94 protein-coding genes and 1 riboswitch (2 of these 95 running past the window's edge) are annotated in these 115343 nt (G+C 50.5%); of the genes, 34 read left to right on the top strand and 60 right to left on the bottom strand.

What is annotated here, in order from left to right:
• The 6 genes from astD to rpe all read right to left on the bottom strand — a co-directional run.
• Positions 1–418 carry the 5' portion of a succinylglutamate-semialdehyde dehydrogenase gene (gene astD, locus CWI70_RS10645; RefSeq protein WP_126773550.1) on the bottom strand. 1067 nt of this gene lie to the left of the window's left edge, so 418 of the gene's 1485 nt are visible here — the first part of the coding sequence; it begins with the start codon at positions 416–418; the stop codon falls past the left edge of the window.
• A gap of 30 nt (positions 419–448) precedes the next feature.
• Positions 449–1468, bottom strand: coding sequence for an arginine N-succinyltransferase (gene astA, locus CWI70_RS10640; protein WP_126773548.1), 1020 nt, complete (start codon positions 1466–1468; stop codon positions 449–451).
• A 15-nt stretch (positions 1469–1483) separates the two neighbouring features.
• On the bottom strand, positions 1484–2686 hold the full coding sequence (locus CWI70_RS10635) for an aspartate aminotransferase family protein (RefSeq protein WP_126773717.1): 1203 nt from the start codon (positions 2684–2686) through the stop codon (positions 1484–1486).
• A 182-nt stretch (positions 2687–2868) separates the two neighbouring features.
• On the bottom strand, positions 2869–3456 hold the full coding sequence (locus CWI70_RS10630; protein WP_126773546.1) for an anthranilate synthase component II: 588 nt from the start codon (positions 3454–3456) through the stop codon (positions 2869–2871).
• A gap of 19 nt (positions 3457–3475) precedes the next feature.
• On the bottom strand, positions 3476–4483 hold the full coding sequence (trpS, locus tag CWI70_RS10625) for a tryptophan--tRNA ligase (protein ID WP_126773544.1): 1008 nt from the start codon (positions 4481–4483) through the stop codon (positions 3476–3478).
• 25 nt (positions 4484–4508) lie between these two features.
• A complete protein-coding gene (rpe, locus tag CWI70_RS10620) occupies positions 4509–5180 on the bottom strand; it encodes a ribulose-phosphate 3-epimerase (RefSeq protein ID WP_126773542.1) in 672 nt (223 codons plus the stop codon).
• A 179-nt stretch (positions 5181–5359) separates the two neighbouring features.
• Between rpe and CWI70_RS10615 the strand changes: the two genes are divergently transcribed.
• Both CWI70_RS10615 and CWI70_RS10610 read left to right on the top strand, forming a co-directional pair.
• Entirely contained in the window at positions 5360–5716 is a 357-nt protein-coding gene (locus tag CWI70_RS10615) for a hypothetical protein (RefSeq protein ID WP_126773540.1), read from the top strand.
• Between the two features lie 2 nt (positions 5717–5718).
• On the top strand, positions 5719–5913 hold the full coding sequence (locus CWI70_RS10610; RefSeq protein WP_126773538.1) for a DUF2970 domain-containing protein: 195 nt from the start codon (positions 5719–5721) through the stop codon (positions 5911–5913).
• A 36-nt stretch (positions 5914–5949) separates the two neighbouring features.
• Here the strand turns inward: CWI70_RS10610 and prlC are convergent, their stop codons facing one another.
• Entirely contained in the window at positions 5950–8016 is a 2067-nt protein-coding gene (prlC, locus tag CWI70_RS10605) for an oligopeptidase A (RefSeq protein ID WP_126773537.1), read from the bottom strand.
• A 105-nt stretch (positions 8017–8121) separates the two neighbouring features.
• Here prlC and CWI70_RS10600 point away from each other — a divergent pair, with 105 nt between their 5' ends.
• Positions 8122–10437, top strand: coding sequence for a S9 family peptidase (locus CWI70_RS10600; RefSeq protein WP_198677696.1), 2316 nt, complete (start codon positions 8122–8124; stop codon positions 10435–10437).
• On the opposite strand, the gene CWI70_RS10595 is transcribed toward CWI70_RS10600, so the two are convergent.
• Positions 10434–11147, bottom strand: coding sequence for a M48 family metallopeptidase (locus CWI70_RS10595; protein ID WP_126773535.1), 714 nt, complete (start codon positions 11145–11147; stop codon positions 10434–10436). The genes CWI70_RS10600 and CWI70_RS10595 overlap by 4 nt on opposite strands.
• A 110-nt stretch (positions 11148–11257) precedes the next feature.
• Here CWI70_RS10595 and gorA point away from each other — a divergent pair, with 110 nt between their 5' ends.
• The gene (gorA, locus tag CWI70_RS10590) at positions 11258–12613 is read left to right on the top strand and encodes a glutathione-disulfide reductase (RefSeq protein ID WP_126773533.1); all 1356 of its coding nucleotides are present in this window, start codon (positions 11258–11260) and stop codon (positions 12611–12613) included.
• Positions 12614–12616: 3 nt separating this feature from the next.
• Here the strand turns inward: gorA and CWI70_RS10585 are convergent, their stop codons facing one another.
• From CWI70_RS10585 to CWI70_RS10570, 4 genes are read right to left on the bottom strand one after another with little or no spacing between them, the layout of a single operon-like run.
• Positions 12617–13171: a MarR family winged helix-turn-helix transcriptional regulator gene (locus CWI70_RS10585; RefSeq protein ID WP_126773531.1), complete on the bottom strand. Its 555-nt coding sequence runs from the start codon at positions 13169–13171 to the stop codon at positions 12617–12619.
• 21 nt (positions 13172–13192) lie between these two features.
• Positions 13193–14329 carry a TonB family protein gene (locus CWI70_RS10580; protein WP_126773529.1) on the bottom strand — a complete coding sequence of 379 codons (1137 nt, stop codon included), beginning with the start codon at positions 14327–14329 and terminating at the stop codon, positions 13193–13195.
• Positions 14322–14702 (bottom strand): BlaI/MecI/CopY family transcriptional regulator, encoded by a 381-nt coding sequence (locus CWI70_RS10575; RefSeq protein WP_126773527.1) that lies wholly within the window; start codon positions 14700–14702, stop codon positions 14322–14324. The genes CWI70_RS10580 and CWI70_RS10575 overlap by 8 nt, the downstream gene beginning before the upstream one ends.
• Positions 14703–14759: 57 nt before the next feature.
• Positions 14760–15455, bottom strand: a complete 696-nt coding sequence (locus tag CWI70_RS10570) for a DNA-3-methyladenine glycosylase I (protein WP_126773525.1) — start codon at positions 15453–15455, stop codon at positions 14760–14762.
• Between the two features lie 103 nt (positions 15456–15558).
• Between CWI70_RS10570 and CWI70_RS10565 the strand changes: the two genes are divergently transcribed.
• Positions 15559–16578: a CNNM domain-containing protein gene (locus CWI70_RS10565; protein WP_126773523.1), complete on the top strand. Its 1020-nt coding sequence runs from the start codon at positions 15559–15561 to the stop codon at positions 16576–16578.
• Between the two features lie 120 nt (positions 16579–16698).
• Positions 16699–19575, top strand: a complete 2877-nt coding sequence (locus CWI70_RS10560; RefSeq protein WP_126773521.1) for an insulinase family protein — start codon at positions 16699–16701, stop codon at positions 19573–19575.
• A 74-nt stretch (positions 19576–19649) separates the two neighbouring features.
• Here the strand turns inward: CWI70_RS10560 and CWI70_RS10555 are convergent, their stop codons facing one another.
• The 5 genes from CWI70_RS10555 to CWI70_RS10535 form a co-directional block, all read right to left on the bottom strand.
• On the bottom strand, positions 19650–21077 hold the full coding sequence (locus tag CWI70_RS10555; protein ID WP_157980896.1) for a DUF3300 domain-containing protein: 1428 nt from the start codon (positions 21075–21077) through the stop codon (positions 19650–19652).
• Between the two features lie 181 nt (positions 21078–21258).
• Entirely contained in the window at positions 21259–23415 is a 2157-nt protein-coding gene (locus tag CWI70_RS10550; RefSeq protein ID WP_126773517.1) for a S46 family peptidase, read from the bottom strand.
• Positions 23416–23497: 82 nt separating this feature from the next.
• Entirely contained in the window at positions 23498–24850 is a 1353-nt protein-coding gene (gene gdhA / locus CWI70_RS10545; protein ID WP_126773515.1) for an NADP-specific glutamate dehydrogenase, read from the bottom strand.
• Positions 24847–26571, bottom strand: a complete 1725-nt coding sequence (locus CWI70_RS10540; RefSeq protein ID WP_126773513.1) for a serine hydrolase domain-containing protein — start codon at positions 26569–26571, stop codon at positions 24847–24849. Before CWI70_RS10540 ends, gdhA begins: the two co-directional genes overlap by 4 nt.
• A gap of 122 nt (positions 26572–26693) precedes the next feature.
• Positions 26694–29177, bottom strand: a complete 2484-nt coding sequence (locus CWI70_RS10535) for an ExeM/NucH family extracellular endonuclease (protein WP_126773511.1) — start codon at positions 29175–29177, stop codon at positions 26694–26696.
• A gap of 104 nt (positions 29178–29281) precedes the next feature.
• Here CWI70_RS10535 and CWI70_RS10530 point away from each other — a divergent pair, with 104 nt between their 5' ends.
• Together CWI70_RS10530 and CWI70_RS10525 are read left to right on the top strand one after the other, a co-directional pair.
• The gene (locus CWI70_RS10530; RefSeq protein WP_126773509.1) at positions 29282–29722 is read left to right on the top strand and encodes a DUF488 domain-containing protein; all 441 of its coding nucleotides are present in this window, start codon (positions 29282–29284) and stop codon (positions 29720–29722) included.
• Positions 29723–29736: 14 nt separating this feature from the next.
• Positions 29737–30432, top strand: a complete 696-nt coding sequence (locus tag CWI70_RS10525) for a 2OG-Fe(II) oxygenase (protein ID WP_126773508.1) — start codon at positions 29737–29739, stop codon at positions 30430–30432.
• On the opposite strand, the gene CWI70_RS10520 is transcribed toward CWI70_RS10525, so the two are convergent.
• Complete coding sequence (locus tag CWI70_RS10520) at positions 30429–30896, bottom strand: OsmC family protein (RefSeq protein WP_126773507.1); 468 nt, start codon at positions 30894–30896, stop codon at positions 30429–30431. The two genes, CWI70_RS10525 and CWI70_RS10520, sit on opposite strands and share 4 nt — an antisense overlap.
• Positions 30897–30983: 87 nt before the next feature.
• Between CWI70_RS10520 and CWI70_RS10515 the strand changes: the two genes are divergently transcribed.
• Positions 30984–32666: an NAD-dependent malic enzyme gene (locus CWI70_RS10515; RefSeq protein WP_126773506.1), complete on the top strand. Its 1683-nt coding sequence runs from the start codon at positions 30984–30986 to the stop codon at positions 32664–32666.
• Between the two features lie 69 nt (positions 32667–32735).
• Positions 32736–33716, top strand: coding sequence for a hypothetical protein (locus CWI70_RS10510; protein ID WP_126773505.1), 981 nt, complete (start codon positions 32736–32738; stop codon positions 33714–33716).
• Between the two features lie 4 nt (positions 33717–33720).
• Here CWI70_RS10510 and CWI70_RS10505 read toward each other — a convergent pair whose 3' ends face one another.
• Entirely contained in the window at positions 33721–34923 is a 1203-nt protein-coding gene (locus CWI70_RS10505) for an Nramp family divalent metal transporter (RefSeq protein ID WP_126773504.1), read from the bottom strand.
• A 90-nt stretch (positions 34924–35013) separates the two neighbouring features.
• On the opposite strand from CWI70_RS10505, the gene CWI70_RS10500 reads away from it, so the two are divergent.
• Positions 35014–35475, top strand: coding sequence for a methylated-DNA--[protein]-cysteine S-methyltransferase (locus CWI70_RS10500; RefSeq protein ID WP_126773503.1), 462 nt, complete (start codon positions 35014–35016; stop codon positions 35473–35475).
• On the opposite strand, the gene CWI70_RS10495 is transcribed toward CWI70_RS10500, so the two are convergent.
• Positions 35460–36014, bottom strand: a complete 555-nt coding sequence (locus CWI70_RS10495) for a WYL domain-containing protein (RefSeq protein ID WP_126773501.1) — start codon at positions 36012–36014, stop codon at positions 35460–35462. The genes CWI70_RS10500 and CWI70_RS10495 overlap by 16 nt on opposite strands.
• A 185-nt stretch (positions 36015–36199) precedes the next feature.
• Between CWI70_RS10495 and CWI70_RS10490 the strand changes: the two genes are divergently transcribed.
• The 6 genes from CWI70_RS10490 to CWI70_RS10465 all read left to right on the top strand — a co-directional run bounded on the left by CWI70_RS10490 (position 36200) and on the right by CWI70_RS10465 (position 44173).
• A complete protein-coding gene (locus tag CWI70_RS10490) occupies positions 36200–36469 on the top strand; it encodes a hypothetical protein (RefSeq protein ID WP_126773499.1) in 270 nt (89 codons plus the stop codon).
• A 140-nt stretch (positions 36470–36609) separates the two neighbouring features.
• Positions 36610–37632: a DUF3667 domain-containing protein gene (locus CWI70_RS10485; protein ID WP_126773497.1), complete on the top strand. Its 1023-nt coding sequence runs from the start codon at positions 36610–36612 to the stop codon at positions 37630–37632.
• Positions 37633–37657: 25 nt separating this feature from the next.
• The gene (locus CWI70_RS10480) at positions 37658–38692 is read left to right on the top strand and encodes a bifunctional glycosyltransferase family 2/GtrA family protein (RefSeq protein WP_126773495.1); all 1035 of its coding nucleotides are present in this window, start codon (positions 37658–37660) and stop codon (positions 38690–38692) included.
• 326 nt (positions 38693–39018) lie between these two features.
• On the top strand, positions 39019–41724 hold the full coding sequence (locus tag CWI70_RS10475) for a TonB-dependent receptor plug domain-containing protein (protein ID WP_126773493.1): 2706 nt from the start codon (positions 39019–39021) through the stop codon (positions 41722–41724).
• Between the two features lie 77 nt (positions 41725–41801).
• The gene (locus CWI70_RS10470) at positions 41802–42533 is read left to right on the top strand and encodes a hypothetical protein (RefSeq protein WP_126773491.1); all 732 of its coding nucleotides are present in this window, start codon (positions 41802–41804) and stop codon (positions 42531–42533) included.
• Positions 42530–44173 (top strand): FAD-binding oxidoreductase, encoded by a 1644-nt coding sequence (locus CWI70_RS10465; RefSeq protein WP_126773489.1) that lies wholly within the window; start codon positions 42530–42532, stop codon positions 44171–44173. Before CWI70_RS10470 ends, CWI70_RS10465 begins: the two co-directional genes overlap by 4 nt.
• Positions 44174–44201: 28 nt before the next feature.
• Here the strand turns inward: CWI70_RS10465 and CWI70_RS10460 are convergent, their stop codons facing one another.
• Both CWI70_RS10460 and CWI70_RS10455 read right to left on the bottom strand, forming a co-directional pair.
• The gene (locus CWI70_RS10460; RefSeq protein ID WP_126773487.1) at positions 44202–45473 is read right to left on the bottom strand and encodes an NAD(P)/FAD-dependent oxidoreductase; all 1272 of its coding nucleotides are present in this window, start codon (positions 45471–45473) and stop codon (positions 44202–44204) included.
• A gap of 67 nt (positions 45474–45540) precedes the next feature.
• Positions 45541–46605, bottom strand: a complete 1065-nt coding sequence (locus CWI70_RS10455) for a helix-turn-helix transcriptional regulator (RefSeq protein WP_126773485.1) — start codon at positions 46603–46605, stop codon at positions 45541–45543.
• A gap of 103 nt (positions 46606–46708) precedes the next feature.
• Between CWI70_RS10455 and CWI70_RS10450 the strand changes: the two genes are divergently transcribed.
• Positions 46709–47614, top strand: a complete 906-nt coding sequence (locus CWI70_RS10450; protein ID WP_126773483.1) for a MaoC family dehydratase — start codon at positions 46709–46711, stop codon at positions 47612–47614.
• Between the two features lie 13 nt (positions 47615–47627).
• On the opposite strand, the gene CWI70_RS10445 is transcribed toward CWI70_RS10450, so the two are convergent.
• The 5 genes from CWI70_RS10445 to recC all read right to left on the bottom strand — a co-directional run bounded on the left by CWI70_RS10445 (position 47628) and on the right by recC (position 59677).
• Positions 47628–50162, bottom strand: a complete 2535-nt coding sequence (locus tag CWI70_RS10445; protein ID WP_126773481.1) for an acylase — start codon at positions 50160–50162, stop codon at positions 47628–47630.
• An 89-nt stretch (positions 50163–50251) separates the two neighbouring features.
• Positions 50252–50671 carry an alternative ribosome rescue aminoacyl-tRNA hydrolase ArfB gene (arfB, locus tag CWI70_RS10440; RefSeq protein WP_126773479.1) on the bottom strand — a complete coding sequence of 140 codons (420 nt, stop codon included), beginning with the start codon at positions 50669–50671 and terminating at the stop codon, positions 50252–50254.
• Complete coding sequence (gene recD / locus CWI70_RS10435) at positions 50668–52593, bottom strand: exodeoxyribonuclease V subunit alpha (RefSeq protein ID WP_126773477.1); 1926 nt, start codon at positions 52591–52593, stop codon at positions 50668–50670. Before recD ends, arfB begins: the two co-directional genes overlap by 4 nt.
• A complete protein-coding gene (gene recB / locus CWI70_RS10430; RefSeq protein WP_126773475.1) occupies positions 52590–56249 on the bottom strand; it encodes an exodeoxyribonuclease V subunit beta in 3660 nt (1219 codons plus the stop codon). Before recB ends, recD begins: the two co-directional genes overlap by 4 nt.
• Positions 56246–59677: an exodeoxyribonuclease V subunit gamma gene (recC, locus tag CWI70_RS10425; RefSeq protein WP_126773473.1), complete on the bottom strand. Its 3432-nt coding sequence runs from the start codon at positions 59675–59677 to the stop codon at positions 56246–56248. Before recC ends, recB begins: the two co-directional genes overlap by 4 nt.
• A gap of 112 nt (positions 59678–59789) precedes the next feature.
• Here recC and CWI70_RS10420 point away from each other — a divergent pair, with 112 nt between their 5' ends.
• The 4 genes from CWI70_RS10420 to CWI70_RS10405 all read left to right on the top strand — a co-directional run bounded on the left by CWI70_RS10420 (position 59790) and on the right by CWI70_RS10405 (position 62243).
• Positions 59790–60335: a protein tyrosine phosphatase family protein gene (locus CWI70_RS10420; protein WP_126773472.1), complete on the top strand. Its 546-nt coding sequence runs from the start codon at positions 59790–59792 to the stop codon at positions 60333–60335.
• Positions 60336–60410: 75 nt separating this feature from the next.
• A complete protein-coding gene (gene trhO, locus CWI70_RS10415; RefSeq protein WP_126773470.1) occupies positions 60411–61337 on the top strand; it encodes an oxygen-dependent tRNA uridine(34) hydroxylase TrhO in 927 nt (308 codons plus the stop codon).
• Between the two features lie 118 nt (positions 61338–61455).
• The gene (locus tag CWI70_RS10410) at positions 61456–61932 is read left to right on the top strand and encodes a Dps family protein (protein ID WP_126773468.1); all 477 of its coding nucleotides are present in this window, start codon (positions 61456–61458) and stop codon (positions 61930–61932) included.
• Positions 61933–62045: 113 nt separating this feature from the next.
• Positions 62046–62243, top strand: a complete 198-nt coding sequence (locus CWI70_RS10405) for a DUF3185 family protein (protein ID WP_126773466.1) — start codon at positions 62046–62048, stop codon at positions 62241–62243.
• 57 nt (positions 62244–62300) lie between these two features.
• Here the strand turns inward: CWI70_RS10405 and CWI70_RS10400 are convergent, their stop codons facing one another.
• The 6 genes from CWI70_RS10400 to ubiD form a co-directional block, all read right to left on the bottom strand.
• Entirely contained in the window at positions 62301–63644 is a 1344-nt protein-coding gene (locus tag CWI70_RS10400) for an MFS transporter (protein WP_126773464.1), read from the bottom strand.
• Between the two features lie 20 nt (positions 63645–63664).
• A complete protein-coding gene (locus CWI70_RS10395; protein WP_126773462.1) occupies positions 63665–64447 on the bottom strand; it encodes a phosphotransferase in 783 nt (260 codons plus the stop codon).
• Positions 64429–65052 carry a nicotinamide riboside transporter PnuC gene (gene pnuC / locus CWI70_RS10390; protein WP_126773460.1) on the bottom strand — a complete coding sequence of 208 codons (624 nt, stop codon included), beginning with the start codon at positions 65050–65052 and terminating at the stop codon, positions 64429–64431. Before pnuC ends, CWI70_RS10395 begins: the two co-directional genes overlap by 19 nt.
• Positions 65053–65072: 20 nt before the next feature.
• Positions 65073–67205: a TonB-dependent receptor gene (locus CWI70_RS10385; protein ID WP_126773458.1), complete on the bottom strand. Its 2133-nt coding sequence runs from the start codon at positions 67203–67205 to the stop codon at positions 65073–65075.
• A 60-nt stretch (positions 67206–67265) separates the two neighbouring features.
• A riboswitch (TPP riboswitch) is annotated at positions 67266–67382 on the bottom strand.
• A gap of 23 nt (positions 67383–67405) precedes the next feature.
• Positions 67406–68104 carry an NAD(P)H-flavin reductase gene (gene fre / locus CWI70_RS10380; RefSeq protein ID WP_126773456.1) on the bottom strand — a complete coding sequence of 233 codons (699 nt, stop codon included), beginning with the start codon at positions 68102–68104 and terminating at the stop codon, positions 67406–67408.
• Positions 68101–69588: a 4-hydroxy-3-polyprenylbenzoate decarboxylase gene (gene ubiD, locus CWI70_RS10375; RefSeq protein ID WP_126773454.1), complete on the bottom strand. Its 1488-nt coding sequence runs from the start codon at positions 69586–69588 to the stop codon at positions 68101–68103. The genes fre and ubiD overlap by 4 nt, the downstream gene beginning before the upstream one ends.
• A 119-nt stretch (positions 69589–69707) precedes the next feature.
• On the opposite strand from ubiD, the gene CWI70_RS10370 reads away from it, so the two are divergent.
• Entirely contained in the window at positions 69708–70712 is a 1005-nt protein-coding gene (locus tag CWI70_RS10370) for an endonuclease/exonuclease/phosphatase family protein (protein ID WP_126773452.1), read from the top strand.
• Between the two features lie 504 nt (positions 70713–71216).
• Here the strand turns inward: CWI70_RS10370 and rho are convergent.
• On the bottom strand, positions 71217–72482 hold the full coding sequence (gene rho, locus CWI70_RS10365; RefSeq protein WP_126773450.1) for a transcription termination factor Rho: 1266 nt from the start codon (positions 72480–72482) through the stop codon (positions 71217–71219).
• A 235-nt stretch (positions 72483–72717) separates the two neighbouring features.
• Positions 72718–73044: a thioredoxin TrxA gene (gene trxA / locus CWI70_RS10360; RefSeq protein WP_126773448.1), complete on the bottom strand. Its 327-nt coding sequence runs from the start codon at positions 73042–73044 to the stop codon at positions 72718–72720.
• An 88-nt stretch (positions 73045–73132) separates the two neighbouring features.
• On the opposite strand from trxA, the gene rhlB reads away from it, so the two are divergent.
• A complete protein-coding gene (gene rhlB, locus CWI70_RS10355) occupies positions 73133–74425 on the top strand; it encodes an ATP-dependent RNA helicase RhlB (protein ID WP_126773446.1) in 1293 nt (430 codons plus the stop codon).
• Positions 74425–75342, top strand: a complete 918-nt coding sequence (locus CWI70_RS10350) for a Ppx/GppA family phosphatase (RefSeq protein ID WP_126773444.1) — start codon at positions 74425–74427, stop codon at positions 75340–75342. The genes rhlB and CWI70_RS10350 overlap by 1 nt, the downstream gene beginning before the upstream one ends.
• 1 nt (position 75343) lies before the next feature.
• Here CWI70_RS10350 and hemB read toward each other — a convergent pair whose 3' ends face one another.
• Genes hemB through trmH form a run of 12 tightly spaced genes read right to left on the bottom strand, consistent with a single transcriptional unit; the run spans position 75344 to position 86596 of the window.
• Positions 75344–76345, bottom strand: a complete 1002-nt coding sequence (gene hemB, locus CWI70_RS10345) for a porphobilinogen synthase (protein WP_126773442.1) — start codon at positions 76343–76345, stop codon at positions 75344–75346.
• Positions 76346–78136, bottom strand: coding sequence for a sensor domain-containing diguanylate cyclase (locus tag CWI70_RS10340; RefSeq protein WP_126773440.1), 1791 nt, complete (start codon positions 78134–78136; stop codon positions 76346–76348). It abuts the gene before it with no gap.
• Positions 78121–78930 (bottom strand): TatD family hydrolase, encoded by an 810-nt coding sequence (locus CWI70_RS10335; RefSeq protein WP_126773438.1) that lies wholly within the window; start codon positions 78928–78930, stop codon positions 78121–78123. The genes CWI70_RS10340 and CWI70_RS10335 overlap by 16 nt, the downstream gene beginning before the upstream one ends.
• A 3-nt stretch (positions 78931–78933) precedes the next feature.
• Positions 78934–79437, bottom strand: coding sequence for a hypothetical protein (locus CWI70_RS10330; RefSeq protein ID WP_126773436.1), 504 nt, complete (start codon positions 79435–79437; stop codon positions 78934–78936).
• 27 nt (positions 79438–79464) lie between these two features.
• Entirely contained in the window at positions 79465–80202 is a 738-nt protein-coding gene (gene tatC / locus CWI70_RS10325) for a twin-arginine translocase subunit TatC (protein ID WP_126773434.1), read from the bottom strand.
• Positions 80199–80570, bottom strand: coding sequence for a Sec-independent protein translocase protein TatB (tatB, locus tag CWI70_RS10320; protein WP_126773432.1), 372 nt, complete (start codon positions 80568–80570; stop codon positions 80199–80201). Before tatB ends, tatC begins: the two co-directional genes overlap by 4 nt.
• A 5-nt stretch (positions 80571–80575) precedes the next feature.
• Positions 80576–80776, bottom strand: coding sequence for a Sec-independent protein translocase subunit TatA (gene tatA, locus CWI70_RS10315; protein WP_126773430.1), 201 nt, complete (start codon positions 80774–80776; stop codon positions 80576–80578).
• Positions 80777–80789: 13 nt separating this feature from the next.
• Positions 80790–82430: a ubiquinone biosynthesis regulatory protein kinase UbiB gene (gene ubiB, locus CWI70_RS10310; RefSeq protein WP_126773428.1), complete on the bottom strand. Its 1641-nt coding sequence runs from the start codon at positions 82428–82430 to the stop codon at positions 80790–80792.
• A 2-nt stretch (positions 82431–82432) separates the two neighbouring features.
• Entirely contained in the window at positions 82433–83035 is a 603-nt protein-coding gene (locus CWI70_RS10305) for a ubiquinone biosynthesis accessory factor UbiJ (protein ID WP_241967885.1), read from the bottom strand.
• Positions 83035–83790 carry a bifunctional demethylmenaquinone methyltransferase/2-methoxy-6-polyprenyl-1,4-benzoquinol methylase UbiE gene (ubiE, locus tag CWI70_RS10300; RefSeq protein ID WP_126773713.1) on the bottom strand — a complete coding sequence of 252 codons (756 nt, stop codon included), beginning with the start codon at positions 83788–83790 and terminating at the stop codon, positions 83035–83037. Before ubiE ends, CWI70_RS10305 begins: the two co-directional genes overlap by 1 nt.
• Before the next feature lie 42 nt (positions 83791–83832).
• Complete coding sequence (gene recG, locus CWI70_RS10295; RefSeq protein WP_126773424.1) at positions 83833–85914, bottom strand: ATP-dependent DNA helicase RecG; 2082 nt, start codon at positions 85912–85914, stop codon at positions 83833–83835.
• A 1-nt stretch (position 85915) separates the two neighbouring features.
• The gene (gene trmH / locus CWI70_RS10290) at positions 85916–86596 is read right to left on the bottom strand and encodes a tRNA (guanosine(18)-2'-O)-methyltransferase TrmH (protein WP_126773422.1); all 681 of its coding nucleotides are present in this window, start codon (positions 86594–86596) and stop codon (positions 85916–85918) included.
• Between the two features lie 118 nt (positions 86597–86714).
• Here trmH and CWI70_RS10285 point away from each other — a divergent pair, with 118 nt between their 5' ends.
• The 4 genes from CWI70_RS10285 (at position 86715) to CWI70_RS10270 (ending at position 91518) form a co-directional block, all read left to right on the top strand.
• Positions 86715–87356: a TIGR01621 family pseudouridine synthase gene (locus tag CWI70_RS10285; RefSeq protein WP_126773420.1), complete on the top strand. Its 642-nt coding sequence runs from the start codon at positions 86715–86717 to the stop codon at positions 87354–87356.
• Between the two features lie 122 nt (positions 87357–87478).
• Positions 87479–88717, top strand: coding sequence for a M20 family metallopeptidase (locus tag CWI70_RS10280; protein ID WP_126773711.1), 1239 nt, complete (start codon positions 87479–87481; stop codon positions 88715–88717).
• A 16-nt stretch (positions 88718–88733) separates the two neighbouring features.
• Positions 88734–90599: a GNAT family N-acetyltransferase gene (locus tag CWI70_RS10275; RefSeq protein ID WP_241967884.1), complete on the top strand. Its 1866-nt coding sequence runs from the start codon at positions 88734–88736 to the stop codon at positions 90597–90599.
• 1 nt (position 90600) lies between these two features.
• Positions 90601–91518 (top strand): histone deacetylase family protein, encoded by a 918-nt coding sequence (locus CWI70_RS10270; protein ID WP_126773418.1) that lies wholly within the window; start codon positions 90601–90603, stop codon positions 91516–91518.
• A gap of 7 nt (positions 91519–91525) precedes the next feature.
• Here the strand turns inward: CWI70_RS10270 and CWI70_RS10265 are convergent, their stop codons facing one another.
• Together CWI70_RS10265 and CWI70_RS10260 are read right to left on the bottom strand one after the other, a co-directional pair.
• A complete protein-coding gene (locus CWI70_RS10265; protein WP_126773416.1) occupies positions 91526–93175 on the bottom strand; it encodes a fatty acid--CoA ligase in 1650 nt (549 codons plus the stop codon).
• A 135-nt stretch (positions 93176–93310) separates the two neighbouring features.
• Positions 93311–94834: a bifunctional GNAT family N-acetyltransferase/carbon-nitrogen hydrolase family protein gene (locus CWI70_RS10260; RefSeq protein WP_126773414.1), complete on the bottom strand. Its 1524-nt coding sequence runs from the start codon at positions 94832–94834 to the stop codon at positions 93311–93313.
• Between the two features lie 154 nt (positions 94835–94988).
• Here CWI70_RS10260 and CWI70_RS10255 point away from each other — a divergent pair, with 154 nt between their 5' ends.
• Complete coding sequence (locus CWI70_RS10255; protein WP_126773412.1) at positions 94989–96320, top strand: Na+/H+ antiporter NhaC family protein; 1332 nt, start codon at positions 94989–94991, stop codon at positions 96318–96320.
• Here CWI70_RS10255 and CWI70_RS10250 read toward each other — a convergent pair.
• From CWI70_RS10250 to gmk, 4 genes are read right to left on the bottom strand one after another with little or no spacing between them, the layout of a single operon-like run.
• Positions 96317–96709, bottom strand: a complete 393-nt coding sequence (locus tag CWI70_RS10250; RefSeq protein WP_126773410.1) for a RidA family protein — start codon at positions 96707–96709, stop codon at positions 96317–96319. The genes CWI70_RS10255 and CWI70_RS10250 overlap by 4 nt on opposite strands.
• A gap of 1 nt (position 96710) precedes the next feature.
• Entirely contained in the window at positions 96711–98819 is a 2109-nt protein-coding gene (gene spoT / locus CWI70_RS10245) for a bifunctional GTP diphosphokinase/guanosine-3',5'-bis pyrophosphate 3'-pyrophosphohydrolase (RefSeq protein WP_126773408.1), read from the bottom strand.
• A 5-nt stretch (positions 98820–98824) separates the two neighbouring features.
• On the bottom strand, positions 98825–99100 hold the full coding sequence (gene rpoZ, locus CWI70_RS10240; protein ID WP_126773406.1) for a DNA-directed RNA polymerase subunit omega: 276 nt from the start codon (positions 99098–99100) through the stop codon (positions 98825–98827).
• A 60-nt stretch (positions 99101–99160) separates the two neighbouring features.
• Complete coding sequence (gmk, locus tag CWI70_RS10235; RefSeq protein WP_126773404.1) at positions 99161–99802, bottom strand: guanylate kinase; 642 nt, start codon at positions 99800–99802, stop codon at positions 99161–99163.
• Between the two features lie 86 nt (positions 99803–99888).
• On the opposite strand from gmk, the gene CWI70_RS10230 reads away from it, so the two are divergent.
• Both CWI70_RS10230 and CWI70_RS10225 read left to right on the top strand, forming a co-directional pair.
• A complete protein-coding gene (locus CWI70_RS10230) occupies positions 99889–100482 on the top strand; it encodes a LemA family protein (protein WP_126773402.1) in 594 nt (197 codons plus the stop codon).
• 11 nt (positions 100483–100493) lie between these two features.
• Complete coding sequence (locus CWI70_RS10225; RefSeq protein WP_126773400.1) at positions 100494–102128, top strand: M48 family metallopeptidase; 1635 nt, start codon at positions 100494–100496, stop codon at positions 102126–102128.
• A gap of 4 nt (positions 102129–102132) precedes the next feature.
• Here CWI70_RS10225 and CWI70_RS10220 read toward each other — a convergent pair whose 3' ends face one another.
• From CWI70_RS10220 to CWI70_RS10195, 6 genes are all read right to left on the bottom strand, one after another.
• The gene (locus CWI70_RS10220; protein WP_126773398.1) at positions 102133–103125 is read right to left on the bottom strand and encodes an alpha/beta hydrolase; all 993 of its coding nucleotides are present in this window, start codon (positions 103123–103125) and stop codon (positions 102133–102135) included.
• 65 nt (positions 103126–103190) lie between these two features.
• The gene (locus CWI70_RS10215; RefSeq protein ID WP_126773396.1) at positions 103191–104480 is read right to left on the bottom strand and encodes an O-acetylhomoserine aminocarboxypropyltransferase/cysteine synthase family protein; all 1290 of its coding nucleotides are present in this window, start codon (positions 104478–104480) and stop codon (positions 103191–103193) included.
• An 89-nt stretch (positions 104481–104569) separates the two neighbouring features.
• Positions 104570–105652, bottom strand: coding sequence for a homoserine dehydrogenase family protein (locus tag CWI70_RS10210; protein WP_126773394.1), 1083 nt, complete (start codon positions 105650–105652; stop codon positions 104570–104572).
• Positions 105649–106560 carry an alpha/beta fold hydrolase gene (locus CWI70_RS10205; RefSeq protein WP_126773392.1) on the bottom strand — a complete coding sequence of 304 codons (912 nt, stop codon included), beginning with the start codon at positions 106558–106560 and terminating at the stop codon, positions 105649–105651. The genes CWI70_RS10210 and CWI70_RS10205 overlap by 4 nt, the downstream gene beginning before the upstream one ends.
• Positions 106561–106649: 89 nt before the next feature.
• Entirely contained in the window at positions 106650–108101 is a 1452-nt protein-coding gene (locus CWI70_RS10200; RefSeq protein ID WP_126773390.1) for a GAF domain-containing protein, read from the bottom strand.
• Complete coding sequence (locus tag CWI70_RS10195; RefSeq protein ID WP_126773389.1) at positions 108082–112581, bottom strand: EAL domain-containing protein; 4500 nt, start codon at positions 112579–112581, stop codon at positions 108082–108084. The genes CWI70_RS10200 and CWI70_RS10195 overlap by 20 nt, the downstream gene beginning before the upstream one ends.
• Positions 112582–112659: 78 nt before the next feature.
• Here CWI70_RS10195 and CWI70_RS10190 point away from each other — a divergent pair, with 78 nt between their 5' ends.
• The gene (locus CWI70_RS10190; RefSeq protein WP_126773387.1) at positions 112660–113145 is read left to right on the top strand and encodes a YajQ family cyclic di-GMP-binding protein; all 486 of its coding nucleotides are present in this window, start codon (positions 112660–112662) and stop codon (positions 113143–113145) included.
• Positions 113146–113159: 14 nt separating this feature from the next.
• On the opposite strand, the gene CWI70_RS10185 is transcribed toward CWI70_RS10190, so the two are convergent.
• The gene (locus CWI70_RS10185) at positions 113160–114374 is read right to left on the bottom strand and encodes a permease (RefSeq protein ID WP_126773385.1); all 1215 of its coding nucleotides are present in this window, start codon (positions 114372–114374) and stop codon (positions 113160–113162) included.
• A 168-nt stretch (positions 114375–114542) separates the two neighbouring features.
• On the opposite strand from CWI70_RS10185, the gene CWI70_RS10180 reads away from it, so the two are divergent.
• On the top strand, positions 114543–115343 hold the 5' portion of the coding sequence (locus tag CWI70_RS10180; RefSeq protein WP_126773384.1) for an anti-phage deoxyguanosine triphosphatase. Its footprint extends 489 nt past the window's final position; 801 of the gene's 1290 nt are visible here — the first part of the coding sequence; its start codon is at positions 114543–114545; its stop codon lies off the right edge, out of view.

The raw sequence follows: 115343 nt of genomic DNA, 5'->3' as shown, positions 1-115343 counted from the left end.
CACCATGTGGTTTGTGGCGAATAAACGCCTTACCCGCAGGCATAGGGTTTTCAACGGTACCGGTGCGCTCGTGATACGCGCGCTCAGAAATAGCGACTTTACCAATCATTGCGCCAACTTCAGTGAGCGTTTCCCACACTGGCTTGCCGGTTTCTTCAGCAATAATCTGGGCAAACTCTTGCTTGTTTTCTTCGAGTAATTCGGCAAACTTCTTGCAGATCGCAAGGCGCTCATCAAACTCACGCTCCGCCCAATCGACGAACGCTTCTCGTGCCGCAAGAATCGCCGCTTCGACCTGTGCCTCTGTGGCACAACGACCTTGCCATACCACTTCGTCACGCGCTGGGTTTATCGATTTAAATTCATCACCTTCACCAGTGACCCACTGGCCACCGATATATAAATTCTGTTCAGACATCTTAAGCTCCTTGTTTTTCAAGCAACAAAGCTAGAGTGCAACGCAACGCGTTGCATCGCCCTCGGCTAGGCGCAAGGCTTGCGCTGCAGCAGGACTAATGAGTAAATAATCACCTTGAATTTCGACGTCAGCTTGTCCGGCACGGAAATCACTCACCCGCGTATTGCAAACAATAAAACGTTGCGCTTTATCGGCACTCGGCTCACCAATGCGAACATGCAGACGGCGACTCTCGCGAACACTTTTGATATTGGCAACTTCAACTTCAACGGTCGGTCCCGCATCAAAAATATCCACATAACCGCGGAAACGGAAACCCTCGTTTTCAAGCATCCGCAAAGCCGGGCGGGTATTTTCATGGACTTTGCCAATAACCGCTTGCGCTTCAGGTTCGAGCATTTTTACGTAGAGCGGAAAAGTCGGCATGAGTTCAGCGACAAAGGCCTTCTCGCCAATACCCGTTAAGTAATCGGCTTGATTAAAGTCCATGTTGAAGAAGTGTTTTTCCAGCCAACCCCAAAATGGCGATTCGCCGTTTTCATTCGAAACACCGCGCATTTCAGCAATCGCAAACTGGCTAAAACGCTCACGAAATTCCGCCATAAACAACATGCGGAACCGCGACAGCACACGACCGTTTTGATTTTTCCGGAAAGGCTCCCGCAAAAATAGTGTGCACAACTCACTGACACCGGTGTAATCGTTGCACAGCGTGAGTGTTTCTAACGCGTTGTAGACGTCGAGGCTTTTCGAGTGGTGAACGACTTTACCGAGGCGGTAGTGATAAAACGCTTCAGTTAAACCCACCGCGGCTTCAATGCCACTGCAACCCACTACTTCGCCTGTTTCGGTGTCTTCCATGACGAAAAGGTAGCCTTCTTCGCCAGGCTCACTCACATGGTCACGCGCAAAAGCCTCTTGTGCTCGAGCAATGCGACGCTTCAATAAGCCTTCATCTACCGGTAATGAAGTGAAGCCATAACCTGACTCCACTGCACACGTATAGAGTGCCGCATAATCCTGCGGCGTGATCGGACGTACCACTAACATAAGGGCTCCGTCGTCTTAACCGACGATCTTGGCGATCGCTTTCTCAAAACGCGCTAAACCTTCTAACACGTCAGCTTCAGGGATAATCAACGATGGCGTAAAGCGCACCACGCTTGGCCCTGCGACAAGCACCATAACGCCCTCATCAGCGCCAGCATTAAGGAAGTCACGTGCTTTACCAGCGTATTCCTCGGTCAGCTCGGCACCAATAAGTAATCCTTTGCCGCGGATGTCTTGGAAAATACCGTAGCGCTGGTTGATTTCGGCTAGTTTGCTTTTGAAGAGTTCTTCACGTGCTTGCACGCCGGCGAGTACTTCATCGGTGTGCACCACGTCGAATACAGCTTCGGCAACTGCACAGGCAAGCGGGTTACCGCCGTAGGTACTACCATGCGTGCCTGGCTTCAAGTGCTCGGCAATTTCAGCAGTAGTCAGCATTGCGCCAATCGGGAAGCCGCCACCAAGCGATTTCGCTGATGCCAAAATATCAGGCGTGACGCCAAGCTGCTGGTAAGCATAGAGGCTACCGGTGCGACCGAAGCCAGTTTGTACTTCATCAAAAATCAACAGTGCGTTGTATTTGTCACAAAGCTCGCGAACACCTTTCACAAACTCTGCATCTGGGCTAATCACACCACCCTCACCTTGCAGTGGCTCCATCATCACCGCACAGGTTTTATCTGACATTTGCGCTTCCAGCGCAGCCAGATCGTTGTAGTCAACGTGCTCAATTGCACCTGGCTTCGGGCCGAAACCATCAGAGTAAGCAGGCTGACCGCCAACCGTAACGGTAAAAAACGTACGGCCGTGGAAGCCCTTGGTAAATGCAATAATTTGATTCTTATCAGCGCCGTGCTTATCCAACGCCCAGCGACGTGCCAGCTTCAACGCTGCTTCGTTCGCTTCAGCACCTGAGTTGGCAAAGTAAACGCGATCGGCGAAGGTTGCATCGGTCAACTTTTTCGCCAAGCGAATGGCCGGTTCATTGGTGAACACGTTGCTTAGGTGCCACAATTTATTACCTTGCTCAGTCAACGCGTTGACCATCGCCGGATGACAATGACCTAGGCAGTTCACGGCAATACCACCCGCGAAATCGATGTATTCTTTGCCTTCTTGATCCCAAACGCGCGAACCTTCGCCTTTCACTGGGATCATTTTCGCTGGGTTGTAATTCGGTACCATCACGTCATCAAAAGTAGCGCGGGTAACTTTCATGTGTTCTGCCATAAATTCCTCTCATTCGGATTCATATACGGGGATTTGAGTGGCCGTATTATGGCAGAAATTTACCCAATTGTCGTGGCTGAAGAGCAGAAAAAACAGGCGTTTCAGCTTGTTGCGTTAAGCTTGCGCAGATGATGCATAACTATGCATAAGGTGTGAGAATTACTGAATAGTTAACGCGGAGAAGTGGCGCAAAATTGTACAAAATTTTGCAAAACCTGATGACCAAATTCGGTTTCGATCGCTTCGGGATGGTATTGCACTCCCCAAATCGGCAGTGTTTTGTGATGCATCGCCATGATTTCATGTGGCGTATCGGTCGTCCAAGCATCAACGACCAAGGTCTCTGGTAATGACGTCGGTTCCACCACTAAGGAATGATAGCGAGCAACGCGAAACGATGGTGGCAGCCCAGCCATCAGGCCCTGATTATGGTGGTGCAACAATGACGTTTTGCCATGCATAATTTGACGCGCGCGGACAACTTGTGCACCAAAAGCTTGGCCAATAGCTTGATGACCAAGACAAACCCCAAGCAATGGCAACTTGCCTGCGAAACGACGAATAACCTCAAGGGTGATCCCCGCCTCGTTGGGTGTGCAAGGACCAGGTGACAGGACAATGCCAGTGAGTGGTAGTTGTGCGATGTCATCGACCGTGATGGCATCGTTACGGACGACCATCACTTCACATTCCAACTCGCGTAGATAACGCACAACATTGTGCGTAAACGAGTCGTAGTTGTCGATCATTAGCAGCATACTGCGACTCGTTGTTTACTTAGCGCGGACGGGGAACAAAACCAACTACGTCATATACTTTTCGCAAGGTTTCCGCGGCATGAGCACTGGCTTGATCGGCGCCTTTTGCCATCACCTCGTTCAAAAAGTCCATGTTATTACGATAGTCGTGATAACGCTGCTGGATGGGCTCTAGCATTGCCACGACAGCTTCGGCAGTGTCGGTTTTCAAATGGCCATACATTTTATCTTCATAGGCCGGCACGAGGTCTGCGATGGGCGTGCCAGTGGCCGCCGACAGAATCGACAACAAGTTCGATACCCCAGGTTTCTCTTCAACATCGAAGTAAATGCGCGCTTGCTCGTCAGAATCGGTGACCGCACGCTTAAGCTTCTTGGTAATTTTCTTTGGCTCTTCAAGCAGGCCAATAAAGTTATTGGGGTTCTCATCCGACTTTGACATTTTCTTCAGCGGATCTTGCAAACTCATCACCCGAGCGCCCACTTCAGGAATGAACGGGTCAGGAATGGTGAACACATCGCCGTAGATGTTATTGAAACGCGTCGCAACGTCGCGGGCGAGTTCCAAATGTTGCTTCTGATCGTTACCGACTGGTACTTGGTTGGCTTGGTACAACAAAATATCTGCGGCCATCAAAGCTGGGTAAGTAAACAAGCCAGCGTTGATATTGTGCGCATGACGATCCGACTTATCTTTGAACTGCGTCATACGGTTGAGCTCGCCCATTTGGGTGTAGCAGTTCAGTACCCATGCCAATTGCGCATGCTCTGGCACATGCGATTGTACGAAGATGGTGCTCTTGTCAGGATCCAAACCACACGCCATGTACAGAGCAAGTCCATCTAAAGTTGCTTCACGCAGCTTTTCTGGCTCTTGGCGCACCGTAATCGCATGCAAGTCCACCAGCATAAACCGGCAGTCATGAGTCTCTTGCATACGTACCCACTGGCGTAGCGCACCAATGTAGTTACCAATCGAAAGTTGTCCAGATGGCTGACAGCCGCTTAATACAATGGGTTGACTCATGATAATTTCCGTTACTTCACTTATTTTAATTAACTTTGGCAAGCTCGGCGCGCATTTCGGTAATCACCTGCGCATAGTCGGCTTGATTGAAAATGGCCGAGCCGGCGACAAACATATCAGCGCCTGCAGCCGCGATTTCGGCAATGTTATCGGTTTTCACGCCACCGTCAATTTCCAGACGAATGTCAAAGCCACTGGCATCAATACGCTGCCGCGCTTCACGCAGTTTATCGAGCGTTGCTGGGATAAACTTTTGACCGCCAAAGCCCGGATTAACCGACATTAAGAGCACCACGTCGATCTTGTCCATCACATAATCAAGGTAATGCAATGGCGTTGCTGGGTTAAAGACTAAGCCCGCCTTACAACCGTGGTCGCGAATTTGTTGCAAACAGCGATCAACATGTGTTGCTGCTTCTGGATGAAAGGTAATGATCGAAGCGCCAGCGTTAGCGAACTCATCGATCATACGCTCCACCGGCTGGACCATTAAGTGCACGTCAATGGGTGCACTGATACCGTAGTCGCGGAGCGCCTTACATACCATCGGCCCAATCGTTAGATTCGGCACGAAATGATTATCCATCACATCAAAGTGCACCATATCAGCACCGGCTTTAAGTACCGCGTCAACTTCTTCGCCCAGCCGCGCAAAATCTGCGGACAAAATAGAAGGTGCGATAAGGAAATCTGCCATAATGTTCTCCGATGCTGTGAAGATGAACCAACTGCGACGCAAGCTGCGTAGAAAGTGCACTAGTGTACCAGACCTAAGAGCGCTTGCCAGCGAAAAAAATGCGCTAAAGCGCTTGGCAACAGCACCTATTTGCTGCTAAATTGTACGTAATTCACACAATTTGTGTAGGAGTGTCGAACGTGACAATGCACGTTGCTAAAACCACCATACAGAAAGCAAAACAGCACAAGAAAGCCGTTTCGGGATTCTTGGTGGCTGGCTTATTTGTATCGATGGCGATGTTTAGTAATGACGGCACTGGTTCAATCACCACTTCCGAAGAAGCATGCAAGCAACTGCTCAACAACGCTGAGCAACCAACCGCTGTGCAGCAATGTGTTAGCGCTCAGCCAGCAAAAGATTTAAGCTGGGCGAGTTGGTTCGGTGGTGGTAGTCGTTCAACCCAGTTTCACTTCCTCGATTTGTTCGAGCTGCTATTTGGCAGTAACGAGCAACAATCTAATCAATACGGCAGCAGCAAGAAAGTTAGTCTCTAAGTATGAGCGCTAACCAGCCCAACTTCTTTAGCGTCATCGTGAGTGTGCTTGCCGCACTTTTTGGTGTGCAAACAGAACAAAATCGGCAACGCGATTTTAGCAAGGGCCATCCTGGTATTTTTATTGCGGTTGGCGTCTTCTTTATTGTCCTGTTCGTGGCGACACTCTTGTTGGTCGTTAACTTAGTATTGCCTTAGCTCGTCAAGCCCCCATTTGCCAAACCTAAGGGCGGCTCAAAGTGCCGCCCCAGCTTGTTCGAGAGACTCGATACCTGAATGGCGCAGCAAAGCTTCAACTTCAGGTTCGCGACCACGAAACGCTTTGAATAAATCCATCGCATCGCGGGTACCGCCGCGCTCCAAAATCGCGCGTAAGAAATCTTGACCCACTTCACGATTGAAAATGCCTTCTTCTTCAAAGCGACCAAAGGCATCGGCCGAAAGCACCTCAGCCCATTTGTAACTGTAATACCCAGCGGCATAACCACCGGCAAAGATGTGGCCAAAACTGTGCTGGAAACGGTTGTATGCAGGTGGCTTGCGGACCGCCACTTGCTCACGAACTTGGTCCAGAATGGCCTGAATTTGATCCCCTTGCTGTGCGTCGTAATCGCGATGAATCAACAAGTCGAACAGACTAAATTCAAGTTGTCGAACCATCTGCATGGCCGACTGAAAGTTACGGGCAGCGAGCATGCGGTCGAGCATTGCTTGCGGTAGCGGTGCACCTGTTTCATAGTGCCCTGAAATAATAGCTAGCGCTTCCGGCTCCCAGCACCAGTTTTCTAGGAACTGTGACGGCAGTTCAACCGCATCCCACGCCACACCATTGATACCTGATACACCAGCGACATCCACTTTGGTGAGCATATGATGCAAGCCATGACCAAATTCATGAAATAACGTCAGCACCTCGTCGTGGGTAAACAATGCCGGCTTGTCACCCTGCGGCTTATTAAAGTTGCAGGTCAGATAGGCTACCGGCAGTTGCAACTGCGCGCTGTTGGTGATGCGACGTACGGCACATTCAGCCATCCAGGCGCCGCCACGCTTACCGCTGCGGGCATAGAGATCGAGGAAGAAACTACCACGTTGTTCGCCGTTACTATCGGTAATGACAAAGTAGCGCACATGCTCATGATAACGAGAAGGTGGCGTTGCTTCGTTAACCTGCATACCAAATAGGCTTTCAACCACGCTGAATAGCCCTTTCAATACTTGCCCCTCAGGAAAGTACGGGCGCAATTCTTCGTCGGAGATAGCGTATTTTTGTTGCTTCAGCTTTTCGCTGAAATACGCAACATCCCACGCCTCTAGCTCGGTTACACCATGTTCTTTAGCGGCAAACTCAACCACTTCTTGGTAATCTTGCTGCGCTTGCGGCAACGAACGCGCAGCTAAATCGTGCAGGAAGCTTTCAACTTGCGTCGGTGATTCGGCCATTTTGGTTGCCAAACTCAGCTCTGCGTAGTTACTAAAGCCGAGCAATTGCGCAAGTTCATGTCGTAGCGCTAAGGTTTCAGCCATCACTTTCGTGTTGTCATACTGGCCGGCCTGCGGACCTTGCTCTGACGCGCGTGTGGTGAATGCTTGGTACATGACCTTACGCAATTCACTGTCGTCGGCGTACATCATGACTGGCAAATAACTTGGTATCGACAAGCCAAAGCGCCAGCCTTGCTGCTCATTTTCTTCTGCGGCACTGGCGGCGGCCGCAATAGCGCTCTCTGGGAGGCCTCGCAGGCGTTGCTCATCGGTCACCAAATAGTGCCAACCATCAGTCGCATCCAACAAGTTATTACTAAACTGTGAGGCTAAATCCGAAAGACGCGTTTGAATCGCTGCGTAACGTTGTTTTTGCTGTTGCGGAAGGGCGACCCCTGACAATTTAAAATCACGCAACGTGTCGCTAACGACTTTTCGTTGCGCTTCGCTTAATTGGGCAAATTCAGCGCTCTCTGCCAGTGCTTGAAACGCTTGGTATAAGCCTTCGTGCTGCCCGACATAAGTGCCGTAATCACTGAGCATAGGCAAGCAAGCGTCATGGGCTTCGCGCAATTCCGCAGAGCTGACCACGGCATTTAAATGCGACACCGGTGACCAACTCCGTTCCAACAGATCATCGACCTCTTCCAACGGCGCAACTAAGCCTTGCCATGAATAGTCGCCGCGCTCGAGCACTTGCTCGATTGTGCTTTTACACGCCGCAATACGCTGCTCAATAGCAGGTACAATATGCTCCGGTTGAATGTCAGCAAAAGGCGGTAAATGGTAATCGCTCAATAAAGGGTTTTGACTCATGCGGCTTCCTCTTGAATAATGCGCTGTGTAAGTACTCTACAGCAGATGTTTGGCCGAAGTTCAATTTTTCAAGGCGGCAACTGCCCAAACAGGACAACAATAACCATGAAACTGAGTCACATTGCCAGCAAGCACATGCGAAATACTTTATACGCAGGTCTCGCACTCTTAAGTTTAGCCGGTTGTAGTAACATCAGCGCGCCGCCAGCCAGCGACAGCTCCAGCACGACGAACCGAACAGGTGAAGCACTGACGCTGCCAGCGCTCTATACCGAGTCGACCTATCATGCCGGCGGTGTGCCGCCAACACGCTGGCTGAGCGACGGTAGCGGTTACACCACGTTAGAGCCAAGCGCGACCTCTGCTGGCGATGACTTAGTGCGCTATCACCCCGAAACGCAGGCCCGCGATGTGCTGATCACTGCGGCTGAGTTAACGCCTGACGGGCAAGACGCACCGCTTTCTTTGGCCGACTATCACTGGTCGAGCGATGGCAGCAAACTGCTTATTTTCACCAACACGAAGCGCTCATGGCGTACCCACACCTTAGGCGACTACTGGGTGTTTGATCTCAATTCGCGTGAACTACAGCAACTCGGCGCATTTGCCGAGCCTTCAACCTTGCAGTTCGCCAAGTTCGACCCACAGGCGCAACGCGTAGCCTACGTGGTTAACAACAACATTTACGTTGAAGCCTTGGCTTCTGGAACAGTGTCGGGAAAAGTGACGCAACTTACCCATGACGGTAACGATACCATCGTTAACGGTACCTTCGACTGGGTCAACGAAGAAGAATTCTTTTTGCGCGATGGCTTTCGTTGGAGTCCAGACGGCGAGCATATTGCGTATTGGCAACTCGATACCGAGGGTACGCCCGTCTTCACCATGATCAACAACACTGATGCGCTTTACCCGACCCTGAAGACGTTCCCGTATCCAAAAGTTGGTGAGACCAACGCTGCCATGCGTATTGGCGTCATGGATGCTGACGGTGGCGATACCACCTGGATGAAGGTACCGGGTGATCCGCGCCAGCATTACTTAGTGCGCATGCAATGGGCAGGTAACTCTGAGCAGTTATTGATCCAGCAGCTCACGCGTTCGCAAGCCATCAATAAAACCTTTGTTGCCGATGCTAGCAACGGAGCGGTCAATGAACTCTTGCGTGAAACCACCGAAAGCTGGGCCGAGTATGTCGACGATGTTCAGTTTCTCGAGAACGGCGACTTTACTTGGTTGAGTGAACGCAGTGGTTATCGCCACATCTATCGCGTCGACCGCGATAGCGGACGCTTGAATGCGATTACCCGCGGTAACTGGGACGTCGTCGAAGTTCTGCAGATCAACGAACAACAAGGCTGGGTTTACTTTATTGCGTCGCCAGAAACGCCGCTTGAGCGCTATCTGTTCCGCGCCAGCTTAGATGGCTCAGGCAAACTCGAGCGACTCACACCTGCGCAGCCAGGCTCACACAGCTATCAACTTTCCGCCAATGCGGACTATGCTGTGCACACCTATTCAAATGTTCAGCAGGTCCCGCAAGTCGATATGGTGAGCCTACCCGACCACCAGCAAATTCGCATGATCAAAGACAATGCTTCGGCGCAACAGGCGTTCAATGCGCTTGCTAAGGGTAGTTTTGAGTTTTTCCGTGTCCCCGCGCGCGATGGCTTGCAGCTCGATGGCTTTTTAATGAAACCTGTCGACTTCGATCCAACGAAAGAGTATCCCATTGTTTTTTATGTCTACGGCGAACCTTGGGGACAAACGGTCAGCAATAGCTGGGGCGGCGAACGCTTCCTTTGGCATACCTACCTTACGCAACAAGGGTACATTGTCGCTTCCATCGATAACCGCGGAACTAAATCACCGCGCGGGTTTGAATGGCGACGCTCAATCTACAAGAACCTTGGTGTGATCACCGTGCGCGACCAGTACGATGCGTTGCAAGCCATGCTTGAGCGTTGGAGCTTCATTGACGAAGAACGCGTCGGTATTTGGGGGCATAGTGGTGGTGGTTCGCAAACCTTGAATGCATTGTTCCGTTATCCAGAGCATTATCATGTGGGGCTAGCACTAGCACCGGTACCCGACTTGACGTTGTATGACACCATTTATCAGGAGCGCTACTCAGGGTTGTTGCCGGAGTCGGCAGAACGCTATAAAGAAACCTCTGCCATTACCCACGCTGAAAACTTACAAGGTGATTTGCTGTTAGTACACGGCACCGGTGATGACAACGTCCACTTTCAAGGCTCAGAGCGTTTGGTTAACGAGCTCATCAAACATAGCAAGCAGTTCGAGTTCTTCGCTTATCCGAACCGTACCCATGGCATCCGTGAAGGCGAGGGAACTACCCTGCACTTGCGCACCATGATGACTGAGTTTTTAACAGAACACCTACCTACCGGCGCTCGTTAAGGCGCCTCAACGTAATCCAAATAGGCTTCGTTCAGCACGGTCATGCCGTGCTGACGAAGCCACTGTTCAGCCTCTTGATAATCGTTAGAGTGTTTGGCCACAAGTTGCCAAAACCGCGCGCTATGGTTGAATTCCTGCAAGTGACACAGCTCGTGAATCACTACATTACGCACGACCCATTCGGGTGCCAACCAAAGCTTCCAGCTGAATTTAAGTTCACCACGACGGTTGCAATGCCCCCACTTGCTGGAGAAACTGCCCACACTCCAGGTTTTCGGTTGTAGGGCATGATCGGCTGGCCATAGGTCGAAAAAGTCATCAAGCCAGTCTTGCGCTTGCTGGCAGTACCACTTACGAATCAATTCTCGTGGTTCCTTTGCGGGATTACTGCGCGGTGTCACGGTTGCCATAAGATCGTCCCCACGACGCTGACATGATTTACGCGTTGCCTTACCAACCACCAACTGCAGTGGCTGCCCCAACCAGCGCAAACGTTCGCCGTTCGCCCATTGACGCGGTGCTAAGTTAGCAAGAACTTCGCGCTGTTTTGTCAAGTGTCGCTCAATCCACGCCTGCTTCGTCTGCACAAAGGCATACACCTGCCGTTCCGGCATATGTTGCGGCGCCTGCACCACCACTTCACCATCACGAACTTTAATCGCAACAGAACGACGACGGCGGCTGCGTTGAATTGAATAGATTGCACTCATCGGTTTTTTCAGCTCAAGGTTTGACCCAGTTACGTTGCACACTCAGGCATTTTGAGTGATCATACTGCCTTTCTATTTTCCAAGATTAGCATGTTACAGGAGTACAACGCATGACTCGACATTACGATTATTTAGCCATCGGTGCTGGCAGCGGCGGTATTGCCTCAGCCAACCGCGCAGCAATTCGTGGCGCAAAGGCCGCAGTAATTGAAGCGAAAGCCGTTGGTGGTACTTGCGTGAATGTCGGCTGCGTCCCGAAAAAAGTCATGTGGTATGGTGCGCACATTGCCGAAGCCATCAAGTACAGTGAAGCCTACGGCTTTGACTTACAGCAAAATGGCTTTGATTGGAGTACGTTAGTGCGCAATCGTGAAGCCTATATTGAGCGTATCCACGGTGGCTACAAACGTGGCTTTGAAAGTAACGGCGTTGAATACATTGAAGGCTTTGCTCGCTTTGTTGATAAAAATACCGTTGAAGTGAATGGCGAGCAAATCACTGCCGACCACATCACTATTGCTGTCGGTGGTCGCGCAATCATTCCAAGTTGCGAAGGTGCTGAGTACGGTATCGATTCCGACGGTTTCTTTGCCTTAGAAGAGCGTCCGAACAAAGCTGTCGTAGTCGGTGCGGGTTATATCGCTGTCGAAATCGCCGGCGTGCTGCATGCACTTGGTTCAGATAGTCATTTGCTGGTACGTCGTGATCGCCCCTTGCGCTATTTTGACGAAGATATTACCGAAGCTCTCCTTGAACGTCTTGCGCAAGACGGACCAACGTTGCACACCAACACCGTCGTGCAAAAAGTAGTCAAAGGCGAAAATGGCTTACTCACTATTCACACCGAAACCGGCGACACTATCGAAGGTGTCGACTGCTTGGTGTGGGCCATTGGTCGCGAGCCGGCAACCGACAAGATCAATCTTGAAGCAGCTGGCGTCGAAGTCGACCCAGTTGGTTTTATTCGCACAGATAAGTATCAAAACACCAATATTGAAGGCATTTACGCTGTCGGCGATATCACTGGCGAAGCACAGCTGACACCAGTTGCTATTAAGGCTGGACGTTTGCTTGCAGAACGCTTATTCAATCCCGATTTGCCCGACGCGCACATGGATTACACGCAAATCCCTACGATTGTGTTCAGTCATCCACCGATTGGTACCGTGGGACTTACTGAGGTTGAAGCGGTGGCTAAATATGGCGAAGGCAATGTCAAAGTGTATCGGTCAAAATTTGCGGCCATGTACAATGCCGTGACGCCTCACCGTGCCCTAAGCACCTTCAAGTTAGTCTGCACTGGTCCAGAGGAAAAAGTCGTCGGCATCCACGGCATTGGTGAAGGCATGGACGAAATACTGCAAGGTTTCGCCGTGGCTATGAAAATGGGCGCAACGAAAGCTGACTTTGATGCAACTGTAGCCTTGCACCCAACCAGCGCAGAAGAGTTTGTTACGCTACGTTAGAACCTAAGTAATTTGTGTTTGAACCTTCAAAAGCAGCTGTCTCAGCTGCTTTTGTTCGTTCTGGCTTAAGCCTGACATTACATGCTCAGCGAGCTGAAAACGTTGCGTGGTGATGGTATCGATCAAACCTTTGCCGTCAGCAGTTAATGCCAATAAACGTGAACGGCGGTCTTCTTGTGCATGGGTACGGGTTAATAAACCACGTTTAATCAGCCGATCACAGCACAAGGTTAACGCCCCTGAGGTAATACGTACTTCTTCCAACAATAAGCTAGGTGTTGCTTGATAAGGTTCGCCTTGGCGGCGCAAACAGGCCAGTACATCATGCTCTCGCTGACTTAAACCCGCCTCCTTAAGTGCCACATCGCCCATATCTTCGAGGTTAGCAGCAACGCCCAATAGACAACCGACCAAAGCAGCTTCATGCACGGATAAGTCGGGGCGCTGCGTTTGCCATTGTTTGGTTACGCGCGCAAGCAATTCGGGAAAGCGATTAAGGTTGTTTATTGGCACATCGGTATCCAGATTTAGACTTTGCGCAAAGATTATGCGCTTCACGCAAAGTCCGCAAGTGCTGAATTAGTCTTTCGCCAATTGAAAAGCTAAAGCAACTTCGTGTCCACTCCCGGCGAATCTCGGATCGTAGCGCCACTTCTGTAACGCTGCCACGGCGGCCGCATCAAATGTTCCAGCAGGCGTAGCATCGACAACTTCAATATCTGCAACTTTACCGTCGTCAGTAATCGTAAAACGCAAGGTGACTTGACCTTCAATTCCCTGCTCAGCAGCTTCCATGGGATAACTCGGGCTGACCCGAATAATTGGCGTGGCCTGTGCATCGCTCTTTACTTCAGCTAATGCCGATGCTTGCCAAACACTTAGCAACGCTAAACCTAAGGCTAAAGCAGATAGTAACGGCCAGTAACGTAATGGTTGCGTCGAAGTGAGTTGTTGAATACGTTCTTTCATAGCTTGTTTTGCTCCGTAATGATAGAGATAAGGGTCTAACTGCACCCGCGTTGATGTCGTAGCCGCAACCTGTAGCAACGTGTGACCATAACGAACACGCTGTGGCGGCGAAACTTGAGCAAGTATGACTGCGTCACAAGCGAGTTCTTGGTCACAACGAAACCGGCGGTAGCACAACCAAGCTACTGGATGAAACCAAAAAATCATGCAAAGTATGAAGGCGACTATATTGGCCACGGTATCACCGCGGCGCCAATGGTGTTGTTCGTGTTTTAAGATGAGGCGTCTTTGCTGCGCATCAAACCGCTGACTGAAATCGGCCGGCAGAAATAACGTTGGCCGCAACACTCCTGCGATCGCTGGGCCGCCGCCCGAAGCGATTCTGACGATACGTAGGTTACCGCAGCGCCAATACTGATTTACCCGCGGCCAACGTAATAGGAAAGCGCTAAGCGCAAGCACGAAGCCCGCTGACCAAATGATGCTCAATACATTGGTCGGAGCTGGAACAGTGAGGTTCTCGAATTGCTGCGAGGGATCGATAACAAACCGCAACGACGAAATAGCGTCGGCAAATGGCCACCAGCTTTGCGGCAGCAACACCGCCAGTAAAAGAATAGGCACGACTGCCCATAAACTATAGAGGCTAACCGCACCTAGCTTTTGCAACAGCCAGCGGTGTCCCACTAAACGCAAAGCGCCAACCACCACAAGCACTAAACTCGCTTCACTCAGCCACTCAATCATGCTGTTGCTCCTGTTCAAGCTTGGCTAACAAGGCTTTAAGCTCAGCAATATCATCTTGGCTCAAGTTGTCAGCATCGGCGAAACTGGCGACCAAAGGTGCGACTTTGCCCGAGAACAGACGTTTAACAAAATGCTGTCCCGCGTGTCGTTGGTAATCACTTTGTGCAATCGTGGGTTGATACAGGTAGGCGCGCCCTTGTTGTTGATAATCAAGAGCACCTTTTTGCACAAGGCGGTTGAGCATCGTCTTGATGGTTTTTGCTTGCCAATCAGAAGTGTGTTGCAAGCGCTCGACGATGGCAGCCGCAGGTAAGGGTGCTTCGTGCCAAAGCACTTTCATAACTTCAAGTTCAGCGTTGCTAATCTCAATCATGGGACAGACCTTTGATTACATTTGTAATCATAAGGATTACAGCTGTAATCTAATCTGTCAAACTTTTTTCTTTGGTCGTTCGGTTGGATTAGCATCCACGGTCATGGATAAAATGCGTGATAGGTGGCTATAAGGCATTCCAGTCTCGTCATGCCATGTATTAAAAGCTTGTTGTACCTGCATGAGTCCACGCTGGCTATTCTCGCTGGCATCTAACAACTTATGGTTACGTAGCGCGGTCAACACATCGGGCGAGAGAACATAGCCGTCCCAACCCACCCGGCGTAAAAAGTGTTGCGCCGTCGCCCCACCCAAACGTGAGCCATGCTTCTTAAAGTAGGTCAGCAGTTGAGCTTGCTGGGATGAAGGATACTGCGCAATAAATTCGCCGAAACTGCCGTATTCTTCAGTAATTTCAACGATCATGCGGGCATTTACCGGAACGGCTTCAATCTTCTGCCAGTTACGAATAATGCGTGTATCATCAGCCAGTTGCTCAAGTCGTTCGGGGGGAACTTGTTGCCAATAGACGGGCACGAAACCACTAAAAGCTTCTTCAAACCCAGCCCACTTGGCGTCAATAATACGCCAGACAAAGCCAGCACGAAAAATTCCGCGCGTCATTTCCGCTAGGTAGTATGCATCGCTTTGCGCACGCAGTTCGTCCGTCGACCGTACCTTAGGCAAGCGCGCATGCACTTCTTGCTTACCTTTACGCGCGACTGCGCGATCGTAAAAATAGGAGAATTTCACACCGTACCTCGTTACTTCGCAAGGCTAACCCTGTCGTTTAGCTAGCTTAGAGCGATTTAGTTGTGGTACTTTCAGCATAACCGAACCCCAAAGTTGGATGCGAATGTTTTTACTTATTGTTTTTGCTTTCATCGCGATAGGTGTCTCATTTATCTGTTCTGTACTCGAAGCAGCGTTGTTGTCGATCACGCCGAGCTATATCGCACAACAAAAGGCAACCAAGCCCAGGTTACATAAGCAACTGCAGCGACTCAAAGCCAACATCGATCGCCCTCTCGCAGCCATACTAACCTTAAACACTATTGCCCATACAGTCGGTGCTGCCGGCGTCGGTGCACAAGTGGGGGTGGTGTTTGGTGACGGCTATCTCGCTGTCGCTTCAGCCGTCATGACAGTCTTGATCCTCTTACTATCAGAGATCATTCCCAAGACGATTGGCGCAAAGTTTTGGCGGGGTCTGGCGCCAGTGCTCCCGCCGACACTCAACTTCATGATTATCAGCTTAAAGCCGTTTATTTGGCTCTCAGACCAAATCACTAAGCGTATTGGCGGTGAGTCACACGATATCGATGTACGTAACGAGATTAAGGCGCTCGCCATTGTCGGCAACGAGCAAAACGTCATCGACAATGACGAAAAACGCGTAATCAGTAATATTCTCGATTTGCATGCTATCAAGGTCAGTAAAGCAATGACCCCCCGTACCGTCAGTGAATCGGTTCCTCCCGACTGCACCGTCGCCGAGTTTTTGGAACAAGTCAAAGCTATGCCCTACTCGCGTTTCCCCGTTATTGACGCTGACGAGGTCCCCCACGGTCTGATTCTTCGTAACGAAGCACTAGAGTCACACCGCGAAGAAAAAATTAGTACGCTGGTGCGTGACGTCGAGGTGTTATCACCTTCAGTCGATTTAGAAAGCGCGCTTACACGGTTTTTGGAGACGCGTCAGCACATGGCTGTGGTCTATGATGAGCACGGAACCTGGTTAGGCGTGATCACGCTCGAGGACATCATCGAAACAATTCTGGGGCAGCCCATTATGGACGAGACCGACACGGTACCAAGCCTCCGTCGCTATGCAAAGCAACGCTGGGGCCAACGTATAAAAGCCGAAGAAGAGTAGCCTTTAAAACTTTGTTACAAAGCTCCTGTAACATTTACGTTCAAACGCTCCACACTCAAAACCTTAAGCTCTAAACTCATTGGTGTACTTTTTCATTTCACGAGCTAAGAGCAACAGACCATGAAACGATTACTGTTAAGTAGTGCGATCAGTTTGGCCCTCCTCAGTGGTTGTAGCACCCAAACAACACAACCCGAGCAGACCACAAGCGTCGAAAAGGCCCAAGCGACAGTTGTAAAGTCTCCAAACGACGACCGTCAGTACCGCGTGATTACCCTGCCTAACCAACTCGAAGTTATGTTGGTTTCGGATCCGAGTACTGAAAAATCTGCAGCATCATTGAGTGTCGGCGTAGGCTTACTGCAAGACCCTATGACCCAACAAGGGATGGCGCATTATCTCGAGCACATGTTGTTCTTGGGTACCGAAGACTATCCAGACACCAAAGGCTACTCTGAGTTCATGACTGCAAACGGCGGCTCACAGAACGCCTACACGTGGCTCGATATCACCAACTATATGTTTAGCGTCAACAACGACGCGGTCGATGAAGCGCTCGACCGTTTCTCTGACTTTTTTAAAGCACCGATGCTTTATCCGGAATACACCGACAAAGAGAAGAACGCGGTCAATGCCGAGTGGTCTATGCGTCGCGAAATGGACTTTTTCGGTCAATTTAAACTGGCGCGCAACCTGCTTGGCGATCACCCAGCCAACCGTTTTTTGATTGGTAACCTTGAATCGTTAGGCGACAAAGAAGGTAGCCAGTTGCACGCTGAAACCGTCGACTTCTATGAACGCTACTACTCAGCCAACATTATGAAGGTTGCACTGCTTGGCAATCAGTCTCTCGCCGAGTTAGAAGCATTAGCACGCAAGCACTTCAGCGAGATCGAGAACCAAGCCATCGCTGAGCCTGAGGTAACGACGACGCTTAATTTCGAAGAAGTCGGCGGCAAGCGCATTCACTATGTGCCGAATCAAGACATCAAACAATTACGCCTTGAATTCATCATCGATGACAACAGTGACGAGTTTGCCGTAAAGCCTAATCAATTCATTTCTTATTTGATCGGCTCCGAAATGCCAGGTACACCCGCATTTGTTCTTAAAAATAGCGGCATGATTTCAAGTCTTAATGCCTCGGCAAGCCCAACCTATTACGGCAACTACGGCGCACTCTCAATTGACGTGAACCTCACCGATGCCGGTATGCAAAATCGTGAAATGATCACGGCAATGCTGTTGCAGTACATCGAACTCATTAAGGCCCAAGGCGTTGATGCAAAGTACTACGATGAAATCAAAACCAGCTTGGACAACCAGTTCCGATTCTTAGAAAAATCAGATGAATTTGGCTATGTGTCTAATCTCGCTGAAGCCATGCAGAACGTTCCCGCAAGTATGGCCATTGCCGCTCCGTATCATTACGAGCGCTTTGATGCTGACGCTATTCGTAATGTTCTGGACCAGCTGACGCCGGAGCGTTTACGCATTTGGTATGTGAGCAAGCAAGAACCGCACGATAGCGAACTGCATTACTATGACGGTAAGTACAAAGTGGTCGATATCAGTGCTGAAGAGCAAGCCAACTGGCAGCAAGCACTCAACATTCCACTGCAGTTACCCGCAGTCAATAACATGTTGCCAGAAAATTTCGACATCGTTGCCGAAACGCAGCGTGACAAGCCGGAAGTGGTCGTGGAACAAGACGGTATTCAAGCTTGGCACTATCCGAGTAAAGATTTCGCCGATCAGCCGCGCGGCTGGATGAATATCCACATGAATTACCCTTCAGCACTCACTTCAGCGAAGGCGGATGTACTGTTAGCGCTGTGGCGCGATTTGTTCACGCTGCAACAAAGTGCACTTGCCACGGAAGCAGGCATCGCTGGCATGAACATGAACTTATCAGCTGGCACAGGTTTAACGTTACGCGTCGGTGGTTTTACCGATAAACAAGCAGTCTTACTTGAAAAAGCACTTGCAGGTTTACACGTAGAAGTTGATGAGCAAGGCTTTGCACAAGCCATCGATCGCTATGTCCGCGCGCTACAAAATCAAGGCAAGCAATTTCCGTTCTACCAAGCCTTCGGCGCCTATAACAAGCTGATTCGTGAAGGTAACTTTAATTCAGCTACGTTAATTGCTACAGCTAAAGAACTCCAGCCAAGTGACCTTGAAAGCTTCATGCAAGAGTTCCTGCAGGACAACCACACTCGTATCTTTGCGTTCGGCAACTACAATCAAGCCGCACTCGAAAATGTGGTCAGCAAAGTAGCGCAAGCATTGCCCGAAGATCGTAAAAACTTCGCCTACCGTAGCGCTGCATTCTGGCGTCCACAGCTAGGTAACACACTGGTTTGGCAAGAAAATATCGATGTTTCCGATGTCGGCTTGATCGATGTGAAGGTGAACCCTACGCCAGGCTACGCAACCTATGCGGCAGCGACGGTACTGAAAGATCATTTTAGCAATGTTGCTTTCGATCGATTACGTACTGAAGAACAGCTCGCTTATGCTGTGGGGGGCACCGCGACGCGGTTAGATGACTACACTGGATTCGCCATGTACATCCAAACGCCAGTTAAAGATGCTGCGGCAATGCAAGCACGCTTTGACGCTTTCCGTGATGAATATGCCGCTGTCCTTGCCGAGATCACAGAAGAGGAATTTGCGCAACTCAAGGCTAGTACTTTGGTCACCTTAAAAGAACCGCCAAAGAACATGTCGGAAGAAGCCGCGCCGTTATTGAGTGATTGGTATCGCGAGGAATTCGATTTCGACAGCAAGCAGCAATTGATTGCGGCGGTAGAAGAGGTCACCTTAGCTGATGTACAGGCCTTCTATCAGGAGACGATGTTAAATCCTGATGCGGCACGTATTAACGTACAAATGCGTGGCACTAAGTTTGTCGAACAACCGTTTGCAAACTTTGCCGAGCAAACTAAGGTTGAAAGCTTAGCTGAATTCCATAAGGCAATGGAAAAACAGTAATCAAATCTTAAGGTAACTGCGGGAGCAGCGTTGGGGGCACAATTTCATGTGCTCCCAATTGCGCTCCCGTTTTTTTAGTCGATTTCTCTCACATCACCCTGCTGCGAACGTGACCGCTTAATGCTCGGTCGACCGCGCTCTACCCGCTCGGGTTTCTGGACCGCAGGCTTTTGTGCTACCGGTCTTTGTACGACTGGTCTTTTTGCCTCTGGTCTTTTTGCCTCTGGTCTTTGTGCTACCGGCCTTTGTACCGCAGGTCGCTGCTTAGGTTCGAAACGCGGCTGCTGTGGTGTCATGCGCTTTTCGGGCTTAGTGGCAAAACGCGGTTCTTGTCGCACAACACGTTGCTCAGGCCGCGGCTCGAGTCGTGGCTGTTGTCTTACCACCGGCTGCCGAGGCTTGGCCTCGATATGCGGTTTTTGACGAACCACTGGATCAACAGGCTTCTGTTCAACACGCGGCTGTTTGTTACGCACTAACCGCGGTTGCGCTTCGGCTTCCAGTAACCGGCGACGCAATTCAACCTGCGGCGGTCGTTTTTCACGCACCGGCTTCTGTACAACGTGGCCGGGGCCGCCGTCAGGCTTAAACTGAGGAGGGTTACGCACTAAGTCACGATGACGGTAATCGACATTGCGACGATGGCGCGGGTCATGCCGCCAACGATCCCCATCTCCTGGGCGCGGGCGATAGAAGTCACGGCGATGACGACGATCGCGATCGCGGTCATGATAGTGGTGGTGATGAATAACTACATAGCGATTACGCCAGTAAAAGTCACTATAGAAATACCAACTCGGAACGTTGTACGAGAGCGTCCAACGGATGCCATGTCCAAAGCTTACAGAAACGCCAAAGCCATCCCAATAAACAGGGGGACGATGGTGCCACCAAGAGCCATAGACATATCGGCTGTCGTATACTGGGACATACACATATTCACGCCGCACCGTTTCAATACGAATCGCTTCACGTTCACGTTGCACCGCAATGCGCTCGTCGCTACGTAGGTTCCCTGCAGCGTATGCACGGTCACGCAACACTTGAATACTCGCAAGTACATCTTCTTGCTGTGCGAGAAACGCTTCGCCAATGGCTTGCGTCCATTCAAGATCTTCACTCATACGTTTAAGCACATCTGGCGTTGCCACCAATGCTTTGACACTTGGGTCCCAATCTTTGTTATCGGCGGCAGTTAGCAAACGCTCACTGGATAAACGCTGATTCTGCTGCACCCAGCGATCCGCTTGAATAACTTCTAAAGGATAGGTTGCCGCAATCAAGATGTGCGAAAGCAAACTATCGGGATACAGTGCAATTGGCGCGAGCATGCGATCGAGGTCGGCGCGCTGATACACCCCATCAACAGCATAGGCTGTGTAGTTTTCAGTGGTGGTTGCGTAGGCTTTTGGTACCGTAGTACAACCCACGGAAGCTGCTAAAGCCAAGGACACAACACTTAACTTCAACAACGGGATTTTGGCTGATTTTAACTGTCTCATTGACTGTCTCATAAGAGCGCCTCCGTTTGTTGGATGGTCTGCACCATCACTATCAGTATAGACGCTGCCATGCGCTTTATCGTGACGGCGGTTTCGTAAAGGGAATGTAAAGAAGTGTTTCTTAGTGGCAGAAAAAAGCCGCTCGATGGAGCGGCTTTGATTAGGTAGCAGTGAGTGCTTTTTATTCAATACCAAGTTCTTTCAAGAGGTTATCAGCATTATCCACATGCTGCATTTGCCACAGCATAAAGCGACTGTCGACTTGAATTGAACGCGTATTATCAATATTGAAATCCCAATCCGAAATAATCGAATCTAAAGTGCCATCAAAAGCTAAGCCAACCAGTTCTGCCTTACCGTTCAGTACCGCTGAACCTGAGTTGCCCCCGGTGATATCCAGGGTCGCTAAGTAGTTCACCGGCACCGAATCAAGGCTCTCAACATAGTAGTCACCATAGTCTTTAGCGGCTATCGCATCGAGCTGTTCCTGCGGAGCATTAAATTCACCTTCACCAGTGGCTTTCTCTTGAATGCCACGTAAAGTGGTGAATGCGGTCCATGCGGTACCATCGTAGGTGCCGTGATCACGCCCTGTAACAGTTCCATAGGTGACACGTAACGTGCTGTTCGCATCGGGGTAAACCGCTTCGCCCTGTTCATTCATGAAGGCAATTTTTGCTTTCATGTAATTGGCATAAGCTTCTTGGATTTTACCTGACAGCTCTTCGCTCTTATCCTGCTCGGCTTCTTGCTGAGGAAAGAGCTCTACGGCTGCTTGCACAAAAACATCTTGGCTATCAGCGAACTGACTAGGCTTAGCCGCCAACAACTCATTGCGAGTATCCAGCTCGGTTAAGTCAGTATTGGCATACCAAGATGAAATCAGTTCACGTAGCTCGGCATCGCTCATGTCGGCTTGAATACCGAGTGCAGCATCGAACTTCGCATCACGCTGCGCCGCTGGCACCTGCAAGTAATTTTTCAGATTATAAAAATCTAAAGCTTGCTCGACACTAGTATCGAAGCTGCGGTCAAGACCTGCCATATAAGCTTTATAGCGCGGCAAATCACGTTCTTGATAACCAACTTCACGTTCAGCATCAGGTTTGGTTTGTTCTTGGCTCAGCTTATAAAGCGCCTGCGCTACGCCGAGTAAACGAGGCGTTGCTAACGAACGATAATAGTCGCTACGATCACGCTCTTGACGCTCCGCTAACAAGGATTCGATGGCTTGCAGGTCTTCGGCATACACCGCGCGGTTTTCTGCTGACTGAGTTACCCACTCGGTAAGCGCCGCATGCTCAGCTTTTTTACGCTCAAGTAAGTCTGAGTTAGCAAAGCTATCCAACATACCTTGGCGGTTTTTTAGGTAATTGTTCAAGCCCGCTACGCGACTCGCATATTTAAGCTCAGCATCCTTATCATTCGCCGTTTGTGCGGCAATAATGTCCAAGTTATCGCGAAAGCGTTTAACCGTATTCGGATAACTCCAGGCGAAAGTGTTCTCAACTTCACTTGGTAAACGGTGGCGGTTGGTGCGGCCCGGGTAGCCAAGCGCCATCACAAAATCACCCTCGTCCAATGCATCTTGGCTGATCTTCAAATGGAATTCAGGCTCGTAAGGTACGTTTTCCTCGGCGAATTCGGCTGATTCGCCCTCTGGACTTACATAAGCACGATAGAACGAATAGTCACCGGTATGACGCGGCCACATCCAGTTGTCGGTATCACCACCAAACTTGCCGACACCTTCTGCGGGTGCATGTACGAGACGTACATCCTTAATTTCTAACTGTTTAATGAGGTAGTACTCAAGACCGCCATAAAACGATGAGACACTGCATCGGTGACCTTCGTCTTCTTCACAAGCGGCGACAATTTCTTTGTAGTTATTTTCAATCGCATCAACGCGCGCTTTACCTGTCAAAGCTGCCGTTTCGCCATCAATCACTTGGCTAGTCACATTTTCAACAGCTTTTGTCACGTAAATACGTGAGCCAGGTGCTGCCGCAACTTCGTCGGCCATCGTTGCCGCCAAGAAACCATTGGCAAGCAGGTCGTTTTCTGGGGTCGAGTTATAGGCAATGCTGTTATAAACACAATGATGGTTAGTGACGACTAAGCCCTGCGGTGACACAAAGGAAGCTGAACACCCCCCAAGACTCACCACCGCTCCCATTGGGAATTCAGTAAGCTTCGTTAAACTGGCTGGATCCAGCTCTAAACCTGCTGCTTTGAGCTTATCGGCAATTTCCGGCAACTGCTGTGGCATCCACATGCCTTCATCTGCCAGAGCTGAGGTACTTAGCAGCGCCAGCGCAATCAATGATTTTTTCATAGTTATTCTCGTTGTTATGGACATATGACGTTAATAAAAAGTTGTCCATCATGATTGTCGCTGGAGCTTCTAATGTCAACGGCTAGACTACCCCCTGATCAATCATCGCGTCGGCAACGCGACGGAATCCGGCAATGTTGGCACCAAGAACTAAATTAGTTGGCTGATCGAACTCCTCAGCCGTGCGTTTTGCGTCGGTATAAATCCGGCACATAATGCACTGTAATTGCTCGTCGACTTCTTCTTTTGACCACCGTGTCAGGCTTGCGTTTTGCGCCATTTCAAGTTGGCTCGTTGCTACCCCACCGGCGTTTGCGGCTTTACCTGGACCAAAAGCAATGCGCTGTTCAACAAACAAATCAATGGCTTTTTGAGTGCACGGCATGTTTGCACCCTCGATCACCGCTTTCACGCCATTTTCGAGGAGACACTGTGCATCATGTTCATTCAGTTCATTTTGTGTGGCACAGGGGAACGCAACGTCCGCTTCGTAGCGCCAAATTTGCTCACCGTCTTCCGGGTAGTCTTCGCGTGCAGTAAACTCAGCATCCTCGTGAGTATCACAATATTCGCTCAAACGGCCATGACGCACCTCTTTAATCTCTTTGACTAAGTCGAGATCGATGCCTTTTTGGTGATAAATCGTGCCATTGGAATCCGAACACGCAATGGGTTTAGCGCCAAGCTCATAAAGCTTTTCCATGGTATAGATGGCAACATTGCCCGAGCCCGAGACCAAACAGCGCTTGTTTTCGAGACCATTATTCACATCTTCCAGCATATTCTGAGCAAAATAGACGCAACCGAAGCCGGTCGCTTCTTTACGCAACTCAGAACCGCCCCATAGAATACTTTTGCCGGTCAAGACACCATCAAAACGATTGACCAAACGCTTATATTGCCCAAACAAATAGCCAATTTCACGGGTGCCGACGCCAATATCGCCGGCGGGAACATCTGTGTTGGGGCCAATATGCCGATGTAATTCGGTCATGAAAGACTGGCAGAAGCGCATGATTTCTGCGTCGGATTTACCTTTTGGATCAAAATTAGCGCCGCCCTTACCACCACCGATGGGCAACCCAGTCAGCGCATTCTTGAATATTTGCTCAAACCCAAGAAATTTCACGATAGAAGCATTAACGCTTGGATGAAAACGCAGCCCGCCCTTATAAGGGCCTAAGGCCGAATTAAACTCAATTCGGTAGCCTTTATTGACCTGAATTTTACCGTCGTCATCCACCCAAGGTACACGGAACATGATTTGCCGTTCTGGCTCCAACAAACGCTCAATGATTGAATGTTGTCGGTATTTGGGATTTCTTTCGAGTAACGGAGCTAATGACTCCAAAATCTCTTCCACTGCCTGGTAAAACTCAGTCTGCGCTGGGCTGGTTTTCTTTAATTGCTCAATACTATCGTGAATGTAGGTCATTCATCCTCCTTGTTTGTACTGCTATCGATACGCGGAGCAGGCTGATTTTGACCACCTTGCAACAAATTCAATTGCGTCGCTGGACCCTCGTCCGGTAAGTCGAATTCCATCACAATACCAAACTCTTCGTTAAATAAAACGTTAGCGCTCGAAGCGTCCACCAAGAACGCCGATTGCCCAGTGGCTTGGGCCGTTAAACCAGCGTCGGTATGACGTATGCTAATAACGAAGTTGGGCTGTAACTGGTAGTCACCTACCAAGCGTTGGGCTTGCGCATCAGTTAATTCAATGGCCGTACGTACTTGCACTTCATCACTGACTTTTTCACTGAATTCCGGCTCTGCTTCTTCCAATTGGTAATAGTTCAAACCTGTTACTGTGCCAGCATCGTCACGGACCACTTCGAAATAAACCAAGGTATCAGCAAACACGAACTGATCGTTACCAACATAGCGAGCTGCATAGGGCCGACCGTCGCCACGCTTACTGTAGAGCACACCTTCTTTGATAAAAATTGTACGAAGCGTGTCCTCGTCGACGCGATACGTTCCTACCAACGCCTGTAATTCAGCATCATCAATGTTGACTGATGCTTGCTCAAGTGGAAATGGCTGACCCATCAGTTGTGCAGCAATACGCATCGCGGTGCCCGAGGACCCCATCCCAGGCCCCATACGGTTGGTTAAGGCAACCACCGACAGTTCATGTTCAGGTAACCACAACCCGAAAGCACTAAAACCATGAATACCACCACCATGACTGATCATCTTCGTGCCACGTAAGCTGACGATATCGAGCGCATAGGCATAGCTATTAAGACCTTGACTGGCGTCGATCATTTGCGCATAGCTTTCTGGTTCCAGCACTTGCCCCGTATGTAATGCATATTGCCAGCGCGCCAGCTCCGGCGCCGTAGAGTAAAAAGCTCCGGCAGCGTGCGGTTGCGTCATACTGATAAACGGTGCGTTGGTGAAGCCATTTTCGTACATGTAGCCTGGTACACGACCCGCCACGATCTCGGCCTCATTAAAGTAGCCGGTGAATGCCAAACCTAACGGTTCAATCAACTCAGCTGCAATATACTCATGCCAACTCATACCCGATAACTTTTCGATGATCGCCCCCAGCACCACGTAACCAGAGTTGCTATAGCGCCAATCCTCGCCGGGGACAAAATCGAGCGGTTGATCGGAGGTCAATGCGATGATTTCCTCAGCAGTAACATCCGCTCGAATAGCATTACCCATCATGTACTCACCATCATCGGTATAGCTTGGCAATCCAGAGGTATGATTTAGTAATTGGTGAACGGTCAGTTCGGGTTCGTGAAAGTTTGGCAACACATCACCCACCTGAGTCTGCATGGTTAACTTACCCTGCTCAGCTAAACGTAATACGGCCGCAGCGGTAAACTGTTTGGTAATGGAGCCTATCTTAAGAACATGTTCGGGCTGCATGGCGACCTCTAATTCGAGGTCAGCCATGCCGCGGGCAGTGTGGTAAATCACGTTACCTTGATGTACGACTGCGACGGTAACTCCCGGCTCATTGGCGGCATAAATGCGCTCAAGAATAGCGTCGAGCTGCTGCTGCGAAGCGTTCGTCGAAGTTTGCTCTTGTTGCGCTACTCGCGGCTCTTCAGTGCGATTAGCGTCGGCACCTTGATCGCAGCCGACGAAGCCGAAACTCAGGGTGATCAAAAAAATGAGATGGGTACGCATGGTCGTCTCCTTAGTATTATTTTTGTTCAATAGTAGACGAGCTTTTTCAATACTGCCTAGGACATAAAAAAAAAGCGCTGACCGAGGTCAGCGCTTGTCTTTATCTAACTGCGATTTGTGACTTAAGCGCGACGACGCACTAAAGCCAAGAATAATGCACTTAAACCTAACCATAGCGGGAATGAACCGCTGGTGGTCGCATGGTCGATGTTCGGCATCTCTTCTTCACCTGGAGGCGCTGAGCCGCCATCATCAACATCTGGATCGCCGCCATCGTTATCTCCGGTATCACCTTCAACGGTGGCAATGGCTACGATGACAGGATCGTGGTCCGAGCTGCGATACGGGTCGGCATTATAGAAATTCGCCTGATTGGTCTCGCTCTTATATTCGACGTTGTAATCCAGAGCGACGGGTTCATCAGCGTTAATGTGCCAATTCGCAACAGCGACAACTTTATCCGACAAACTCGCTGATGCAAGTGCATGGTCGAGCGAGCCCGACAAACCTTGGTACAAGTAAGTATGGTTCTCTGCACCTAGTTCAGCCATTTGTAGATCGGTCATACCGCCATCAATCAACGCTTGAATCGGATCTTCCATGCCATAAGCATTTAAGTCACCGATAACCAATACGTCTTCGACATCACGTCCAGTCGGATCACCAGCAAGCCAATCTAGCATCGTTTCAGCCGCTTGTACGCGCGTCGCATTCCAGCAACCTTGGCCATCGCCGCTATCTTGGTCGCCTGCCGCTGCGCTATCACTACAGCCGCCTTTCGAACGGAAATGGTTAACCACAACGGTCACTTCATCTTCATTCAGTAGGTCATGGAACGTTTGGGCAATCGGTGGACGGTTACCAAAATCGAATGGCGCATCGGTCGTAAATACCGCTGTACCTGTTTCAGCAACACGGTCCGTACGATAAATCATGGCGTTGGTGATAGAGTCACTACCGACAAAGTCAGAGCCCTCAAACACAACATAGGCCCAATCGACACCGCTTTCAGCGCTTACTTCAGCCGTGAGCTGAGCAATGGCACTGTTTTCACCAAACCCGTCGTTTTCGATTTCATTAAGGCCGACAATGTCAGCATTCATGTTGACGATTGCTGCAACAATTTTGGCGAGTTGACGTTGATACTCAGCTTCTGTATCCGCACCGCGATCCGTCGGGAAGCCACCACCTTGACCATCACCGTTGTAGAGGTTCTCAACGTTAAATGAAGCGATACGCAAATCACCTTCGTCAGCTAATTCAGGACTATCGGTACGAGGGTTCGTGTCGACGTACTGCAATTCTTCAGTAGGTACTAAGCGGTACTCACTGAAAGAATAATTAATGACACCAGTTGGATTGGTGATTTCGGTACCAACACGTAATGAGTTTAACGCACTCAAGTTACCCGCTGGGAATGGCACAACGTCGGGGTTACTGCCGCTCATCGCATCATCAATCAGCATCGAGCTCAAACCTAGATTCGGTTCTTCGGCTTCACCTGGCGCAGCCACTTGCGTTGGGGTGTAATGGCGTTCGTTAGAAATCGCAAACTCACCATAACGGCTTAAGGTATCAACGCTGTTAACCACCACAGCATGATCAAACGTAACCAGCATGCCTTCGATAGCTTCGAAGTCTGCCATTGCGCTTACTGGCAATGAAAGTGCCGCTGCACTTACCGTTTCACCTGAACTACAAACGGTAATATCGGTAAGGTTACTGATTTGCGTTGAATCGTAGTACTCACTTACTGGACCAGCTAAGCGGACACGGTCACCAACGCTTACATCGGTGTCTTGATGGTAAACGAAAATACCTTCTGAGGTAGCTGGGTCACCGTCTTGATCGGCATCTTCTTCTTGCAAGAAGAACCCGCCAAGTGAACCACTACCACCTTGATGGTCGGCGGTCACGATAGCTTCAACGACAACTTCCTGATCCACCATTGGACTGCTAAAGCCTGAGCCCTGCACCGCCGAAATTAGCGTGGCACTATCACCACAAGCGCCAAATTCAGGAGCTGGTTCTGGTTTCGGTTCAGCGGGAGCCTCACCGAAGCCTAAGTGGAAGCCAAGGTCACTGATATCATCACGTTCATAACTATCAAACTCAACATGAGGTTCATAGACATCACTTGGATCAGTATCACCTGAAGTAATACTATCTTTACGGCGAAGCGTTTGCTCGGCCATCGCTACGCCTTCGCTTGCCCAGTCCTCATCGACGCCAACTTGACCCATCGAATCAATGACGACTTCACCGTCTTTCAAAACTAACGCATCGTTGCCGTTGTAATACAAGTTACCGGTTTTATCTGCAATCGCTAAAATTGACTCATTTGCTGATGGGTGGGCAACCACGAACAAGCCATTGGGCGGAAGAGTCCCTTCTAAAGGAACCGTATTTCCAGCTTCAGTGCTGCCATTTGAGTAAATTTCTAAAACATAAGTGCTCAGATCAACATCTGCGCTACCTGCGTTGAAAAATTCTACAGCCTTGTTGTTCGAACTGCCTTCGATATACTCTGAAATGATTATGTCCGCATTAGCGGCGCCACTCGTAAGGAGCGCTGATAATGCGATTGCTAAATTATGACGTTTCATAGTCCATTCTCTTATTGTTTGTAGTCCACATTTGATATGCGTTAGGCACTATAACGCAAATTTTGTAACAACTTAATGACTTTTTATTACACGAGGATGACGCCATGTCGAAAACTTATGAAATAAGTTTAAAGCGTATTTACGAACCAGTGAGTGCCTCTGACGGCACGCGAATTCTCGCCGACCGCCTTTGGCCGCGGGGCATCAAAAAAGCCCAAGCGCAACTCGATGAATGGCTAAAAGAAGTGACGCCCTCGAACGACTTACGTAAACGCTACCATGCCAAAGAAATTACCTTTGAGCGGTTTGCCGAAGCCTATCTCCACGAGCTTAAGCGTAATGCCGACGCGCTGCTGCCGTTAATGCGTGCTGCCCGCCAAGGACCGGTTACATTATTGAGTGCGGTCAAACAGCTGGAGCACTCCCACCTCCCCGTGCTACGTTACGCAGTAGAGGACGCTCTGCGCCACGAAGACGAACAAGCGAATGGTACCGAGAACAGTTCTCCTGTCTGCTTCGCCAACGACTATCAACCACACGACTAACGAACCATGAACTTATGAGTCACGATTTTATTGAAGTTTACGATAACGCCTTGAGCCCTGATTTCTGCGAAGCCTTTATACAAACCTTCGACGCCAGTCCTCACCTGCAACAGGGGCGAACTGGCGGTGGTGTGGATGTCAGTAAGAAGCACAGTAGCGATTTGTACTTAAATCAATACTCGGATTATCAAGAACAACTTAAGGTTATCCAACAAACAACCTTTCACTACGCGGTTGAGTATTTCAAAAAGTACCGTTTTGCACTCATTGCCCCTCTGGCACTTCAAGTGCGCCACCCGAAAACCGGCGAGGCGGTCGCCCTTACCCATGAAAACTTCGATGAAGTCGCCGCCGGCAATGAAGCTGCTTACATGCAACTACTTTATCGCCTCGGCCCGATCCAGGCACAACGCTATGCGCAAGGCAAAGGTAACTATAACTACTGGCACTGCGAAGTTTTTCCAGAGAAAAATAGCGTAGAAGCGCTGCATCGCACATTGCTATTCATGTTTTATTTGAATGATGTTGAAGAGGGTGGCAGTACCGACTTTTACTATCAACAGCGGAGCATTCAACCGCGCCAAGGCCGCATGGTCATTGCACCAGGCTATTTTACCCATACCCACCGCGGTAGCACGCCCATATCCGGTGACAAATATATACTCACCAGTTGGATATTGATGAACCCTGGTGCGCAGATTTTCGGCTAGGTTTGGTCATCACAGTTATCAGGCAGCACTAAGCCGGTACCGTCTTGGTCTCGTACATGTACATTCACCTCGATACCGCTACGAACGCTCTGTGTCACCACGCAAAAATCCTCGAACTGAGCGAGTACACGGTCAAGCTTTTCAAGCTTAGCGGCGCTGTTCCCTAAGCGTAAATCGACATCCATACTGGTCACGCGCCAACGACCATCAACACGTTCAAGATGGCCTTTTACCGTTGCCGTGACTTTGCCCGGATCACCTTTGTATTTGCGGATAGCGAACATCAAACTCGCCGCCAAGCAATTCGCTGTTGCAGCAGCCAGTAAGCGGCTTGGATTTGGGCCTTCACCTGCGCCGAGCGGCTCGGGTTCGTCAGTAATGATTTCACCGAATTCACCAAAATCGATCGCAAATTTATAATTGTCGAGTAACTCAAGATTTACCTCAAACGTCGGATTTTCCATGTGATCCTCTCTTATTTCTGCCATAATCACGGGCTGTATTTTTACGAGTAACTTGCCACCAATCGTATGCGCCAGGAGAATGCTTCTATGTCGAAGAATCCGCTGTACATTCCCTATGCTGGGCCAAACCTGCTTGAAACTCCCTTGCTCAATAAAGGTAGTGCTTTTACCCGCGAAGAGCGAGCCATGTTCAATCTTACCGGTTTGTTGCCGCCACGCTACGAGACCATCGAAGAGCAGGTGCAGCGTTGCTACATGCAATACTCAAGCTTTGACACTGCACTGAACAAACACATTTATTTGCGCGCGATCCAAGATAACAATGAAACGCTGTTTTACAGATTACTACAAGATAATCTGGAAGAGATGATGCCGATCATTTATACGCCAACTGTTGGCGATGCCTGTGAACAGTTTTCGGATATCTATCGCAGCTCACGCGGTCTATTCATTTCGTACGAAGAACGTGACCAACTCGATGATATTTTGCGTAATGCCACGAAGCGTAAGGTAAAAGTCATCGTTGTAACCGATGGCGAGCGCATTCTTGGTCTTGGCGACCAAGGCATTGGGGGGATGGGGATTCCAATCGGTAAACTGAGTCTGTACACGGCGTGTGGCGGCATCAGCCCGGCTTATACGCTCCCTGTATGTCTTGATGTCGGTACCAATAACGAAAAGCTTCTTAACGACCCAATGTACATGGGCGCACGCCACAAACGCATTGACCAAGCCAGCTATGATGAATTCATCGAGAAATTTATGCATGCGGTGCGTCGTCGTTGGCCGGAAGCCATGATTCAGTTCGAGGACTTTGCGCAACCGAATGCAATGCCCATTTTGCAACGCTATCGTGATGATTTCTGCTGCTTTAACGATGACATTCAAGGCACTGCTGCCGTCACCGTAGGCACTTTACTCTCGGCCTGCAAAGTCAAAGGTGTCGCCTTAAAAGATCAACGTGTTGCTTTTGTCGGAGCAGGTTCTGCAGGCTGCGGTATTGCCGAGCAAGTCATCGCCCAAATGGTTGCGGAAGGACTTAGCGACCAAGAGGCGCGCGCTCGCATTTACATGGTAGACCGCTTTGGCCTTCTCACCGATGGCATGGACGGCTTACGTGATTTCCAGCAAGCTCTCGTGCAACCACGTCATCAGCTCGAAGACTGGCAACATAGTGGTGACTATCCATCGCTACTCGATGTCATGCATTGCGCTAAACCGACGATTCTCATTGGCGTGTCAGGCCAACCAGGACTCTTCACTGAGCAAGTCATTCGTGCCATGCACCAGTACACCAAGCAACCGATTATCTTCCCGCTATCCAACCCATCGCGACAAATTGAAGCGCATCCGGCGCATGTCATCGAATGGACCAACGGTGACGCTATCGTCGCAACGGGCAGTCCCTACGATGCAATAAAATTCAATGGTAGCGCGTTCCCGATCGCTCAGTGCAACAATAGCTATATTTTCCCCGGTATTGGACTTGGAGTACTTGCCGTAAAAGCGCGGGTTATTAGTGATGAAATGCTTATGGCAGCCAGCAATACGCTCGCCGATGCCTCGCCGCGGGCAAATGGTGAAGGCGATACGTTACTGCCGCCACTGACCGAGATTGCCGAGCTAAGTAAGCGTATCGCATTTGCTGTTGCGAAAGTGGCGCAAACGCAAGGGCATGCGCTTGAGATCAGCGACGAGACACTCATGGGGCGTATCGAGGGACACTTCTGGGCGCCTGAATACCGTCACTATAAGCGGATTAGTATTTAACCTTTCTTAACTGGCAACATCGCTCGTTTCCTTGTATGTTCAATAACCTACAGGAGAGGAAATTGAGCGATGCGGCATTCTTCTACTTTACTGCAGCTAAGTCTACTCGTGCTCGCGTTTAGCGCAGCCATTACCACTGCTTGGGCGCAGCAAAAGCAAGAAGATGACAATGAGGTTGCCGATCAAGAACTCATCGACGACGTACGAAGTGGCTTGCACACCACAGTTAGTGCGACTGCGGCGTGGCTCGACTCTTTTTTCACCGAGTCCGTCGACCGCTCAGCCTATGACGATGTCTATGGTAGCCTCACCGTAGCGCCCCAATGGGACGAGTATGATGGCTTTGAGGTCGATTCCAGCTTCCGCGCACGCGTTGTATTACCGCATGCTGAGCGCAAATTCTCGGCGGTCATCGGCCGCGGTGATTTCGACGATTTTATCAATGACCAACAAACCACTAGACCTACGGTTATTCAACGTGAACAGGCCGATGAAGAATGGATGGTCGGCCTTGGCTTCGATCCAGTCGTACGCGATGACCATAGCCTATCATTCGGTGCCGGATTTCGTGGTGGTTTAAAGCTTGATCCCTATGTGCGCGCACGCTACCGCTTCGAAGAAATTCTCAGTGAAAGCAGCGAACTTCACTTCCAAAGTGTAGGGTTTTGGCGCGATAGTGATGGCTTCGGTATTGCGCAAACCATCGAGTATGATGTCGCGCTAAGTGAACAGTGGTTTAACAAATTTTGGGTACGCGGTACCTTCGCTGAACGCACTGAAGGAGTGCGTTGGCACGCTTCTGAAAAGCTTTATTATATTTACCATCATGAGCGCGCTCTAGGCGCAGAAGTATGGTGGTATGGCGAAACCGAACGCATCGTTCCGCTGCAAGATTACGGCGTAAAAGCGCTGCACCGCTCGCGCTTTTTGCGCGATTGGCTATACCTCGAAGGCTGGGTCGGGCTGCATTGGCCGCGCGAATTTTTAGACGAGTCGCGCCAACCCCGTTGGTTGGTTGGTATTGAGTTTGAATTGCAGTTCGGCGACTAAATCACTACCACAACTGCAAAGCCGCACCAACACTCCGAGCACCCAAGCCAACCGCTACGAGCACGACCACCAATGCCAGCACATTCTGCCGCCAACTGTTGCGGTAGCCACCCATCATCTTATGGTTGCAAGCCCAAACTAAGAACAACGCCATGATTGGCAACAGTAAGCCATTAGCGACTTGCGCAAACCAAATAACGGTCACGGGTTTGATTTGCAGCGATGCGATGATGACGCCAATAGTGATGATACCGATCCAGGTTAAACGAAACGGCAGCCCTTTCAAATCACCACTCCGTCCGAGTATCCCGCTTAGGGCGTAGGCGGAAGCCAACGGCGCAGTAATTGATGAAGACAAGCCAGCGGCAAATAAGCCTAAGGCCATCAACCATGTGGCCCAATCCCCCGCCAAGGGCTGCAAGGACTGACTCAGGTCAGCTGCCCCCTCGATACTTAACGCCTTGCCAAAAAATGCTGCTGCCGCAGTTGAGACAATGGCAACTGAGATCAATCCGCCTAAAGGAATCGACACCCACAAATCACGCCGCGCCTTGTTTAACTGTTCTGGTTGCTGCCACTTCTTGGCGGAACTCGCTGCATGTAAGAAAAGGTTATAAGGCACAACAGTGGTACCGATCAGCGCAATGACCGTTAATACTGAGCCAGAGGGTAGGCTAGGTACCAGTAAGCCTTTGAAGAACGCCGTCCAGTCGGGCTGCACCAGCAAAAAGGTGGCGACAAAGGTGAGACTCATCAATAACACCAGCCCGATCAATACACGTTCCAACAATACGTAGCTGCCGCGCCACAAAAGTCCCGCCGCTAAGCCACCAAGAACGATAGGCAACCAAGCGGCCTGTTCGCCAATAACCCCAGCAACGCCCATGCTTGCACCGGTTAAATTACCGCCTTGATAAACACTATTACCAATGATCACAGCAGCGACCACCAACACGATAGCGCCCCAACGTAATAGCGGCTGCTTGACCTGTTTTCGTATCGCCTCACCTAGTCCCTGTTGCGTGACAACGCCCAAGCGCGCGGCCATTTCTTGTAAAATCATCGTCGCGAGTACCGAAAAGACCAGTGCCCATAACAGCGCATAGCCATAATTAGCGCCGGCTAAACTTGCTGTTACAACCGTTCCAGGACCGATGAAAGCCGCAGCGACCAAGGTCGCAGGACCAAAACTAAAACCTTTACGCATAGAAACCCGCGCCTCTTGCTTGTCGCCGATGATGGCGTATGCTGAATAAATGAACTTAAACTAAGTTACGCAAACAGCGAGAAAACCGCAATGTATCAAGCACAGCTTTCGTCTCCTTTGGGTCCAGTTGTCGTAAGTAGTGACGGCGACAACGTCACCGCCATCGAATTTGGTTCAAGCAACCGAGTCAACACATCGACGTGTCGCGTACTCAACGAAGCCCTAAGACAACTCGAAGACTACTTCGGCGGGCGCCGAAAGCAGTTTGACTTGCCTCTGAAACCAAGCGGTACCGAGTTTCAGCAGCGCGTATGGCAAGCATTGACGCAGGTGCCATTTGGGCAAACCGCAAGCTACGCCGCTATTGCCGACGCAATCCATAACCCTAAAGGTGTGCGAGCCGTCGGCATGGCGAATAGTAAAAATCCGATTGCAATTGTCGTCCCCTGCCATCGGATCATTGGGGCAGACGGTAGCTTGACCGGCTATGCTGGAGGTCTCGAGAAAAAAGAGTGGTTGTTACAGCACGAAGGCTGTCATTGGTCAAAATAGTAGCGGTACATTGCTTCAGCGTGCTGTGCGACCTCGGTTCTTAAACTCGTCGGCGCAATCACCTCTATCTGCGCACCGTGACTTAAGATCCACACCAACAATTCGGTCGAGAGCTCAGCATCCGCTTTTAACGTAAAGGTATCAGCATTCGCTGTAAGCTTTTGTGACTTATTTAACGGATAAGCCTCGAGTTGCGGTTGCAACGCAAGATCACATTCCAGCTCGATTTCTACCGTTTCACCCGACAAACGATTAGAGTGCAATCTTCCGTTGCCGTTACTGCGGCGTGATGCGCTTCCGTTGGAAGCTAAGGGCAGCAATGGCGCATCCGCAAGTAAACTCCAGCCAAACGGCTTGCACCGCTCATCTGTTGTCAATGGAAACACTTCTGACAATTCAACGAGGTTACGCTGAATCGTACGTACACTCACATCAATCCCTTGCTCAGTAAGGCGTTCCCGCAGGGTATTGACGTCGATTTTCTGCGGCTGTTTGGGTATGTGCCGCAACATTAATAGGTAGCGCAGTACCGTTTGCATGACTGAACTCCCTTTCTGATTCAGTGTCGGTTCTATGCAAGGTTATACCCCCACTGCGACATGTTACGTCGCAGCATTTCATTTTTGTAAAACTATCGCAAACTTTTAGGGATAACGCTGTATTTTTAAGCAGGGTAACAAGAATTGAGATACACTTGATCACACCACAAATGGAGGTGATGACTATGAACCGCTTACTTATGTTACTCGTTGTTGGCATCGGCCTATTCGCCGCTGAGCCTGCACTAGCGCAAGCACAGAATGCTTCGCAAGGGCAAGAAAAAGCCGAAGATGCAAAGAAAACAGCTGAAGAACGCAAGGCTGAACTGCGAGAAAAAATGAAGGCTGAGCATGAAGCGATGAAAGCCGAACGTGAAGCACAGCGCAAAGCCTTACAAGATGAAAGTAAGAAGAAGAAAGATAACGGCAAGAAGAAAGACAACGGCGATAACTGATAACCGTTGTTTGCTATTTGCTGTTTGCTGTTCGTAAAAACAAAGAAGAAAGTCGATCGTTTTGTGATCGGCTTTTTTTTGTGCTCAGCGAGTAACTTAGGCTACACTGTGGTTACTAAAATTATAATAAATTCGCCACTATGACCGAACCAAGCCAAGAAGCACTGACGAACGAACAAGCACCGCTTTCGCGCAGTGATGCTAATAGTCAGCACCGTTGCAAAAATTGTGATAGCGAACTGCTCGGCGAGTTTTGTCATGTGTGCGGGCAGCAAGACCGCCATTACATTCGCAGTATTTTCGCCGTCGTTGGCGACCTAATGGGTGAAATCAGCCATTGGGACTCACGCTTTTATCGAACGCTTTTCAGTTTGTTCATGCGGCCTGGTTTTCTCACCCACGAATTTGTGAAAGGTCGACATGCCTCGTATGTGCCGCCATTGCGGCTGTATTTTTTCATTTCGTTGATTTCGTTTTTAGTACTGACGACCCTGATCGACTTTGATAACGTCAACGCGATACAAACCGAGACCACGCCGGAACAACAAGCTGAGCTTGAAAAGCAACTTCAGCAAACCGATAAAGTGCTCGCCGAACAAGGTATAACTGTGCCCGTTCGACCGCCAACAAGTGAGCTCACCGACCCCTTCGGCAACCTTAGCGTGTCGCTGCCATTAGCAACAGAGGAAGAAGAGGCGCAAATCGAACAGCGCATTAGAGAGCTAGCAAAAGAACCCAAAGTGCTCACCAAACGGCTGGTTTCACTAGCACCACAAATGATGCTGATCATGCTGCCTTTCTGGGCATTATTCTTGAAGCTTATTTATGCTTTTTCTGGACGCTATTACCTAGAGCATCTGAGCGCCGCATTGCATACACACGCGTTCTTACTACTTTCATTGATGATCTTGACGGTGCTCTCGAAAGGGTCTGCTTGGGCAGCAGACATGACCGGTTATGGTGTCATTGAGGAAACGATTGACTGGGCCGAGAATATCCTACTCGTCTGGATGGTAAGTTATATGCTTTTCACGCAGAAGCTTTTTTATGAGCAAGGCTGGCCAATGACGCTCTTCAAATTCGCGCTCTCAGGCTTGGCATACATTGTTTTACTCAGTTTTGCCTTTATCATCATGTTGTTTATCGGCATATTAACAGCGTAACTTAACTATCTAACGAGGCTTTATTTTGCCAAGCACACATCCCGTCATTATTATTCCCGCGTATAATCCAGACCAAAGCTTGGTTAACGTGGTAGACGCCCTCCAGCGTCAAGCTGACCCAGAGCAGCGCATTGTAATAGTGAACGATGGGAGTGATGATGATGCATTGTTTAAATCCCTACAAAGCCGCGAGCAGCTAGAAATTGTTACCCACGAGGTGAACAAAGGTAAGGGCGCAGCATTAAAGACAGGGTTTCGCTGGGTCATTCAGCACTATCCCGCAGCGCAAGGCGTTGTTACTGCTGATGCCGATGGTCAGCACCTACCAGAAGATGTCCTGGCAGTACTGCAGGCATTCAGCAATAAACCGGACGCACTCTGGCTTGGCAGCCGTAATTTTTCCGAAAAAGGCATTCCCTTTCGCTCTTGGTTGGGCAACAACTTTGCCCGTCTCACCTTCCGTCTAGGCTTACGCATTAATATTCCTGACACACAAACAGGTCTACGCGGTATTCCCCAAAAGCTGTTAGCTGAACTTGTAGAGTTACCGAGCGATCGCTATGAGTTCGAACTGGATATGCTTATTCTTGCGAAGCGAGAAAAGCTCGCGTTTGAGAGCGTTGCCATTCAAACCGTCTATGAGCAAGGCAATCAAAGCAGTCATTTCAAGCCACTGCAAGACTCTGCGCTCATTTATAAGAAATTCCTGAAGTTCTCGGGCGTGGGTATAGCCTCAGCAGCAATCGATTACGGGCTTTTTGCGCTGATTTATGGCTTCACTGGCGAAATTCTGCTCGCCATCGCCGTCGCCCGCCTGTGTTCGGGGATCTTTAACTTTAGCCTGAACCGTCAATGGGTATTTGGTAAAGGTGGCACGTTAGTTCGTGACGCCTCACAGTACACCCTACTTGCAGCCATCCTCGTTGGCGCAAACTATGCCCTGACCAAAAGTCTATTATTGCTTGGAGTATCTCCTTTCATCGGTAAACCGGCCGCCGAAGTCATTATTTTCATGCTCAGCTACCGGTTACAAAAGAAACTCGTCTTCAAATCCGTATAGTTGATAAACATACAATCAAACTGCATTTTTATGCAGAATAAAATATTCCACAAATCCTTTGCACAACTTTTTATCCCTGTGTTAGCTTTGACCGTGAAAGGTCTTATAGTCCGCTAGTCTATGCGTATTAGCACCCGCTAAACTTGACTATACAACCAGCGCAAAATCCTTTGATTTGGCTATTCGTTATACAACTTTACCACCAGTTCAGCTTTACAGCGCTTTTATTTCAGCTATTGTTGAGTTGTATACACAAGTATTCCTATTTGTGATTTTAACAGAACAACATAAGCTCATAACAACTATAGATTATTCAGGGTGACCACATGAAAAACCACATAACTTCTCCCCTTGCCGTCGCCATAGCTTTTGCGTTATTGCCGTCAGCAAACGCCCAAGCTCAAGCAACCGCTACTGATGAAGGCGCCAGTGCCGATGAGCGCATTACCGTTACTGGTTCGCGCCTCCAACGTGTAGAGGCCGAGAGCGCAGCGCCCGTGCAAGTTTTCACCGCCGAAGACATTGAAGTGTCTGGGGTAACTTCAGTTGAGCTCATCTTGCAAAAAATGTCAGCCTCAGCTGGTTTTGCTGGCAACCAAAGCAACGCCTATTGGACCGGTAACGGTTATGGCACGGCACAAGTCAACTTGCGCGGCTTAGGTATCAACCGTACGCTGGTGTTATTAAACGGTCGCCGTATCGTCAATGGTGGTACCGGCGCAAACAGCTCCGTTGACCTCAATATGATCCCGGTCGAAGTTATCCAACGCATTGAAGTTCTAAAAGATGGCGCATCAGCTATCTACGGTGCCGATGCGGTCGCAGGCGTTGTAAATATCATTACCAAGAAAGGCTATGAAGGCTTCAGCATCGAGGGCCGAGTTGGTGCCACTGATGAAGGTGATGGCCAAGACCGCAACGTCAACATGATTATCGGTGCGAGCAGCGACAAAGGCCAAGTCATGGCTACCTTAGGTTACCGCTCTTCGGATGAAATCAACATGGCCGACCAAGCAGGCTGTGCCTTAGGTGAGTTGACACCTGGGCAGCTTGACTGTTTTGGTAGCTCGAGCACTATTGGCGGCCGAGCGACGATCCTAACTGGACCAAATGCGGGTGAGCGCATCAATTTTAACCAAGACCCTAATGGTGATGGTGACTTTTACGAACCCTACAGTTCTGCGGCGCACAACTTTGCGTTTTTCCCTTACCTTAACGCCGTAAACCCAATCACCAACTGGAATTTCTCCACGTTTGCGAACTATCAACTTTCTGCTGACACCACAGTGTTCACAGAAGTTCTGTACAACAATCGCAAGTCTGAGCAGTTAGCTACTCCGGGTACGTTACGCGGCATCGAATTTGCTGCAGATCATCCGACCAACCCAGTGGGTGAAGCGGTTCGCTTGGATGGTCGCCGCTTGTTGGAAGGTGGCCCACGTATTTTCTTCCAAGACGTCAATACCTTCCGTACCGTGGTTGGCTTAAATGGTTACCTGGATAACGGTTGGCAATGGGACGTCGCGTATAACTATGGCCGTAACACCGCTATTGATGGCATGACGAATATTGTCAATATGGAACGTTTAGCTCAAGGGCTTGACGCCGAAAACTGCGGTTCAAACGGCGCTCCTTGTATTGACCTGCTTGGTTACGGTGGCCTTGATCAAGAAGCGCTTGACCACATCATGTTCCGTACCACGGATAATGGCGGTAATGAACAACGTTCATTGTCTGCAAACCTTTCCGGTGACTTGTTTGACCTCCCTGCGGGATGGGTTCCGTTTGCCTTTGGTGTTGAACACCGTAAAGAAAAAGGCTGGCGCCATCCCGATTCTTCTATCGCTGCAGGTATCATGAATACCAACCAAGCCGACCCTATCGAGGGTAGCTATACGGTCAACGAAGTTTACGTTGAAACTGCAGTGCCGTTATTGCGCGATCAAGCTTTTGCCCAAGACTTAAGCGTCGAGCTCGCCTATCGCTACAGTGACTATGACTCGTTTGGTAGCGATGGTAACTACAAAGTTGGTTTACAATGGCGCATTAACGACGCCTTCAAAGTACGCGCAACTCAATCAACAGCATTCCGGATTCCAAATATTCCAGAACTGTTTGGCGGTGTAGCTGAAGGTAATCTCACCACCACCGATCCTTGTGATGGCTGGGACCAAGCTGGTGCAGATCCAACGGTTGCGGCCAACTGTCAGGCTGATGGTCTCCCTGCTGGCTATGAGCAGTTCGGTGCAACGGTTCTTACCACCGTTGGCGGAAACCCGAACCTAAAACCTGAAGACGCAGATACCTTTACGGCTGGCTTCGTCTGGGATGTACAATTCGTTGAAAACCTGCAAATTACGCTGGATTACTACAACATCGAAATTGAAGATGCGATCCAAACTATCCCAGGCTCAACTAAACTCTCGGCGTGCTATAACTCAGATAACTTATCGCACCCATTCTGTAGCCCAGAGCACTTTACCCGTGATTCGCTGACTGGCGATATCAACTTCTTGTCGGCGCAACCAACAAATGCCGCTACCGAGAAAGTTTCAGGCCTTGATCTTGCGATGTTCTACAAAACCAACGTTGCCGGTTGGGAAAGTGATTTCTCTTGGAACATGAGTTACTTAGATGAGTACACCTTTACTCCTTTCGCAGGTGCCCCGGCGATCGAATACGCGGGTTACATTACCGGTGGTCGTGGTAGCTATACACACTTACGTTCAAATGCGACAGCAACATTCGTAAAAGACGCATGGCGCTTCCACTATGGTGTGCAGTACATCGGCGGTGCGGATGATATCAACGCTTCGCCAGGTGACATCGGCGACCATGCACCAAGTGTTTTCTATCATAATGCACAAGGCACTTACTTCTTCAATGAGAAACTGAGTGTTACGGCTGGTGCGAACAACCTGTTTGACAAGCAACCTCCGTATATCCAAAGCTGGACTGATGCCAACACAGATACGATGACTTACGACTTACTTGGTCGCCAGCTCTATCTGAAAGTTCGCTACAGCTTCTAAGCTAAGTAGAACATCAGTTGCCACTTGCTTTAAAGTAAGTGGCAACTGCTCATTATGTACTATTCCGAGGATAATTCATGACGCAGGTTACGCGTTCGAGCCGTTGGCGTGTTTGGCACCGTTGGCTCTCACTCATATTCGGCGTGCAAATGGTGCTGTGGAGCATCAGCGGCGCCTACATGGTTTTCTTTGACCTTGACTACATTCATGGCGATCACTTAGTGCAAGAAATCACCCAGCCAATTCCGGCAAGCACAAGTGTCGCAACGATTGGCGAGGTTCTTAATGCACACCCTCATACGCAGTCAGTCACACTTGAATCGCTGTGGTATGACGGACGGCAACAAGCCGTTTATAAGCTGACAGGCCACAACGGCGAGCAACTTATCAACGCCACAACTTTAGCTCCGATTTCATTCGACGAGGCCGACATCGAGGCATTAGCAACGCGCTATTATGCTTTACCTGAACCTAAAGTTGAGTCGGTGGTTTATCTCACAGATAACCCACCAACAGAGTTAAATCCGGCATTGTTGCCGATTTGGCAAGTTAACTTTGACGACTTCGGAAGTACTAGCCTTTACCTGTCGGAAAGTACCGGCGAGATGTTAGTCAAACGCCACACTTTTTGGCGTGGCTTCGACATTTTCTGGATGATTCACATCATGGATTACGATGAGCGTGTCGATATTGAGACCTGGTGGTTACAAGCGTTTATCTTTGGCACGTTTATTTTAATGATCACGGGCGCTGTCTTGCTGGTCTACACCATTAGCTTCAAACGCAAGCCTAAAGGAGGTGCTGCATGATGCGCTTTATGCAATGGCTGCACCGCTGGGTTAGCCTCATTTTGATTATCCAAGTCGTATTATGGCTAATAAGTGCAACAGTCTTCAGCATCATGGGTCATCATGGCATGTCTGGGCATCAATATATGCGCCATATCCATCCCGAGATGCTTGCTGACGAATCCCCACAATGGTCGATTCAACAGGTTCGCGCAACACATCCTCAAGCCGATACCATTTTACTGACCAATGTGTTGGGTCATCCCCAATATCAAGTCAACGTATCCGGTAAATGGCTTTACCTTGACGGACATACTGGACAACCTTGGCAAACCGACGTCAATCTTGCCCAAGCGTTAGCACTCGCGAGCTATGATGGACCAGGACAGATCGCAGAAGTTGAGCAAGTCACTGGCGCTGCCGAAGTTGTGGATTGGTCAGCAGCTGGCTACCGTGTGCAATTTGCCGATGACTTAAATACACGCGTTTATGTTGATGCTGCCTCGGGTCAAATCGTAGAGCACCGTAACACTCCATGGACCATCGCCGACTGGGCTTTCCGATTACATTTCATGGACTACAGCGGTGAGCGCAGTTTTAATCACCTGCTGATTTGGAGTGCCGGCTTATTCGCCTTATGGTTCTCGTTATCGGGGTTGATGCTGCTGATTCGCAATATTAGCCAGGGCGACTTTAATCCGCGCCGCAAACCCACGTGGCTTGAGCAACTGCAACGTGATGAAAAACCCATCGCTAGTAGTTGTGGTGGCGGTGGTACCTGTGGCCTTTGCAAAGTGACCTTTACCAATAATGACGTGCCGACACCAACCGCTGCAGAAAAAGTGATGCTAAGTGAAGCTGAACTTACTGCGGGTCTGCGTCTCGCCTGTCAGCATAAAGTGCAAGCCAAGGACGCCGTCGAACTAGCGAATGAGAACGTTGCGAGTCACCTGCTAACCCTGCAAAACAAACGCGACTTGACGCCAAGCATCGCCGAGCTGACGTTCACCAGTGCGAGTCGATTGGACTATCAAGCAGGGCAGTTTTTACAGTTTAAGATCCCGCATGAAAGTACCGTATTGGAGCGTCATTATTCATTGGCAACCGTACCGAACGCTGACAATGAATTAGTCTTCACAGTGCGTCACATGCCAGCACCGAAAAGTGGTGTTCCTGCAGGTGTCGGCTCGAGTTTTCTCTGTCGCTTACAACCTGGTGAGCACGTTGAAGCTATCGGTCCCTTCGGCGACTTCTTATTGACTAAGGCTTCGTCACGCCAGCAGGTGTTCATTGGTGGTGGTGCTGGCATTGCGCCATTACGAGCACTCGTACAGGCGGAACAACAGTCGACAACGCCACGCCCGGCGATGTTCTTCTATGGCGCACGTAACAGTGCGGAGCTCTGCTATACCGAAGAGCTCGAACAAAACCCGCATGTGACTTATGTTCCGGTGCTTTCGGCAGTATCTGAAAAGGAGCGTTGGACAGGTCAAACTGGCTTCGTCCATGAAGTCGCAGAAGCCTGGTTGCGCGAGCAGGACGCTCAACAAGTGGATGTCTATGTGTGTGGTCCACCGTTAATGCTAGAGGCGACGATGAAGATGCTCGCTGAACTTGGCGTACCGCGTGATCACATTAAGTTTGATGACTTTGGGATTTAACAAGTCAACCTTCACTGCAGCGCTTGAATCACTTCAAGCGCTTTAATCCCATCATTCTTAAGCCCACTTTTTCGTACACAGGTTCGCTGGTGCCGCGGCGAACCTTGTACATAAAGTATTTTTCGAAGGCGACCTTAGCCCAGTGAACCCAACGACCCGAGCCAGTCCAGTTACGATTGCGCGGCGGGTTTTGCGGAACCGCCAAAAAGGCTGCGCCGGTATTCCCCATGTCAGCCAGGCAAAGTGCACTCAAGGTCGGTTCCACCCATGCTTCACTACCCTCTAGACTGGCGTGAATGTTTTTCACGATTGCCGACGTCATCGACTCAATCATCAAGCCTGTTTTAGGTGCCCCTACCGGCACTGGCGTCGCCTCAATTGGCGCTATCGCCACGCATACACCCGCGGCGTATATTTCTGGGTAAGCTTCAGCGCGCTGAAATGTATTGGTTTTCACAAAACCTTTGGGATTACACAAGTCAGGTACTTCTGCTACCGCAGGTGAGCCTTTAAAGGCAGGCAAAAACATCGCAAGTTTAAACGGCTGCGGTTCTTTTGATTGTTCTTCACCGCTGTCATCGAGCACGGTAAAGTGAGCCTCATTTGCGGTAAATTCAGTCAGTTTGGCGTTGCACTCCCACTTGATGCCATGCTCGCGAAATTTATGCTCCATTAAGCTCTTGGAATCGCCAACCCCACCTAAGCCCATATGCCCTAAATAAGGCTCTGGCGTAATAAAGGTGATAGGTACGCGATCGCGAATCTTACGTTTACGAAGTTCATACTCGAGTGACAGTACGTACTCATATGCTGGACCAAAGCAACTTGCACCGGGCAGAGCTCCCACAAGCACAGGACCGGGGACCTCAAGTAAACGGGTAAACGCTTTATGTGCTTCTACGGCATGGTCTACGGTGCAAATCGACTGGGTAAAGCCAGGCTCAGGGCCAGCGCCAGGAACATTCTCGAACGCCAACTTAGGCCCCGTGCACAGCACCAAGAAATCGTAATTGCAGCTCGATCCATCACCCAGCTTAAGCTTGCGTTGCTCAGCGTCGATATGCGCAACACCAGAGCTATTAAAGTCGATAGCGTGTTTGGCAAAAATAGTCGCAATCGGCATCACGACTTGCTCTCGCGTTCGCGTCCCTAGCGCAACCCATGGGTTCGAGGGCACGAAATTAAACTCGTCTCCCTCACCGACCACCATCACGCTGTGTTGCTTTGACAACACTTCACGCAATTCGAAAGCAACCGAGACACCGCCCAACCCTGCACCAACCACAATCACCTTAGCCATACGAACCTCAGTATTTTAGATATCTCTAAAATATGGTTGGGTAACTGCGCCTCGTCAAGTTTATTTTTTAATCAGCACCAAAATTGCGGCGCTGCGGCACATTTAATTGATCGTTCTCAATGTTTGCTAATGCGCGAACCAGTTCCTCTTTAAACTTATCGCGAAAGTCGGTTGGCGCAAGAATTTTCAGATAAGCCGCACGCGCTAACAGCCACTGCACGAGGTTTAACGTATAAGGCACCGTGACGCGCAAGCGCCGACAGTTCGGTTGGCCCTCGATAGGCGAAATTTCTTGATCGTCACCCAATGGTGCATCTTCTATCTCGCGACGGACGGAATTAAAAATAATGGCTTCGAGGCGAAATGGCTCGCCGAATTTATAAGCTAGTGCTCCACTTGCGGCATACTCTTCAAGGTCAAAGTCACCAACACGCGGATCGTCAGTCACGATTTCTCGCACCTCACTGATGCGCGAAAAGGGTAATTGCCGCACTCGGTCACTAGCATGGTCGCGCAGCACTAAATAAGCGACCGCACCACGATAAAATACTGCGAGCGCTGTGGCTCTTATCACCTGTGCAGGATCATCTTGATGTGGATGGTAGTGCAACCGCACCGCCACTTGCTTGAGCGCTACTTCCAGTAAACGTTGACTCTTTTCGCTATCCAGCTGAGGCCCCGTTAGACGATGCGACGCGGCACTCACTTTAACGCGGCGATACCACAGCGACGCTAAACTGTTACGTGCCGCTAATTGCTCTTTCGCACGTTTGAACAACCCTTCAACCGGCTTGAACACATCCATGGGTCCCAGTTCAGCCAGTTGCTGCTCAGCGATGACCAATGCCAACGCTACTGGGTCTTCAAGTTCGAGTAAACGCTCAAACTCCTGCTGTTCTAGTTGCCAAACATCGGGCGCATTCGCCCCATTTTTAGGTAATCGCGAGAGCCCAAAATAACCTTCTAAATCTTCGAGATTGCGCTGAATTGTGCGCTTGGAGACGTTGGCGAGCTCTTTGCGTTCTAAGTAATCTAACAGCTCTGCGGTCGTTCTGTTTTTCTCATACAGAGCCAATAGCATATAGATGCAACGAATTGTGAGGCTTGCGTTTGCAGTGGTATGTCCTTCCATCGTGCGATTCCATGTATACTAGTTGTAAGTCTGATGCTACTTAGCATTACCGGCAAAAGTCAAAATTATGTTATCGTTGCAGCAGTTGGATTAAGGAATTCTTATGCAGGAAGTATCGTCATCTATGGAACATGCAGCACAGCTACCGAAGTTACCGGGCATGTTTTTTCGCTCGTTATTCACCGTAGCCCGCAATGATCAGGCGGAAGCTGCGGCGACGAAGTTGCACGATACTTTCACCGCACCGGCACTGACTCAGAGTCAGGTAGCGCGCTACAAAGAGGCTTTCCCCGGATTTGTCAGCGAGGTTCCGTTAACGCTCATGTACTGTTTGGCGCAACGCGTCCATTTGGCGCAAATGCTCGGTGAAAACTTCCCGTGGCCCGCGCCGGGCCTGGTGCACGTCAGCAACGAACTAGAGCTGCACAGCAACATTGAGCTAAACAAAGCTTTTCGCATACAAGCGACGATTCAATTACCCGCGCGTGGTCCAAAAGTTTCTCCACGGCGTTTACGTCCGCTGTTTACCGTCGTTTTTCTGCAAGATGACAAACCTGTCGTCACCTGTAAAAGCGAATACCAAGTCATGCCCAAAAATAACAGTAAGCCCGCTAAGCCGCGCGAAAAGAAACAAGCGCAAGCACCGGGGGAAGAATGGCATGCAATTGGTACGTGGCAACTTGATGCGACAAGTGGCCGCACCTATGCGCGCTTGTCCGGTGACTTTAATCCAATTCATCTACATCCGTTATTATCGCGTTGGTTCGGCTTTGAAAAACCAATCATTCACGGCATGTACATGGCGGGACGCGCGCAAGCTGAGATCGAAAACAAGTACGCGAAACCCGTCCAGCGTATTGATGTGACTTTCAAACGACCAGTACCGTTACCAGCAAAAATTCAGCTTTGGGAACAAAGTGATAACGCTGAGATGATGAGTGGAAAATACCAGGTATGTGGCGCTGAAGATTTACTCCAGCGCCTTGAAGGAAGTTATACCCTCGCTTAAAAAATGAGTGTGCTTAACGCACACTCTCTCCCGTCAATGTCATTTGTTCATCTGCGGCGGCAGCAATGTCATCATTGCTAAAGTGCAGTGGACGCAACTGTGGTTGTGACGAATAAAGCAAGGTCTGATCAAGGTAATGATCCGAATTACTATCCGACGCTTGAGAGTAACTTAGTAAGCCATTCGCCATTGGTCCTTCTGGCGTAAACTCCATTGCAAACATCCAGCTAGAGCCGTAAGTAATGTGATATCCGCCAGCAGCTTCGCTCAGCACCGAACCGGGTAATAACGGATAAGTATGGCGTGGTAACAAGGTGCCATCGTTGCCCATATTACTATTAAAGACGTTAAAACCGCCTTCGATGTTATTCGCACCACCCCACGGCAGTTTTTGTCCTGATGCTTGGCCGTTCGGCAGGCTACGCTCGACGAACTGTACTTCGCCTAAGGTGGCGTCAACCGCTAAACCTGCGCCTTCAATACGCTCCTGCGCGGTCGCTAGTTGGCTCAACACTACGTCATTGGCCACTAGTGTATGCGGCGTTGTAACCGGTTGTGACGGGTCGTAAGCAACTTGCCATTGCGGGTTGCGACGGAACTCAGTGGCAAACTCACGAAACAGCATAGCGCCGACACTATTGAGATTCATGCGGCCATCAAACTGCGCCAAAGCATTACAGCTGGCAGAGATATCAACACTTGCGCCACTTGCGCTGGTAACTGGCGTCGAGCCCTGCGCTTCACAGTGCGCAACTAAGTCAGCTAACACCTCTTCCGATAACCATGCACGATTGCCGATCAGACGTTCAACCAGGTCTTCGCGACTAAACTTACCATCTACCGAACCACCCTCAGCAAGCATCTTCTGCCCCATCCGCGAGCGGAATGATTGCTGATTGCCGACCGGTCCCCACAACGGTGAAACACCAGTGATTGGCGCGGCTGGATTCGTTAACCAGTAGCTATCATTCGAGTTTTGGACAAAGTCCGTACGCTCTAACTGCGGCGCTTGGGCAAACGGCACGGTTCCTTGCGGTAAGTAAAGACTGTCGTCACCAGGGAAGATAAACAACCCAGCTTGTTGCGAGAGGCCTTGATAAAGCTGATTTTCAGACCATGCTTGCAGCGCTTCCGGCACGATATTAGGTACTGAGGAACCATCCGTAAAGAAGGCATTACCATCCTTATCTACCGCCATCGCGTTATTAAAGACCGTTCCTGTGTAATCCACAAAGGTTTGCTTGTAGCTTTCGATGCTATCAGCCAAGTTCATGCCCAACCAATGATCGAATAACTCATAGTTGGGTAAATTAGCATCGTGCAAAGCATAGGCGACTTGCTGCCCGGTGACCGGATCGGTCCCCCACGGTAAGCCGTTAGGAATCACGATAATTGGCCCAAACTCACTATGGTAACTTGAACGTTGCAGGGTCATGAAAGTTCCTGGCCCAGTTGCCACTTCAATCGAGTGCTCCTGCTTGGTCATCGCTACAGGCTCACCATCAAGCATATAGGTGGTACCTGAGTCGTCGTTACTATCTAACGTAAGACGGTGAATGGTAAAACGCGATGCTGTTGAGAAGGTGTGCGTCCAAGCGACATTTTCATTGAAGCCAATATTGACGATACCCGGCATACCCGACAACGAGCCGCCCACAACTTTCATTTCACCTGGGATTTCGATGCCAAATTGCCAGAAGCGTTGGTTACCCGTATGAGGGAAATGCGGGTTAGCAATGAGCATACCTTGCCCTGACGCACTTAAATCTGAGCCGATAGCCCAGCCATTCGAACCGGACTCGGTTGGGTTGGTATCTGGAACCTCACTGTGTTGGGCCGCAATAGGTGCAAGCGCCATGGCTTCACCCGTTGCCTTGTTCATTGCCCCAGCACTCTGGTTAGGAGGCACAGCTAAGAACAACGGCCCAGTAAAGTTGGCTGCTCCTGGCAGTAACGCAACACCTTGTGCATACGTCATCATATCGATCGGTGTAATCGGCTGTACCCAAGGTTGACCTGCACATGCGGGTGCAATGTTATCAACTCCGGTATCGGCGAGGTATTTATTGTAGCCAGCGGCATAACCCGTAATCAGCGCTTGTGAGCGCTCACTAATTTGTTCAAAGCCTTGTTCAGCGTTTTCTCGGATGCCAAGTGCCAGATAACCGAAGTCATTCAGAATATTCCCTGAGTCGCCGCTGCCCGGAACTTGATCTGGGCCAAAATACATCGAACGCTGAGAATTAAACTTGATAATTTGATCGGCTAAAATGCAAATATTGTCACGCGCAAACGCATAACCCACGCCGAATCCTAAGCTCTCTAAATTTTCTGCAGTGACGTAAGGGACACCGTAGTCGGTCCAAGTCACATCGGCAGCAAGCTCACCGTCAGGTGCAAAAGTGATAAGCCCAGTGGGCTCCGGGTTGGTAACCACGACATCATCGACGGGCTCTGGATCATAGCCATCACCACAGGCGCTAAGCGTGAGAACACTCGCACCGACCATAAGCGCGAGCACACTGCGCTTCAATTGTTGTTCTGCCATAATAAATACCTGCTTTAAGTTGTTATTGTTGGTTTAGCAATTTGTTGTCAAAGCAGTATGGTTGGTCAATGGCAAGCTCGCAAGTCGGTTTAGACCAATGGCTTCTGTCGCATGGACTTGACGTCACTACGTTTTTTCTTTTTCTCGATACGGCGCTTTTTACTGGCTTTACTGGGCTTGGTAGGTATGCGCTTCTTTTGCACGCGGTTCGCACTAGCAACTAATTCAATGAATTGTTCGAGTGCCAATTCTCGGTTCTGCGCCTGACTGCGAGTTGCTTGCGACTTAATGATGATCTTGCCGCTAGGCGTGATGCGGTGATCACTTTTTGCCAGTAAACGCTGTTTATAAAAATCAGGCAACGAGGACGCTTGAATATCAAAAATGAGTTGCGCGGCGGTCGCCACTTTGTTCACATTCTGCCCGCCAGCGCCACTCGAGCGAATAAATTGCCATTCAATTTCATGCTCGGGAATGCTCACCCGTTGGGAAATTTGAATGTCGCTCATGTTAAGCCTCCGCTACGTTGGATGCGTCGCTCGGTGGCACGCAACACCAGCTCGTCGTGTTTAAACACCAGCGTACAATGTTCACTAGCGCGCGTGATACCTGTATAGAGTAGCTCTTTGGTGAGAATTGGCGAATCATGGTCGGGCATCACCACCACCGTATGATTAAATTCAGAGCCTTGCGACTTATGAATCGTCATGGCAAAAGCCGTCTCTACATGGGCTAAGCGCGACGGCAGTAACCAACGTAGCTCGCCCGACGTGCCGCGGAACAGAACCCTTATCGGCTCATCGGCAGCAGTTCGCACGGCCAGACCAATGTCACCGTTGCGTAAATCTACACTGTAGTCATTTTGCGTGATCATCACTGGACGCCCAACAAACCATTTGTCGGTGCTAACCTGTTCACCGAACAACCACTGGGTAATCACTTTATTGAGGTTTTCCACCCCCCAGTCACCGCTTCGAACAGCTGCCAACAACTGAAACTGCTCGAGTTGCGCAAGTAACTGCTCGCCCCACTGTTCGACATCAGCGTCAGGCCCTTGTTGCAGCAAATCGAGCAGCGGCTGGTAACCTTCTTGCACCAGCTGGCGCAACGCTTTATGGCCTACACCCGAGATCTCCAGCGTGTGAATATTGTTGAACGCTGGATTTTCCGCAGCAATGCTTTGCGCGTCTTGCAGCCAACGCGCAAGCCATTGCGTCTGCCGTGTATTCACCTCGTGCGCCAGCTTACCAATCCCCTGCTCGGCATTGAAACGTCGGCTTTCGTGGAGCATGACGGTATGCTGCAAGTAAGGCCAAGTCGACGCGCCTTGCTTATCCGCATAACTTTGCGGTAACTCAGCTAAACCATGACTATCGGCCAGCCATTCGGCCAGCTCTGGCGCATAATGCCCATGCTCGGCGTGCTCACACAATTGCCCCAACACCGCACCGGCCTCTACCGAGGCTAATTGGTCTTTATCGCCCAACAGAATCAAGCGCGTTCCAGGGGCGAGCGCCGAGGTTAACGCCGCCATCATTTCGATATCCACCATGGACGCCTCATCGACAATAACCACGTCCGCTAACAACGGATTACGGCGATTGTGCTTGAATTCCCGGCTATGGTTTTGGCTGCCGAGCAAACGGTGCAACGTGACCGCCTGGCGATTGGCCATGGTGCTTTCGAGCGTCGCACGGAATTGCTCAGGTAAATTGCCAAGCTCCCCTTCAATAGAACTGGTCATGCGCGCTGCCGCCTTTCCGGTTGGTGCGGCAAGGCGGATACGCAGTGGTGTCGACCCAGTGCGATGTTGCTGCAGGGTCGCCAATAAGCGCACCACAGTGTAGGTTTTGCCAGTGCCCGGGCCTCCGGTAATAATCGTAAACCCACTACGTACTGCCATTGCACAAGCAAGGCGCTGCCAGCTCAACTGTTCACTGACTCCAAATAAGGCATTGAGTGTCTCGCGCAGCTGACTTACATCGATCTCGTCTTGTTGCTCACAACGTTGCGCAAGGTCGCTTTTAATCGCCTGTTCATAGTTATAGTAGCGACGCAGGTAGAGCCGCTGCTTATTCGCCAACACCAAAGGCGAGTTTGCTTGATTCACCGCCAAAGAGTCTTGCAATTGCGTTAACCAGTCATTAGGTAATTGCGCTAAAGCTTGCGCCGCGGTTAAGCACGCGTGCTTGCTTTCAAACGAAGCATGTTCCGGCGGTAACTGTAAAACTGTATCGGCCTCTTCACTAAGCCGCTTGAGATCTAAGCAAGGATGCCCATGACCCAGCTGATGGCTCGTCAGCGCGGCTAAAAACGCCACGCTCTCGGCGTCGTCACCAAGCTTATCTAACAGATAGTCCGCTAAACTGAGGTCAACTGCTCGCAACCACCCATGCTCATACCACGTCCGCAAAATGTTGACCGGCTTCATATTGCCTCCTTGCCTGCAAAGCACTGCTCGAGCTGTTCAATCAACGCCCGTGCGGGTCGATGAAAATAGGCACCCGCGGTCTCTGCTTCATAGCCTCGCAAAAACAAATAAACGCTACCGCCAACATGCTTGTCATAGTCATAAGCATCACCTAAGCGTGCTTTGAGCAGCTTATGTAGCGCAAGGGTATAGATGACAAACTGCAAATCATAACGACTTTCCAAAATCTTATGTTCCATCGCCTCTTCGCTGTATGCCGTGGCATCCGCCCCGAGGTAATTCGACTTGTAATCCGCCACGTAATATTTGCCCTGCCATTCAAAAACAAGGTCAATAAAGCCCTTCAGCATACCGTTGAGGGTACGCTCAAGTAATTTCGGCCTGGAGCGATTCGGGAGGACATAGTTACCAACAAGTCGATCAATGTCGGTGGCTTGAACTCGATGTGTGGGGAACCAAAACTCAGGTTCGGCTTGGTACTGTTGTAAATCGGCTAATTGAACAGGCGCAGCCTCATCTCCCAGCGGAAACCGAGTAGTTAAATACGCGGGCAGCCACTGTTGTAAGCTTTGTTGCTCGCTGTCATCCGTAATATGCCGTAATTGATCGCTGAGCCAGCGCTGGCATTGCTCCGGCTGCGTAGCCAAGTGCTGAAAGCCCTCATCTGCTGCCGCCTCTAACAGGTTGTGTAAGAAGGTCCCTGCTTCTGCGCCCCGAGTAAAACTGTGAATCGTCCCCAACTGCGGTTGCGCCGGCACATCAGGCGCGACATCATGCAGGCCTTCTTGCAAATTCTCGGCATCAGCATCATCGGCTGTTATCCACTCGCCGTAACGCAGCGCACTGTAACTGGCCATCCACCATGACTCAAACCCAAAGCCTTCTGGCAAGCGGCGTACGCTAAAGTCTTGGTCATCGACCTGTGGCGCTTGATAGCGTGTAGGCTCACCTGCAACATTTGGCGCCAATGACGTGCTATAACCGTCGACTTTATAACTTACCGCGTCTTGCTCACTGGCATTAGCGGCAAATAAATAATGCCATGCAGTTTGCGGTAGCGTCTTGTAGCCGGCCACGCCAACATAGGTTGCATACTGCGCACGCGTTACCGCCACGTAGAGCTTACGGATCTCTTCGGCAAATGCCTCTTCCACCACCCGCGCTTTAGCAGACTCATCCTCTTTATCGAAGCAGATCGCTAGCTCACCATGCTCATTATGATAACGCTGCGGGAAGCGCATGCGACTTTGATCGCGAGTGCGACTCACGAAGGGTAAAAAGACTAATGGATACTGCAGTCCTTTTGACTTGTGAATGGTGACCACTTGAATAAGTTCGGCGTCACTTTCTAGCCGTACCTGCTGTTCGGCTGCGTCAACGCTGCTGCCGTTGTCCTGCGCCTTGGCAATGTGTTCAGCTAAAAACCTTAGTAAACCGTGCGTACCCTCAACTTGCTGTGCATGTTGCTGTAATAACTCGGCCAAGTGCAATATATCGGTTAATTCGCGTTCGCCATTTGGCAGCGCGAGAAGCCGTTGTGGGATAGCAAACTCATGCAGAACATGTTGTACCATCGGCAATATGCCTTGTTTCAACCAAATCTCATTGAACTCAACAAATTGCACCGCAAAACTGTCCCACTGCAATTCATTGGTGTTGATGGCATCAATTTCGTCTAACTGCATACCCAAAAGTTCACAGCCCAACACACTGCGCAGACGCCGCGGATCACGAGGATACGCGCAAGCATGTAGCAGCGTATAAAGTTCTTGTGCAACCCGCCCAGCAAATACCGAGTCACGTTCCGACAAGTAAACGCTACGTAGTCTGCGCCGCCGCAATGCTGCCCGTATCAGCTGTGCCTGCGAGCCACTAGCGACCAAAACGGCCATGTCGCGCGGAGCTATACGCGTAAGCTCACCTGTGTTGCGATGGCGAAAACCCGTGTCAGGATCATTCAACAGCTGTGTAATTGTTTCCGCGAAAGCCTCTGCAAGCAGTAGATCAAGCTCGCCATTGTTGCCTTTCTGATCGCTGTAATCCATAACAGCTAAAGCTTGCTGCACGGCACCGCCGACCACTAACTCACGGTCTAAATCATTAGCTTCCACCGGCTGAAAGGGCATTTCATTTGCACCATCTTCGGTCTTAAATCTAAATGCACCTTGGCGGCTGGCTTCGGCTTGTTCGAACAACGCGTTAACGCTATCCACCATCGCCTGCGTGGAGCGAAAGTTAGTACCCAATGTGTGGTGCCGCCCAGCCGTTGCACGACGCGCCTTCAAATAGGTAAAAATGTCAGCATTACGGAACGAATAAATCGCTTGCTTCGGGTCACCAATCAGAAACAAACCATTGCTTTCGGGCGTCTCTGCGACGCGATACACACGGTCAAAAATCTCATATTGCACCGGATCAGTATCTTGGAATTCATCGATCATGGCGATCGGAAACTGCTTCCGCAGCTGCGCCGCAAGTAATTCGCCATTTTCCGCACGCAACGCATCGCGTAAGCGCGTCAGCATGTCGTTAAAACCTATTTCCGCGCGCTGTTGTTGTAATTGACGAAAACGCTGCTGTAGCCAACGGCCAGCATGCCGCAAAATACTGTTGTGAGGGTTCGGCAATGCTGCTATGGCGGCGGTAAACTCCACTAAGCGTTGCGGCAGTGCAAGTTGCTGTGCATTGAGCTCGGTTTTGCACGCCTCAGCAAGCCCTTCAGGTGTCAGACGCTTCGTGCCCGCTTCCGTAAGGCTTGGTTGTAGCGGCGCCCGCTCGCCCGTAGCGCTAATTTCGGCGAGCCACTCTTGCACTTGCGCAAGCCAGGCCTGCAAGTTAGGCACCTTCAGCTTTCGCCCATCAACCTTAACCTGCGCGCCGATTTGTGCCACAAAGTGCTCCTCAAAATCAGCGAGTGCGGTTTGCCAAGCAGCAACATCATGCCATTGATCACGCAGTTCTTGCTGTGCCGCCAAAAAGCTATCAACCGCCGATAAATCGTCATCATTCATGGTCTCTTCAGACTGTTGCAATTCACGGGTGCGCTCGAGCAATTTATCCGGCGAGTACAAAGCATCGACCAAAAACTCATATTTTTCGACTTCATGGTCTTTTAAGCTGGCAACGAAATGCCGCCAGTAGTCCTGCGCAGCTTGCTGCCATAGCTCACTATTGTCGGTATTAAGGGTTTGGCTAAAAAGGCTTCCACTGGCAAATGCATGCTCGCTTAGCATGCGATTACACCAACCATGAATGGTCGACACCGCGGCCTCATCCATTTGCTGCGCGGCTAAATCAAGAATCCGTGCTTGCGTTGGCCAACTCTGCTCGGCGTAAGCCGCACGTAGACCAATTAAAAAGGTGTCGTTCGTGCGCAATTCTTCACGGAAAAAGCTGGCGGCTTCCGTTAGGCGTGCGCGGATACGATCGCGTAATTCTTGTGTGGCCGCTTCAGTAAAGGTGACCACCAGAATTTCAGGTGGCGTCTTCATACGTTGACCGGCCTGCAGTTGCCCTTGGTCTTCAGGGTCATGCCCAAGCACCAAGCGCAAGTAGAGTGCGGCAATCGTATACGTTTTTCCTGTCCCCGCACTGGCTTCAATCAAATGACTGTTGCGCAGTGGAAAGGCTAACGGATTTAGCGCTGCTGCACTCATGCTTGCTCCTCCTGAGCTAACGTCTCGACCAATGGCAAATACAATTCACGCACAAAGGTTAGATAACGCTCTTGTTCTGGTATATCTGCGAAGCTGGGATAAAAACGGCTCATGTAGCGTGCGCTCAGGCGCAACGCTTTTTTATAGCTAAAGGAATCGGATTCATCATAACGACGTTGGGCGTCTTCATTCATAAAACTAAAGTCTTCAGCGGCGACGAACTTAGCCAGCCCTTTACCTAAGCGTTTTCCCCAACCTGCCAATACCAACTCAAAGTGCATGGGTAAAGGCTCACACAATGCTGTAGTTGCCCAGTCCAAAACTTTAGTCAACAGTGCGCCAGCTCGTTCCGTCGCCATCGGAGTTAAGCACAAGCGGTGCTCAGCACTAATAATAGAGGTCGCGCAGGGTGCTTCGGTGTTGAGCAGTAGATGCTCGAGCCAACTGTCGAGTAGTTTTTCGAGACGCACGGCACCCTTAGAGGTGACGATACTCGATGCCGAAAATTTTAGGTACACTCGCTCACCCGTTGCGTTGGTGCGCACACCACGCACGACATCGGCGACCTGCACGGTGGATTCTGAACCATACTGCAAGGCACACGCACCGACCTCAAGCGGATAAGCCGTCATGAGATCTTGTACTTGCTGCCACATGTTATAGCCAGCATCAATCACTTGTTGTTGTTGGGTCACACCAGCTGCGCCGTTGGCAAGTGCTCCCTCACCTTGCAGGCGTTGGACGATGCGTTGCAACTGTCGCAACCAATCGCTATCGGTCTGCGCTTGACGCAAAGCTTCACGGAGTGGCTCCTGTAAGCTATCAATAAGTTGCCAACGCGACAGGCCGTCCAATCGGAACAGCTCGGCATCCTGATTCTCGACGTGAGCTTCAGGCAAATAGCACTGGAACCGCTGTTGTAAAAACCAACGGGCCGGCTCTTCGAGAAATCCTTTCAGTTGCCGCAATTGCACAGGGCCGGCAGGCAGCCATTGCGCCAGCGGCTGATTGCGCTGGGTGATCGCATCGTCACTCACACTATGGAGCGCATGCCACTCTTGCGCATAGGTAAACAAGTGCGCCGCTGACTGGGCTCGAAAATAGGCTGGGTTAAACGGCTGTAAATAATGCTCTTCGATGACAGCAGCATGGCCAAGCTGCTGCAGATGGTCGCGCAACTGGCTCACCAACACCGACGGCGGCTGCTCACTATTGTCCTTACTACTGCGCCCGCACCAACTCAGATACAGCCACAGCCGCGCCGATAACAACGCTTCTAAAAAGAGATAACGATCATCTTCGCGGCGGGAACGATCACCCGGACGGCTGTCCTGTGCCATTAAGTCAAAGTCAAAAGGCTTACGTTGGCGTGGATAATCACCGTCATTCATTCCCAGCAAGAATACACCCTTGAAAGGTATCGCTCGCATTGGCATTAAGGTTGCAAAATTAACACTGCCGGCCAAAAAGCGCTGGGTGAGCTGGTGTTCATCGACTTTCGAGAGCCAACTTTCTAATACGACGGCGAGCCCAATAGGTTGGTCGTATTCAGCTGCGCTTACCCCATCAAGCCAATCATGCAACTGGCTTTGCAGTCGTGTCAGCACCCAAGCATCATGATCGTCGTCGGTCACAAAAAGCCGCTCGATAACTTGGCTAAGCTGATCGCCCCACTGCGCGGGCGTGAGTTGCTGTAAGGTAAGCTGAAAAACGTCATCAAGTACGCGAATCATTTGCTGCAAACCGCCCACGCTGGCCGCCGCAAGACCACCAACCTCAGGGTAAGGCTCGTCGTCTAACCATGCCGTCGTTGGCCCCTCGGTGCGCCCTACTGCATACCCCAATAACATGCGTCGCAGCCCAAACCACCAACTATGTCGGCCCTCTGCGGGCGGCAAGCCTAATTGTTCACGGTGCTCAGCATGCAGTCCCCAGCGCACACCAGCCTCATGCAGCCAGCGTTGCAACTGTTCAACATCCGCAGCTGTTAGCGCAAAGCGTTGTTGCACCGCGTCAACCTGCAGGATATCAAGCAAGTCGCTCGCGGTGGCCCGTTCGACGTTCAACTTCAAAGCGTATTCGAGCGCCAACAGTATCGGATGGCGTTGCCGCATGCCTTGGTCAGCAATGCTAAACGGAATACGCCGTTTATCGTCTGGCCCATAACGCCCAAAGACCGCTTGGATATGCGGTGCGTACTGATCAACGTCAGGCACCATAACGATGATGTCGCTCGGCTTTACATCGTCATGTTCAGCAAACAACTGCAACAACCGATCATGAAGAACTTCAACCTCGCGTTGCGGACTATGGCAACTGACAAACTTCAACGAATCATCTGCGGCGCGCTCTTCCCACAGCGGCTTAGCTTCGCCAATACTGCGTAGATGCAGCATGTCCGACTGCAATTGCGCCAAGCGACACTGTGGTGCTTCTGGCTCTTCAAACAAATCAAAATTGAGCTTAGCAAAGCGACTCTGCTGCTCTTGGGTACCGTCAAACGCATCCAGCATCCGAATATAGTCACCGCCTTGTTTACCCCAAGATGCTAACAATGGATGGGTTTCGGTGTGCAGGTTATTAATATCAAGTTCAGCTTGGCCGGGTTTACGGCTCAAGCGCTTGCGCTTGATCTCGCGCAACACATCGCGGCCTGCAATGCTATCCATCCAAAAATGCTGGCTGGGATTATGCACACAGAGGAGCACCTGGCAGCAATTCGCTAGCGCATTCAGCACTTCAATCAGTTGCTGCGGCATACTCGAGATACCAAAAACAATAACCCGCGGCGGGAGTCCTTTGGGGCGTTGGTCAGTCGATAGCGTTTGCGCTTTGGCAATGAAACGTTGATGCAACTGTGCGCGATCACTGAGGCCATGAGCGCCAATATCTTCGCGCAGTAGCTGCCACAACAAAGGTTGCCACGCATTATCGCTATCAGCTGCTATGCTGCCTCCTGCAGCCCAGTCCGCTAACCAGTCGGCGCGGTACATTTGATATTGATCGTACAGGTCGGCTAAGCGCTCAGCGAGCTGATAAAGCTTACGCTGCTCAGTATCATCACGTATGTAATTGGCTAACGCAGCAAACTCTGGCTTATCAAGGTGTAGTGGAAGTAAGCGCAACAATCGCCAAGTCAGGCGATCTTTATCGAACGGCGAATGCCGTGGTAGGTCATTCCCAAGCACGGCGCGATAAGCTTGCCATTGAAAGCGCGCGGGCAGCGTCACATCGACCATCGCGGCAATACCCAAAGACTCGGCCCAGTGACGCTTCAGCCACTGCGCAATACCATTGGATTGTACCAACACACATTCAGACTCAAGCGGGGCGAGAGGAGCAATCCTTGTCATCTCCACAACCAAATCAGTCAGTTCCTCTAACTTATGGCTGTGGGCAACGATTAGTCCTGCGCTTTGTTCACTCATTTGCTATCCTCTCCTTGCATATGGCTCATCCTACCCAAACATGCAGCGGTAGGCTAGCAAGTTGGCGCGACAGTTAGTGTCGCACAGGGCAAAAGTTTAGAAGGAATTCGAGATGAAATTAGCCATCACTGTTGTAACACTTTCTTTAGTCGTTGGGCTCAGCGGTTGTGCTACTGAAACAACCCCGCAACCAAGCGCACCGGCAGCCGTTGCAGTTTCCGCTACCGCAAGTGAAATCTATAACTTCGCGCAACCAGCGCCAAATCATCTTGCCGGCGGTCAACCCAAGAAAAATGAAATTGCCGCGTTGGCAAACAGCGGCGTGGATGCAGTTATTAATCTACGTAGCCATGCTGAAATGAATGCGATCAACGAAGCCGAATGGACGACCGCCAACCAAATGGCGTACTACCACATTCCAATTGCCGGCGCCGATGGCTTGACCAAAGCAAACGTGCAGATTTTCCACCAAACCCTGCAAAACACAAGCGAGCAGACAGTATTTATGCACTGCGCTAGTAGTAATCGTGTCGGCGCAATGATGGCGCTACGTGCAGCTTGGCATCAAGGTGCCAGCAAGGCCGAAGCACTGGCAATTGGTGAGCGTTACGGCATGACCAGCCTACGCAAGCGCGTCGAAGAGCTGCTCAGCCACTAATTTTTATGTTAGAATGCGCGCGCAATTTTTGACCTCGGATTTGCGATCCGAATCGCCAAAAGAAGGAAGTAACAGATGTATATTTGCGCCGCACTCTATAAGTTTGTGGAATTTAACGATTTTGAAGCCTTTCGCGAGCCGCTCTACGACTGCATGGTCGAGAACGCAGTGAAAGGCACCCTCCTGCTCGCCCGCGAAGGCATCAACGGTACGATTTGTGGTACCCGCGAAGGTGTCGATAACGTCCTCGATTTTATTCGTTCGCAAGACGCCTTTGCCAACATTGAGCACAAAGAGTCTCCGAGCGATACACAAGCTTTTTACCGCACTAAGGTGAAACTCAAAAAAGAAATCGTGACCATGGGCATTGACTGGGTTGACCCGAAAAACGTGGTTGGCACCTATGTTGATCCAAAAGAATGGAACGACTTAATTCGCGATCCTGAAGTGCTGCTGATTGATACGCGTAACGACTACGAGTATGCAGTGGGTACGTTCGAGGGCGCCATTAACCCAAAAACTGAGACCTTTCGCGAGTTCCCAGAATATGTGAAGGACCACCTCGACCCTGAAAAGCATAAGAAAGTAGCGATGTTTTGTACCGGTGGTATCCGCTGCGAAAAATCTACCGCTTACTTAAAGTCACTCGGCTTCAATGACGTTTATCACTTGAAAGGCGGCATTCTAAAGTACTTAGAAGAAATGCCTGAAGATGACTCAACCTGGCAAGGCGATTGTTTTGTCTTTGATCAACGCGTCACGGTGCGTCATGGCTTGCAGCAGGGTGACTATGACCAATGCTACGCTTGCCGCATGCCGATCACCGAAGCCGAAAAGCAATCAGAACACTATCAAAAAGGTGTCAGTTGCCCACATTGCTTCGACAAGACAACAGCGGAGCAAAAAGAACGCTTCGCCGAACGTGAAAAACAAATCCAACTAGCTAAGCAACGTGGTGAAAAGCATATCCGCGATGGCAAAGTTGAGGAAAAATCGATTTAAGCTATCGCTAAACTAAACTTCTCGTTGGCGCTTGAAAAGGTCTATACTGACCTTATGTAATTAATAATAAGATCAAGTTTTTAGACTTATTTTCAAGCGTTCCAACAAGGAGTTCATAATGCAACAACTGAATGTTATTGGATTAGATCATCATCACGCTGAGCAACTTAGCGAAAAGCTAAATAACTTGCTCGCTAACTACCAAATCTTCTACATGAACGTGCGTGGCTTCCATTGGAACATCAAAGGCCAAGAGTTCTTTGAGTTACACGCTAAGTTCGAAGAAACCTACAATGACCTGCTACTGAAAATCGATGAGATTGCCGAGCGCATCTTAACTCTGGGTCAACGCCCTCTGCACGCCTATTCAACCTATATTAAGAGCAGTGAAATCCAAGAAGCGAAGGACATTCACGACGGTAAGGCTTGCGTACGTGAAATCCTCGACAGCTACCGCGTTACTATTCGTTTGCAACGCGAGTTGCTCGAGCTCGCAGGCGATGCCGGTGACGAAGGTACATCAGCGCTTATGAGTGATTACATTAAAGAGCAAGAAAAAACCGCTTGGATGCTCACTTCTTATTTAGGTTCCTAATATGTAGGTGCTTCATAAACGTAAAGAAAACTCAGTGTAATTGTATTGCACTGGGTTTTTGCTATGCTGAATTCAGCAGTACCTAAACACAAAAATAACTAAAGGAAGGTTTCATGAACAAAGTTATCGGAATTATCTTGCTTGTGGTTGGTATTATCTTGTTGTACTTCGGCTACGAAGCTTATAACTCGCCAGCGTCAGAGCTATCGAATGCGGTTACTGGTGAGCCAACAGATAACGCCATGTGGTATCTGATCGGTGGCGCAATTGCCGTTATCGTTGGCTTGTATGGCGTAATTCGCGGCAAGTAAGCGTAAGACCCTTTCTGCTCTTCATTAAGCCAACGCTGCACAGTAGCGTTGGCTTTTTTAGTCCCGCTGTACATTCGGCAACGTTAAAGCTCGTATTCCCGCCACTATGCCTAATGCAATCAAGAGCACCATCACCGCCTCAACACCGGCATAGGCATCCACGGCTCCTAACACTATCCCAAGCAGTAACACCAAGCCAATCACCGTATTAGAGACCGCAGTGAATTCTGCGCGATTGTCCTGCGTGGCCATATCGACTAAGTACGTTTTGCGCCCAACGCGTGCGCCATGATGCGCGACTGCGGCAAGAAAAATGAGTAAGCCGCCAACCCACTGCTGCGCCAACACATCACTTGCCATGACAAACAGAGCTAGTGCCGCAGCCATAACAACGACCGCAATAAAGGCCGCTGCTGCCATAACATGATGGCTAGCGGAGTCCGACCATTTACCCCAGAAGCGACCGGCCAACATTCCAGCAATACCGCTCGCCAACATCAGACCACCAAGACTGGTAAGGCTGCCCTCACCACTACGTTGGATCATCACCACAATGTATGGAATCGCAAACGCTGACGACACTAAGAGTGCTCGTGTTAGCACAAAGCTACCGAACTGTTTGTCTTGCCATAACAAACGAATGGATTTTAAAGCTTCAATGAGTGCATTACCTCCGCCCTCTGTCGCCCCCGGCACCTCAGGCACTTGGGCATAGGTCATCGCTGCGGCGAACCATAGCACCGCAGCAATCCCCAAGAGCCCGGCAAAAATAACCACATTGCCATTACTTACAGCGCTACCCAAAAGGGTCGGCGCAAACAGCACGACCAACGCGGTACCAACCGATAAGAAGCCAGCAATCGACGCAGCGAGGCCCGACAAACGACCGCGCCGGGTCTTCGAAATGGTTTTGCCTTGCACGTCTTTGATCGACACCGAGCAAACGCCACGCGAAATACTAAAAAACGTAAGTAAAAGCACTATCGCCCAGCCCAGCGCACTATCGCGGAGCGTGAGAACACTAAATAACATACCCACCAGCGCAATCGCTTGCCCGATACTTCCTGCGACCCAAAACCACTTACGCACCGGCGTTTCGCGCAGTTGTTGTGCAATGATAAGTTGGGGTAACAATGCCAGTGATTCACGTAATGGCACCAACGCACTGATAAATGCCGAAGGTGCGCCCAACGAAGACAGAATCCACGGTAAAACTAGCCTTGCACTCACCAGCGAATCGCCCAATTTAGTCATACTCAGTGCAACTAAATGCGCAATAAAGGCTTGCGGCTGGTCGTTACACGCCGACTCTGGAATGTCTTTACAGACACGTGCGTCTTCATCTTCTGCAAGGTAACCATAGAGCTTCTCTGTCAATTCTTGCGATTGCTGCGCAGTCATAAACTGTCCTTATTCAGATCCTAATCGCTAATGCGTTGCAGGTGATGATGTAATTCATACCAAAGCTGATTCACTACGGCGACCAGCTCCCGCCAGTTTTCGAGCGTATCACGATGCACTTGAAAACCTGCACTTGCCTCATAAGCATTCACAAATGCACTGCGTTGCGGTAGCTCGAGCTCATTGGCGGCCATAGCGTTAGCCAAGTCAAAGTAACGCTCACCCATACCTGAATATTCCCAGTCAATAACCCGTGGCGTAGGGGCAAGGAAGACGTGGTGCAAGCCTAAATCGTTATGGCAAAAGACCGGATGCGAGGCAAAATTATCGATTAACTTACGAAAACTCCGCAAACGAATTTCAAATTGTTTGGCATGTTCACGGTCAAATTCTGCTAATTGCTGACAATACCTTGCCAGCCGCTCACGCAAGGACCACACCGGCGCCTTTATGTTGACACGGTGAATGTGCGCAGCTAAATCTGCTAGTTCACGCAGTTTATCAGCCATCGATAGATTAGCATGAGCAAGATCAGGCTCCTCAAGGTAGGCCTGCAATACCAATCCTTGTGCCGCATCATAATGCAAAACGTCAGGAGCAAGTTGTTGCTCAGCCAGTTGACGTTGCACAAGCACTTCTTGATCACGATCCAGCCCATAGGGGTGATCAAAGCGAAATTGCTTCAGGATATAGTTGGTTTTCGTGGTGGTGATTTTGTAGACGTTGTTCGCCACCCCCCGCAAGAGGGGCTCTGCTTTGATTACGCCGTGTATGGGAAGGCTATCTAACCACTGCTGCTGCATTGTTGCTGTTCCGTCCTTGCTGTTTGCCACTGCCACATCGCATAAAACACTAGTATAAGATATACGAAATAAAGTGCACCCGTGATCACAAATCCTTTGCTCGCATACAGGTAAACATAAACAGCATCGATGACCAACCAGTACCACCAGTTGGCAAACTGCTTGCGTGTTAATAGCCACGTGGCAAACAAGGAAAACACTGTGGTGTAGCTATCGAGCCACACCGCATCGGCCGTTGTATAGCGCTCTAACGCTAAAGCCACTGCACCAGCTACTAACACTAAAATCGCCAACCAACGCAAATGCCAAGCAAGGCTTAATTCAGCAACCTTTTGTACTGCGGCCCGCCCCGCTCCGTAACGCCATTGCCACCAGCCATAGCCCGCAAGTAGCACATAAGTCACCTGTAACACGGTCTCCATATACAACTGCGCGTGCCACATTAAATACGTATAAATACTGCAGCTGATGGCGGCGGCCAACCAACACCACAATGACTGATGAGCAGCCAATACCAAATAAGCCACAGCTAGCCCCACGGCCGACCACTCCAACCACGAGGTCGCCATGACTTGTTCACTAATGGTCTGCACAAAATCAGTCATTGGTGTGTCCTTAACCAGCCTTAGAAATGGTAATTCAGAGTAACGCCCACGCGACGCGGTTCACCGAACTGCTCGTAGGTTTCGCTAACATACTCTTTGCGCGGATCATTACCAAAGTAAAAGCCGCGAATACCATAATCTTCGTCGCTCAAGTTACGTCCCCAAAGACGTACTTGCCAAGGCCCTTGGCGCCAACGTACATAAGCGTTCACTACTGCCATGCTATCGGCCTCGCTCATGTGCGAATCCGAATAGTAAAAGCCGTCTTTGGCATCCACCGAAAGTCCCATTTGCCAAGCTTCAGCAAGCTGGTAATTCAAGCCTGCATTGACCTGATAGTTTGGTGCATGGGCTTGATCGCGTCCACTCATGTCAACGCCATCTTCGGTGACAAAGCCTTCTATTTCCGTTTCGAGTAAGCCAATATTGGTAAAAAGCTCGAGCGCTTCAAGCGGACGATAACTGACTTCAAACTCGGCACCGTAGGCCTTTCCTTCTGCTGCATTTTGCAAATAACCCACAAAGCTTTGGTCACGGTTGACCCAGCCTTTGAGCTGCACGTCATCGCGTTGATGCGCGAAAACGGCTAACTGCATGCTCAGGCGTCCATCGGCACTCACGCGCTTGTGGCCAATCTCAAGGCTGGTTAAGAGTTCTGGTGCAAAGGTTGAGCGCGCCAGCAGATACTCGCGTAACTCGGTTAGCTCGGTGTCTTGCACCTTACCTAAAGCGTCACCATTAACCCCGCCGGCTTTATAGCCACGCGCAACCGTGGCGTACCACAAGACGTCGGTGTCCGGCAGGTAGCTCAGACTTAAACGTCCGCCCCACATGGTGTCTTCAGGCGTTTCGTTCACGCCATTACTGTCCGTGTAAGGGTTATCATAACGCTCAGCTCGTGCGCCAGTGGTAAGGCGCCACTCCGGTGACAAGTGCTGCGTGAGTTCACCGTACAGTGCATTGTGACGGCTTTCATAGGTGCTGGAAAAAATATCCTGTTGCCCTATATCCCAGTTAAAGAAGTCACGGGTAAGTACTTCGTCACGGCGGTAATGATACACGCCAAGTACCCAGTCACTGTCATTGCCGAGCACACTGATCGGCTGGGTGCTGACCACGCGGGCCTCAAGAGTATGATCATCGCGCTCACGTTCGTAGGCGTCAAACGAACTGTATTCCCAGCCCGGCGCAATACCTACATAACTCCAGTCCTCGTCGTAGCTATACACACTCTCGGCACCTAACAACGCATAGGCCAGCTCAACCTCGGCACCTTGCCAGCCGGAATAGGTTAAAGCGAATCGGGCAGCACGGGTGCGTAAATCATCTTCACCGGGCTCATCGGAAAGGGTCGTGCGGTTATTATCTAACGAAAAGGCATCATAACCATTGTCTTGGCGCAAGGCATGCAAGGTGGTACGTAATTGCCAATCGTGCCCAAGGTCGGTGAAGAGGTTAGCTCGAACATTGCGTTCAGAGCGTTTGTTGGTATCGTCACGATTTAAATAGGTATTCTCGATAAAGCCATCATCACGCTGTTGGAACACACTTAAGCGTCCGCGACCCAAAGCACCGAGATCGCCCCCTACGGCAAAGCCACCACTAAGCGCATCGTAATTCGCCGCACCAAGCTGCCACACACCCTTGGTTTCCGCACTCGGCATGGTGCTCTCCAAAACCATCATGCCGGCCATGCCATCGGCACCGAAGCGCCCACTTTGCGGCCCACGGTAGACTTCAATCTGGCTAATATCGAACAGTTGCGCTGCTTGTGCTAACCCGCTGTAGTTGATGCCATCAACTAACAGCCCCACTGAAGGTTGGATGGGATCAACGAATTGGCTGCGTTCGCCGACACCGCGGATTTGAATAAACCGCGCACGTGATGAGCCGCCTGAAAAGTTCACATTGGCAAACGCATTCAGCGTTGACTCAAGGTGCAGGGCGCCGCGCTCGGCCAGATCTTCGGCCACCAAAGCTGTGACACTTGTTGGTGCTTCTTGCACAGTCATCTGGCGGAATTCACCTTGAATGGTGATGCGCTCAACGGAGTTCTGTTCTTCGCTTTCTTTCTCTTGTGCGAACACCGTCGGCGTTGTCGCGAGACTTGATAGACCTAAATAGACCGCAACGGCCAGGGTAGATTTTTGCATGGATCATTTCCTCAACGTCTGGTTCAGAAATAATCCGGTCGGGCAGGATTCAAATGGACTAAGGTTGTTAGCTACCATCCCTACGCCAGTATTAACCGGATCAGGTGCAAAGGGTTCGCATGTTGCATCTCAGCCACTGCACGACGAATCGCTACAGGGGCACCCCTTGGTAAATTGCGCTGCGAAGTATAGCAGCGCGGTTAAATGAAGGCTAGTGCGTCACCATAAAGTTGCTCTAACGGCAAACCACGGGCGTGAAAATCATCACGAATCACGCGCACCATTTCAAAACGCCCCGCTACATAAACGTCGGCTTCGTTTAAGTCGGATTGTTCCGCCAACACAGCATGGGGAACCAACCCAATAGCTCCGTGCCAATCAGCTCCGGCTTCTTCGACCACGGGCCGATAATGAAAATGCTCATGCTCAGTGCTCAACTGTTTCAGTCTTTCGTCGTAGTACAAGTCAGCCGCCTTGCGTCCGCCCCAATACAGCGTGATCGGGCGCTTTACCCCGCTACGCAAATGCGCCTGTAAGATCGACCACGTATAAGAAAAGCCCGTACCGCCAGCGATGAGAATCAGTGGGCGCTCACTTGCTTCGCGATAACCTGCGTCACCTAAAGGTGCTTCCACAGTTAACTCGCCATCGGCACGAATGGCCTCGATAACCTCCATGGCATAAGGATTGTCCGGCGTGGCACCAATGTGCAACTCAAGCTCACGGGTTTTCGACGGACATGAGGCAATCGAAAAAGGTCGCTTATCGCGTTCGCCCATCACCACTTGTAAGTACTGCCCAGCCACAAAATCAATGGCTTCGGGGAGCTCCAAAAGCACGCGGTAGACGTTTGGTGAAAGGGTTTCTAGCGCTGTAACCTTACAAGAAAACTGTTTCATTTAACTGACTTATCCTGTTGCAAAATTCCAAGGTCATCCCACATGTCATCGACGCGCTGTTTTACCGCCTCGTCCATGACGATGGGCACACCCCACTCACGATCGGTTTCGCCCGGCCATTTATTGGTCGCGTCCATACCCATTTTCGAACCCAGCCCCGATACCGGCGACGCAAAATCAAGGTAATCAATCGGCGTATTCTCAACCAACACCGTGTCACGCGCCGGGTCCATACGCGTGGTCATCGCCCAAATCACATCTTTCCAATCACGCGCGTTCACGTCATCATCACAGACAATCACGAACTTGGTGTACATGAATTGGCGCAAGAACGACCACACGCCCATCATCACGCGCTTGGCATGACCGGCGTATTGCTTTTTCATGGTCACCACCGCCACCCGATAAGAACAGCCCTCTGGTGGCAGGTAGAAATCCACAATTTCAGGAAACTGCTTTTGTAACAGCGGCACGAACACTTCGTTCAAGGCGACACCCAACACCGCCGGTTCATCCGGTGGCCGCCCCGTGTAGGTCGAGTGATAAATCGGCTGACGTCGCTGCGTGACATGGGTCACCGTAAAGACTGGGAAGTCGTCCACTTCATTGTAGTAACCCGTATGATCGCCATAGGGCCCTTCGGGAGCCATTTCACCTGGTTCAATATAGCCTTCCAGAATGATCTCAGCGTGCGCGGGCACCTGTAAGTCGTTACTCACACACTTGGCGACTTCGGTTTTGCCATCGCGTAGTAAGCCGGCGAAAGCATATTCCGAAAGAGTGTCGGGCACTGGCGTCACAGCACCAAGAATCGTTGCCGGATCAGCACCTAATGCCACGGCGACTGGAAAGCGTTCACCTGGATGCTGCTTTTGCCATTCTTGAAAATCCAACGCGCCGCCACGATGGGACAACCAGCGCATAATGACTTTGTTTTTGCCGAGCAACTGCTGGCGATAAATACCAAGATTTTGGCGTTCTTTGTGCGGACCTTTGGTTACCGTCAGCCCCCATGTGATCAACGGTGCCACATCACCCGGCCAACAATGCTGAATCGGCAGCTTGGTTAAATCAACGTCGTCGCCACTTACCACCACCTCTTGGCAAGGCGCTTTCTTAAGTTGTTTCGGCGACATGCTCAAAACTTTTTTGTACATCGGTAACAGGTTTAACGCATCGCGAAACCCTTTCGGCGGTTCCGGCTCTTTCAAAAACGCGAGTAACTTACCCACATCGCGCAACGCTGCAACCGACTCTTGACCCATGCCCAGCGCCACCCGTTCAGGCGTACCAAACAAATTCGCCAGTACCGGCACCGAGTGACCTTTCACATTTTCAAATAACAGCGCCGGGCCACCCGCTTTCAACGTACGATCGGAAATTTCGGTGATCTCCAAATACGGATCCACCTCCATTTGAATTCGTTTTAGCTCGCCGCGCTGCTCTAGCAACGCGATAAAATCACGCAAATCTTGATACTTCACTGCGTCCGCCCTTTTCGCGACTCAATTGCCGCTAGTATACTGGTTTTTCTAGCTGTTTTCAGCGCCTCGAAAGTGCGCTAGGCTTAAACGCATTATCAGCCAAGGACGATCACCCCTTTATGCTCGAATTTACCCCTGCCTTCACTGCGATTGGACTCTTCACTTTGCTGTTAGCTGTGGTCAGTCTGCTGCCTTTATCGCAGCGCACGCACTGGTTGATTCGACTCTGGGACTTTCCGCGGCTACAACTCACGGCAGTTGCGCTCACGCTGCTCGTGGCGAGCGCTATTTGGTTACCAATAGCCAGCAGTACAACATGGTTTCTTGTTAGTATTCAGGTCGTCTGCTGTGCTTGGCAGCTCTGGTGGATTTTTCCATACACGCCGCTGGCCGCGCGAACAGTACCGCGCTACCACCGCAAGCACGACGAAAAATCGGTCGAAGAGCACTTGCGTATTTTGACGGTCAACGTCCTCGAGCATAACCGTAATGCGGTCGAGCTGGTTCAGATGATTAACCGCGAACGCCCTGACATCATCGTCGCAGTCGAAACCGACGACTGGTGGGAAAAGCAACTTACGGATATTGAAGATGATCTACCGAACGTGGTACGAGTACCGCAAAACAACCTTTACGGCATGATGCTTTACTCGGTCTGGCCACTCGAGAATGTGCAAGTTGAGAACATTATCGAAGACAACGTGCCATCGATTCATGCTGATATTCAGATGCCTGATGGGCGGGTCGTAAAACTGCGCTGTGTACACCCAGCGCCACCAAGCCCAACGGAAAACGAAAAATCGAAGCCCCGCGATCGCGAACTTTTGCAAGTTGCCAAACGCGCCCCTAACGACAGCGGCCCAGTCATTGTCACCGGCGATCTCAATGACGTCGCCTGGTCACCAACCACACGCGAATTCCTGCGCGTCAGTCGGCTCCTTGACCCACGCATGGGTCGCGGCTTTTTCAACACGTTTCACGCGCAACTGCCATTCCTGCGTTGGCCGCTCGATCACCTGTTCCACAGCGAACACTTCATGCTCGTCAAAATGCGCCGCCTACCAAAGTTCGGCTCCGACCACTTCCCGCTGCTCATCGAGCTCGCCCTCAAACGCCAAGACTAAGCTTCGGGCTCGGGCTTCGGCTTCGGCCTTTTGGCGAGGTCGGGGATCCATTTCCTGAGGACGCCGTGAACCCATCCCTGGGGGCTTGTGTGCCGCATCCCTGCGGCACGCACCTCAGGAAATGGATCCCCGAACTCACCCGCGCCCTTCGCTGGAAGCTTCGCTATCGCACGTCGAGTAGTAATGGAGTAGAAATCGTTAGTGTTGGCTTGGGCGGTTGCCCGCAGGCAAAGGTGATTTCACGCATTCGATTGCTGAGGGTGAGAGCCGAAGCGCTTAGTGAGTGCCGTGTGTGAGGTCGCAACCCGAGTAGCAAGGGTGTGCAAATCGTTAGTGTTGGCTTGGGCGGTTGCCCGCAGGCGAAGGTGATTTTATGCTACCGATTGCCGAGGGTGCGTGCCGCAGGGATGCGGCACACAAGCCCCCAGGGATGGGTTCACGGCGTCCCTCGGCAATCGGTAGCATAAAAACACCGAAGCCAAGGGCGGCCGTGCAAGCCAACGCTTACGATTTCTGGCGCTTCATGGCCTCGAAGAATTCGTCGTTGGTTTTGGTCATTTGTAATTTGTCGATGAGGAATTCCATCGCTTCGGTTTCGCCCATTGGGTGAACAATTTTGCGTAGGATCCACATTTTCTGGAGCTCTTCTGGAGAGGTCAAAAGCTCTTCACGACGGGTGCCTGAACGGTTGAAGTCAATCGCAGGGAAGACGCGCTTCTCGGCAATCTTACGGTTCAGGTGTAATTCCATGTTACCCGTACCTTTAAACTCTTCGTAGATGACTTCATCCATTTTCGAGCCGGTATCGATAAGCGCGGTAGCGATAATCGTTAAGCTACCACCTTCTTCAACATTACGCGCCGCACCGAAGAAACGCTTCGGCTTGTGCAATGCGTTGGCGTCAACACCACCTGTTAAGACCTTACCTGAACTTGGGATAACCGTGTTGTAGGCTCGTGCTAAACGCGTAATGGAGTCAAGCAAAATCACCACGTCTTTCTTGTGCTCGACCAAGCGCTTCGCCTTCTCGATGACCATTTCGGCCACTTGCACGTGACGGTTTGCTGGCTCGTCGAAAGTCGACGCAACCACTTCGCCTTTCACTAGACGATGCATCTCGGTAACTTCTTCCGGACGCTCATCAATCAACAACACCATCAACACACAGTCAGGGTGATTCGCCGCAATCGACTGCGCAATATTTTGTAGCAACAACGTTTTACCCGCTTTCGGCGGCGCAACGATCAAGCCACGCTGACCTTTACCAATCGGTGAAGCAAGGTCGAGTACGCGCGCAGTGATATCTTCTGTTGAGCCATTACCACGCTCCATACGCAAACGCTCTTCAGCGTGCAGTGGGGTAAGGTTTTCAAAGAGGATTTTGTTGCGGGAGTTTTCTGGCTTGTCGAAGTTGACTTCGCGAATCTTAAGGAGGGCAAAATAACGTTCGCCTTCTTTCGGCGGTCGGATTTTGCCGGCTACGGTATCACCCGTGCGCAAGTTAAACCGACGAATCTGGCTTGGCGACACGTAAATATCGTCAGGGCCGGCAAGGTAAGAAGAGTCCGCTGAACGCAAGAAGCCAAAACCGTCTTGCAAGATTTCTAACACCCCGTCGCCATAAATGTCTTCGCCGCTTTTCGCGTGAGCCTTCAAAATGGCAAAAATGATGTCTTGTTTGCGGGTACGTGCCATGGCCTCTAGGCCCATGGATTCTGCGAGCTGTACCAGCTCGTTTACTGGTTTATTTTTTAATTCTGTAAGATTCATAAGAAGGGTATGACTTTAGTGTCCAAAGAAAACAAAGGGTTCGTTTATAAGTGTAAAACTAATATAGCTTTCGGGGTTGCTATCTGGCTGCCGGAAGGCTGGCAACCTGAAGAAATATGGGTGAAAAGTAACACCTAAATAGCGATTCGTCCAGTTTTTTGCTGCTTATTTAGGCTAAAGTTCACGAAAACGTCACCAAACCTTGTGGTTTGGCAACGTTTTTCGCAACTCAATCTTATAGGTTTGAGTCAATAAACTCAGCCAATTGAGCTTTCGACAACGCACCCACTTTAGTGCCCGCTACTTCGCCGTTCTTAAATAACAACAACGTTGGAATACCGCGGATACCATACTTCGGTGGTGTCTGACTATTATGGTCAACGTTCAGTTTACCGATAGTGATGCGATCGCCGTACTCGTTTGCAATGTCGTCTAGAATTGGTGCAATCATTTTGCACGGGCCACACCATTCGGCCCAAAAGTCGACCAGTACTGGCTTATCTGAATTGAGGACGTCGGCCTCAAAAGTATCATCACTTAGCTGAACAATTTTATCACTCATGGTAATCTCCGCTGCTGAATTCGCGTGAAATAATAAAACCCTATTATTTCTGTTTTTGAATGTTAGCGCAAACTGGTATGCTTAGGCTATGAGTAAAACACACCTTACAGAGACACGCTTTGCCGATCTCGACCTGCATCCGCAGGTATTAACTGCTTTAAACAAGGCGGGCTTTGAATATTGCACGCCTATTCAAGCTTTGAGCTTACCTGTCGCCTTAAAAGGCCAGGATGTCGCTGGTCAGGCACAAACTGGGACAGGTAAAACCCTAGCATTCCTTGTGGCGACCTTTACCACTTTGCTCAATAAACCGCGAGAGGGCGAAAAACGTTATCCGCGCGCTATTATTATGGCTCCTACGCGTGAGCTCGCCATTCAGATTGCAAACGATGCAGAACTGTTAGCGGATCACTGCGACATGCGCCTTGGCATCATTTATGGGGGCGAAGGTTACGAAAGTCAACGGCAGAAGCTCGAAGAAGGGGTCGATATTTTAATCGGCACCACCGGCCGTTTGATTGACTATTGCAAACAAGGCATCTACCAGCTCGACAAAATTGAGGTGGTAGTGCTTGATGAAGCCGACCGTATGTTCGACTTGGGCTTTATCAAAGACATTCGTTACATGTTCAACAAAATGCCGGGTGCGAAAGAACGCCAAAGCATGTTGTTCTCAGCGACGCTGTCACAGCGCGTGCAAGAACTTGCTTATGATCACATGAACTCGCCAACGAAAGTTGAAGTGGAACCGACGCAAAAAACTGGCATTCGCATCAGCGAAGAACTTTTTTATCCATCAAAGCAAGATAAAATTAAGCTTCTACTCACACTGATCGAAGAAGATTGGCCGGATAAAGCGATTATTTTTGCCAACACCAAACACGTTTGTGAAAAGCTTTATCAATGGCTCGAGGCCGATGGTCACCGTGTTGGTTTGCTGACAGGTGACGTACCGCAACGCAAGCGCCTAAAAATCCTTGAGCAATTCACCGACGGTTCCCTCGATTTTCTTGTGGCAACCGACGTCGCAGCGCGTGGCTTACACATCCCCGAAGTCAGTCATGTTTATAACTATGACTTGCCGGACGACTTTGAAGACTACGTGCATCGTATTGGTCGTACTGGGCGTGCCGGGGCAAGTGGTAAGGCGATTAATCTTGCCTGCGAAGAGTATGTGTACAATTTGCCGGCGATCGAAGATTACATCGGTCACACCATTCCGGTCACTAAGTATGATCCTGATGCCTTACTTACCGATATTCGCAGCCCTCGTCCTTCGGGTCGACGTCGTGCGCGAGGCGGTCGCCGAGGTGGCAGTCAGCAACGTCGTGGCGGCAACAATCGCGGGGGCAAGCCCTCAGGTAAGCGCAGTAGCAGCTAATGCAGGTTAACACGCGCCTTGCGGCAATCGACTTGGGCTCCAATAGCTTTCACATGTTGATTGCCAAGGCGACTTCGCGTGGCTATCGCATTCTCACTCGCCAACGCCAAAAGGTTCGCCTGGCTGATGGTTTACAAAACGATCTTACCGTTGACAACGCCGCGCTTGAACGCGGCGTTACTTGTTTAAAGAGCTTCGCCGAGCTGATTGAACGTTATCAGCCGCTACAAGTGCGATGCGTCGCAACAGCGACATTGCGTTTAGCAAAAAACCGCAAACAATTGCTTAAGCAATTTGAACAAGCGCTAGGCTTTCCGATTGATGTCATCTCAGGAACCACCGAGGCAGGCCTTATCTACCGAGGCGCCACTGCGGAGCTTGCGCAAGTGCAACAGCCGATGCTGGTGCTTGATATTGGCGGCGCAAGCACAGAAGTCATTGCCGGTATAGGCACCGAGCCGCACGTGTTAAAAAGCCTCGATATGGGGTGTGTGGTTTGGCAGAATCGTTTTTTCGCCAACACGATTGATGCACAAAGTTTTGCTCGCGCAATTGCCGCAGCTGAAGAACTTATTACACCGCTCGCCAAGACCTATCAAGCTCATGGCTGGGATACAGTATGTGGTGCGTCGGGTACATTCCGTGCGCTGCAAGACCGACTGCGCCACTTAAACTCTGAGAACATGGACGCAGCGTTCATTATGGATACCATGCAAGCAACCATTGACCTTGGTGATAGTCAGCGCTTACTTGAGTTGGGTATTCGGGAAGATCGGGTTGCGGTATTCTGCGGCGGTCTTGCTATTTTGGTTGCCTTGGTCAAAACACTTAACATTAAGCAAGTTGACTTGGCCCAAGGCGCTTTACGTGAAGGTTTAGTTCACACGATGCTAGCTGAGCGTGGCGCAGCGCGCTAACTTAGCGTTGAGCAAGTTTTTCGGCAGCAGACTTAGCAAAATAAGTAAGAATGCCATCAGCGCCAGCACGCTTGAAGCCAAGTAAAGCTTCAAAAATCGCATCTTCAGTCAACCAACCGTTGGCAATTGCCGCCTGCATCATCGCATACTCGCCGCTAACCTGATAAGCAAAGGTCGGCACCTTAAAGGTCTCTTTTACGCGACGCACGATGTCGAGATAAGGCATACCTGGCTTAACCATGACCATATCAGCGCCTTCTTCAAGGTCTAAAGCCACTTCATGCAGGGCTTCATCACTATTGGCAGGGTCCATTTGATAGGTTTTCTTGTTACCACCTTTAAGGTTACCCGCAGAGCCCACTGCATCACGAAACGGTCCATAAAAGGCTGATGCATATTTGGCCGAGTAAGCCATGATCTGCACATTCACATAACCGTTCTCTTCTAATGCCTCACGAATAGCGCCTATCCGGCCGTCCATCATATCTGACGGAGCAACCACATCGGCACCGGCAGCAGCATGGGACAAAGCTTGTCGAACTAAGGCTTCGGTGGTGATGTCGTTTTGCACGTAACCGTCGTCATCAATAATGCCGTCTTGCCCATGGGTGGTAAACGGGTCAAGAGCAACATCGGTGATAACGCCCAACTCCGGCACTGCACTCTTGATCGCGCGAACTGCGCGCTGAGCCAAGCCATCAGCATCCCAAGCGGCTTCTGCAGTCAGCGATTTATCGCTTGCTGGTGTAACCGGAAACAACGCTATCGCAGGAATCCCAAGGGCATAGATAGCCTGGCATTCAGCAACCAATAGATCGATGGACAAGCGTTCCACGCCAGGCATGGACGCAACTTGTTCACGTTGCCCTTCGCCCGGAATAACGAACATGGGATAAATAAAATCAGCCGCCGTAAGCGTGTGCTCAGCGACCATGCGACGACTAAAATCATGCCGCCGCAAGCGGCGCATGCGGCGGAACGGGAAAGCACCTACGTTAGACATCTATGGCTTTTCACTCACATCATTCAATGAACGGGCAATTCGTATTTGATCACGACCTGCATTTTTGGCTTGGTACAACGCATTATCTGCTGCTTCTAGCAACTGCTTACTCGATGCGTGACCAGGCATACTATTCAGCAATGCCATACCAACACTAACGGTAATTTTAACTTCTCCACGCTCGGTTTTAAACGAGTGAGCACGAATGACTTCGGTCACCGTCAGAACTTTATCGTGACAACCAAGCTCTTGCGCGCCCGGCATGAGAATCACGAACTCTTCACCGCCATAGCGATAGATACGGTCGCCAGCGCGACGGAAGTTAACACGCAGTAATCGAGCTAACTCCACTAACACTTCATCGCCCGCTTGATGGCCTAAGTTGTCGTTCACTTTTTTGAAGTGATCAATGTCAATCATCACCACCGCAATATCATAGCCGGTGCGGCGCGCACGGCGAACTTCAAGAGGTAAGTCGTCGTCAAGAACACCGCGATTATAAAGTTTCGTTAGGCGGTCTTCGTTGCTTTTTACTTCCAAGCGCTGATTCATTTCTTTCAGCTTGCGCATTACTGCTTCAAGCTCAGCGGTACGTTGCTTAACTTTCACTTCTAGACGTGAATTCAAACGTTGTTCCGCAGCCAAACGCTCGCGTCGATCTTCATTGAAGCGAATCGCTAATACCAGACTCAACAGCATGATCTCGATCGCCGAGCCAATCATGATGAGATAACGTTGAATAAAGAACGATTCAAAAAAGCCTAAATAGCCAAGAGCGTTAATGATAATCGCCAAGAGCAGGACACTCAGCGCTAAGCTATAGATTCGAGCGTAAGCAAGTCCCTGCTGCCAAAGCGTGAAGCCCGTAATAATAAGAAAACTACTCGCCAAAATTGCGACGACGAGAACCGCGTTGATCATTAATTCATAAGGTAATATCAGTGATGCCACGAAGAGTAAGCCAGCGGCAATCATGATGCCCTGCAACCCTTTATGCAACTTCGGTGCACGGGTTTCCGTCTGTAATACTTGACTCGCAACAAGGCTTGCAAAAACAAACACGACGCTACCAAATAACGCAATCGACTTGTATTGAATCCATTCAGACCAAGGCCACAAATACTGATAGCCAGTACCGTCAAGCCCCGCTAGCAATAAGCCAATAGCGACAATATAGGCGCTATAGTAGGCAAAGCGTTTATCGCGAGTAACGGTGTAACTGAATAGGTTGTAGATGATCATGCACAATAATAGGCCAAAGTACATTGCCGTTGCGGTATTAAGCGCTTGCTCGGAACCAATCAAATCACTCGGCTGCCAAATGCTTAAAGGCACGCGCATGGAGCTCGTGGTCTCCACCCGCAAGTAAACTTTAACCTCGTCGTGGGTATCAACTGGGAATATAAAATTACGGCTATTCACTTGCCGTTGATCGAATTCAAAACTGTCACCGGCTTTAATCCGATTGATAATTTCTCCATCGCGCACAAAGTAGGCGTCGATACGATCAAGAAGCGGATAACCAATGCGGATCATGCGGTCATAATCGGCCGCCTTGAGCGTGAAGTAAAACCAGTAAACATCTGACGTATAGCCAAACGACGCGCCGTCGCCCGGGAGTATACTCCAATAACTCGGCTCTTTATCGAGTAACTGCTCAACCGACTGGTTACCTGTGCTGTCCACGTGGTAATAGACAGGGGGCATTGATTCTTGCGCATACGCTGCGGCCGATACCCAAGTGAGCATCAACATACACACAGCGAACCAGCGCTTTAGTTGTTTTGCCATCCTACGCGTCCAAAAAATGAAAAACTATTGTTTCGAGTATACGTCGCAACACTTGCAAGACTCTCGCCTCGCAACTCTGCTACAACGCGTGCTATTTCTGGGAGCCAGCAGGGCTCATTCATGCTTGGGCGGGGTTTGAGCGTTCTCGGAAGCAAAAATGGAGCATCAGTTTCCAAGAGCAAACGCTCACGAGGAATCAGTGGTACCGCTTCGCGTAAAGCGCCCCCACGCCGCTCGTCGCAGACCCATCCTGTGATTCCAATGTAACAGCCTAACTTTAGATACTCTTTGAGTTCACTGCAACCACTTGTGAAGCAATGTGCTAATTTTCTTGGTATTTTTTCGGCAAACTTTTGTAACAAAGCGTACTGCTCGGTAAAAGCATCACGCTCGTGTAGGTAAACGGGAAGCTGTAAGTCCGCTGCGACCTCAAGCTGTTGCTCAAAAACCTTCTGTTGCACGTCTCGAGGTGAGTAATTGCGGTTGAAATCAAGCCCACATTCACCAATCGCAACAACCGCTGGATGTTGCGCTATCTCATGTAATTGGGCTTGGAGATCGCGAGGAGCGTCTTTTGCGTCGTGCGGATGAACACCAGCAGTAACAACGAGCTCGGGGTGGCGTTCGGCAAGTTCGCAGGCCTGCCGTGCTTCATCAAGATTACAGGCGATGACCAACATGCTGTCAACGCCTGCTTCGTGTGCACGTTGCATAACGCCATCTAACCGCTGCTGCAAACGCGCGTTCGTCAGGTTGACCCCTGCGTCAAACCATTGCAGTTGGTCAAGCGTCATTATTTACTTAATACGGCGCACTTTAATGCGCTTATTAACACCTTCACGGCCAAGAAAATAACCGTTTAACAGTCCACGCTCGATGGCGTAATTACCGTCAAGTGGTAATTGGAATGTCTGCGAGTCGGTTTGCTTCCATACTTGGCCGTTGGTGAAATAGATAATCCACTTGCCGTAGGGGTCTTTCTCGGTTTTGTCGATAGCAACATAGATCGTATCGCTGTCTTCACCCGACTCTTGCGCGGGCAAACCAAAAGCATCTGTGGGTTCTTGGCGCGCATTGGAGTTCGTGGCCGGAGCTTGCTTATTGGTTTCAGCAACGGCTACCTCGACCCCTTCTCCGGCGGCTACTTTGTCATAACAGACCAAACGTTTTAGAGGATTTTCAATAGCTGCACAGGTGCGCAGTTGCTCTAGTGTTGGCTCTTGAGCACTAGCATTTGGAGTCCACAGAAGTGCCACTGACAAACAACTGACAACACTCCCCAAAGCTAACAATTTAAGCATTTTTTTTGCTTCCTACTTCTTGATTATTCAATCACGCTCGGCTTCTGCCGCACGCGGTGTTTGTTGGTATAGACTAGCAATCAGCAAGCCAAGTTCAAAGAGCAACCACATAGGGATCGCTAATAGCGTTTGCGATATCACATCAGGCGGCGTCAAAATCATGCCAACAATGAAAGCAACGACAATGACATACGGTCGCTTTGCACGCAAGGACTTGACGTTGGTCACACCGGTCCAACAGAGCAAAATAATGGCAACCGGGGTTTCAAATGCAATACCGAACGCCATAAAAATAGCCAGCACAAAATCCAAATAGCGGGCAATATCGGTGGCAACCGTTACTCCTTCAGGCGCCGCATTTGCCAAAAAGTTCAATGCCAAAGGTAAAACCGCCCAATAAGCAAAGGCGATGCCGGCATAAAACAACAACGTGCTGGACACCATGAGTGGCACCACTAAACGCTTTTCTCGTGTGTATAGCCCTGGGGCCACAAATGCCCACAACTGCCACAGTAAGACCGGTATCGCTAATGCGACAGAAACCACGAGAGCTAATTTGAAAGGCGTAAAGAACGGTGTCGCTACATCGGTCGCGATTAAGGTACTACCTTGCGGCAAGCTGGCCAACATTGGCGCGGCAAGAAAGCTATAAAGCTCATCGGCAAACACCGCTAGCACCGCAAAAATTGCCAGCACCACCAAGACCCCACGTAACACTCGGCGTCTTAGCTCTAATAAATGATCTAGCAGCGGCGACTGGCTCATGACGATGACTTATCTTGGTCCGAAGAAGAGGTAGACGGTTTGCTATCGCGCGTGTCCGACGCAGGCTTTTCTTGCTTGGCATACGGACGTTGAACCGCCGCAGCGGCATCGCGCAATTCAGCCATCGAACGTTGTAATTCCGGCGACAGCTTCTCGGCATCAAGCTGTTCAGCTTTACGCAAGTGTTCGTGCAGTTCTTTGATGCGTAACTCGTGATTGAGCTCCGCTTGCACCGATGTGCCAAAACTTTTGGCTTTTTGAATGCCGCGCTGCAACGCACGCAACGCTGTCGGCAAACGCTCAGGGCCCAATACTAGCAGGCCAATAAGCGCGACCAATAGGAGCTCCCAAAAGCCAATATCAAACATGACGGTTAAGCGTCCTTGTCAGTGTCGTTCTTGCTATCTACTTTTTTTTGCTCTTGCGCTTTTTCTGCGTCTTCGTCACTCACTGACTTTTTGAAGCCCTTGACCGCTGAACCCAAGTCACTACCTAACGAGCGCAAGCGCTTAGTGCCAAACAACAACACGATAATGACCAATACGATCAACAGTTGCCAAATACTAATTCCCATAATGTCCTCTGTTCTACTTTGCTGGTTTGCGCCAGCTCATCACAACACTGGCCAACGTTGCCACACCGCTTAAAGCGGTCAGCCAGTGATTCTGTTCGGTAACCCACAACAAGGTTGTACTCACTAAGGTGGCAGTACTCATTAAGCCCCACCATAAACGCCACACCATCTTTCTCTGGCCGGCCAATACTGCCTGCGTAGCCAACTGTTGCTGCTCAACTTGATGCTTTTGGTTGCGCAAGTAATCATAGAGCAAAGTTGGCATTTCCGGCATTTTTTCGGCCCAATAAGGTGCATGCTCCTTCACCGAGCGTAACACCGCACGCCAACCGAGTTGTTCTTGCATCCAACGCTCTAAAAACGGCTTAGCGGTTTGCCATAAATCCAACTGCGGGTACAACGTACGCCCTAAGCCCTCGACGTAAAGTAAGGTTTTCTGCAACAACACCAGCTGTGGCTGAACTTCCATTTCAAATCGTCGCGCCGTATTGAATAAGTTTACCAGCACATGGCCAAAAGAAATATCGGCGAGCGGTTTATTGAAAATAGGTTCGCAGACTGTCCGAATCGCTGATTCAAACTCCTCGACATTGATATGCGCAGGTACCCAGCCCGAATCCACATGTAATTCAGCCACTTTTCGGTAATCACGATTAAAGAAGGCGAGAAAGTTTTCCGCTAAATAACGTTTATCTTCACGGTTGAGGGTGCCGACAATACCAAAATCAATACCAAGATACTGCGGATCTTCTGGATGTTCGCGCGCAACAAAAATATTGCCCGGATGCATATCGGCATGAAAAAAGCTATCGCGAAAGACTTGCGTAAAGAACACTTCGACACCGCGCTCAGCGAGCTTCTTCATATCAACACCCAGTGTCATCAAGGTGTCGACATCGCTCACAGGAATACCGTCAATACGCTCCATCACCATCACATTATGTCGGCTAAAGTCACTGTAGACCTTCGGTATATAGAGCAACTTAGAATCTTCAAAATTACGGCGTAATTGAATAGCGTTTGCTGCTTCGCGCGCTAAATCGAGCTCATCAAGCAGCGTTTTGCGATATTCTTTAACCACTTCGCGAGGTTTTAGGCGACGTCCGTCGGGCAGATGCTTCGCTAGAACTGAAGCTAAGGTTTCCATCAAGCTCAAATCGGCATCAATAGCATCACGAATATCTGGACGAATAACTTTGATAACCACGTCGGCGCCAGCATCGTCACCATGCTTCAACTTCGCTGTGTGCACTTGCGCAATTGACGCCGATGCCAACGGTGTAACGTTAAAGTCATCGAATAGTTCATCAATATGTTTTAGCCCCAGCGCCTTTTCGATAAGCTTTTGCGCACGTTCACCGCTGAACGGTTTTACTTTATCTTGCAGTTTTGCCAGCTCCAGCGCTATATCCGGCGGCAAAAGGTCACGCCGCGTCGAAAGCATTTGGCCGAACTTAACCCACACTGGACCAAGGGATTCAAGCGCTAAGCGCAAGCGTTCGCCGGCTGGCTTCTCTTTGTGGCGGTTTGGTAACCAAAACAACCCAACTCTTGCCACTCGAACAGACCAAGGCATCCACTTGGCAGGAATAAGTTCATTCAAGCCATAGTGCAAAAATGTTCGTGTGATCTGATACAGTCGCTTGGCTCGCATACTCAATCTCGTGGTTCCCGTAGCTGCCGTTCAAGTTTGTCGATGCGGGCGCGCAAAGCTTGCACGTCAGCCTGGAATTGCAGGAATTGCGCTCGTGCGGGTAGAACCTGCTTTTCTTCGATCAGCGCATCTTGCACCCACTGCTGACTATCTGCTCGCCATTGTTTAAATCGCGAACGACTGCGCTGAAAGGCAGTTACCAACAACTGTGCCGGAACATCGCCAATCCGCTGCGAGAGCTGTTCTGGCCAGTCAATCGCAAGCTCAGTAAAAAGCTTGCTTAATTGCTGAGCCAACATTGGATCGCCATCAATATCGAGCTTGTCTGCTTTGATCAAACGCGTGATATTAGCGCTATCGCGAAGCTCTGGGAGGACCGCCAATTCGGTCATGATATGACAGTCGACCTCTGCTGTATCAATCCAACTGAACAGCACGCTGCTCTCAGTAACCGTTACGGTGAGCGGCTTACCGACTTCCCTCAACGTCACCCGCAAGCGTTTTCCGGCAAGTTTTGTCAATCGGTCAGCGCTCGCTGGGTCGAGGGCGAGCAGCTGCTGCGCCGCAAGTTCCAGCAATTGATTTGGCAACACAGTCCACAGCATCAGAACTTGAAACCTCGATGCAGCGCGACAATACCACCCGTCAGATTGTGATAGGTCACCTGCTCATAACCAGCTGTTTGCATCATTCCCTTCAGGGTCTCTTGATCAGGGTGCATGCGAATAGACTCGGCGAGATACTGGTAACTTTCGGCATCACCTGCAACCAGCTGCCCCATTTTCGGTAATACATTGAACGAGTAAAAATCATAGGCTTGCGATAACAACGGCGGTACCGGCTTTGAAAATTCAAGTACCAGCAACCGGCCACCCGGCTTAAGTACGCGAAACATTGATTCCAGTGCTTTTTGCTTATCGGTAACATTACGCAAACCAAAGGCTATGGTAATGATGTCGAAACGATCACTCTCAAACGGTAATTCTTCAGCGTTTGCTTGCACGTAGTCGACGTTGTCGACAATCCCCATATTGCGTAATTTATCACGGCCGACATCAAGCATCGCTTGGTTAATGTCTGCTAAGACGACTTCGCCGGTCGGACCCACACGGCGGGAAAATTGCGCGGTCAGATCACCTGTACCGCCGGCAATATCGAGCACCTTCATGCCCTTGCGAACACCGCTGCAATCGATGGTGTAGCGCTTCCAAAGCCGATGAATACCGAACGACATGACGTCATTCATGATGTCGTATTTTTTGGCCACTGAATTAAAGACATTGGCGACCAGTCCCTGCTTCTCGTCGCGGGCAACTTGCTTATAGCCAAAATCAATGGTGTCTGACTTCGAATCTTTCATCATACTGCCTTTTTACAAATGTGCGTCTAGTGTACTACGAAATCATGCTTGGGCGTAGTGGTCTCGACGCGGTAACCAGCGCTGGATCAATGCTTCGGATGTCTCACGATAATCACCCCAAAGCTGTTGCGCCAGATGCTGCGCTTGCTCGAGCAAATCACTGTGCTTCATTACGTCCGCAACCTTCATTTCGGTCAATCCGGTCTGCCGCTGCCCCAATAATTCGCCAGGTCCGCGGAGCTCTAAATCACGCTCGGCGATCACAAAGCCGTCGCTGCTATCGCGCAACACACCAAGACGTTGCGTAGCTGTTTTCGATAACGGCGCATGGTACAGCAGCACACAGTGACTCGCCACAGCACCACGGCCGACTCGCCCGCGCAACTGGTGCAGTTGCGCCAAACCGAGGCGCTCGGGATTTTCGATAATCATCAAACTCGCATTCGGCACGTCAACACCCACCTCAATCACTGTCGTAGCGACCAGCAGATCGAGTTCGTGGGCTTTGAAGGCCTGCATGACCGCTTCTTTTTCAGCGCTCTTTAAACGCCCGTGCACAAGTCCAATGCGCAAGTCCGGGAGCGCGGCCGCAAGTTGATTCGCAGTGTCTTCAGCTGCTTGGCATTGCAATGCTTCCGACTCTTCGATCAACGTACACACCCAATACGCTTGGCGTTTTTCTTCAGTGCAGACTTTGTGCACCCGTGCCACCACCTGATCGCGACGCGTATCTGGAATCGCCACTGTGGTGACCGGTGTACGGCCCGGTGGTAATTCATCGATAATAGATGTGGCTAAGTCAGCATAGGCAGTCATCGCCAACGTCCGCGGAATCGGTGTTGCGGTCATAATCAACTGATGCGGCTGAAAGCCTTGCTGCACACCTTTTTCACGCAGCTCTAAGCGTTGATGCACACCAAACCGATGCTGCTCGTCAATGATCACTAATGACAAATTATGATACTTAACGTCAGCTTGAAATAACGCATGTGTCCCCACCACCAACTGGGTTTGCCCAGTTTTCAGCGTCGCCAACACCTCATTGCGTTGCTTGCTAGTTTGCTTACCAGCTAGCCAGCCAACCTCGATCCCCAGCGGGGCAAACCATTGACGAAACGTCAGCGCATGCTGTTCGGCCAAGATTTCCGTCGGTGCCATTAGCGCCACTTGGTAACCTTGCCCAATTGCCGTTAGTGCCGCGAGAGCTGCCACCAAGGTCTTGCCTGATCCCACATCACCTTGCACCAAACGCATCATCGGGATCGGTTGCGCTAAATCTTGCTGGATCTCATTTACCACACGCTGTTGAGCTTGGGTGGGCTGAAACGGCAGTTGCTGCAAAAATGCCGACTCTAATTCATTATGTGGCTGCAACGCACGAGCTTGATGTTGTTGTTTTAGGCTGCGTAGCTTCAGTAGGCTCAGCTGATGAGCGACGAGTTCTTCCATCGCTAGCCGCAATTGTGCTGGATGCGTGCCCTCTTGCAGCTCATGCAAATGCACATCCAGCGGTGGTCGGTGCAACAATTGAATCGCAGCACTCAACGCCATTCCGCCAGGACGCAGATGTTCTGGCAGCAACTCCGGTAAAGCTTGCGGCGTCAGGTAGGTAAGTGCTTGCTCACTCAATTTTCGCAAGGTCGCTTGCTGGACACCTTCAGTAGTTGGGTACACCGGGGTCAATGAGCTTTCTGCCAACTGCGGCACTTCACCTTGCACAATCTTGTACTCCGGATGAATCATATCCGGCCCTTGCATGCCCCTGCGCACTTCACCGAAGAGCTGCAACTGCGTTCCTTGTGCAAACTGCTTCAACTGCGCCGCGCTAAACTGAAAAAACACCAAGTTCAAGCCGCCGCTGGCATCACGCACGTTGACCTTGAGCATACGGCGGCGGCCATACACAACATCGGCTTTGACTACGCGAGCAATCACCGTAGCTGTGGTACCGGGTTGTAGCGCGGCAATCGGATAAATACGCGAGCGATCTTCATAACGAAGTGGCAGATGCAAAAGCACATCCTGAACGGTCGCCAAGCCCAACTTGGTCAAACGCTCCTGCAGTTTCGGCCCCACCCCCTTAAGGACCGAAACAGGAATGCGATGCAACCCCGCTTGGCTCATATCAATTTGACCTCACCGCATGCCACCACGCGTCATCAGCGACAATTTGCCCGTGCTCATCCAACTCCGGATAAGCGAGCTTTTTGCGCCGACAAAGCTTGGCAAAAATCGGATGACCACCTTCAAACAGTACGCGATGGCGCTCATCCGCCGACAATTGTGGTCGCTCGTACATACCCGCATTTTCACGTTGCCGCTGTGCTTCGTATAAAATCGCCGCGGCAGCCACAGAAACATTCAGCGATTGCGCCATACCCACCATCGGAATCACCACATGCTGATCGGCCAACGCCAGCGCTTGCTCAGAGACACCGTGTTTTTCTTGACCGAATAGTATCGCCGTCGGCTTGGTGTAATCCACTTTACGAAAGTCGATTGCTGACGCCGATAGGTGAGTCACTAACACCTGCTTGCCCTCGGCTTTAAGCTGAGCAATGGTTTCTGCCGTGCTGTCATGGTGGTGCACTTTAACCCACTGCTGCGAGCCCATGGCTGTGCCGCCTTTGATTTTACCTTTGCGATCGAACCAGATGGCATGAACTTCATGCAGGCCTACGGCGTCGGCGGTGCGAATAAGCGCCGATAAGTTGTGGTTTTTGTGGACACTCTCGAGACAGAGCGTAAGATCGGGTTGGCGCCGATCGAGTAATTTGTTGATGCGAGCAAAGCGTTCCGGTGACATAAAAAATCCAAAGCGTTGTTTGCTATTCGCTGTTCGCACGCTCGCTAGCGCTCGCTTTTTGTCTAAACAAACAGCAAACAGCGAATAGCGAACAACGGTTTTTTGAGAGTATAACGGTATGCGCGAGTTAACCCTAGTTTTTCAACATGCTGATTTTTATGCGCTTAACAAACCCGCAGGCGCTCCCATGCATGCCAACGACAACGAAGTCAGCGTCGTACACCAGCTGGCCGAGCAATTGGGCGAGCAATTATGGCCAGTTCACCGCCTTGATACCCCCACCTCAGGGGTTCTTTTGATCGCTCGTAACGCCAATGCTGCTGCAGCACTGAGTCAATTGTTCGCCGACCGCGCTATCACGAAAACCTACTTAGCCATTGCTGCTGGCAAGCCAAAGAAAAAGCAAGGCTGGGTGGTAGGCGATATGGTCAAAGCCCGCCGCGGCAGTTGGCGTTTAACGCATAGTAAAGTGAATCCAGCGCGCACACAATTTAGCAGCGAGGCAATCGCAACGGGATATCGGCTGTATCACCTGCATCCACAAACCGGGCGTACGCATCAACTCCGCGTGGCGCTAAAAAGCCTGGGAGCCCCCATCGTCGGCGATACGCGCTACGGTGGTGAAGCCAACACTTATCTACATCTTCACGCGTGGCAGCTCGCATTTACTTATGCGCACGAAGCATTCGCCATCACCGCCCCATTACCCAACTACGGCTTGTTTGCCGATCCTGCGACCAAAGCCGCATTGGCAAAATAATCAGCAACGAGGCATACTCAAATCACTTTCATTACAACTTGCAAAGGTGATTGGTCATGTCGAAACTTTCTGCGATCGCAAAACTTACTTTAGCCTGCTGTGCGACACTAACTGTCGCACCAATGACGGCGCTAGCTGCCGATGACCCGGTACGTATCTCTGCCGAGCTAGAGCAGCAGGTGATTGAATGGCGTCGTGACCTGCATCAACATCCTGAACTCAGTAACCGCGAATTTCGCACAGCAAAAGTCGTTGCAGAACATCTACGTAAACTTGGCTTAGAGGTGCAAACCGAAGTTGCCCATACCGGCGTCGTCGGCATCCTTAAAGGCGCAAAGCCAGGCCCTGTCGTTGCATTACGCGCTGACATGGACGCCTTACCGGTCACCGAAAAAACCGATCTCCCCTTTAAATCGACCGCCACCGCCGAGTACCGCGGTGAAGAAGTAGGTGTGATGCATGCCTGTGGCCATGACATGCATGTTGCCATGTTAATGGGCGCCGCCGAGCAGCTCGCTGCGCTGCAAAATGAACTTGCTGGTACCGTCATGTTTATCTTCCAGCCCGCCGAGGAAGGCGCTCCGAAAGGTGAGGAAGGTGGTGCCGAGTTAATGCTCGAACAAGGCCTCTTTGCCGATCTCAAACCCGACGCAGTGTTTGGCATTCACGTGTGGTCTGCGGGCACAACTGGGCATATTGGTTATCGCTCAGGCCCTTTGATGGCGTCCTCTGATCGCTTTGAAATCAACGTAAAAGGCCGTCAAACACATGGCTCGCGCCCATGGGGTGGGGTTGACCCTATTGTTACCGCAGCGCAAATCATTAACAACACACAAACCATTATCAGCCGCCAAGTGGATATTACCAAAGCGCCAGCGGTCGTCAGCTTTGGTATTGTCGAAGGTGGCGTGCGTAACAATATTATTCCGGACGAAGTTTACTTAGAAGGCACCATCCGTAACTTCGACATGGACAACCGCGCACAAATTTTTGAAAACCTAAAAACCACAGCAGAGCACACTGCCGCTAGCTCTGGCGCTGAAGCGCATGTGCATATTGACGAAGGTTACCCGGTAACGATTAACAACCCGGAATTGACGGCACAAATGCTGCCGACCATTGAGCAAGTTGCCGGCGCCGACAAAGTAAAAGTGAATCCGCTGGTTACTGGTGCAGAGGACTTCTCGTTCTACGCATTAGAGGTTCCAGGACTCTTTGTCTTTTTAGGAATTACACCGGAAGGGCAAGATCCAGCAACAGCGCCAAGCAACCACTCACCTTACTTTTACGCTGATGAAGATGCGCTCAAAGTCGGCACTGAATTGTACGTAAACTGGGTGTTTGATTACGCTGAAGACTAACCAACAGGAGGTTGCGATGGCAGGTCCGCAAGGTAGTTTAATGGTCGAGGGTAAACTTACCCATTGGCAGCAGCTACTGAAGTCCGGCAACCGCATTTTCATCGGCTCCCATGCTGCGGTACCGCACGCGCTGATCAATGACCTGATGGCCCACAGTCAACACTTGCACGATATCGAAATCGTGCAAGTGTATGCACTCGGCGACAACCAGTGGGCTGAGCCACGCTATACTCAGCAGTTTAAGATCAACAGTCTGTTCATTGGCGGTCCTCAGGTTCGCACTGCGGTAGCCGAAGGGCGAGCGGACTATACGCCGTGCTTCATGTCGGACATTCCCTACCTGTTTTCTGAAGATATACTTCCGCTCGATGCCGCGTTGATCATGGTCAGCCCTGCCGACAAATATGGCTATCATTCACTTGGCGTTTCCGTGGATATTGTTTCGTCAGCGCTAAAAGCGGCGAAAAAAGTAATTGCCCAAGTCAATCCCAAAATGCCCGTGACCTTCGGCCAAGCATTTATTCACAAAGGGCAAATTGACGCTTTTTTTGAAGCTGAAGCAGAGCTCCCAGAAATCGAAGCCACTGAACTCGATGCGGTTACCGAACGGATCGGTCAGTATGTGTCATTGCTGATCGATGACGGCGCCACCATTCAAATTGGCTTTGGCAACATTTGCGACGCAGTTTTGCGCTACCTCGGTAACCATAAAGACTTGGGCGTTCATAGCGAAATGATCACCGATGGCATCATGGAATTGATGCAAAAAGGGGTCATTAATAACCGCAAAAAGACCTACCACCAGCACAAAGCTGTCACCAGTTTCTGCGTTGGCAGTAAAGCCTTGTACGACTTTGTCGATGGCAATCCACACATTGGTTTTTACCCAAGTGAGTATGTGAATTCGCCGGCCAATATTGCCCGCAACGACAACATGATTTCGATTAATAGTGCGATCGAAGTCGACCTAACGGGTCAAGTTGTGTCGGACTCGATTGGCCATCAGTTCTATAGTGGCATTGGTGGGCACGTCGACTTCAGCCGCGGTGCTTCGATGAGTAAGGGTGGAAAGCCGGTTATTGCGCTGCCCTCGACCGCTAAAAACGGCACCATCTCACGGATTGTCCCGCACCTTACGGAGGGCGTCGGAGTCGCGACGTCGCGGGCACATGTTTATTACGTGGTTACCGAATTTGGTGTCGCTTCGTTGCGCGGCAAAAGCATTCGCGAACGCGCCCTTGAGCTTATTCGAGTGGCCCATCCGAAGTTCCGCCAGCAACTCCTTGAAGAAGTGCGCAAACACTATTACGTGCCCAACTACCAAACCATCAAATCGGTGGAAGTTCCTGAACTTGGCAGCGTCGGTTTTCGTGAATTAAACATCGATGGCCAATGCTATGACTTACGTCCTCTTAATCCAAGTGATGAGCGGCGCTTGCAGGAATTCTTCTACTCGCATACCAAAGAAACCCTGCAAATGCGTTACAACACTGTGCCAACGCAAATGAGTCGGGAAAAATCCTGTACCCTGGTGAGTGTTGATCAAGCGACCGATCTTGCTCTCTGTATTGTGCGCCAGAAGGGATCTGCAGCCGAAATTCAAGCCGTCGGTCGCTATTATTATGTGCCGCAAAACAACAGCTGCGAAGTGGCTTTTGTTACCCGTGAAATTCATCAGGGCAAAGGCATGGCCAGTCGCTTACTGGACGAAATGATCCGCATTGCCAAACTACGCGATATCGACCACATGGTCGCCTACGTGCGAGCCGAAAATCATAAGATGCTAGCGGTATTCGAACGCGCTGGCTTTAAACGTTTACCAAGTGAGGAACCAGGTGAAGTTCACTTGAAGCTTCCACTTACTACTAGCGACGAGTCGTAACATGTCGATTACTGTATTTAGCCATCCGCAATGCATGCAGCATCAAGTCACCGAGGTACATCCCGAGGAACCTGCGCGTCTTAGTGCCATTAATGATCAGATTATTCGCTCCGGCCTCGAGTTAGCGATTAGCCAACGCGATGGTAGCAAGGCGACGCAAGAGCAGCTCTATCACACCCATAGCGTCGACTATGTGAACGATGTGTTTGCCCGCGCCCCCGCCGAAGGTCACATTTGGCTTGATCCTGACACACTGATGACGCCCGGCTCACTAGATGCCGCGCTCTACGCTGCAGGTTGTGGTGTCAGTGCGGTAGATGAAGTTATGCAGGGCGACAATCAACGTGCGTTCTGCGTGGTGCGCCCGCCGGGGCATCATGCTTGCTACGACAAGGCCATGGGCTTCTGCATTTTTAACAATATTGCGGTTGCTGCAACCCATGCCATGAGTGCGCATCAACTTGAGCGCGTGGCCATCATTGATTTCGATGTTCATCACGGCAACGGTACCGAGGACATCTTCTTTAATGACGAACGCGTATTACTGTGTTCATCTTTCCAGCATCCGTTTTACCCTGACACCGGAGCCGACACCATTAGCCCACATATCATCAATTCGCCAATGCCCGCTGGCACTGCCGGCGAAACTTGGCGCAAAGAAGTCATGGCACGTTGGTGGCCGGCACTGGAACGCTTTGAACCGCAGCTCATTCTCGTTTCGGCCGGATTTGATGGGCATGCCGAAGACGACATGGGTAACTTTAAGCTGCGTGAAGATGATTACTTTTGGATCGCCAAAGAATTAAAGGGCTACGCCGAACAGTTTTGTTCGGGTCGCATTGTTGGCATGCTTGAAGGAGGCTACGACCACAGCTCGTTGGGACGAAGTGTGGTCGCATTCATCAAAGGCTTAATTTAATAAAGAGCTAACCTTCCTGCAGTTGACTACGGATCAGTTTTTTGTCGACTTTGCCGACACTGGTCCGTGGAATCTCATCCACCACTTTGATGGTATCTGGAATGGCCCACTTCTCGATGTGGCCTTCATCGACAAACTTCTGCATAAAGTCAGCCACTGCTTGTTGATCAACCTGCGCACCTTCACGCACGGTCACCACCGCATGCGGCCGCTCGCCCCACTCATCATCAGGCAAACCGATCACTGCCGAGAGCTCAATGTCAGGGTGCTGGCTAATCAAGTTCTCAATATCGAGGGACGACACCCACTCGCCACCGGTTTTGATCACATCCTTAATGCGGTCACGGATTTGCAACGTGTAGCTATTATCGATACTGCCAACGTCACCAGTGTGCATCCAACCGTTGGCCCATAGCTCGTCGCTCTTTTCCGGCTCGTGCAAATAGCCTTGCGTGAGCCACGGGGTACGCACCACAACTTCGCCCATCGCCTTACCATCGTGCGGTAAGAACCGGCCGTTATCATCAATAATGCGCATATTCACTAGCGGCACCGGCTTACCTGTTTGCACGCGGGTACGCACTTGTTGCTCCATACTGAAGCTATCGGCATCAAGCGGCATCCACGTGGTGCTCAGCAGTGGACAAGTCTCCGACATACCGTAACCGGTATAGATCTGAATGCCGCGTTCCAGCGCAGCCTTGGCTAGTCCTTCGGTGAGCGCACTGCCGCCAATCAATACCTGCCAGCCACTAAAATCAATGGCTTTCGCTTTTTCACTACTTAAGACCATCTGCAGAATCGTTGGCACACAATGCGAGAAGGTCACTTTTTCGGTCATGTACAGTTTCAGCAGGGTGGCAGGCTCGTAGCGACCAGGATAAACCTGCTTCAAGCCCATCATGGTGGCAACGTACGGCACGCCCCAAGCATGCACATGGAACATCGGCGTGATCGGCATGTACACACTCGACGCCTGCATCAACTGCATGTTGTCGTTCATGCTGGTGGTTGCTGACAGCGCCAAGGTATGCAATACCAATTGCCGATGCGAGAAAAACACGCCTTTCGGATTGCCTGTCGTACCCGTGGTATAGAAGGTCGTCGCAATCGCATTTTCATCAAAGTCGGGAAAATCGAACTCCGTCATAGCGCCTGCTAGCAAGCTTTCGTAGTCGCCCATGACCTCGAGCGGTGCATCAGGGGCTTGGGCTTCGTCGGTGAGTTGGATGTAACCTTTCACTGTCGTTAATTGGTCTTGCACCTTAGCGATCAACGGCAAAAAGTCATCATGCACTAACACCAAGTCATCCTGTGCATGATTCATGGTGTAAACCACTTGCTCGGAAGCCAAACGCACATTGACCGTGTGGAGCACCGCACCAATCATCGGGATGGCAAAGAAACACTCGAGGTAACGCGGCGTATCCCAATCCAGCACAGCAACTGTATCGCCTTCTTTGACGCCCGCTTCGGTCAAGACATTGGCTAAGCGATGCACGCGCTCGATAAATTCGGCATAGCTAAAGCGCTGTCCATTGTTACCGCCAACGATTTCGTTATCGCCGGCATAGCGCTCGGCTGACAGCAAGAGCTGTTTGATCAGAAGCGGATAGTTATAGGCTTCGTCCGCTGGAGAAATCAGTTTTACCGCCATAGAAAATACCCTCGTTGTTCGTTGTTCGCGTTTGGTAGCCCGTGGTTCTACCACGGGTCACTCCTGACGTTTCGACCATGCCCGTTCAATTCAAATCCCCCCGTGGTAGAACCACGGGCTACAGAACGTCGGCTTTTACCATTTCCTGGTGACTTCGTAGATGTCGGTGCGTCTGTCTTTTAAGTTAGTGACCGACCCCTCGTGATGTAAATACCGCAATTCATCTAAGTTTAGATCAGAGAAAATCAATTGCTCGGTGTTCGGTGTCGTCTCCGCCAAGATCGCATCGTACGGGAAGGCGAAGTCCGATGGTGAGAACACTGCTGACTGTGCATACTGCACATCGAGGCTTTCGACCTGAGGTAAATTACCGACACTACCGCAAGTGACCACATAGCATTCATTTTCAACCGCCCGCGCTTGCGCACAGTGGCGCACACGCAAATAGGCATTACGCGTATCGGTCCAGAACGGCACGAAAAGAATTTCGAGGCCTTCGGCGGCCATGAGTCGGCCTAACTCAGGGAACTCAACGTCGTAACAAATCAAAATACCGATCTTGCCAGCATCGGTGTCGAACACTTGCACGTGATTCCCACCTTCGATCACCCAATCGCGCTTCTCGTGCGGTGTTACGTGGATCTTGCGCTGCTCTTCGATGGTGCCGTCGCGGCGACACAAGTACGAGACGTTGTAGATCACGTCGTCTTCATCAAGAGGCATCGAACCGGTAATGATGTTGACGTTATAACTGACTGCCATTTGCGACATTTCACGTTTGAAGCGTTCGGTGTAACCCGCCAAGAAGCGAATCGCATCTTTTTGCTGGCTTTGATCGGTAAGGCCCATCAATGGCGCATTAAAAAACTCCGGGAATACCGCAAAGTCACTTTGGTAGCTCGACATGGCATCAACAAAGTACTCCACTTGCTTGAGCATTTCTTCCACTGAGTCAATTTCACGCATCTGCCACTGCACAGCGCCAATGCGCACGTTACGAATACGGCTGCCGAGAATATTGTCGGACGGCTCGTACAAAAAGTTGTTCCACTCGAGCAAGGTCGCAAAACCTACCGAGCGTTTGTCTTCCGGTAAATATTTACCGAGTAAGCGCTTCACAGTGAAATCGTTGGCTAACTGGAAAGTGAGAATAGGATCATAAATCTCACGGCGGTGTACGCCTTCAATGTATTGCCCAGGTGTCAATTCGTCGGCGTATTTGTGGAAGTTCACTATACGACCACCAGCTAGAATCGCTTTCAGGTTGAGCTGACGGCAAAGTTCTTTACGCGCGTCGTACAAACGGCGCCCTAAGCGGAAACCACGGTAATCAGGATGGATCAGTACATCGAGGCCGTAAAGTGCGTCGCCTTTGCGATCATTAAGAATGTTTTCGCGGGCGTCCATCAAGTCGTCGTACGTGTGCGGATTGCTGAAGCGCGCGTACTTTACTTGCACGGTCAATGCGACACCGACGAGTTGGCCATTGTCTTCTAAACAGATTTGCCCTTCAGGAAATTCTTTCACCAGTTTCAGGATGGTATGCTCACCCCAAGCGCCACCAATATCAGGGTAGACTTTATCCATTAACGCTTTGAGTTGTGGGTAATCCTCTTTGCGTAAATTGCGCAACTGCAAGTGCAGATCATCAGGGCTCATTCGACATCCTTCATATTCCTTAGTACAACATGTAACTTAGTATGACGAAGTCGCGGTAATTGGCAACAGCTAATCGGCTTTGGCTCTTGCACCCGAAGTTAAGGATGTATACACTTCTGGACGTCCAAATAAAATTATAAAGGTACGCTAACTTATGACTGAAGCTGCTAGCGCTCGTGCGCTGCTCCCACTGGGGCTCTTTCTTGCACTTTTTCTAGGTGCCGGTATTTACTTTCAAGCTACCGGCGTCGATATGGCGTTTTACCAACTGGCAAGCCCGGTGGCCATTCTCCCAGCAATCATTTTAGGCGTACTGCTCAGCAAGCAGGCCTTTGAAGAGCGTATCAACACCTTCGTTGCCGGTGTCGGTGATCGCAACATTGTCACCATGTGTATGATCTATCTGCTCGCAGGCGCGTTTTCCACCGTCGCTGCCGCTACGGGTGGGGTCGACGCCATGGTTGCCTTGGGGTTACACGTGATTCCCGCCAGCTTCTTACTACCGGGCTTATTCATTATCGCCGCCGTCGTATCGACCGCTATGGGCACCTCGATGGGCACCCTAGGTGCTTTGGCGCCAGTGGCCTTAGGTCTTGGCCAAGCGTCAGGCATCGACCTGCCACTATTAGCAGGGGTTTTGGTGAGCGGGGCCATGTTTGGTGACAACTTGTCCATCATTTCTGATACGACGATTGCAGCCACGCGCACGCAGGGCTGTAATATGAGTGACAAGTTTAAAGCCAACCTGAAAATAGCAATTCCAGCTGCGGTCATTACGATTTTGTGGTTGATCAGCTACGATACGGGCGCCACTCCACCGCAAATTCCGGAAGCGAATTTGTGGTTGAGCCTACCTTACTTCTTCATCATTGTGCTGGCCGTCATGGGACTCAACGTTTTTGCGGTGCTGACGCTTGGTATTATTCTAGCCGCCGCCTTTGGCATGGTGACCGTGGACTATCAATGGGTGGCGTTCAGTCAAGACATCTACAAGGGCTTCGCCAGCATGCAAGAAATTTTCTTGCTCAGCTTGCTAATTGGTGGCCTGTCGGCGCTGATCCGTCAACAAGGTGGTTTGAAGTTTCTGGCGACAACGGTCGGTAATATCACCAAGCGCTTATTCAAGCATCCGCAGCAACGCGCCGCATTCGGCGTGGCTGGCCTGACTGGCCTCACCAACTTCGCGGTAGCCAATAATACGGTGACGATTTTGCTCTCTGGTGAAGTCAGTAAACGTCTTGCCGAAGAAGGTAATCTAGCGCCACGACAAAGCGCGAGTTTGTTGGATATTTTTGCGTGTGTGGTGCAAGGTGCCTTGCCGTACGGTGCGCAAGCACTCTTCATGGGCGCTAGCTTTGGGCTAACGCCAATTCAAGTGAGTGTGAATACTGGCTACTGCTTCATTCTTGGCGCTGTGGCGCTAGCAATGATTATCTGGCGTAAGCCGTTAGAAGGGCGTGAAAAGCTTGAGCCGAGCACCACTTAATTGGTGCTCGGTAACTCCATGACGCCGTCAATTTCGATTTGCGCGCCCTTCGGTAGAGCTTTCACGCCGATAGCGGCGCGCGCAGGATACGGCGTGCGGAAAAATTCAGCCATCACTTCATTCACAATGGCGAATTGGCCTAGATCAGTTAGGTATATTTGTACTTTCACCATATCTTGCAATTCACCGCCGGCGGCTTCACACACGGCTGACAGGTTCTTAAACACCTGCACAGCTTGTGCTCGAAAATCTTCGCTGACGAATTCCATTGTTTCAGGCACAAACGGAATTTGCCCCGACAGGTAAACGGTTGTGCCAATTTTCACAGCTTGTGAATAGGTACCAATCGCCGCTGGTGCCTTGTCGGTATTAATAATGACTTTTGACATGTTATTTCCTTAAACGCGCGACGCGTTGTACATCTGGCATCTTGCGAATATGACGAATCACATCAGCAAGTTGCTTCCGATCATGAACGGTTAATGCCACATCAATGTAGTAGATATTGGCATCGACTTCTTCGGTCTTCAGGCCGTGAATGTTGCAGCCGGTGGCCGCAATATTTGACGTCAGCTTCGCCAACGCCCCTTGGTGGTTCACCACCTCGACCCGTACTTCAGTAATAAATTCTGCTTCAGGCTTGTTGTCCCACTGTACCGGGAAGTAACGGCCTGGCTCGTCTTCATGGCCACGCACGTTCTTGCACTCGCGACGATGGATAACCAATCCTTTACCTGGGCTAACGTGGGCAATAATGTCATCGCCTGGAATCGGTCGACAACATTTAGCGAAGCTCACCAACAACCCTTCGGCGCCTTTGATGGAGAGTCCGCGGCCATTGCTCGGCTGTTCGTCTCTAAGCTGCTGCATTTCGCCCAACAGACGTTTCGCAATCGCAACCGACATCATATTGCCGAGACCAATTTCCCGCAGCAATTGAGATTTCGACTCGACTTTGACTTCTTCGCAGACACGCTCGAACTCTGCGCCCGAAATATCATTATAATTCACTGGCCCCAGTGCGGCGCGCAACAAACGCTCACCAAGCTGTTCCGCCTCGCGGGTTTCTTGGCCTTTCAAATACTGCCGGATTTTCGCACGAGCCTTACCGGTCACCGCAAAGTTCAGCCAAGCAATATTCGGGCGTGAACCTGGCGCTGTTTTAATTTCAACGGTTTGGCCAGTCTCAAGCGGCTTACTCAACGAATACACTTTATGATTCACTCGCGCACCGATGCAGGTGTTACCAATATCGGTATGCACCGCATAGGCAAAGTCGACTGGCGTTGCACCTTGTGGGAGCTCAATGATGCGGCCCTCGGGGGTAAACACATAAATTTCTTCTGGGAACAGTTCAGATTTCACGTTCTCAATAAATTCAAATGCATTACCAGTGCTTTGCTGCAGTTCGAGCAAACTTTGCATCCAACGGCGGGCCCGCACCTGCGCGGTCGTACCCGAGCTCTCTTCGGTTTTATAGAGCCAATGCGCGGCAACCCCGCGATCTGCCATCAAGTTCATTTCTTCGGTGCGGATCTGAATCTCAACAGGAATACCGTGTGGCCCCTTCAAGGACGTATGCAATGACTGGTAACCGTTCGACTTCGGAATCGCAATGTAATCTTTAAAACGCGTTTCGATCGGTTTATAGAGGTTATGCAGTGCACCCAGCACGCGATAGCAGGTGTCAACTTCGTCAACAATCACCCGAAAAGCGTAGATGTCCATGACCTGTTCAAAATGCAGTTCTTTACTCAGCATTTTTTTGTAAATGCTGTACAAATGCTTTTCACGGCCTAGCACGCGAGCGCTAATGCCATGTTCATGCAAGCGTGCTTCGACTTCTTTCTGCACCCGTTCAACCAACTCACGGCGATTGCCGCGCGCTTGCTTTACTTGTGACTCAAGCAGTTTGGCGCGCCAAGGATACAAAGCAAAGAAGCCTAGATGCTCGAGCTCGTTCTTAATATCGTGAATACCAAGACGGTGCGCGAGTGGCGCATAAATCTCGAGGGTTTCGCGAGCAATACGGCGGCGTTTATCGGGGCGCAAATGACCAATAGTGCGCATGTTGTGCGTGCGGTCGGCAAGCTTAATCAGAATAACCCGAATATCGTGGACCATCGCCATAATCATTTTGCGATAGTTTTCGGTTTGTAATTCTTCCTTCGAATCAAAGGTAAGCTTATCGAGTTTCGACACGCCTTCCACCAACTCAGCGACCGTGGAGCCAAACTGCTCGGCCAGGTCTTCTTGGGTGAATTCGGTGTCTTCGATCACATCATGCAACAGCGCTGCCATGATGGTCTCATGGTCAAGGCGCATGTCAGCAAGGATGCCGGCTACGGCAACAGGATGGGTAATATAAGGTTCGCCGCTACGGCGTTTTTGCGTTTTGTGCGCTTCTGCGGCCAGTTTAAAGGCCGCAGCGGCACGCTGCACCTGATCAGGTGGCAGATACTCGGCTAATTGCTGCCGGAGACCTTCAAATAAATACACCCGCGTTACTCAAGACCACGGATCGCATCTACAGCAGCAAGTTCATCAGCGTCTTGCTGAGCCATTTCGGTGCGTTCTTCAACGTCCAAACGTTCGGCGTCGATCAAACCACCTTCGATTTCACGCAAAGCAACAACGGTTGCTTTCTCGTTATTCTTCCACGGAACCAAAGCATCTTTGCCTTGGGTGGCCAACTGACGGGCACGGCGTGAGGCGACTAATACCAAGTCAAATCGATTGCCAATACGATCAACAGCTTCTTCTACAGTTACGCGCGCCATAGTTACTCCAACTTAATAAAATAGATTGCAATTGCAAAATGGGTCACGAATTATACGGATTTACCCAGCATTCGCCAAGAGATCTTTGAGTTTAGCCGCATGTCGTGATTGCTGCAACGCCATTCTCTGGCGTCGCGCCAGTACAATATGTTCAAAATTTGCCAAGCTTTCATCGAAATTATCATTCACCAGCAAATAATCGAACTCGTGGTAATGGGACATTTCGGCTTGCGCCTTGGCCATGCGCCCAGCAATGACTTCGTCGCTATCTTGCCCACGGCTGCGTAGTCTCTGTTCCAATGTTTCAAGACTCGGCGGCACAATAAAAATAGATTGTGCTGGTGGGTAGGCTTCACGTACTTGCCGGGCACCCTGCCAATCGATATCCAGAAAAACATCGATGCCTTGCTTTAAGGTCTCTTCAATCACCAGCCGTGACGTGCCATAGTAGTTGTCGAAGACTTTCGCCCATTCATAAAAAGCGTTTTCTTCGATCTTGCGCTGAAAGGTTTCGACATCAAGAAAGTGATAGTGCACACCGTTCACTTCACCGGGCCGCGGCGCCCGCGTCGTACACGAAACCGAGACTTGCATGCTGCCATCATTGTGGCGCTCAAGCAAAGCACGGATTAAACTGGATTTACCTGCACCACTTGGTGCAGCAACAATAAATAAATTTCCGTCAGCGGTGGATGTCGTCATGGCTTCTAAAAATCACTTGCGAATGACGGCAAAGCATAGCATGTTGCTGGTAAGCGTGCGACATCTTAACTACAAGGAACCCCGACATGAGTACTGGTTGGATTATTATCATTATCGCGATTGTGTTGTTTGTGTATCTCATCAGCATTTACAACAAACTTGTCCGTTTAAAGAACCAATTTGAGAATGCTTTTGCACAAATCGAAGTACAACTAAAACGTCGTTATGACCTTATTCCAAATCTGGTTGAGACTGCGAAAGCCTACTTGAAGCACGAAAGTGAAACCCTCGAAGCGGTAACGCAAGCGCGTAATCAAGCGGCAGCAGCACTGCCCAAAGCGGCACAAGATCCACGCAATGCCAACGCCATGCATGAATTAGGCGGCGCCGAAAGTGCATTAGGCAGCGCCTTAGGTCGTTTGAACGTGGTGATGGAAGCGTACCCTGAGCTGAAAGCCAACGAGAACATGATGCAAGTGTCGGAAGAGTTGACCAGCACGGAAAACCGCGTTGCTTTTGCCCGCCAAGCATTTAACGATGCGGTGATGAGCTACAACACTTACCGTCAGTCATTCCCGCCGGTCGCTTTTGCCAGCTTCTTTGGTCACGGTAAAGACGCCAGCTTGCTCGAGTTTGCGGATAGTGCCGAGATTCAAGCCGCACCTAAAGTTAACTTTTAAGTCGTATTAGAATGGTTAATTTCTTTGAACATCAACAGCAGGCTCGGCGCAATACCGGTCTGCTGGTACTTTTATTCTTTCTCGCCTTCGGCCTAATCATTGCCGCGGTAACTTTGGTGGTAGCGTTTATCGCCGGAGCCGTACAAACCGATGGTAACGGGGGCTATCAACTCAGTATTCAGCCATTTCTGTGGGTCAGCTTAGCGGTCGGTGGAGGCATTTTGTTGGTCATGTTGATCAAATGGCTACAACTAAAAGCCGGCGGTAAAGTGATTGCCGAATATCTGGGCGGTGAACTGGTCTCGCCAGACACACAAGATGCCGTTGAGCGTCGTGTGCTCAATGTGGTCGAAGAAATGGCAATTGCCGCGAATATGCCGGTTCCTGCAGTGTATATTCTGCCACATGAGAGCAATATTAATGCCTTTGCCGCTGGGTATGACACGCGCGATGCGGTCATCGGGCTCACCCGCGGCTCCGTCGAAACTTTCTCACGCGAGCAATTACAAGGCGTAGTCGCCCACGAATTTAGCCATATTCTTAACGGTGACATGCGCCTAAATATTCGCTTAATCGCCGCACTTGCTGGGATTCTTGCGGTTGCTCACCTAGGGCGAATTCTGTTGTATTCCGGTGGCCGCAGTCGTGGTCGCAATAACAAAAATGCCTTACCGCTGGTTGGTATTGGCCTATTGATTGTCGGTGGCATCGGCGTGCTGTTTGGCAACCTGATCAAAGCGGCCGTGAGTCGCCAACGCGAGTTCCTTGCCGACGCCGCAGCAGTGCAGTTCACGCGTAACCCAGGAGGGTTATCGGGCGCATTAAAGCAAATCGGTGCGCGCCAACATGGTAGCCGACTGGTCAGTAAGAATGCCGATGAAGCAGCGCATTTATTTTTTGGCGAAGCGCTCAAACATTGGTTCGGTATGATGGCCACTCACCCGCCGCTCGAAAAACGCATTAAGCGCATCGAGCCGCACTGGAACGGACGTTTCCCTGAACCACGTAAAGCGCGCAGCCGCTCTGAGCAAGAGCATGTTGCGGCACAGCCGAAGCCATCAGCGCTGAATAAATTAGCCTTATTAGCGCTACCCGCAATGCTCCTTGAGCAGGCGCATAGCCCCCAACAGGCACCGAAGCTTGTACATGATTTAGTACTTAGCGAACTGCTCGGTGAACCCAACGAAGCCCTGAAAGGGTTAAATCCAGCACAACAACTTGCCTTGGTAGAGCTCGCCGTGCCGGCTTTACGGCAAGCGTCGGAAGCACAGCGCTTGAACCTGCTGAAGGACCTGCAAGAGATGGCGCAAAGCCAAGATTTGTTTCACTGGGGCCTGTATCAGCTGCTTGCCAGACAGCTGTTACCCAAAGGCAAATTCAAAGACACCCTCGACAACCAAAAGGCGTTGGACGTGACTGTTACCGCTCTCGAGCGTGCTGATGCTGGCCAAGATGTTGACCGTGTAGCGTTAGGTAAGGCGCTCAATACGTGTCGTGGTTGGGCGCCGAAAGCCAAAGAAACACTCATTCAGAAATGGCTGGAAACCGTACGCAAAGACAACGTCGTGTCCCCAGCGGAGCGCCAGTTAGTGGCTATTTTGTGTGCCTGTATCGAAGTGCCTATCCCGGACGAAATGCTGCAATAGACGCTTAGTGCGCCGCTAACCACGCACTAATATGTTGATGTAGCTCGTTGTCAATAATACCCACCGTAATGTGATGGCGCCCCGGCGCCATCACCAGCTTGCGCTTTGCCGATTCTAACGGCAAGTAACGCTCATAGGGTGCAACGGTATCCATGTCACTGGCGATCATCAACGTAGGCACGTCAAGTTGCGGCAATAGCTGCTGTAAGTCAGTTTCGGCAAGTTCGATATCCTGACGCTGCATTGCGCCAATCACACCTTCGCGAATGGATTCGGTGGGCATCAACTTACTCATGCGCGGGAACCACAGTTCGAGCATGGCATTCGTCGCTTCATCCATAGGAGCCATCGGGGCAAACAAAATCAAACCATCGACATCATCACGTTGCTTCGCCACCTGCGCAGCAGCCACTGTGCCCATAGAAAGCCCAGCTAGATACAAAGGTCCCGGCGTTTCGCGTTGCGGTAGGCTATCGAGCAGTGCCGAGATCATGTCGGCGTCACGCACGCCAAAGCCCATTTGATCTGTCGTTGACTCGCCATGACCCAACAGATCTGGCGCAATCACATGGTAGCCGAGAAACATGAAATAGCCTGCGTTGGTGGCCATGGTTGACTTATCACCGCCATAGCCGTGTAACAACACCACCGTACCACGCTGTGGCGAGACTTCCTCACGCTTTAAACTCAGTTGGTACTCTTCAATGCGATCTCCGACATCGAAGGCGAAATCAAAATCAAATTTTTCATACTTATCTTGCCCGTCTTGGGCCAGCAAATGATAGGGCTTTCCGTACAAATAGCCCGTGCAGCCACCGAGAAAAGGCAGGCAAAATTCACGTGAATCGAGTTGCAAGATACGTAGCGATGCTTCGGTATCACCCTCTAACGTAAACGCCGTGGGTCGCATCGACAGGCGCTCTTCGACCACTGCGGCGCAACTCATGAGTAGGGTGCTCACCAGAGCAAGCACCACCAATTGTAAACCTCTTTGCATATTTCTATCTCAGGCCGACTTCAAAGAGGCTCACTATACCTAATCTAAATTTTTGCAGCTACTTTCTAAGCCGTCTTTACTAAAGCCTGTTCAAGATCGGCAATGATGTCATCCGGATGCTCGATGCCCACACACAACCGAATTGCTTCTGGCTTCACACCCACCTGCAATTGCTCTTCAGGAGTTAACTGACGGTGCGTTGTCGAGGCAGGATGACAAGCCAAAGATTTAGCATCACCAATATTTACCAAGCGTTTGAACAACTTAAGCTTGTCGTAGAACTGTACGCCAGCGTCGTACCCCCCTTTTAAACCAAAAGTTAGTAAAGAAGCGGGTAACCCTCCACGAATGTACTTTTGCGCCAACGCATAATCACGATGGTCCTCCAGACCCGCATAATTGACCCAAGCCACGTCTGGATGATGCTGCAAGAAGTGCAATACCCGTTCAGTGTTCTGACAATGGCGTTCAATGCGCAGCTCTAAGGTTTCCAGCCCTTGTAAAATTAAGAAGGCATTAAACGGCGACAACGCCGCACCAGTGTTACGCAAGGCCACCGTGCGCACTCGAGCAATAAAAGCAGCCGCTTCAAACGCTTCGTTGTACACCACGCCGTGATACGCGGGTTCGGGTTCATGAAACTGCGGGAATTTGGCTTTGTGCTTCACCCAATCGAAACGTCCACCGTCCACAATCAAGCCACCAATTGTGGTGCCGTGTCCGCCAATGTATTTGGTCAACGAATGCACGACAATATGGGCACCCCATTCCAAAGGTTTACACAGCGACGGTGAGGCCACTGTATTATCGACCACCAAGGGTACGCCGTTCTGGTCCGCCAACGCCCCATAGGCCTCCAAGTCCGCAATGTTGCCTGCTGGATTACCAATGGTTTCGCAGTAGATGGCCTTGGTATTATCGTCAATACATGCGGCTAGGTCTTCGGTCGCATCCGATTTGGCAAAGCGCACTTCGATGCCAAATGAAGGCAGCATGTGCGCAAATAGCGTATAGGTGCCGCCGTAAAGTTGCGGTGTGGTGACAATGTTATCGCCTTGGCGCGCCAGCGTGATCAGCGTGTACTGGATTGCGGCCATGCCAGAAGCGACGGCCAACCCTGCCACACCGCCTTCTAACGCAGCAACACGCTGCTCCAAAACATCATTGGTAGGGTTCATGATGCGCGAGTAAATATTACCCGGCACCGTAAGATCAAACAGATCAGCCCCGTGCTGGGCATCGTCAAAGGCAAATGCCGCGGTTTGGTAAATCGGTGTCGCTACCGCCTTGGTTGTCGGATCGGTTTCATAACCATGATGAATAGCTAGGGTTGCGGCTCGGTAATGTTCAGACATAAGGCACTCACTTACTAAGATTTAATAGATGTTTATACGTTTAGACGTCTATACTATAGAAGTGAGTTCATCGTGCAAGCCTTTTTTACTTACTTTCTTAACTGGCCGATAAGCTGCAAAACATCGCTGTGTACGCCCGCCGCAGTGACTTCCGGTCCCGCACCAGGACCTTGGATAACCAGCGGGTTCACATCGTACTGCTGACTTCGCACGGTGAAGTTGGCGTTTCCCGCCGGTAAACGTGCGTAGCTTGACTCGGCCGCAATGGGTACCAGCTCGGTACCGGCACGCACCCCCCCGTCAGCAGTGCGTTCAATGTAGCCGAGATAGACCCACTGCTCAGCATTCGCGTCTTGCGTCGCGCGCCAGTCGTCAAAAGCCTTATCAAACGCAGTAAGATCAGCTAAAAACTCAGCTGTACTGCACTCTTGCAGCAACTGGGGGACTAAATTGTGAATCGCCACATCACACAGTTGCAGCGACCAACCGGCTTCTCGAGCAAGAATGACAAGCTTACGTGCGACATCCATACCGCCCAAATCGGTGCGCGGGTCTGGCTCAGTGAGCCCAAGATCACGCGCCTTAAGCAACCATTGTGAGAGCGCATCACCACTTCGATAGTTTTGGAAAATCCATGATAACGACCCAGACAGATTGCCCTCCACGCGTAAGATCCCATCGCCGCAGCGACAGCGCTCAGCTATTGCGCTTAAGATGGGTAAGCCCGCCCCCACTGTGGTGTTGTAGAGCCACATTCGTTGATACTGTTGCTGCACGCGTTGTAATTCTTGATAGCTGTCGACGCCACTCGAACCAGCATATTTATTAGCTGAAATCACGTGTGCACCAGCCTTAAACCAATCCACGTAAGCCCGACTGATTGATTTTGCAGCGGTTAAATCGAGGAGCACTGTCTGCTGGCCACGCTTTTGACTCGCCTGAATCCAACTTAAGATCCTATTTTTGTCACTCTGTTCCGCTTGTTCAGCAAATACCTGGCGCCAGCGCGAAACATCTATTCCGCGTGGCATCACCAGTGCTTGCGAGCTACGAAATAGCGCTGTCACCCGCGTTTGTGAGGCAAGCGACAGTTGCGAGGCAAAGTGATCGAGCCAATAACCCCCGATAGTGCCGCAGCCGACAACACCTAATGCGATTTCCGCTTGACTCATGCATCCTCCAAGAATTGTTTTAGTTGTGGTCCGTAACTGGCGGTGTCGAGGATGAAACCATCATGGCCATGCAGCGTTGCTACACGCATGTGCGTGTGACAGTTCGGTAGCCGCGAAACAAGTTCATCCATCACGTGTTCCGGAGCAAGATAATCATCCGCAAAGCTGACCACAAAGGTCGGTATCTGCAAGTTTTCCGGCGCGATCTTGAATTGATCGAGTGCGGGTCCAAAAGTCTTGAATAACTGCACTGCTCGCATAGGGTTAGACGCCACTAGGGTAGCCGCTCGCTCATGCATATAAATAACCGCCTGAGAAGGGTCGGGAAAGCGCTCATCGAGTCCTCGAGCACCGCGGTAACTGAGCATTGCTAGTGCGCGTGCCAACTGTACTCCACGCAGTTCATTGCCAGCGGCAATGGCTTGCGCAATAAAATCGCGTTGCAAACTGCGGATCATCACCGCTTGTGCCGTTGGCCGATGCGCGGCACCCAACACCACTAAGCGTTGGCAATCGAGTTGAGAACTTCGGGCCAGTTCCATTGCCACACAGCCGCCGAAAGAACCACCAATCACCGCATGCAATTGACGGATGCCGAGCTGTAACAGTGCTTGAGTGATGAGTTGTGCGTGCTCACTTACTTCACCAGGGACCTGTTGGCACTCGCTGTCGCCCATGCCGCCACAGTAATCCACCGCAACTAACCGGTAACGCTGTAGCCCTGCGTGCTCGACCAAGCCTTGCCACCAGCCGCGGTCATGCTGGAGCGCATCCGCCTGATAAATTTTTCGGCCACCTGAAATACCACCCAGCACCAGTACAACAGGCGCGTCGGCGCGGCCAAAACTGCGCAGTGCTAATTTACCTTGCGGTAAGTCAATGAAGTGATCTTGAAAGGAAAAAGACATAATAACGGGGTTGGCTCAGTTCACATGGCAATACAGCGAATGTACTGAGCCAAACCGCACTTGTCAATATAGACGGCTATACTTCCAAATTAAAATTCATTCAACAATAAACGTAGCTTCATAAGCTTGATGCGCGTGTGCTCATCCCATGGCTTACTATGCGCCATCCGCTTCTCTACCCATTTTTCAAACGAACGGCGCGGTGAGACCGGCACATATTGATCACGGGATTCCATAGGCTTGTCTGGACGACCGCCCCAAGCAACTTCGTACATGTGCGCCTCACGCACCGCGAAAAAAGCCACCTCGTGCTTCGGTGCTGGTGCATTCAGCAGCACCGCAACACCTGCCGCAGCAGTTAAGTCTATCGCCGCAACGTCGTGTTGTAGGTCATCAGAAATAAATGCCAGTTCACCTTGTTGCCGCATATGGGCAAGCAGCGCCTGAATGGTGTCGGGTTCTAACGTGACTCCGGCGGTAAGCTGTTGATGCTCAGTGCGGAGTACCACGCCATCACAGTCAAACTCTTCCAGCAACCATTGGGACACATCGTCCCAATAGTTTTCTGCATGCTCCCCGCTGAGTAAGCGATTATGGAAGTGATTAAACTTCGCTTGCAGATGATCATGTAGGCGAATGCGTTGTTCGGTGCGGTATTCGCGCAGTGCGAAGTTATAATTTTCGACAAGCTCACTAACGTGCCGCAAAACACCGTAATCAAGTGCTTTTGGCTCATCATGGTGCAATGAAATCAGCGCCAGTAAATCATCAGACCCTTTGATCGGCCACGACACCGAGGCGCTCACTCCCATGTTGCGTAAATAATGCAAGTGTACCGGGGAGACACTGCGAAGTTCTGCTTGCGAGAGATCTGGAACGTCGTCTTGTTGTACACCCACGACCGCGACCGACTCCACATTGGCATCGTAAATAGCCCGCCATTCCGAGGTAAAATACAAGCGCCGCGCGATTTGGGGAATGTCGCTTGCTGGAAAGCGCAGCTGTAAGTACGAACCGTCAATATCAGCGCGCTTCGCTTCAGCCAGAACCTCACCGTCACCCGTTGGCAGAAACTCGTAATACATCACTCGCGAGGCTTCGGTAACTTTGCGAATGTAGTCGACCAGTTGTTTTTGGTAATCGGCTAATGCCTCCTCCGTAGCAATATTGTGCGGGAACATGCCTACAGCGGAGCGCAGACGCTCGTTGCGCCGAGTCGGCATTAACTCGATGAGCATCTGCCCATTTGTACCTTCGGTTAAAAGCACATCCAGTGTGCCCTGAGGTCCATCAAGTTCAGCATGAAAATAACGGCGTTTTTGATTCAACTGCGCTAATAGCCCAGTCATCTCAGGGGGCGCCGACTTGCCGAGAAAGTCGCCGACTTGGCCGCGCCACAGCTCCCCAATATTTTGTGATACATGGGTCACTGTCTGCTGATGATCAACAACTATTAAGGCACCGTAGGGCTGAATCGCACCACTTAAATGCAGCTTTTCATTTTCGCATTGGGTAATAAATTCACTGGTTGTTGTTGCCATCGTCGGCTTCCTTTTCTGCCTTCAGTAGCTCTTCGAACGCCGGCAGGCTCAGCGGTTTCGAAAAATAGTAACCTTGCGCGTAGTCACAGCCTTCTTGCGTCAGCCAGCGCACTTGTGCTTCGCTTTCTACACCTTCGGCGACCGTTTTGATCTTAAGCGCTTTCGCCATCGCCAAAATGGCCCGCGAGATGGCTTCGTCATTGACTTCAGTAACAACGCCATCGACAAAGGTTTTGTCAATCTTAAGTTCCGCCAACGGCAAGCGTTTTAAGTAACTTAATGACGAGTAGCCGGTGCCGAAATCGTCAATACTCAGCTGAATACCTGCATTTCGAAGCCGCTCAATATTGCCAAGCTCAGTGTTTTGCTGCGTCACTAACGTTCGCTCGGTGAGTTCCAGTTGCAGCATCAACGAATCTAACTTGTATTGCTCGAGTAAATGCAAGATTAAGTCAACGTAGCTCTCGTGCTGAAAGCTCTTCGGTGAAGCATTTAACGCCATGATTGGAAAGCCGAGACCACGTTCACGCCACTTGGCCATTTGCTGCACTAGTTCACGAGCTACATAACTGTCTACCTCGACAATTAAGTTGGTAAGCTCGGCGGCAGGAATAAAGTCGGCGGGGCTGATGTCACCATGTTCTTCATGGTGCCAACGTACTAATGCCTCAGCGCCGATAACGCGAGGCGGGTCCGTCAATGTGTATTTCGGTTGAAATGCAATCGTCAGCTCTTTGTTCTGCAACGCTTGCCGCAAATCATTCTCAAGCCGTGTTTGCTTGAGCATTTGCGATTGCAGTTCTTCTTTAAACAGTTCATAACGACCACGGCCATTTTCTTTGGCTCGATACATCGCAGTGTCGGCGGCTTTTAATAGCTCGGCAATAGTAGTGCCATCATCGGGGTAGATGGCGATGCCGATACTACCGCCAACATAATGGCGTTGCCGTTGTATGATGAACGGTTTGTCGAGTACTGCCAGCACTTCCCGCGCAACCCGTTCCAGTGCCGCCATGGTCGAATCTACAATGATAATAGTAAATTCATCACCACCAAGGCGCGCCACAGTGTCCATCTCGCGCGCCACGCTTTTCAAGCGCTCAGCAGCTTGTATCAACAGTTCATCGCCGGCGTCATGCCCTAAAGTATCGTTAAGCTGCTTAAAGTTATCTAAGTCAATAAACAGCACGCCAACTTCGGTTCTGCGGCGCCGGGCAACCTCGAGCGCATGTTCCAAACGGTCATGGAACAAGGTTCGGTTGGGCAAGCCGGTCAAACTATCATGGGTGGCAAGGTATTCCACCTTCCGCTGTGATTCTTTCAGGTTTGAGATATCGGCAAATACCGCCACGTAGGCCGCATCGTTGGCGTCGTGTGACTTGATTTGATTGATCGTTAACCAAATCGATAACTGCTCAACTTTTTTCGAACTCAACAAGGTTTCGCCCTGCCATAAACCGTCTTTTTGCAAGGTTTGTTGAATCGTTTTCGGGTCACGCCCGCGTTCTTGATCGGTTGTAAGGAAGTTCCAAAATGGAAAATTGAGCGCTTGTTCTTCAGTCAATTCGGTAAGCCGCAAAAAGGCCGAATTGACTGTTTGAATGACACCTTGCCCATTCAAGACAACGATAGCTTCACCAGCCTGCTCATAAACCCTAGCCGCGATCTGCAGTTGCTGCTCAGCATTTTTGCGCAAGGTGATGTCTTCTGCTTCGGTCAACAACGCATAAGGTTTCCCTTTAGGGTCAACGAGCGCCTGATGGACCATCCGAAAAATACGCCGACCGCCATTATCCTGCACTAACGTATGCTCCGCAGTAACGGCCTGTTTATCGCGCAGCGCACGTAAATCATGCTCCCAAATGCTACTGGCAAACTCTTCTGGGAATAGCTCAAAGTCGGTCTTCTCTTGCGCTGCTTCGTTCGTTACCGCAAACACCTCTGAAAACTGTGGATTCACCAGTGAATAATGGCCAGTCAAATCTTTCATCGCCAGACTCAAGGTGGTGTGACTAATGATTTGATCCAATTGCTGTTGCGATGCTCTGAGTTGCTCGTGCGCCGCAGCGATGTCGCTAACATCGATAAACGTCAACAACAGCGTTTCGACCTCATGGGCTTGGTTTAAGCCTGGTGCCACCGTCACCTGCATGACCTCATCACGATGGCGACACCATTGTTGTTGCACATCACCTGATTCTTGCGCTTCACTAAACAGCTGTAACACCACATCGCGAACAGTGGCTGGAAACTTCAGTTGCGCCAACTCTCGCTGCGACATATTTTGGCGCAAAGCAAACTGCCGTTGCGCAGCAGCATTAAAACGCTGCAACCGCGCATCGTTGCTAAACACCAGAATAGGGAATTCCAAGGCGTCGTAGACATGCGTGTACTCTTCGTTCAAACGCGCCAATTCATGCGTGCGGGTATTAAGCTCTTGATTCAGGCTAATCAGTTCTTCGTTACTGGCTTGCAGCTCTTCGTTGGCAGCCTCAAGTTCTTCATTGGTCGCCTGCAACTCTTCATTTGAAGCTTGGGTTTCTTCATTGAGCGACTGCATTTCTTCGTTTGAGGCAGATAACTCTTCTAACATCGCCTGCAGATGCTCCTTGGTCGCTACTAATTCTTCTTGCAACCAAACATTATCGTCTTCGGCCGAATCACTTGTCGGCTTGGTACGAACCGCCATATGAAGCGGTCGGAAGACGACCGCTGGGACAGTTTGCCCAGCACTGTTCATAGGCAGTACTATGACTTGCCAATGTTCGTCGTCGACGCTATGCGGCCGTCCCTCTAACAATTGCGGCTGACGCTGAAAGCGATGCAAAAGCGAAATGAGCTCCGAGCGGAATTGCTGGGCGACCATATCCGTTGCGAGTGCGTTGTTATCGCCGGCAACCACATTAAAGAACTGGCTGACCTGCCCCCAACTGCGGCGAATACGATGTTTACTTGTTAGTTCGACGATAACCCAATCAAGCCCTTCGGTGAGGCTTTGCAAAACATCACGGGCGGGGTTTTCTTTCGCTTTTTGCTTGCGCGTCAGCGCCGATTCGACCGAATTAAACGAGCGGTCGACATTCGCACTCGCCTTCATAAATAAACGTTCGGTGCGCTCGACGGATTGAAATAAATCCTCAGCAGCACTAATACTTTCTGACCGTCCTAAAAATAAATAACCAGAAGGGTTAAGCGCAAAGTGAAAACGCTTAAGTACGCGCTTTTGCAGTTCGGTATCAAAGTAAATGAGAACGTTACGGCAGGTAATAAAATCGACGCGCATGAACGGCGGATCAGATACTAAATTATGCTTCGCAAACACCACCATGTCGCGTAACTGCTTGTTGACCTCATAATCTTCGCCATCGTAATCGAAGTATTTCTCACGCAGGTGCTGCTGAACCTCAGCTAAAGCGCCTTCGCTATAGCGGCCACGGCGAGCTACTTGCAAAGCTTGCTCATCCAAGTCAGTAGCAAAAATCTGAATGCGGGTATCGCGCTCTAATTCTTCTTGCAATTCCGCAACCAAAATCGCCACTGAGTAGGCTTCTTCGCCGGTGGCACAACCCGCCACCCAAATACGCCATTCGCGCAGATCTTCATGGCTTTCATAATAAGACTTAAGCGCTGCAGCGAATTTTTTGAACGCATTTAAATCGCGGAAAAACGCTGTCACCGAGATCAATAAATCACGCGCCAACATCGAAATTTCTTCTTGATGTGACCCCAAGTAGTCGACATACGCCATTATCGAATCACAATCGGTGGCGACCATCCGGCGCTTCACCCGACGCAACAACGTACCTTGCTTATAGCCTTCAAAGTCATGGCCATAGCTCTCTTTGACCAAGCGCATTAACGTATGTAAGCGATCACTTTCGGCTGCATCGGTGGTTCGAGACAATTCCGTAAACTCAACTAACCGCTGACCAATTTCCGTTGCCGGCAGGACAAAATCAGCAGCGTCTGCGAGGATTGCCGAACGTGGCATACCATCATACTTTGCCGTCGCTGGCTCTTGCACCAACGTTAAGCCACCGCTGGCTTGAATCGCCCGTAAACCACTGGTGCCGTCAGAGCCTGTACCCGACAAAACCACGCCAACAGCATTTTCTTTAAAGGCATCGGCGATAGAGGAAAAAAATTGGTTTACCGAAGGTTTAGGAGAAATTTCAGGGCGTGCGGTGGTAAGAACGACTTTACCGTTTTCATAAACCGCGTTGAAATTAGGCGGTACAATATAAATGCCACCAGCTTTAAGCTGCGTGGTCTTTGACAACTCTTTAACATCCCGCTTTGCCTCACGAGACAAAATCTCAGCCATCATACTTTTATGATGAGGGGATAGGTGTTGCAGTATCACAAGTGCTGCAGGTAGCTTGTCGGGCAGGTGTTGTAATAGCTGAGAGACGGCTTCCAAGCCCCCAGCCGAAGCACCTATTCCAATCACATTGAGCGCAGAGCCATTCGATTTAGGCATACATTTCCTTGTGATAACCCCATTTATTAATGATAATAAAACATAAGTTTACGAAAAGCAGCTAAAAAGGCGGTCACCATGCCATCATTTGATATAGTTTCCGAAATCGATCGTATCGAACTCAAAAACGCTGTCGATAATGCCAACCGAGAACTTGACTCGCGCTTTGATTTTCGCGGTGTTGAAGCTCGTATTGAGCTCAAAGAGTTTACCGTCACATTGCTTTCTGAATCCGACTTTCAAGTGCAACAACTGTACGATATTTTTTCGAATCACTGCGCCAAACGGAACCTTAGTATGGCCGGTACCGAATCACCACAAGATCTCACCCACAGCGGAAAAACCTACAGTACCACAGTCACGTTTAAACAAGGCATTGATCAACCCTTAGCCAAACAAATAGTTAAGCTGATAAAAGACAGTAAACTAAAAGTTCAGGCTTCAATTCAAGGCGACAAAGTTCGGGTGTCAGGTAAAAAGCGCGATGATCTACAGCAGACCATGGCACTTTTACGCGAGTCCGATATCGAACTGCCTCTACAATACGAAAATTTTCGCGACTAAAGATTAACTTGGTACTACAAAACGTTTAAAAGGGCCCCGATAATCAGCCATAATGCCGCTAACGCCGATAAGCCCAGCATTAGTCGTGTTCCTAGTGACGCGCCGCCATGGTCATGATCACCATGGTCATGCTGTTGGTGGCGCCAATGCAAGAAGATCAGTGCGCCCGTTACGAGTAATCCCACCACATTTAAATAGAACCCATAATTTAATTTGAAGTGGTCACGCTCAGCAATGTCTTGCACACTGCTAGCGTCAGGCAGACTATCAAACGCTGCGAGACCGTAGTGCATAAGCAGAGATGCTACCACTAGACAGGTAAACAACATCGCCGCAATATACAATGCCATTTTCCAGCCATAATACTGTGCGTTGATGCGTAATACCGGCAACACCACAAGGTCGGAAAAGATAAACGCCATCACGCCAGCGAAAGCGACACCTTCGCCAAACAACACCGCAGCCAGTGGAATATTTCCCATTGAGCCGATGAAGGTAAAAAATGCCGCAATGGGCCCGACAACAGTCTGCTGAAGCACCTGCCAGAAGCTTAAGTCGGCACCGCTAGCTCCAGCCCCTTGGAATAACCAGGTAAAAAATTCTGAAGGTACAAAAGCGGAAATGAGTCCGGCCACGGTGAAGCCAATCAGAATGTCCTTCCACACCATTTGCCATTCCATGACATAGCGGTTAGCGACCATCTGCCACAACTCTGGATCCGTTACGTCCGCCCAATGACGCAGGTCGTAACCGCTTTCGTCGGCCGCACCTTGCTCATTATCACGCGCCTCTTTGATGAGCTGCTGCGGCCGCGTTAGCTTCACAAACAGCCACGCCAACACGATCAGCAAAAAGCCTCCAAGGTACTCACCAAGCACAAACTGCCAACTCAAGAAAACCGCAATAACAAAGCCGAGTTCAATCACCAGATTGGTGGATGCCAGCATAAACGCCATCGATGCGGTGAACGCCGCACCTTTATTGAATAAAGCTCGGGTGGTCGCAAGCGCAGCGAAGCTACAAGAACTCGAGATAAAACCAAAAAAGGTGCCCAAGGCTATCGATTTGGCACCGTCATCACCCATTACCGCACGCATTTGTCGGCGTGTTACGAGTACTTGAATAATACTGCTGATAAAATAGCCGAGAATAAAAGCCCACAACGCCATCCAAAAGAAACCTAAGCTGGTGGTTGCCGCCGCTTGCCAGTTACCGATAAAGTCAGTCATGAAGCTCGTCCTCGATTGGTTGATGCTATCTCATTGTTCTTATTCAATATTGGTATCTCGCCTTAAACATAGCATACTATAGCTAGGGTATTGAGCCCGCCCCCCCCCCCGTGAGCGGGACAACGAGCGGGACAATGAGCGAAACAACCAGCGGAAAAAGGAAAAGCTATGACTGAGCATTGGCAAGCACGAAGATCCGGACCTTCACCCCAACGTCCTGGCGATCGTCGCACCCCCTGGCAACGTGACCGTGCTCGCGTCCTGCACTCCGCAGCTTTCCGCCGCTTGCAGTCAAAGACGCAAATCATGAATGTCGGCGAAAATGACTTTTACCGCACACGTCTTACGCATTCGCTCGAAGCCGCACAAATTGGCACGTCGCTGATTAATCAATTGCATCACGTCGGCAACGAAGACGAGCGCACGCTGTTGCCCGATCTCAATTTAATGGAAACCCTCTGTCTGGCGCACGACATTGGCCACCCGCCATTTGGGCACGGCGGCGAAACAGCACTTAACTTTAAAATGTTGGCTTCAGGCGGATTCGAGGGTAACGGCCAAACGTTTCGCATCGTCGGAAAACTCGAGGCTTATCATGCAGAGCATGGTATGGACCTTACCCGCCGCGCCTTACTTGGCTTACTCAAATATCCGGTGCTCATGCCCGAACTGGAAGCTCCAGCTACCCTCGACAATCCTGGTAGTCTGGCCCAATGGCGACCAGCAAAAGCTTTATTTGCCTGCGATGCGGACTTGCTCGATTGGGTACTTGAACCTCTGAACGACGCCGATCGTGAACGCTTCCAAGCCGTTGAACAGCTCGATAAATCGCCGTGGCAACGCTCCTTACACAAGAGCTTTGATGCGTCATTGATGGAACTTGCAGATGACATTGCTTATGGGGTACATGATCTAGAAGATGCCGTGGTCACCGGCACACTCTCAGAAGCCCAATGGCACGCGCACCTT

The sequence above is a fragment of the Pseudidiomarina homiensis genome, assembly GCF_003987225.1.
Taxonomy (GTDB): Bacteria; Pseudomonadota; Gammaproteobacteria; order Enterobacterales; family Alteromonadaceae; genus Pseudidiomarina; species Pseudidiomarina homiensis.
The sequence above is the reverse complement of the archived record's forward strand: the minus strand, read 5'-3'. Positions and strand labels throughout refer to the sequence as shown.

Coding starts and splice junctions, on each gene's coding strand:
- astA (WP_126773548.1), bottom strand. CDS start 1,468: ATGTTAGTGGTACGTCCGATCACGCCGCAGGATTATGCGGCACTCTAT.
- CWI70_RS10635 (WP_126773717.1), bottom strand. CDS start 2,686: ATGAAAGTTACCCGCGCTACTTTTGATGACGTGATGGTACCGAATTAC.
- CWI70_RS10630 (WP_126773546.1), bottom strand. CDS start 3,456: ATGCTGCTAATGATCGACAACTACGACTCGTTTACGCACAATGTTGTG.
- trpS (WP_126773544.1), bottom strand. CDS start 4,483: ATGAGTCAACCCATTGTATTAAGCGGCTGTCAGCCATCTGGACAACTT.
- rpe (WP_126773542.1), bottom strand. CDS start 5,180: ATGGCAGATTTCCTTATCGCACCTTCTATTTTGTCCGCAGATTTTGCG.
- CWI70_RS10610 (WP_126773538.1), top strand. CDS start 5,719: ATGAGCGCTAACCAGCCCAACTTCTTTAGCGTCATCGTGAGTGTGCTT.
- prlC (WP_126773537.1), bottom strand. CDS start 8,016: ATGAGTCAAAACCCTTTATTGAGCGATTACCATTTACCGCCTTTTGCT.
- CWI70_RS10600 (WP_198677696.1), top strand. CDS start 8,122: ATGAAACTGAGTCACATTGCCAGCAAGCACATGCGAAATACTTTATAC.
- CWI70_RS10595 (WP_126773535.1), bottom strand. CDS start 11,147: ATGAGTGCAATCTATTCAATTCAACGCAGCCGCCGTCGTCGTTCTGTT.
- gorA (WP_126773533.1), top strand. CDS start 11,258: ATGACTCGACATTACGATTATTTAGCCATCGGTGCTGGCAGCGGCGGT.
- CWI70_RS10580 (WP_126773529.1), bottom strand. CDS start 14,329: ATGATTGAGTGGCTGAGTGAAGCGAGTTTAGTGCTTGTGGTGGTTGGC.
- CWI70_RS10575 (WP_126773527.1), bottom strand. CDS start 14,702: ATGATTGAGATTAGCAACGCTGAACTTGAAGTTATGAAAGTGCTTTGG.
- CWI70_RS10565 (WP_126773523.1), top strand. CDS start 15,559: ATGTTTTTACTTATTGTTTTTGCTTTCATCGCGATAGGTGTCTCATTT.
- CWI70_RS10560 (WP_126773521.1), top strand. CDS start 16,699: ATGAAACGATTACTGTTAAGTAGTGCGATCAGTTTGGCCCTCCTCAGT.
- CWI70_RS10555 (WP_157980896.1), bottom strand. CDS start 21,077: ATGAGACAGTTAAAATCAGCCAAAATCCCGTTGTTGAAGTTAAGTGTT.
- CWI70_RS10550 (WP_126773517.1), bottom strand. CDS start 23,415: ATGAAAAAATCATTGATTGCGCTGGCGCTGCTAAGTACCTCAGCTCTG.
- gdhA (WP_126773515.1), bottom strand. CDS start 24,850: ATGACCTACATTCACGATAGTATTGAGCAATTAAAGAAAACCAGCCCA.
- CWI70_RS10540 (WP_126773513.1), bottom strand. CDS start 26,571: ATGCGTACCCATCTCATTTTTTTGATCACCCTGAGTTTCGGCTTCGTC.
- CWI70_RS10535 (WP_126773511.1), bottom strand. CDS start 29,177: ATGAAACGTCATAATTTAGCAATCGCATTATCAGCGCTCCTTACGAGT.
- CWI70_RS10530 (WP_126773509.1), top strand. CDS start 29,282: ATGTCGAAAACTTATGAAATAAGTTTAAAGCGTATTTACGAACCAGTG.
- CWI70_RS10525 (WP_126773508.1), top strand. CDS start 29,737: ATGAGTCACGATTTTATTGAAGTTTACGATAACGCCTTGAGCCCTGAT.
- CWI70_RS10520 (WP_126773507.1), bottom strand. CDS start 30,896: ATGGAAAATCCGACGTTTGAGGTAAATCTTGAGTTACTCGACAATTAT.
- CWI70_RS10515 (WP_126773506.1), top strand. CDS start 30,984: ATGTCGAAGAATCCGCTGTACATTCCCTATGCTGGGCCAAACCTGCTT.
- CWI70_RS10510 (WP_126773505.1), top strand. CDS start 32,736: ATGCGGCATTCTTCTACTTTACTGCAGCTAAGTCTACTCGTGCTCGCG.
- CWI70_RS10505 (WP_126773504.1), bottom strand. CDS start 34,923: ATGCGTAAAGGTTTTAGTTTTGGTCCTGCGACCTTGGTCGCTGCGGCT.
- CWI70_RS10500 (WP_126773503.1), top strand. CDS start 35,014: ATGTATCAAGCACAGCTTTCGTCTCCTTTGGGTCCAGTTGTCGTAAGT.
- CWI70_RS10495 (WP_126773501.1), bottom strand. CDS start 36,014: ATGCAAACGGTACTGCGCTACCTATTAATGTTGCGGCACATACCCAAA.
- CWI70_RS10490 (WP_126773499.1), top strand. CDS start 36,200: ATGAACCGCTTACTTATGTTACTCGTTGTTGGCATCGGCCTATTCGCC.
- CWI70_RS10485 (WP_126773497.1), top strand. CDS start 36,610: ATGACCGAACCAAGCCAAGAAGCACTGACGAACGAACAAGCACCGCTT.
- CWI70_RS10475 (WP_126773493.1), top strand. CDS start 39,019: ATGAAAAACCACATAACTTCTCCCCTTGCCGTCGCCATAGCTTTTGCG.
- CWI70_RS10470 (WP_126773491.1), top strand. CDS start 41,802: ATGACGCAGGTTACGCGTTCGAGCCGTTGGCGTGTTTGGCACCGTTGG.
- CWI70_RS10465 (WP_126773489.1), top strand. CDS start 42,530: ATGATGCGCTTTATGCAATGGCTGCACCGCTGGGTTAGCCTCATTTTG.
- CWI70_RS10460 (WP_126773487.1), bottom strand. CDS start 45,473: ATGGCTAAGGTGATTGTGGTTGGTGCAGGGTTGGGCGGTGTCTCGGTT.
- CWI70_RS10455 (WP_126773485.1), bottom strand. CDS start 46,605: ATGGAAGGACATACCACTGCAAACGCAAGCCTCACAATTCGTTGCATC.
- CWI70_RS10450 (WP_126773483.1), top strand. CDS start 46,709: ATGCAGGAAGTATCGTCATCTATGGAACATGCAGCACAGCTACCGAAG.
- CWI70_RS10445 (WP_126773481.1), bottom strand. CDS start 50,162: ATGGCAGAACAACAATTGAAGCGCAGTGTGCTCGCGCTTATGGTCGGT.
- arfB (WP_126773479.1), bottom strand. CDS start 50,671: ATGAGCGACATTCAAATTTCCCAACGGGTGAGCATTCCCGAGCATGAA.
- recD (WP_126773477.1), bottom strand. CDS start 52,593: ATGAAGCCGGTCAACATTTTGCGGACGTGGTATGAGCATGGGTGGTTG.
- recB (WP_126773475.1), bottom strand. CDS start 56,249: ATGAGTGCAGCAGCGCTAAATCCGTTAGCCTTTCCACTGCGCAACAGT.
- recC (WP_126773473.1), bottom strand. CDS start 59,677: ATGAGTGAACAAAGCGCAGGACTAATCGTTGCCCACAGCCATAAGTTA.
- CWI70_RS10420 (WP_126773472.1), top strand. CDS start 59,790: ATGAAATTAGCCATCACTGTTGTAACACTTTCTTTAGTCGTTGGGCTC.
- trhO (WP_126773470.1), top strand. CDS start 60,411: ATGTATATTTGCGCCGCACTCTATAAGTTTGTGGAATTTAACGATTTT.
- CWI70_RS10410 (WP_126773468.1), top strand. CDS start 61,456: ATGCAACAACTGAATGTTATTGGATTAGATCATCATCACGCTGAGCAA.
- CWI70_RS10405 (WP_126773466.1), top strand. CDS start 62,046: ATGAACAAAGTTATCGGAATTATCTTGCTTGTGGTTGGTATTATCTTG.
- CWI70_RS10400 (WP_126773464.1), bottom strand. CDS start 63,644: ATGACTGCGCAGCAATCGCAAGAATTGACAGAGAAGCTCTATGGTTAC.
- CWI70_RS10395 (WP_126773462.1), bottom strand. CDS start 64,447: ATGCAGCAGCAGTGGTTAGATAGCCTTCCCATACACGGCGTAATCAAA.
- pnuC (WP_126773460.1), bottom strand. CDS start 65,052: ATGACTGATTTTGTGCAGACCATTAGTGAACAAGTCATGGCGACCTCG.
- CWI70_RS10385 (WP_126773458.1), bottom strand. CDS start 67,205: ATGCAAAAATCTACCCTGGCCGTTGCGGTCTATTTAGGTCTATCAAGT.
- fre (WP_126773456.1), bottom strand. CDS start 68,104: ATGAAACAGTTTTCTTGTAAGGTTACAGCGCTAGAAACCCTTTCACCA.
- CWI70_RS10370 (WP_126773452.1), top strand. CDS start 69,708: ATGCTCGAATTTACCCCTGCCTTCACTGCGATTGGACTCTTCACTTTG.
- rho (WP_126773450.1), bottom strand. CDS start 72,482: ATGAATCTTACAGAATTAAAAAATAAACCAGTAAACGAGCTGGTACAG.
- trxA (WP_126773448.1), bottom strand. CDS start 73,044: ATGAGTGATAAAATTGTTCAGCTAAGTGATGATACTTTTGAGGCCGAC.
- rhlB (WP_126773446.1), top strand. CDS start 73,133: ATGAGTAAAACACACCTTACAGAGACACGCTTTGCCGATCTCGACCTG.
- CWI70_RS10350 (WP_126773444.1), top strand. CDS start 74,425: ATGCAGGTTAACACGCGCCTTGCGGCAATCGACTTGGGCTCCAATAGC.
- hemB (WP_126773442.1), bottom strand. CDS start 76,345: ATGTCTAACGTAGGTGCTTTCCCGTTCCGCCGCATGCGCCGCTTGCGG.
- CWI70_RS10340 (WP_126773440.1), bottom strand. CDS start 78,136: ATGGCAAAACAACTAAAGCGCTGGTTCGCTGTGTGTATGTTGATGCTC.
- CWI70_RS10335 (WP_126773438.1), bottom strand. CDS start 78,930: ATGACGCTTGACCAACTGCAATGGTTTGACGCAGGGGTCAACCTGACG.
- CWI70_RS10330 (WP_126773436.1), bottom strand. CDS start 79,437: ATGCTTAAATTGTTAGCTTTGGGGAGTGTTGTCAGTTGTTTGTCAGTG.
- tatC (WP_126773434.1), bottom strand. CDS start 80,202: ATGAGCCAGTCGCCGCTGCTAGATCATTTATTAGAGCTAAGACGCCGA.
- tatB (WP_126773432.1), bottom strand. CDS start 80,570: ATGTTTGATATTGGCTTTTGGGAGCTCCTATTGGTCGCGCTTATTGGC.
- tatA (WP_126773430.1), bottom strand. CDS start 80,776: ATGGGAATTAGTATTTGGCAACTGTTGATCGTATTGGTCATTATCGTG.
- ubiB (WP_126773428.1), bottom strand. CDS start 82,430: ATGCGAGCCAAGCGACTGTATCAGATCACACGAACATTTTTGCACTAT.
- CWI70_RS10305 (WP_241967885.1), bottom strand. CDS start 83,035: ATGCTGTGGACTGTGTTGCCAAATCAATTGCTGGAACTTGCGGCGCAG.
- ubiE (WP_126773713.1), bottom strand. CDS start 83,790: ATGAAAGATTCGAAGTCAGACACCATTGATTTTGGCTATAAGCAAGTT.
- recG (WP_126773424.1), bottom strand. CDS start 85,914: ATGAGCCAAGCGGGGTTGCATCGCATTCCTGTTTCGGTCCTTAAGGGG.
- trmH (WP_126773422.1), bottom strand. CDS start 86,596: ATGTCACCGGAACGCTTTGCTCGCATCAACAAATTACTCGATCGGCGC.
- CWI70_RS10285 (WP_126773420.1), top strand. CDS start 86,715: ATGCGCGAGTTAACCCTAGTTTTTCAACATGCTGATTTTTATGCGCTT.
- CWI70_RS10280 (WP_126773711.1), top strand. CDS start 87,479: ATGACGGCGCTAGCTGCCGATGACCCGGTACGTATCTCTGCCGAGCTA.
- CWI70_RS10275 (WP_241967884.1), top strand. CDS start 88,734: ATGGCAGGTCCGCAAGGTAGTTTAATGGTCGAGGGTAAACTTACCCAT.
- CWI70_RS10270 (WP_126773418.1), top strand. CDS start 90,601: ATGTCGATTACTGTATTTAGCCATCCGCAATGCATGCAGCATCAAGTC.
- CWI70_RS10265 (WP_126773416.1), bottom strand. CDS start 93,175: ATGGCGGTAAAACTGATTTCTCCAGCGGACGAAGCCTATAACTATCCG.
- CWI70_RS10260 (WP_126773414.1), bottom strand. CDS start 94,834: ATGAGCCCTGATGATCTGCACTTGCAGTTGCGCAATTTACGCAAAGAG.
- CWI70_RS10255 (WP_126773412.1), top strand. CDS start 94,989: ATGACTGAAGCTGCTAGCGCTCGTGCGCTGCTCCCACTGGGGCTCTTT.
- CWI70_RS10250 (WP_126773410.1), bottom strand. CDS start 96,709: ATGTCAAAAGTCATTATTAATACCGACAAGGCACCAGCGGCGATTGGT.
- rpoZ (WP_126773406.1), bottom strand. CDS start 99,100: ATGGCGCGCGTAACTGTAGAAGAAGCTGTTGATCGTATTGGCAATCGA.
- gmk (WP_126773404.1), bottom strand. CDS start 99,802: ATGACGACATCCACCGCTGACGGAAATTTATTTATTGTTGCTGCACCA.
- CWI70_RS10230 (WP_126773402.1), top strand. CDS start 99,889: ATGAGTACTGGTTGGATTATTATCATTATCGCGATTGTGTTGTTTGTG.
- CWI70_RS10225 (WP_126773400.1), top strand. CDS start 100,494: ATGGTTAATTTCTTTGAACATCAACAGCAGGCTCGGCGCAATACCGGT.
- CWI70_RS10220 (WP_126773398.1), bottom strand. CDS start 103,125: ATGCAAAGAGGTTTACAATTGGTGGTGCTTGCTCTGGTGAGCACCCTA.
- CWI70_RS10215 (WP_126773396.1), bottom strand. CDS start 104,480: ATGTCTGAACATTACCGAGCCGCAACCCTAGCTATTCATCATGGTTAT.
- CWI70_RS10210 (WP_126773394.1), bottom strand. CDS start 105,652: ATGAGTCAAGCGGAAATCGCATTAGGTGTTGTCGGCTGCGGCACTATC.
- CWI70_RS10205 (WP_126773392.1), bottom strand. CDS start 106,560: ATGTCTTTTTCCTTTCAAGATCACTTCATTGACTTACCGCAAGGTAAA.
- CWI70_RS10200 (WP_126773390.1), bottom strand. CDS start 108,101: ATGGCAACAACAACCAGTGAATTTATTACCCAATGCGAAAATGAAAAG.
- CWI70_RS10195 (WP_126773389.1), bottom strand. CDS start 112,581: ATGCCTAAATCGAATGGCTCTGCGCTCAATGTGATTGGAATAGGTGCT.
- CWI70_RS10190 (WP_126773387.1), top strand. CDS start 112,660: ATGCCATCATTTGATATAGTTTCCGAAATCGATCGTATCGAACTCAAA.
- CWI70_RS10185 (WP_126773385.1), bottom strand. CDS start 114,374: ATGACTGACTTTATCGGTAACTGGCAAGCGGCGGCAACCACCAGCTTA.